Genomic DNA, 111,903 nt, shown 5'->3' on the forward strand with positions numbered 1-111,903 from the left:
GTCGGCTCGATCGTCGAGCTCAACACGACCGTCGCCCGCGAGGTGAGCCGCGAGGACGTGCTCGCCGCGTACCGGACCGCCGCAGAGGGACCTCTCGCAGGTGTTCTCGAGTACTCGGAGGACGCCCTGGTGTCCTCCGACATCACCGGCAACCCCGCCTCGGCCCTCTCCTCCCCCCCCCCCCAACCACCCCCCCCCCCCCCCCCCCCCCCCCCCCCCCCCCCCCCCCCCCCCCCCCCCCCCGTCCCCCCCCCCCCCCCCCCCCCCCCCCCCCCCCCCCCCCCCCCCCCCCCAGGCGGGGTGTGCGTCCGACGCTCAGCGGCTGATCAGCTGCTGAGCGTTGTTGTACATGATGTCGTCCTGCGCGGACTCGTCGAGCTCCGCGATGAGCTTGCGGAAGTCGGCCGGCTGCGCCAGGCCCTCCGCGTGCGGGAAGTCGGAGCCCATGACGATGGACTCGTGGTAGCCGAGGCGCTTGACGACGTTCACGATGTCGTCCTCGGGGTAGGGCACCACCCGGACGTGCTTGCGGAAGACCTGGCTCGGCCGCTCCTCCAACTGCCCGCCGATCCAGGGGCCGTTGCGGCCCATGCCCCGGCTCTTGTCCATGTGGCGCACGAAGTGCGGCACCCACTCGGAGCCGAACTCCGAGACCAGGACGTTGATGTCGGGGAAGCGCCCGAAGAGGTTGTCGAAGATCAGCGCGGACAGCGTCTCCTCGATGGGGCGCTGGCCGTAGGTGTTCTGCCACTGCCACGCCGACATCCGGAAGTGGATGGGGTTGGGGTCGTAACCCCAGGAGGGCGCCACCTGCGAGTTGTAGTAGAACTCGCTGATGTGGTAGCAGACGCTGGCCTTGGCCTCGTTGACCAGCTTCCAGAACGGGTCGAAGTACGGGTCGCCCGGTGAGCGGCCGTACATCGGTCCGGTGGGCAGCAGGATGAAGCGGGCGCCCTGCTCCAGGACGTACTCCAGCTCCTTGACCGCGCTGGGCAGATCGCGCAGCGACAGCAGGGCGGGGGCGTAGATGCGGCCCTGGTGGTTGAAGCCCCAGACCTCGTTCATGTACCGGTTGAACGAGTGGTAGTTGGCGTAGAGCGGCTCCACGCCCTTCACGTACTCCTCCGCGACCAGGGCCCAGCCGCCCGGGTAGATGATCGACTGGTCGAGGCCCTGCTCGTCCATGACCCGCAGCCGGGCGTCGCGGTTCTGGTACGACTCGTGCATCGGCTCGAACTGGTAGGTCTCCTCCGGGTTGCCCGAGGCCATCGCCTTGAGCATCTCCTTCAGCGACCCCGGGCGGTAGACCTGCCCGAACTCCGGCTCCAGACAGACCACGATCCGGTCCCCGGCGAGGATCACCTCCCGCCCGTCCGGCAGTGTCACCGGTGCGACCGCCGAGCCGAGGAACTCCTTGGGGAGATAGCGGGTGAAGGAGTCCCGCTCCTCGTACATGTGCTGGTCGCAGTCGAAGATGGGCTTGCGCTGTTCGGCCATGGCCGTCGCCTCCGGACCCCGTCGCTAATCGGTACGACTCCTATAATTATCTAACTGTTTCTCTGAGGCAAGGGGGTGACCGAAAGCGGGGTGCGGCGGGTGTGGGGAAGCGGAGTCGGGGCGGGGTCAGTCGAGGAGTTCGAGCACCGTCTTGGGTCCGGCGGAGTTCACCACGTCGTCGGCGCCGGAGATGTGCCGCTGCCAGAGCTTCTCGGCCTCGTCCGCCTTGCCGGACTCGATCAGACCGACCATCCGCACATGCGCCCGGTGTCCCTTGAGCGCCTGCGCCTTCTGGGCCTCGGCGTCCGCGGCGGCCGCGGTGTACGAGGCGTTGGCCCGGTCGATGATGTTGCGGACCATGCTGCACAGCAGGATCAGGGTCTGGTTGCCGGTGAGCTCGACCAGGAGGGCGTGGAAGGCGTCCTGTGCCTCGACCAGGCCGAGCGGGTCGTCCAGGACGGCCTTTTCGGCCGCCACCGCGTCCCGCAGCGCCTTGATGTCGTCCGCGGTGTGCTTGGTGGCGAGCTGGCGTGCGCAGGGCGGCTCGATGAGGGCCGCCGCACGGTAGAGGTCGCCCAGGGTGGCGCCGCGGTACTCGAGGATCAGTCCGGCGAAGCGGGCGGCGACGTCCGCGTCGGGTGCGCTCACCCGGGCGCCGCCGTGGGCACCGCGCCGCACCGTGATCAGCGATTCCGACTCCAGTACGCGGAACGCCTCGCGCAGCGTCGGCCGCGAGATGCCGAACTGCTCCATCAGGCCCGACTCTGGCGGCAGGGCGTCGTCCGGCTTGAGCTCTCCCCGCACGATCTGGCGGCGCAGGTGCGCGGCGACCAGTTCGGCGGTCTTCGGCACCCGCACCTGGCGTCCGACGCGGGTGCGGGCGGGGACGGGCACGGTCGCCGTTTCGCTTGCGCGGGCTGCCTCGGCCACGGTGGGCTCCTCATATAGCAAAATGAATCGTCTTAGTGCATCGAGGGTACCAGGTCAAGGGTCGGGTGATCTTCCCTCGGCAGGGTCGGATCTGGTGCCCCGAGCGGTCTTTGGTATATAGATGATTCATCTAGCTATAAACCGAACAGGCCCGCGGGAGTGACCTCGATGACCGAGACTTCGACCCCGGTGATCCTCACCGAACTCACCGACGACGGGGTCATGCTCCTCACCCTGAACCGGCCGGAGCGGCACAACGCCTGGACGCTGGAGATGGAGCTCCTCTACAACGAGCTGTTCGACCGGGCGGAGGCGGACCCGCGGGTCCGGGCCGTGCTGCTCACCGGCGCCGGGCGCAGTTTCTGCCCCGGCATGGACATGAGCGTCCTGGACGGGGCGTCGTCCGGCGCCCGCCCGTGGCCCACCGACGAGCTGCCCCCGCGCACCCGCCCCATGACGTTCCCCAAACCGGTCGTGGCCGCCGTCAACGGCGCCTGTGCGGGCATCGGGTTCAACCAGGCCCTGATGTGCGACGTCCGGTTCGCCGTGCCGCACGCCAAGTTCGCCGCCGCCTTCAGCGCGCGCGGGCTGGTCGCCGAGGACGGGGTGTCCTGGCTCCTGCCCCGGCTGGTCGGGCACGGCAACGCCGCCGACCTGCTGCTGTCCTCGCGCCGCCTCACCGGGACGGAGGCCCACGCGATGGGGCTGGTCAACCGCCTCGTCGAGCCGGACCAGCTCCTCCCCGCGGCCCTCGCCTACGCGACCGAACTGGCCCGCTCCGCCAGCCCGTACGCGATGTCCCTCATCAAGCGGCAGCTCGTCGACGACCAGGCGCGGTCCTTCACGGAGAGCCGTGACGACGCGGCCGCGCTGCTGGCGGTGGCCAAGCGCGCCCCGGACTACCGGGAGGGCGTGCTCAGCTTCATCGAGCGCCGGCAGCCGGAGTTCGCGGGGCTGGGCGAGACGGTGCAGGAGGTGACGTCATGACGCGCTCCGCCCTTCCACTGCACCGCCGTACGATCTCCGTCACCGCGTACGAGGAGGACGGCGCCGAGATCCGGGTCGAGGCGGAGCTGTGCGACGAGCGCCCGTGGGAGCAGCCGCCGGGCGGAGTCGTCCACCGGATGGTCCTGGCGGTGCGGGTACGCCTCGCCGACATGGTCGTCGTGGCCGCCGACGCGCAGATGCGTGACTTCCCGCACGTCGAGTGCCCCTTGATCACCCCGGCCTTCGGGGGTTTGGTGGGGCTCAGTGTCGCCGCCGGCTACAACCGGGCCGTCCAGGAGCGCTTCCGGGGTGTCTCGGGCTGCTCCCACCTCTACGAGCTGAGCCGCGCGCTCGGCCCGGCGGTGGTGCAGGCGGCCATGTCCGTCAACGCGCGCAGGCGGGCGGCGGGTGATGCGGCCGAGGACCCGCGCGCCTCGGCCGCGGTGATGAACAGCTGCCACATCTGGGCACCGGACGGACTGGGCCTGCGCAAACTCGACGCGGGCTGGCGCCCCGGAACCGGTCCGCGTCCGGTTCCGGAGCTCGGTGCTTTCGAGGGCTCTACGGGGTCGTGATCCGCGGTTCGCGCGGTAGTCCCAGCACCTTCTCCGCGAGGATGTTCCGCTGCACCTGCGAGGTGCCCGCGTAGATCGTGCCCGACAGGGCGATGAGGTACGTCGTCGACCAGGACGCGGAGGAGTTAGCGGCGCCGGGGTCGTCCGTGCGGTAGGTGCGCAACGGGGGCCGGCCGACCGGCACCTGGCCGTGCAGGCCCATGATGTCCATCGCCAGATCGGTGACCTCGGTGTGGTACTCGCTCCAGTACAGCTTGGCGATCGACGACTCGGGGCCGGGCTCGGCGCCCTTGAGCCAGCCGGTGAGGATCCGGTAGCCGAGACAGCGCATGATCTCGACCTTGGACCAGCACCAGGCGATCCGCTGCCGGATGACCGGGTCCTGGTCCCGGCCGTACTGCCGGGCCAGCTCCACGAGCCGTTCCACCTCGGCCCGGAACAGGATCGGGTTGGTCGCCGCCTCCTCCCCGCGCTCGACGCCCAGCAGGCTCTGGGCCACCGTCCAGCCGTTGTCGACGCCGCCGACGACGAGATCGGCGCGGGTGCGGGCGCCGCTGAAGAACACCTCGTTGAAGTGCAGCTGTCCGCTCATCATGCGGAACGGCCGCACCTCGACGCCGGGCTGGTCGAGGGGGACCAGGAGGAAGGAGATGCCGCGGTGCCTGGACGCGTCGCGGTTCGTGCGGGCCAGGACGAAGATCCAGTCGCTGTGATGGGCGCCGGAGGTCCACACCTTCTGGCCGTCGATCACCCACTCCTCGCCCTGCCGCACCGCGCGGGTCTTCAGGGACGCCAGATCGGAACCGGCGTCCGGCTCCGAGTACCCCTGGCACCAGGTGTCCTCGCCGCTGAGGATGCGGGGCAGGAAATGGCTCTTCTGCTCCTCCGTGCCCCAGCGCAGCAGCGTGTTCGCCAGCATCTTCACGCCGAAGGTGTCCTGCGGCAGCCCGAACGGGACACCGGCCAGGGCGAGTTCCTCCATCAGGACGACCTGGTGGAGCTTGGACAGGCCACGGCCGCCGTACTGCTCCGGCCAGGTCAGGGAGAGATAGCCGCGCTCGACGAGCCGGCCGCGCCAGTCGCGGGCGAAGGCCCAGGCCAAGTCCTCGTCCAGGGCCCCGATGCCCTTCCAGTCCGGCGGCAGCGCCTCGGCCAGGAACGACTTGACCTCGGCACGGAACGTCCCGGTCTCCGGGGGATAGCTGATGTCCACCTGTGTTCGCTCCTCGTCCGACGCCCCGCCCGCACAGCTGGTCGCTGTATTGATTGTTTCAGCATAATAGGTTATCTATTTAACAGGAATAGCGTCGAGTCAGGGGCGGGCGGACATGGGACTGCTGGACGGCCGGAACGCGGTGATCACCGGCGGTGCACAGGGCATCGGCTTCGAGATCGCCGGCGTCCTCGGCGGCGCGGGCGCACGCATCGTCCTCGGCGACATCAACGAGGACGCCGCCGCCGAGGCCGCCGAACGCCTTGCCAAGAACGGCGTGGCCGCCACCTCGCTGCGCTGCGATGTCACCGACGAGGCGGAGGTCGCCGCCCTCGTGGCCCACTGCGCCGACACCTTCGGCCCGGTCGACGTCATGGTCAACAACGCCGGGATCACCCGGGACGCGACCCTGCGCAAGATGCCCCTCGCAGACTTCCGCGCCGTCGTCGACGTCCACCTCACCGGCGCCTGGAACGGCACCCGGTACGCCGCCGAGGCGATGCGGGCGCACGGACGGGGCGGCAGCATCGTCAACATCTCCTCCATCGCCGGCAAGGTCGGCAACTTCGGCCAGACCAACTACAGCGCCGCCAAGGCCGGACTCGTCGGCCTCACCAAGGCCTCCGCCAAGGAACTCGCCAAGGCGGGCGTCCGCGTCAACGCCGTACAGCCCGGCCTGATCCGTACCGCCATGACCGAGGCGATGCCCCCGGCCGCCTGGGACGCGAAGCTCGCCGAGATCCCGCTGGGGCGCGCGGGCGAACCCGCCGAGGTCGCCCAGGTCGTCCTCTTCCTCGCCTCCGACATGGCGAGCTACATCACCGGAGCCGTGGTCGAGGTGACCGGCGGCCGGTACATGTGAGCCCCGAACCCGCTGATGAAAGGCATGACCGATGCGTGACGCGGTGATCTGTGAACCCGTGCGTACCCCCGTCGGCGGCTACGGCGGAGTCTTCCGCGACGTGACGGCGGCCGAACTCGCCGCCACGGTCGTCCGTGCCGTCCTGGAACGCACCGGGATACCGCCCGCCGCCGTCGACGACGTCCTGCTCGGCCAGTGCTACCCCAACGGGGAGGCACCCGCCATCGGCCGCGTCGCCGCCCTGGACGCCGGGCTGCCGGTCGAGGTGCCCGGACTCCAGATCGACCGCCGCTGCGGCTCCGGCCTCCAGGCGGTCATCACCGCGGCGATGCAGGTGCAGACCGGAGCGAGCGACCTCGTCCTCGCCGGCGGCGTCGAGTCCATGAGCCGGGCCGAGTTCTACACCAACGACGTCCGCTGGGGCGTACGCGGCGCAGGCACCACCCTGCACGACCGGCTGGCCCGCGGCCGCGTCACCTCGGGCGGCGTCAACCACCCCGTGCCCGGCGGCATGGTGGAGACCGCGGAGAACCTGCGTCGCGAATACGCCATCCCCCGCGAGGAACAGGACCGGCTCGCCCTGCGCTCGCACGAGAAGGCCGTCGCCGCCCAGTCGGCGGGTCGCTTCGCCGACGAGATCGTGCCCGTCACCGTACGGACCCTCCCCCACTCTCGACTTCGCTCGAGCGGGGGGACCCCCATGGGCGAGACCGTCGTCGACACCGACGAACACCCGCGCCCCGACTCCTCGTTGGAGAAGCTCGCGAAGCTGCGGCCGGTTCTCGGCCGCCAGGACCCGGACGCCACCGTCACGGCCGGCAACGCCAGCGGGCAGAACGACGGCGCCTCGCTCTGCGTCGTGACCCACCCGGAACGCGCCGCCGAACTCGGGCTGCGCCCGCTGGCACGCCTGGTCTCCTGGGCCGTCGTGGGCGTGCCGCCGGAGACGATGGGCATCGGGCCCGTACCCGCCACGGTCAGGGCCCTGGAGCGTGCCGGGCTGAAGCTGTCCGACATCGACCTGATCGAACTCAACGAGGCCTTCGCCGCCCAGGTCCTGGCCTGCACGCGTGAATGGGCCCTGACCGACGCCGACTTCGAGCGGTTCAACGTCAACGGCTCCGGCATCTCGCTGGGCCACCCCGTCGGTGCTACCGGCGGCCGCATCCTCGCCACCCTGCTGCGCGAACTCGACCGCCGCCAGGCCCGCTACGGCCTGGAGACCATGTGCCTGGGCGGCGGACAGGGCCTGGCAGCCATCTTCGAACGCACCGGCAACCACGCTCCCGGAGGACGCTGATGCCCGGACTGATCGCGTACGGCGCCCATGTGCCGTACCACCGCCTCGCCCGCGCCGATGTCGCGGCGACCCTCGGAACCCCGGCCGCCAAGGGGACGAGGGCGGTCGCGGGTTACGACGAGGACACCACGTCCATGGCTGTCGAGGCCGCCCGCACCGCCCTCGCCCGCGACTGCCTGCGCCCCCGCGTCGGCCAGCTCTTCCTCGCCACCGCCGCACCCGCCTACCTCGACAAGACCAACGCGACCGCCGTCCACGCCGCGCTCCGCCTCGACGAGCACGTGCTCGCCGTCGACATGGCGGGCTCCGTACGCTCCGGACTCGGCGCGCTGGTCACCGCCGCCCGCTCCGCCGTGCCGACCCTGGCCGTCCTGTCGGACCTGCGCACCGGGCTGCCCGGCGGAAACGACGAGGTCGCGGGCGGGGACGGCGCGGCGGCGTTCGTCTTCGGAGGCCACCGCAACGGCGCTCCCGTCCTGGCCGAACTCCTCGCCCACGACACGGTCAGCGACGAGATCCTGGACCGCTGGCGGCTGCCCGGCGCCCCCGCCTCCCGGGTCTGGGAGGAACGCTTCGCCGAGGAGATCTACGTCTCCCTCGCCGACAAGGCGCTCACCGCCGCCCTCGACCAGGCCGGTCTGGAGCGCGGCGCCATCGATCACCTCGTCGTCTCCGGCCTGCACGCCCGCGCGGCCGCGACGGTCCGGCGCGCGGCCGGGGTACGTCCCGAGGCGGTGACCCCGGACCTCACCGGCGTGATCGGCAACGCCGGTACCGCCCAGCCCGGGCTGCTCCTCGCGGACGTCCTCGACCGTGCCGCACCCGGCGAGACCATCGCCCTCGTGGTGCTCGGCGACGGCGCCGGAGTCCTCCTGCTGCGCACCACCGACGCGCTCCCGGCCCACCGCAGCACCCGCCCGGTCGCCGCCCAGATCGCCGCGGGCAGCGCCCCGATGCCGTACGCCACGTACCTCACCTGGCGCGGCCTGCTCGACCGTGAGCCACCGAGGCGTCCTGACCCCGAGCCGCCCTACGCCCCGCCCGCACACCGCCGTACCGCCTGGAAGTACGGCTTCGTCGCCTCCCGCTGCGAGAAGTGCGGCACCCGGCATCTGCCGCCGGACCGGGTGTGCTCCTCCTGCCGGAGCGTCGACGCCATGACCGACGAGCCGATGGACCGGGTGCGCGGCACGGTCGCCACGTTCACCGTGGACCGGCTGGCCCACACACCGAGTCCGCCGATGCTCGTCGTGGTCGTCGACTACGACGGCGGCGGCCGGTTCCGCTGCCAGCTCACCGACGCGACCGAGGCGGACGCCGTCATCGGCGCCCGGGTCGAGATGACGTTCCGGCGCACGGTCACCGCCGCCGGCGTCCACAACTACTTCTGGAAGGCCCGGCCGGTACGCACCGGCGGCGAGACCGAGGAGACACACGGATGAGCTCGCACGGAATCCGGGACCGGGTCGCGATCGTCGGCATGGGCTGCACGCCCTTCGGCGAGCACTGGACCCGTTCGGCAGAGGACCTGCTGATCGACGCCGTGGGCGAGGCGGTCACCTCGGCCGGTGTCACCCTCGACGACATCGACGCGTACTGGTTCGGCACCCAGGCCTCCGGGGTGTCCGGACTGACCCTGAGCCGGGCGCTCCACCTCCCCAACAAGCCGGTCACCCGCGTCGAGAACATGTGCGCGACCGGCTCCGAGGCCCTGCGCAACGCCTGCTACGCCGTCGCGTCCGGGGCGTACGACGTGGCGATGGCCGTCGGCGTGGAGAAACTCAAGGACTCCGGCATGTCCGGGCTGTCCGGCACCGCCATCCCGGGCGCGGGCGACGACAGCCGCGGCGAGATCACCGCCCCGGCCAACTTCTCCCTCCTCGCGCCCGCATACGCCGCCAAGTACGGCCTCGCGGAAGAGGAGATGAAGGACGTCATCACCCGGATCGCCTGGAAGAACCACGTCAACGGGGCCCGCAACCCCCGCGCCCAGTTCCGCAAGGAGGTCCCGCTGGAGCGCATCAGGTCGGCCCCGATCATCGCGGGCATGCTCGGCGTGTTCGACTGCTCGGGTGTCTCCGACGGTTCGGCCGCCGCGATCGTGGTCCGCGCCGAGGACGCCTACAAGTACACCGACAAGCCGATCTTCGTGAAGGCGCTGTCCTTCGTCGCCGGACCGGCGGACGGGCTCCTCGACCCGGAGTACGACTTCACCACCTTCCCCGAGGTCGTCGCCTCCGCCCAGGAGGCCTACCGGCAGGCCGGTGTCACCGACCCGCGCACCGAACTCGCCCTGGCCGAGGTGCACGACTGCTTCACGCCCACGGAGCTGGTCCTGATGGAGGACCTCGGGTTCTCCGCACGCGGCGAGGCGTGGAAGGACGTCACCGGCGGTTCGTTCGACCTGGACGGCTCGCTGCCGGTCAACCCGGACGGCGGACTGAAAGCCTTCGGGCACCCCATCGGCGCCTCCGGCCTGCGCATGATGTTCGAGGCGTGGCTGCAACTGCGGGGCGAGGCACCGGCCGAGCGGACGGTGACATCCGTGGCCGGGGGACGGTCGCTCGCGCTGACCCACAACCTCGGCGGCGGACCCGGCGAATGCGTCTCCTTCGTCTCCATCGTCGGCAGCGAACTCACCGACTAGGAAGGGCGGTTGAGCATGGGACGGCTCCAGGACAAGATCGCGGTCGTCACCGGGGCAGCCTCCGGCATCGGCGCCGCCACCGCACTCCGGGTGGCGGCGGAGGGAGCGCACACCGTCGTCGCCGACCTGAACACCGGCGGCGCCGAGACGGTGGCGGAGGAGATCCGCGCCGCCGGAGGATCGGCCACACCGGTCACCGTCGACCTGGGGGACATCGACAGCGTACGAGCCATGGTCGCCGCGGCCGTCGACACGTACGGCGGTCTCGACGTCCTGCACAACAACGCGGCGGCCACGCATCTGGCCGCCCGTCAGGACCTCGCCGTCGCCGAGGCCGACCCGGCGGTCTGGGACGACACGATGCGGATCAACCTGCGCGGCACCATGGTCGCCATCCAGGCCGCCGTCCCGCACATGATCGCCCGGGGCGGCGGCTCGATCATCAACACCTCGTCCGGCTCCGGCCTTGCGGGCGACCTGCGCAACCCGGCGTACGGCGCCTCCAAGGCGGCCCTGATCAACCTCACGCAGTACGTCGCCACGCAGTACGGCAAGCAGGGCGTCCGCTGCAACGCCATCGCGCCGGGGTTCATCGTCACGCCGGCGAGCTCCGGCTCGGCGCACGGGGCGATCCGGGAGGCGATGCTGCGCCATCACCTCACCCCGCGTCTGGGCCGCCCGGAGGACGTCGCCTCGGCGGTCGTCTTCCTCGCCTGCGACGAGTCGGCCTTCATCACCGGGCACACCCTGCGTGTGGACGGCGGACTGCTGTCCCACCAGCCCTACGTCGCCGACCTGCGGGACGCCTGAGGGACACAACGGAGCAGGAGGCGCTTCCCGCACGGGAGGCGCCTCCTGCTCCGTCTCAGGCCAGGGGCTCCGGCTGCAGATCGCCCAGGTAGGCCGCCCGCACCGCCGGATCGCGGCGCACCTCCTCAGGCGTGCCCGCGCAGATCCGGCGCCCGAAGTCCAGCACGACGACCAGGTCGCAGACGCTCATGACCATGTCGACGTCGTGCTCGACGAGCAGCACCCCCATGCCCCAATCCTCGGCGAGCCGCCGTACCAGGTGGGCGAGCTCCCGTGTCTCGTCGTCCGAGAGCCCCGAGGCCGGTTCGTCGAGGAGCAGCACGGACGGGGAGGCCGCCACCGCGCGGGCGATGGCCAGCAGCCTGCGCTCCCCGTACGACAGGTCGCCCACCGGCCGGTCCAGACTGTCCTGGAGACCGAACTCCCGTACGGCGAGGAGTACATGGGAGGGCAGCGGGCGGTTGCCGGGGCGGATCAGGTCGGTGAGCCAGGCCCACCGGCCGGGCCGGTCGCAGGCCGCGAACAGGTTGTCCAGGACCGTCATGTCCTCGAACAGTTCCAGCGACTGGAAGGACCGGCTCAGCCCCGCCGCGGCCCGCCGGTGCACAGGAAGCCGTGTCACGTCCCGGTCGCCCAGGCGCACCCCGCCGGACGCGGCCCGGGTGAACCCGGTGACGGCGTCGATGGCGGAGGTCTTGCCGGCGCCGTTGGGGCCGATGAGACCCACGACCCGGCCGGGCTCGACGTCCAGCGAGAGCCCGTCGACGGCGACGACACCGCCGTAGCGCACGGTCAGGTCCCGGACGCGGAGGGGGAGGGGCGCGGCGCGGGTGAGGTCCGGCGAGGCCGCTTCACCCGCTGACGTGCGCGCGATCGCCGCCCCCTTCCGTACGGTTTCCGCCCGCCCGCCCGCGGGGCGACCGCGCCCGGGGGACAGCCTGCGGCGGATGCCCTCCGCCTGTCTGCCGAGGTCCTTCGCGATGCCGTCCTGGTTGCCCACGAGGGTCAGCACCAGGATGATCCCGCCGATGAGCGGCATCCAGTCGCTCAGTCCGGGCAGCACCAGGTCCCCGAACCGTGCGCCGACCGTACCGGCGGCGAAGGTCGCGCCGAACAGCGGGCCGACGAGGAAGCCGGCGCCGCCGATGACCGCGAGCCCCAGTGCGGTGATGGAGTCGAAGGAGGCGAAGTCGGAGAAGACCACCGAGGTCGAGCGGAAGCCGGTGAGCACACCGGCGAGTGCGGCGATGGCCGAGGACAGGCCGAAGGCGTAGAGCTTGGCCGCGCGGACGTCGATGCCGAGTGCGGCGGCGGCCCGCTCGTTCGCGCGTACGGCGATCAGCCGGCGTCCGGTGCGGCTGCGCCGTACGTTGGCGACGACGAGGGCGGTGGCGACGAACAGGACGAGCACGACGGCGGCGTACCGCTGCGGGTGGTCGACTCCGGAGATGCTGATGCCGAAGAGGGTCTGCTTGCCCACCGCGATGCCGTCGCTGCCCGTGGTCGTCGACAGGTCGGTGTTCTGGAAGACCATCGCCTCCAGCGTGGTGCCGAGTCCGAGGGTGATGATCGCGAGGTTGACGCCACGGGTGCGGACCGCCGGGAGCGCGAACAGTAGACCGATCGGGACGGTCCCCAACACACCTGCCAGCAGGGCGAGTTCGAATGGCCAGCCCCAGTCGGCCGCGGTGTGACCCGCGATGAAGGCGCCGGTCCCGGCGAGGGCGTAGGCGGCGAGGGAGACCTGGCCCGCGTATCCGGTGACCACGACGATCGACAGGATGATCAGTGACAGCACCAGTGTGCTGGTGATGGCGTCGGCCCACAGCGGTGTCGACAGGCTCACCAGCAGCAGCCCGACCACGAGGGCCAGCGCCAGCGGCACGGGGCGCACCCGTCCGGTGCCGAGGGCGGGCAGCCGGTCCAGGAAGGTTCCGCGCAGCGGCAGTGCCCGGCCGCGTGCGACCAGGACCAGCGCGATGCAGAGGAAGGGCACCGACGAGGCGAGACCGGTGACGCCGGAGCCGAAGCGGGTGAGTTCGGACTGTACGACCCCGATGACCAGACCGCCCGCCAGGGTGACCGGGAACGACGAGAACCTGCCGACCAGGGCGGCGGCCAGGGCGCTCAGCAGAAGGGTGGTCAGGCCGGTCACCGACAGACCGATGACCGGCACGATCAGGATGCCGGTCAGCCCCGCGAGCGCCGAGCCCAGCGCCCAGTTGCCGGTGGCGATCAGGTCGGGGGACCAGCCGAGCGAGGCGGCGGCGCCCTCGTTCTCGGCGACCGCGGTGGTGCCGAGCCCGAACAGGGTGCGCTTGTAGAGGAGATGGAGGACCGCGGTCACGGCGAGCGCGATGCCGATCAGCCACATGCGGTCCTCGGAGACCGTCGCCCCGGCGATGGTCAGCAGCCGGGTGGGCAGCTTGCCCGGCACCAGTTGCAGGCTGTCGCCGTAGCGCTTGACGGCGATCGCGGTGAGCACGATGAACACCGCCAGCGTGGCGACCAGCCGGGCCAGGGTGGACGCCCGGCGCAGCGGGCGCAGTACCAGCAGATGGGTGAGCACGCCCAGCACCGCGGAGGTGAGTACCCCGCAGGCGGTGGCGGGCCAGTACGGGACGCCTTGCCGGCCGGCGAGTTCCCACTGCACGTAGGCGCCCGCCATGCCGATGGCGCCGTGCGCGAGGTTGAGGACGCCGGAGCCCCGGTAGACCAGGACGATGCCGTGCGCGGTGAGCGCGTAGAGCGCACCGAGCCCGAGGCCCAGCAGTGCGAAACGCAGGATGTCGTCCATCGGGGAACCTCCCAGAGGCGAGCAGGAAAAGTGCATTCATTTAAATAATTGTGCCGAGAGTACTTCACTTACTCAAAAACGCACCCCATGCTGTTCGCCAACTCGACGAAGAGCTCCGCGGAGGAACCATGAACGACTCACGCCGACACAGAACCGCCGCAGCGACCTGTCTCGCGGTGACCGGAGCCCTGCTGGCCGCAGGCTGCGGCGGGAAGGCGTCCGACAGCGCGACGCAGACCTCGGCCCTGAAAGGCGCCCCGGTCAAGGTGATGGTGTGGAACCCGGAGAACACCCAGGGCAGCGCCCAGCCCGGGGTCCGGCAGACCGCCCAGGCCTACGAGAAGTGGATCAACGCCAACGGCGGCATCAAGGGCGGCCCGCTGAAGGTCATCACCTGCAACGAGAAGAACGACCCCGACGAGGCGGAGAAGTGCGCCCAGCAGGCGGTCGCCGAGAAGGTGGTCGCCGTGGTGGGCTCCTACAGCCTCGCCGGTGACCGCTACATGCCCATCCTCCAGAAGGCCGGCATCCCCTACCTCGGTGGGACCGGCGTATCGGCGGCGGAGTTCTCCAACCCCCTGTCGTTCCCGGTCAACGGCGGCACCCCGGCGGTGTTCGCGGCACACGGACAGCAGCTGGTGCAGAACGGCTGCAAGAAGATCTCCGGGGTGCGGTACGACGTGGCCGCAGCCGCCGTCGTCTCGCAGTTCCTGACCCTCGGCGCGGTCTCCGCCGGAGGGTCGGCACCCAAGGACATCAAGGTGCCGCTCACCGCCACCGATCTCGCGCCGCAGGTCGCCGCCGCGACCAAGGGCAGCGACTGTGTGAGCGTCATCATGGGCACCGCCTCGGGCCTGTTCGTGAAGTCGTACATACAGTCCGGCGCGAAGACGAAGCTCGCCAGCGTCGTCGGCAACCTCACCCCGGAGCTCGCCGCGAGCACGGGCGGCAGCGGCAGCCCGCTGGAGGGCGCCGCGATCACCGGCTACTACCCGCCGACCTCCGACGCCGTCTGGAAGGACTTCGTCCAGGCCGCCAAGGGCACGGACATCGACACCAGCAACGGCGCCAACGAGACGACCTGGGTGGCCTTCAAGGTCCTCACCGTAGCGGCCGGGAAGCTGCCGACGGTGTCCTCCGCGGCCCTCGTGCAGGAGCTGAACAGCACCTCGGGCATCGACACCGGTGGTCTGACCCCGCCCCTGACCTGGAAGGCGTCGACCGCCCTGCCGATCAAGGGGCTGAACCGTATCCACAACACGACGGCCACCGAACTCACCATCCGCGACGGGAAGATCGCGTGGGCCAAGCAGGGGGCGACCTTCGTCGACGTCCGCAAGATGCTCACGGCGATGTCGGCCGGCTGACCGGAGGAGGACGGCCGTGCACGCCACCGCACCACCGCTGATCGAAGCCCACGCCCTGTCCGCCGGATACGGCACGCAACCCGTCGTACGCGATCTCGACCTGGAGGTCCGTCCCGGCGAGGTGGTCGCCCTGCTCGGCCCCAACGGCGCGGGCAAGACCACCACACTCCGGGCGCTGTCGGGCGACCTCGCCCCGATGGGCGGCGAGGTGCGCTGGCTGGGCGATCCCGGCCGGTCACCGCTGCACCGCCGTGCCCGGCAGGGCCTCGCGTACGTCGGCGAGCGGGCCGTCTTCACCCAGCTCGACACCGCCGACAACCTGCGGGTCGGCAGGGTGCCGACCCGGCACGCCCTGGACCTCTTCCCCGAACTCGGGAAGCGGCTGAACACCGGCGCGGGCATGCTGTCCGGCGGCGAGCAGCAGATGCTGTCGCTGGCCCGCGCCCTGGGCCGCGCCCCCAAGCTGCTCCTCGCGGACGAACTGTCCCTCGGTCTCGCCCCGCTCGTGGTCGACCGTCTCCTGCGCGCGGTGCGCGAGGCGGCCGACCGGGGCCTCGGCGCCCTGCTCGTCGAACAGCATGTGCGCAAGGTGCTGGACATCGCGGACCGGGTGTACGTCCTGCACCGCGGCCGCATCACGATGACCGGCACCCCGGGCGAACTGCGCGCCGACCTGGCCGCGATCGAGTCGTCCTACCTCGCCGAGAGGACGGGCGCCGAGAGGACGGGCGCCGAGAAGACCGGGGCCGGGAAGTCGGACGCCGGGACGGCACGAGCCGAGAAGACCCTCGCCGACAAGACGCTCGCCGACAAGACAACTGCCACAACCGATTGAGGTGAATGCCGTGCCCGGCACACGCGATCAGCTCCGCTCCCTGGCCCTGTCCGGCGACGCTTTCGACCAACCCCGCGACGAGCTGCGGGAGTTGCAGCTCGAGGCGGCACGGGAGACCTTCACCGCCCACCGCACGCGCATCCCGCTGCTGCGCACCCGGGCGCAGGAGACCGGCGTGCACGAGATCACCGGTCTCGACGACCTCGTGCCGCTGCTGTTCTCCCACACCAGCTACAAGTCGTACCCCGTCTCCCTCATCACCGCCGGCCGGTGGGACCGGCTCCTGCGCTGGTACACCACCGTGTCGGCGGTCGAAGCGGACGACGTCGACGTGGACGGCGTCCGGGACATCGACGAGTGGACCGACCGCATCACGGCCGCGGGCCACCGCCCCTACATCACCAGCGGCACGTCCGGGAAGGTGTCCTTCCTCAACTGCGCCGCGAGCGACCTGTACTTCCTGCACGACATCCTCGAACACCTCACCTGCTGGCCCGACCCGCTGCCGCCGAAGCCCACCCGGCGCGGCTACCTCCTCGCGCCGGCGAGCGGCCCGATGCGCTCCATCGACGGCTTCCGGTGGCACGCGGACGTCTTCGCCCGGCCCGAGGAGACCCGGCTGCTCACCGAGGACCCGATGCGGGTCTCCGAGCTGATGAGCAGCGCGCTGCTGCGCCGCCGGATGGCGGAGGGCACCGCGACACCGCAGGAGATCAGCTCCTTCGAGTCCGCGTCCGAGGGCCGGGAGCGGGAGCTGGGAGCGGCCGTCGCCCGCATGGTCGACGACATCGCCGCCCACCGCGACGAGCCGCTGCTGATCGCCGGGATGAACAACCAGCAGTTCACCCTGATCCAGGCACTCCGCGCCCGAGGCGTGCCCGACGGCAGCCTGCACCCCGACACCCTGGTGCTCAGCGGCGGTGGCAACAAGGGCCGCGCGCTGCCCGACGACTACCAGGCGCAGTTCGCCGCCTTCTACGCCGGAGTGCGGCGCGTCCGCAGCTACGGCATGACGGAACTCCAGGGCTCCTGCCTCGCCTGCGAGAAGGGCAACTACCACATACCGCCGTGGGTGATCCCCCTCGTCCTGGACGAGCCGGGCGAGACACTCCTGAACCCGGAACACGGCGTCGTGGAGGGGCGGTTCGCCTTCCTGGACGTCTCCCTGGAGGGCCGCTGGGGCGGACTGATCAGCGGCGACCGGGTCTTCGTGAACTTCTCACCGTGCGACTGCGGCAGAGCGGGTCCCGTCGTCCTGCCGGACATCCGGCGCTACGGCGACCTCGGCGGCGACGACAAGATCACCTGCGCCGCGACACTCGACTCCTATGTGCGGGGGATGATCCACGGATGACGCCCACGACACTCGACGGCACGGCGGCGGACCCGGTGGCCGTCGTCCACGTGATCCGCGGCGAGGTCGACGCGGGCCCACGCATCACCCACGGCCGCGCCGACGCCACGTTCACCGCCCCCGCGCTCGACCTGGACCGCCTCGTGTGGCCCCGCACCGAACCGGGCCCGGCCTTCCAGGTGCCGGTGGCGGAGATCGTCGACCTGCTCGTCGAGACCGGCGAGGCCCTCAGGGCGGACCGCGAGGGCCTGCTCGCCGAGGCCCTGGACCGCATGACGCGGGTCAGCCCCCTGCCCGCCGAGGTCCTGGAACGCGCCTACGCCGCCCTGTGGCGCACGTTCCAACGGCCGGGCCTGTACGCCCAGATCGACCAGGAACTCGGCGGCCCGGACGTCCTCGACGGCTGGCGGGAGGTGCGGCTGCCCGAGCAGCGCGTCGCCGCCACCCGTGCGTTCCCGCCGCGCCTGGTGCACATCATCGCCGGCAACGCCCCCGGGGTCGCCGCGATGTCCGTCGTACGCGGAGCGCTGACCAAGGGCGTCAACCTCCTCAAGCTGCCCTCCAACGACCTGTTCACGGCGACCGCCATCCTGCGCACGATGGCCGCCGTGGCCCCCGGGCACCCCGTGGTGCGTTCGTTCTCCGCCGCGTACTGGCGTGGCGGCGACGGGTCGGTGGAGGGCGTGCTGTTCCGCCCGCAGTTCTTCGACAAGCTGGTCGCCTGGGGCGGCGAGGCCACGATCCGCGGGGCACTGCGGTACGTCGGCCCGGGGTTCGAGCTGGTGTCCTTCGACCCGAAGACCTCCATCTCGCTGATCGGCCGCGAGGCCTTCGACTCGCCCGGATCACTGGCCCTGGCGGCCGACGCGGGCGCCGCCGACGCCACGTTCTTCAACCAGCAGGCGTGCGTGGCCAGCCGCTTCCAGTTCGTCGAGGGCACGGAGGAGGACGCCGACCGGTATGCCGCGCTGCTGTGCGAACGCCTCGGCGTCGCCCGGGAGTTCAGCTCGGCCGACGGCCCGCGGGTGGCCCCGGAACTCCGTGAGGAGATCGACGTGCTGCGCTCCCTCGCCCCCGACTACCGGGTGTGGGGCGGATACGAGGGCCGGGGCCTGGTCATCCGGTCCCCGGAACCGGTGGACTTCCATCCCGACGGAAAGATCGTCAACGTCGTCCCGGTCGCCGCGCTGTCCGAAGCCGTCCCGCACGCGGGTGTCGCCACCCAGACGGTCGGCGTCTACCCCGACACCCGCAAAGCGGAACTGCGGGACGCCCTCGCCTGCGCCGGAGTCCAACGCGTCGTGTCCCTCGGCAGAGCGGGTGGCATGCCACCGGGGCTTTCCCACGACGGCTTCTATCCGTTGCAGCGGCTCATGCGCTGGGTGAACGACGAGTGATCCGGTCACCGGGAGGCAGGAGTCCGCGTGCTCCTGCCCCCGGACGCCGGGGTGCGCCCGGAACCGACGGGGATCAACTCGGCGCCGGGTACCGCTCGTGGCCGCAGGCCGACGACCAGGCCGGCGATCACCACGGCGATGCCCAGCCACACCGACGGCCCCGGCACGCCGGTTCCCGAGACGGCACCGACGACCGCTGCCGCCAGGGGTGCGATGCCGGTGAGCAGCCCGGCCCGCCCGGCCCCGACGGAACGGACCGTCGAGTACCACAGGACGAAGGCGACCGCCGTCACCAGCAGCGTCAGATAGCCGACGGCCGCCCACTGGATACCGGTCAACCCCCGTACGGCTGAAGGCCCTTCGCTTGTCATGCCGAGGACGGCCAGCAGCACCCCGCCCAGCCATGTCGCGTGCACGGACACCCCCCACGGGGTGTGCCGTCCCAGCACCGGCACCGCCAGCAGTGTGAACGCCGCCTCGCAGCCCAGGGCCAGCGCCGCCCAGGCCACCCCGACCGCATCCGTGCGGCCCGTCCCCTCCACCAGCACCGCGCCCGCCATCACCACGGGCGCCGCGAGCAGGACCTGCCTGCTGGGCCTGCGCCGCTCCAGCAGGGGGCCGATCACCCCGAGCAGCAGGGGGACGCACGCCACCGCGACGGCGATCACCGCGGGCTCGGCATGCGCGACACCCCGGACCACGGCCACGTTGAACAGCACAAGACCGGTGACGGCGAGCCCGGCCAGCCACAGCCACTCCCGTCCGCGCGGCCACACCAGGCGGGCACCGGCGAGCCGGGCCATGACCACGAGGATCGCGGTCGCGGCCACATAGCGGACGGCCTGGGCGCTGAACAGCGGAGCGTCCACGAGGGTGTGCGAGACGGTGACGCTGCTGCCGACGAGTGTCATACCGACCATGCCGGGGACGAGCTTGCCGAACGAGGCGGAAGGGGTGTCCATACCATCCACCCTGCCCGCACAATGGACGTCATGGGCAGGTCCACAACCCCACCGTCCGAGGGGTCCAAAGAGCAGCGCCCGGGCTTCGGCTCGGACTTCCTCCAGCTGGACGTCGGCCAGGCGCCGCCCGGCGGCCGAACGGCCTGGCTGGCCGACAGCCTGCGGTCCGCCATCGCCGACGGCAGGCTGCCCGTCGGCACCCGGCTGCCCGCCAGCCGCGTCCTCGCCGACGAGCTGCGCGTCACCAGAGGCGTGGTCACCGAGGCTTACCGACGACTCGCCGAGTCCGGCCAGATCGCAGGGCGCGGGCGGCGCGGCACGGTCGTCGTGGCGGCGCCCCCGGCACCCCGCGTCCACGCCGCGAACGGTCCCGCACACCCCGGCCGGCCCCACAGCCCGTCCGGCCCCGCGCAGGGCGGCCCCACCCCAACCGCGTCCGCGCCCGGCCACCCGCTCTTCGGCTCGGCGGTCCGTGAGGGGGTCGTCGACGCCCTGCGCGCCCTGCCGTGCCGCATCGACCTCTCCCCGGGCCTGCCCGACCTCGCCGCCTTCCCCCGCACCGCCTGGCTGCGCGCCGAGCGGACCGTCCTCGCGGGCGTCACCCCGGCCGACTTCGGCTACGGCGATCCCCGGGGCGCCCCCGCCCTGCGGCGGGCCGTCGTCGGCTGGCTGGCCCGCAACCGCGGCATCCGCGCCGACCCGGACGAGGTCGTGATCGTCGCCGGTGTGGCACAGGCATTCGTCCTGCTCGGGCAGCTCCTGCGGGCCGACGGCATCCGCCGTGTCGCCGTCGAGGACCCCGGATCCCTGGGCGCGCGCCAGCAGTTGGAGTACGGCGGCCACACCGTCGTACCCGTCCCCGTGGACGCGGGCGGCCTCGACGTCGGCGCGCTGCGCGCCAGTGGCGCCCGGGCGGTGCTGTCGACCCCGGCCCACCAGTTCCCCACCGGCGTCGTCCTCGACGGGGAACGCCGACGCGAACTGCTGGACTGGGCGGCCGAGGGCGGGGTCGTCTTCGAGGACGACTACGACGCCGAGCACCGCTACGACCGGCCACCGGTGCCGGCCCTGCGCTCACTGATGCCGGACGGCGTCTGCTACGCGGGCAGCGTCTCCAAACTGCTCGCGCCCGCGCTCCGGGTGGGCTGGCTGCTCGTGCCGCCGGACCGGCTGGACGCCGTCGTGACGGCCAAGCGGTACGCCGACCTGGGCAACGGCATCCTCACCCAGCTGGTCCTCGCGCGGCTGATGGACTCCGGCGAGCTGGAACGGCATCTGCGCCATGTCCGGCAGCGCCACCGCAGACGCCGGGACGCCATGCTGCGGGCCGTCGAGGCACACCTGCCCGGCGCCCGCGTGCACGGGGCGGCAGCCGGCCTGCACCTCATGATCACCTTCGACGGGGCGGAGACCGGCTTCCGCGACACCGACCTCGCCGCTGCCGCACTCGCGCGGGGCGTCAAGGCGCACCCGCTGTCCTGGCACCGGATCAGCCCCGGAGCGCCCGGTCTGGTCCTCGGTTACGCGGCGGGCGCCGCCCACGAGATCGACGAGGGCATCGCCCTCATCGGCGAAGCGCTGAGCGAGGCACGTGCGGCGCGGGCATGAAGAACTCGGTTCAGCGGCCGGGCGCCGCACCGCTGCTCGCGCGGATCACGAGGTCGACCGGGACGAGCGACTCGGGCCGGGGCGGTTCCGCCGAGTCGTCGATCCGGCTCAGCAGGAGCTGCAGCGACCGGGCACCGATCTCCGCGAAGTCGGTGCGCACGGTCGTCAGCGGCGGAAGCAGATGCGCCGCCTCGGGGATGTCGTCGTAGCCCACCACGCTGATCTCGCCCGGCACCGAGCGACCCGCCTCGTGCAAGGCGTGCAGAACGCCGAGGGCCATCTGGTCGTTGGAGACGAACACCGCGCTGACGTCGGCGCGCCGGGCCAGCCGACGGCCCAGGTGGTAACCGGAGTCGGCGCTCCAGTCGCCGAACAGCGGCTCGGGGACCGGGGCGCCGGCCGCTTTCAGGGTGGACCGCCAGCTCGCCAGCCGGTGGTCGGCGGACGTCCAGCCGCTGGGGCCCGCGATGTGCCAGACGGTCGGGTGGCCGAGGCCCAGCAGATGCTCCGTGGCTTTGCGTGCCCCCTCCCGCGAGTCTCCGGTGACCTGCTCGGTCTCGGCGTCGAAGCCGTTCTCCAGCACCACCAGCGGGGTGTCCAGACGGGTGTCCGCCAGGGCGTGGCCCACCCACAGCTGCGGGGCGATGGCGATCACCCCGTCGGCTCCCTCGGCCGAGAGCCGGTCGACGGCCTCGACGACCGTGTCGCGTTCGGCGGTGTCCAGGGAGATGGAGCTCAGCAGGTAACCGGCCTTCTGGGCCGCGGTGTTGATGGCGGTCAGGATCGCGGAGGGCCCGTAGCGGGCCGCGTCGAAGGTGATGACCCCGACCATCCGGGTCCGGCCGCTGGCCAGCGACCGGGCGCTGCGGCTGGGCCGGTAGCCGAGGGTCCGCATGGCCGTCAGTACCAGCTCACGGGTTTCGGGGCGGACGGACGGATGCTCGTTGAGGACGCGGGACACGGTCTGCTTGGAGACACCGGCCAGCCGGGCCACGTCGTCCATCACCGGGCGCGAACCGGCGAAGTTGCGTCGGCTGCGCCCCTTGGGAGCAGCTCCTTCGGCGGCGCTTGGGGTCATGGTGGGCGCTTTCGTCGACGTGGGGGTGGCGGTGACGCCCCTTGCGGGGAGCACAGCATAGGCGGGTCCGTTCCGAGGAACCCGCGAGGGCACCAGGTTCTCGGAACGGAAAAGGGCAGGTCAGCCCGCCCGGACGGACCGGGAGCGGCGAGTGATCCACTCCGCGCGTGTGACGACGGCCCGCTCCCCGGCGCCGCCCGCCCGTTCCGGCAGATGCACCGGCGCCCCGGCGGGCAGCGGAAGCACCCGCAGCCGCAGACCCTGAGCCCGCACCGCGTCCAGGGGGAGCCGGTCCAGGCCGATGTCCCAGACGCGCCCCGAGAAGAACTGGTCGGCGACGAGTGCGTCTCCGACGTAGGCCCGCCCGACGTCCCCGCTCCAGTGCAGCCGCAGCAGCGTCCCGGGCGGCAGCGCGTCCGGCACCTCGACGCGGTACTCGGCGGCCACGGTGTCGTAGTACTTGTCGTCCGGCGCGCTCGCCCGGCCCTGCACACCGGTGACGGTCTCGGGGGCCGGACCGGCGGCCCGGACGAGGCTGACCTCGGCGGCGAAGTCCTCGACATCCGGCGCCGTCGGGACCGCGTACCGGGTGAACACCCCGTCCTGGACCGGCTCCGACGGCACCCCGTCCACCGCGGGCGCCCGCTCCGGCGCGGGCAGGACGGCGAACGACGTCGCCGCCCCCGACCCGTGCAGCCGTACCTCGTCCCGGTCGAAGACCACGCCGTCCGCGCTCAGCACCAGCCGCTCGGCACCCCACGCCGTGCCCCGGTAGGCGGTACGGGCCGTCGCGGCGTCCAGGACCAGCAGCCCGACCCGCTCGCCGCCCGCCGTGTCCACCTCGACGAGGGCGTCGGTGCCGGGGCGCAGCCCGGTCACCATCAGCCGGTCGCCGGCCGGGGTGACATCGCCGGAAGGGGTGGAGACGGCGGCCACCGTGCGGGCGGCCAGGGCGAGTTCGGGCTCGATGCCGTCCGTCGCGGCCAGCACCAGAACCGTACGACCGCCGACGTCGACCGTGCACACCGGCTGGGCGGTGGCCCACTCCAGCCGCAGACCGGCCAGGTCCAGCCGCAGCGGCCAGCAGAAGTACGCGCCGGTCCGGACCGTGACGGGAGTGCTGGGGAAGACCAACTCGCCTCCCGAGGACGGGAACCGGACCGTGAAGGACGTGTCCGGGTGCTCCGGCAGCGGCTCGTGCGGCTGGTGGTTGTTGACGAACAGGAAGCCCGAACCGCCGTCGCCGCGCACCGCCCACCGCAGGGTGCCCCGGTCGGACTGTCCCTGCGGCCGCCGCTCGGGAAGCACGGACTCCATGGGGGCGATCAGATGCCCGAAGTCCGCCAACAGCAGGTGCTGGAGCCGGAGTTCGTGGTAGGTGCGCCGGTACTGGCCGTACTCGCCGAGCGGCGCCTGGAAGTCGTACGTCAGGACCGGCAGGTCGTTGGGATAGCCGGTGGCGTGCGACTCCTGGAGGGTGCTCAGCTCACCCGGCGGGTTCGTGCCGCCGTGGAACATGTAGTAGCCCTGCCAGACCGAACCGCAGCCGATCTTGGTGAGACCGAGCGCCCCGATGTCGTCGGGGTCGACGTGGGGCCTGCGGTGGTAGGACACCGCCATGCCGCCGCCCAACTCGCAGGTGGCCCAGGGGAACCGGTCCGCGAAGGCGTCCGGCTCGCTGCCGCGCACGGTCACGGGCCGCAGGTCGGATCCGATGCCCTCGTCGTCGCGCTGGTGGGTGAAGAAGAAGTGCTTGCGGCAGGTGTCGGGCCAGCCGCCGTCGGCCTCCGTCCAGAAGGTCTCGGTGTAGCCGCCGTACAGCGGGAGCAGTTCGTCCGGCGGGAGCCGGACACCGCCCCACGCGGTCGACGTCCACAGGGGCGCGCTCAGGCCGGCCTCCTGGGCCATCCGCTTCAACGTCAGCAGATGACCCGGCTGGTCGTACAGCTCGTTCTCGATCTGGACCGCCACGATCGGTCCGCCGTGGGCGCGGTCCAGGCCCCTCAACTGCTCGGCGATCGCCGCGAACCAGGGGCGTACGGCGTCCAGGTACACCGGGTCGTCGGTGCGGGGTGTGCAGTCCCGGGCCAGCACCCAGTCGGGCAGGCCGCCGCCCCGGACCTCCGCGTGGGACCAGGGGCCGATCCGGGGGACGAAGTCCAGGCCGTGCCGGGCGCACAGCTCGGCGAAGCGGCGCAGATCGCGGTCGCCGTCGAAGCGGACGCGGCCCTCGGTCTCCTCGTGGTGGATCCAGATGACGTAACTGGCGACGGCGGTGACACCGCCCGCCTTCATCTTCAGCAGCTCCTCCTCCCACTCCCCGGCGGGGTAGCGGGAGTAGTGGAACTCGCCGGACACCGGGAACCAGGGGCGGCCGCCCCTGGTGAGCGCGCGGCTGGTGACCTCGATCGGATCGGGCACCCCGGGGGCGTCCGCGAAGGGCAGGTGCCCGGTCAGCGGAGGCCCGGCGGGGGAGGGGAGGCGCAGCTGGTGCGGGCGGGTCATCAGTCGCTCTCCGGTCCGAGGTCGGGCGTGTCGGTGAGCTGGGCGCGGGTCCCTGTGGTGGCGTGCAGTTCCAGCAGCACCAGTTCGTTGGTGCCGGGGCGCAGGACGGGGCCCGGGACGTACAGCGTGCGCTGTGGGCCGCGGTTCCAGTAGCGGCCCAGGTGGAAGCCGTTGACCCAGGCCTGCCCCTTGGTCCAGCCGGGCAGCGAGAGGAAGGTGTCGGCCGGGCTCGCCACCTCGAACGTGCCCCGGTGGAAGGCGGGCACGGTGTCCGTGCTCGCGTCGGACGGGCCGAACGGCACGGCGTCCAGGCCGTCCTGGGGAACGGCACGGCACTCCCAGTCCCGCAGGGCGGTGCCCCGGAAGGACACCGGTCCGAGCAGCCCCTTGGGCGCCCCGATGCGCGGTCCGTAGTTGACCCCGCCCATGTTCTCCACGAGCACTTCGAGGACCGCCCCGGCATGCGGCACGCGCACGGAGAGCGTCTCGTCGTGCCGCTCCCGCTCCAGTACGCCGAAAGCGGCGCCGTCCACGAAGACCTGGGCGCGGTCGCCGACCCCGCCGGGGAAGTGCAGCAGACCGTCGCCCGAGCCGGGAAGCGTGGTGCGGTAGAGCACGTAACCCGTGTGCAGGCCGAGCTCGTTCATCGTCACGGGGGTCTCGGTGCTCGTCGACGGCAGTCCGCGAAGGTACGGCAGCAGCGGCGCCCGGTGGTCGAGGTCGACGTCCGTCGCGGGGAGCTTCGGCGCGGGCGCCGGGGCCGGCTCGTCGGCGGCGGCCGTGTGACGGGCGATGACCTCGCGGAAGGCGTGGTACTTGGGGCCGGGGTCACCGCTCTCGGTGAGCGGGGCGTCGTAGTCGTAGGACGTGACGGTGGGCTCGTAGGCGTGCTTGTGGTTGGCGCCGTTGGTGAAGCCGAAGTTGGTGCCGCCGTGGAACATGTAGATGTTGACCGAGGCGCCCGCGGACAGCAGACGGTCCAGGTCGGCCGCGGCGTCGGCGGCCGACCGCACGTGGTGCGGGCCGCCCCAGTGGTCGAACCAGCCGATCCAGAACTCCGAGCACATCAGCGGGCCTTCGGGCTGGTGGGCGCGGAGCGCGGCCAGGTTCTCCTCGACCCGGCTGCCGAAGGTGGCCGTGGCGAGCGTGCCGGGCAGGCTGCCGGCCGCCAGGTGCTCGGCGTTGGCCTGGTCGCAGGTGTACAGGAGCTCCTCGACACCCCGGTCCCGCAGCGCCTGCTGGACGTGCTTGAGATACGCGGTGTCGTCGCCGTAGGCCCCGTACTCGTTCTCCACCTGCACGGCGATCACCGGACCGCCGTGCGCGGCCATGAACGGGCGCAGTGCCGGCAGGAGCCGGTCGAGGTAGCCGTCGAACGCCGACGTGAAGCGGGGGTCGCTGCTGCGCAGCCGGATGTCGGGGTCCGCGAGCAGCCAGGCGGGCAGACCGCCGTCGTCCCACTCGGCGCAGATGAACGGACCCGGGCGCAACAGGACGTTCAGGCCCTCGTCCTGGGCGAGGCGCAGCCAGCGGGGAAGGTCGAGGATGCCGTCCAGGACCAGCTCACCCGGCGCGGGCTCGTGGAGGTTCCACGGCAGATACGTCTCGATGGTGTTGAGGCCCATCAGCCGGGCCTTGCGCAGCCGGTCGCCCCACTGGTCGGGATGGATCCGGAAGTAGTGCATGGCTCCAGAGATGATCCGGAACGGCTCGCCGTGCAGGAGGAAACCGTCGGAGGACGTCGTCAGAGCGGGCATGCGGAAGCTTCCCTTCACATGGGTGGGGAGTTCAGTGCGGACGGGTGGTGCGGATGAGCCAGAGCGTGGCGGCCAGGCACAGCGCCGAGACACCACTCAGCAGGAGTGGAACGGCCCGGATCCCGGACCACTCGATGGCCTTGCCCAGCGCCGGTCCCGCCGCCACCCCGCCGACCATCGAGGCGGCGATGACCAGGGCGCCGGCCCGGCGGGCGCCGGGGGCCGCCCGGTGCAGCCAGGGCAGGCCGGTCGGGAAGATCGGCGCGATGAACAGACCGACTCCCGCGTACGCGTACGGCGCCAACTCCCGCACGGACGCCAGGAGGAGACAGACCGTCATGCCCGCGCAGGACACGGTGATGATGGCCTGCGCGGAGAACCGCAGCGCGATCGGGGCGACCAGGAAACGGCCCACGGTCATCATCAGCCAGTAGACGGAGGTGGCGGTCGCGGCCACCCCTGCGCCGTATCCCACGGTCTCCAGATGCGTGGGCTCCCAGCCGCCGACGCCCGCCTCGACGCCGACGTGCAGGACGTAGAGCGCCACGAACACGCTGAGCACCGAGACCAGGCTGCGGCTGAGCGTGCCCGAGGTGTCCGGAGCCGAGTCAGACGGTCGGGGCGCCCGGTCCTGTACGCCCTTCAGGCACAGCAGCAACGGGAGGGTGACCAGGGCGAATCCGAGGAAGACCGCGGGATAGTGCCCGGATCCCACCATTCCGATCAGTGCTGGGCCGAGGATCGCCCCCACGCCGAAGTGGGCGTTGAGGATGTTCAGCATCGCGGTCGAACGGTGGCCGAAGCCGACGGCGAACAGCTGGTTCAGGCCGTAGTCGATGCCTCCGAAGCCGAGGCCGGCCAGCAGCGCGGCGACCAGTGCGGTCGGCCAGTTCGGCGCCAGCGCGACGCCCGCGGCGCCGAGGGCCATCAGGAGGTACGAGGCGCCGAGGAGCCGCCGGTTGCCGATCCGGCCGTAGAGCCGGTCGAACAGCAGGACACCGGCGACTCCACCGGCGAAGTGCGCGCTGAGCCCGAGCCCGGCCCCGGAGGGCGACAGGCCGAACTCCGCGCGGAACGCGGGGATCGCCGGGCCGTACAGGGCCTGGAGCACGCCGATGAGGACGAAGCCGACGCAGGAGGCGACCACTGCGGCCGGACTGAAGACCGGAGTGTGCGCAGGCGCCGTCGTCGAGGACATGAACCCTGATGTTACCGGTAACATCGAGGCCGTCAAGATCCCCGGACAAACACGGAGGAGTGAAGGGGATTGGACTGGTGGTCCAGTTGCTGGATTGCTAGTCTAGAGGGACTGTCGGAGCGGGGAGGGGCGTCATGGAGGCCGAGCGGGATGCGATCCTCGCCGCGCTGACACCGGTCGTCGAAGGGATCGCGGCGACGTTCGGTCCGGTGTGCGAGGTGGTGCTGCACGACTACCGGCGCCCCGAGCGTTCGGTGGTGGCCATCGCCGGCTCGGTGACCGGGCGCACCGTGGGCGGGGCGATGAGCGAGATCGGCATGCGGATGGTCGCCCGCGGCGACGAGGCGGCCGACGAGCTGAACTACGTCACCCGCACGGACACCGGCAAGCTCGTCAAGTCGTCGACCATGGCGCTGCGGGACTCGTCGGGCGCGGTGTTCGGTGCCCTGTGCGTCAACGTCGACGTCGGCGCGGCGAGCGAGGTCCACGCCCTGCTGGGAGCGCTGGCCGGGCTCGGCGCGGCCCCCGTCGAGCCGCCCGTGACCACCTTCGGCGACGACATCGACTCCGTCGTCGACGTCATGCTCGACGCGCACCGCCACCAGTCATGGGCGCTGCTGGACCGCACCGGGCGCCTGGACCTGTTCCGGAGCCTGGACGAACGGGGCGTGTTCGCCGTGCGGCGCGCGATCGAGCAGGTGGCCGGACGGCTCGGGATCTCACGGGCGTCCGCCTACAGCTACCTGTCCCAGTCGCGAAAACAGCCGAACCGGGAACAGGCGCACCGGGAGCAGCCGAACCGAGAACAGGCGCACCGGGAACAGTCGAACCAGACACAGGCGAACCGAACACAGGCGAACCGAGAACTGCCGGACACCGGAGGACACCCGTGACGACAACCACCCCGCCGGTCACCCTGGACGACGTCCTGGACGCGGCCGCCCGGCTCAAAGGCGTCGCGCACCGCACACCGGTGCTGCGCTCACGGACGCTCGACGCCCTGGTCGGCGCCGAGGTCTTCCTCAAGTGCGAGAACTTCCAGCGGGTCGGCGCCTTCAAGTTCCGCGGCGCCTACAACGCGGTCTCCCGGCTCACCCCGGACCAGCTCGCCCGGGGCGTCGCCGCCTACTCTTCCGGCAACCACGCCCAGGCCGTGGCCCTGGCCGCCCGCGAGCTCGGCACCACCGCGGTGATCGTCATGCCCGAGGACGCCCCGCGTTCCAAGCGGGCGGCCACCGAGGGCTACGGCGCGCAGATCGTCACCTACGACCGCTACACCGGCGACCGCGAGGCCATCGCCGAGTCGCTGGCCGTCGAGCGGGGCCTGGCGCTCATCCCGCCGTACGACCACCCGCACGTGATGGCGGGACAGGGCACGGCCGCCCTCGAACTCCTGGAGGAGACAGGCGAGTTGGGTGCCCTGGTCGTGCCGGTCGGGGGTGGCGGACTGATGGCGGGAAGCGCGACCGCCGCCAAAGGACGGCACCCCGGCATCCGCATGATCGGCGTGGAGCCGCAGGCCGGCGACGACACCAAGCGGTCCCTGGAGGCGGGGCGGCGGATCGGCGTCCCGGTGCCCAGGACCATCGCGGACGGCCAGGCCGTGCACACGCCCGGCGAGCTGACCTTCTCGGTGAACCGGCGGCTGGTCGACGAGATCGCCCTGGTCTCCGACGGAGAGATCCGCGACGCCATGCGGTTCGCCTTCGAGCGGCTGAAGATCGTCGTCGAGCCGAGTGGCGCCGCCCCACTGGCCGCCCTGCTCGGTGGCAGGGCGGGTGACCTGCCGGACCGCGTCGGCGTGATCGTCTCCGGCGGCAATGTCGACGCGGAGCGCTTCGCGCGCCTGTGCGCGGGCGAGGACTGACACCGGCCCCGAATGGCAGCCGCGGGCGGACGGGCGGACGATGGAGGGATGGGGCGCGGACCCCGCCGGTGCCGCCCATGGACGGGTGGGAGACGGAGACCGGCCCCGGCCGTATCGAACACGGCCGGAAGGGAGAGCCGTCATGTTTGAGGTGAAGACGCTCGACAAGCCGGACGAGCGCAGGGATTTCCCCAAGGGGCATCTCGAAGCGGTCCACATGAGCGGACTGGACTTCGCCGTGGGCACCTTCGAGCCCGGCTGGCGCTGGTCCGAGTCCGTGGGGCCGATCGCGGGGACCAAGAGCTGCGAGGTCCACCACAACGGCTATGTGGTCAAGGGGCGGATGCACATTGTCATGGACGACGGCGGCGAGGGCGAAATAGGGCCCGGCGACATCTTCGTGGCAGCGCCCGGGCACGACGCCTGGGTCGTCGGCGACGAACAGTGTGTGGTCCACGACTTCGCGGGTGGCATGGCGACGGACTACGCGAAGAGCAAGTGAGGCACGCCCGTCCCTGACCGGCTCCTGCGGCGCGTCCTGGGCCGCGCAGTGGCCGCCCTGTGGTGGCGGAGAACTCCCTGCCGGGGCGTCGGCTCCCGCCGTCAGGTCCGTGTCGACGTGGTCGAAAGGTGACCCCGGGGAGAGCGGCCTAGCAGACCCTCGAAGGCATCGAGGCCGGTGCCTTCGAGTAGCTCGCCGCCGACCTGAGCCGACCGGTGAAGGCCGCACAGGCCGCCGGTCTCGCGTCGCCGTACCCGCAGTCGGCGGCCTGACCGTCCGACGGATGCGCCTGGCGTGGGCCGGTCGCCGCTGGTCCCGCCCGGCGCGCGGGAGGAGGACCCACATCCGTCAGATCGGCAGCAACCGTCCCACCAGCGCGCTGAGCTGCCGCACATTGCGGCACTCGTGCATCTCCACCAGCTCGGCGTACTCGTACGCGGCCGAGTCCCCGGTGCCCCACTGTGCAGCCGCCTCCGGGTTCAACCAGTAGACGCGGCGCGCCCGTTCGGTGATCTCCCGCACGGCGGCCAGGTTCGGGTCGCTCATGTTGGTACGGGCGTCACCGAGCACGAACACGGTGGTTCGCGGGCTCACTGCGTCGCCGTGGTGCTCGGCGAACTCGCCCAGTGCGACGCCGTAGTCGCTGCTGCCGTGCCAGCCCGTGAGGGTGGCCTCGGCCCGGATGCGTACGCCGAGCCCCTCCGGGTCGGCCGCGCCGTGTTCGAGGAGCCGGGTGACCTCGTCGAGCCGGTTGACGAAGGCGAACACCCGCACCTTGCTGAACTGGTCGTGCAGCGCCTGCACCAGCAGCATCGTGAAGTCCGAGAACCCCGACACCGAGCCCGACACGTCGCACAGCAGCACCAGTTCCGGACGGGCCGGCCGACGCCGCCGCAGCACCGGCTTCATCGGCACCCCGCCCGTCGACAAGGAACCGCGCAGAGTCCGCCGCAGATCGATGCTGCCCCGCGCGGCACGACGCCGGCGGGCCGCGAGCCGGGTGGCGAGCTTGCGGGCCAACGGCTGCACTGTGCGCCGCAGTTCGGCCAGCCGGTCCTTCCCGGCGAACAGGAAGTCGACCCGGTCGGTGGTGGTGGCCACCGCCCGCCGCGCGAGCTCGTCCCTGCCGCGCCGTTCCGCGACCCGCCGCCGGGCCTCCGTCGCCACCAGGGCGCGGAACACCTCGATGCGCCGCCGGATCTCGTCCTCCAGCAGCCGGTCGGCGAAGCCCGAAGCGCCCTGCCGTGCGCGAAGGGTGTCACGGACGGGCGCGAGGAGCGTCTGGGGCCGCAGCCATTCGAGCGTCTGGTACGACGACCAGCCGTCCGAGCCGGTGGAGTTGCCGTAACCGCCGAACCCGTCGACCGCCTGCGCCGCCAACCGGGCCATCAGCGCCTCGTCGTCCGCGGCGAGGGCTGCGGCGAGACGCTCGCGCATGTCCTCCCGGCCCGCGGACACCTCCTTGGGCGCGCCGACGCCGCGCGGGAAGTACAGGTCGAAGACCGGGTCGAACACCTGCCGCTGGGCCGTCCCGTGCAGCAGCGTCGCCGCCAGCCCCTCCCGCAGCCGCTCTCGGTCCGCCAGCCCGAGCGCCTCGACCGCCTGCGCCGCGTCCACCGTCTCACCCGTCCCGATGCGGACCCCGTGCGCGCGCAGGGCGCCGACCAGGGAGGTGAGCCGCTCGGCGGTGCTCACACCGCGTCCAGGTCGAGCTTGGCCCCGGCCTTGAGGATGTCGTCCTGGTGCTTGAGGAGCACGCCCAGGGTGTCCCGTACGACCGTCTCGTCGAGGTGGTCCGCGCCGAGCGCGAGGAGCGTGTGCGCCCAGTCGATCGTCTCCGCGACCGACGGCACCTTGCGCAGGTCCATGGCCCGCAGCGCACCGACGACCCGGACCACGGACCTGGCCAGGGTCTCGTCCAGGCCGGGCACCTTCAGCCGTACGATCCGCCGCTCCAGCTCCTCCTCGGGGAAGCCGATGTGCAGGAACAGGCAGCGGCGGCGCAGGGCCTCCGACAGCTCGCGGCTGGCGTTGGAGGTGAGGACGACGAAGGGGCGGCGGGTGGCGGTGATGGTGCCGAGTTCGGGAACGGTGACCTGGAAGTCGCTGAGCACCTCCAGGAGCAGCCCCTCGACCTCGACGTCCGCCTTGTCGGTCTCGTCGATGAGGAGGACCTTGGGCTCGTCGCCGCGGATCGCCGTCAGCAGCGGCCGGGAGAGCAGGAACTCCTCGCTGAAGATGTCCGTGCGTGCCTCGTCCCAGGTCTCGTCCCGGCCGGCGCTGATCCGCAGCAGCTGCTTGGCGTGGTTCCACTCGTACAGCGCCCGGGACTCGTCGACCCCCTCGTAGCACTGGAGCCGGACCAGCTGTGCGGCGGCGACCTCGGCGACCGCCTTGGCCAGTTCGGTCTTGCCGACCCCGGCGGGACCCTCCACCAGGAGCGGCTTGCCGAGCCGGTCCGCGAGGAAGACGGTCGTGGCGACCGCGGGGGAGGCGAGGTAGCCGGTCTCGGCGAGGCGCGCGGCGACGTCGTCGACGGATGTGAACAGCATCGGGGCCTCCGGCGCGGGTGCGAACTGGTGTCCAGGCAACTATCTAAGCGCTTGTTCACCTGTTCTGTCACGTGGCCGAAGGGCGGGGAGCGGCGATCCCGACCCCGCCGGACGCGGTCGCCGAGCCCTGCCTCACGCAAGAAGCCGTGCAGCGTGCGGCCGGGACACGTGGGGAGCGACCCGTCCTGAGGGGTGTACTCAGGGACACCTCCCGGCGGATGCGACAGGGCGATCGCCATGACCGACGGAATAGCCTGGCTCGCCGAGCCCCAATCCATCGCATGGGGCGGATACGGCATCGTGATGGCGCGGGACCTCGAATCGGAGTCCCTGGCACGGCGGGTCGCCGCCACCGGGTTCCGGGGCAGAACCGGAGCCCGCTTCATCGGAGAGCTCACCGGCCGGGAAACGCAGGACGTGCTGGAAGGCGTCTTCGGCAGCGCCCACCAGGAGATCGCCCTGCGCCACGGAGAGGTCAGTGAGTGGGCGTACGTCATCAAGTACGGCTGCTGGCAGGACCGGTTCGGTGGCACACCCCGTGTCGACCGCGGCGAACTGCACGTCTTCCACCTGGAGTTCGAGGAGGAGAACGGCAAACCGGTGCCGCCCGACTTCGCCTACTGCCACGACGGGAACCTGATGTGCGCGTTCAACCTGCACCTGGACGGCTCCTGGGGGTACGACGGGGTCCGGGGTCAGGCAGGGCTGGCGTCCGCCGTGCAGGACCGGCTGACCGCCGCCGGACTCCCCGACCCCGACCTGGACCACCGGACCGTGCACCGCACCTTGCTGAGCGTCCTCCAGGAGCACTTCGGCCTCTCGCTGCCCAGGCGGCGCATCGTGGAGGGGACACTGCCCACGCTCCTGCTGACCGCACCGTGACCAGAGGGCGTTGTCAGTGGCGCGCTGTACGTTTCGGGCATGGGGATCTACCTGGTGAGCGTGGGCGCGCGGGAGTGGTTCGACGAGGACGAGGACGAAGGCGGCAGGGGTGCTCTCGCCTCGGCGCTCGGCGCGGAGTTGAGCCGACGCGGACTGCCGCCGTACCACTCCTTGCCGGAAGCACCGGAGCGGTTGGTGCGCGGGGCGGGGATGTCGTTCGAGGAGAAGCTGGTGCCCTCCATGGACGGCTTCGAGGCGCTGTGCCGTACCCATCTGTCCCGGGAGGAGTGCGACGTCCTCTGCGGATGGTCGGTGCTGGTGCCGTTCTCCCTGGACGAGGAGATCTGGCTGCCGGTCGGCACCGCCTACACCGACACGACCATGGTGGCCGGCGCGCCTCAGGTCCTCGCCCTGGCCGAACGGCTCGCGAGGGCCGTCGCCCTGCCGGTGGACGAGATACCGGCGGCCTGCGACAACCTCGACCTGACCATGTGGTTCCTGGACGGACCGGTCAAGGACACGGCCGCCGCCCGGCCGGGACCCTGGGGTGACGACCTGGACGCCGCCTTCTACGTGGCGCTGTATCTGCGCGCCGCTCAGCACTCGTTGCGCCGCGGCTGCCCGATCGTGTACTCCTGACGTCCCGGCACCGTGTCGGGCGCTGGACGCCCTTGAGGGACGGGGAACCGTGCGACCGGTTCTCACGCCGATGCGGCGGACGACGGCCCACGGCTCATGAGACCGGCCGTCCGTTGTCGAACGGTTCCCATGCGCGCCTGGCAGACACGAGGCCGCCGGACCAGTAGACACATGTCGCAACAGCCACTGTCTTCAGCCGCCCGCTGGCTGAATCGATACAACTCCGAGCAGTCGAAGGGACACCGGGATGACCGACGGAGTCGACCGCACCGCCGTAGAGGGCCTGACCGTGGAGCACCGCGCCAACCCGCTCGGCGTGGACGCGGCCCGCCCGAGATTCGGCTGGCGCACCGCGTCCCGGGTCCGCGGCCGGCGCCAGACGGCGTACCGCATCCTCGTGGCGTCCACACCCGACCGCCTGACCGACGGCCGGGCGGACGTCTGGGACAGCGGCCGCACCGACTCGGCGGACTCGGTGGCCGTCCGCTACGCGGGCCCCGACCTGCGCCCCTCGACGCGCTACCACTGGACGGTCCAGCTCTGGGACGAGAACGCCCGGCCACTCCCCGAGGCCCCGACCGCCCGCTTTGAGACCGGTCTGCTCAGCACCGACGGCGTGACCGGCTGGGACGGCGCCCGGTGGATCACCATGGCGGGCAAGGCGGCCAACACCGCCGGGGCGCCCCTGCTGCGAAGGCAGGCGGAGCTCACGCAGGGACGGGTTCGCGAAGCCAGGCTCTACGTCTCCGCGCTCGGCGTGTACGACGCCTACGTCAACGGCCGCCGGGTCACCGTGCCTAAGGACGGCACCACCACCCTGGAGCTCCTCACCCCGGGCTGGACCAACTACGACACCACCGTCAGCTACTTCACCTACGACGTGACCGGCCTGCTCGTGGGCGAGCGTGAGCCGCAGGTCACCCTCGCCGCCGTGCTGGGCAACGGCTGGTACAACGGCCGGGTCTCCGACAACAGCGTCTACTACTCCGCGGACGGCAACCGCCTCGCCCTCAAGGCCAAGCTCCTGATCCGCTACGAGGACGGATCGCAGCAGACCGTCGTGACCACGCCCGGCGACGACTGGCGGGCCACCGACACCGGCCCCTACCGGGCCGACGACATCTACGACGGCCAGACCTACGACGCCCGCGCGGAACTGCCCGGCTGGACGGCGAACGGCTTCGACGCCTCCACCTGGTCCGGAGTCGAGGAGCACGACTTCACCACCCGGTTCCCCGGCTCCCGACTGGTCGCCCACCCCGGCGAGTCGGCCCGGCTGATGCCCGCCTGGGACCGCAGGCCGCAGTCGATCACCGTCCACACCGGCGGCGGTGCAGACGTCGACCCCACCCGGACGGTCACCGATCCCGCCGAGGCCGCCACCGCCCACCTGACCCTGCACCCCGGCGACACCGCCGTGATCGACCTCGGCCAGAACATGGTCGGCGTCCCGCGCTACACCCTGCGCGGGCCGGCCGGCGCCCAGGTCACCTTCGCGCCGGGGGAGATGCTCAACGACAGCAGCGCGGGCTCCGACGGTCCCGAGGGCTCCGTGTACCGGGCCAACCTCCGCACCGCCAGGGCCACCAGCACGTACATCCTCAAGGGCGACCCGCAGGGCGAGACCCACCAGGACTCCCTGACCTTCTACGGCTTCCGCCACCTCTCGGTGACCACGACCGCCACCGTCACCCTCACCGACCTGACCGGCAGGGTCGCCACCTCCGCGCTCCACGACATCGGGGACCTCACCACGGACGACCCCGACGTCAACCAGCTGATCAGCAACGTCCGTTGGGGCCAGCGAGGCAACTATTTCTGGGTGCCCACCGACTGCCCCCAACGCGACGAGCGCTGCGGGTGGACCGGCGACACCCAGCTCTTCTCCGCCACAGGCCTGTACAACGCCGACGCGGTCGCCTTCCTGAGCCACTTCCAGGACATCCTGATCGACTCGCAGCGCACCTACGGCGTCGACGGAGCCCAGTTCCCCTGGATCGCCCCCGGGGCCCGCTTCAACGAACCGGTCCCGGCGAGCGGCTGGGCCGACTGCGGGATCGTCGTCCCCTGGACCGTGTGGCAGATGAGCGGTGACACCACCATCGTCGACCGCAGCTGGGAGGCGATGACGGCCTACATGGACTGGATCCGCGCACGCACCGGCGACACCCACTCCGGGCAGGGGGCGATCTTCGGCGACTGGCTGGCCTTCCAGGTGACCAGCACCCAGCTCATCAGCGACGCCTACTACGGCTACAGCGCCCGGCTGATGGCGGACATGGCCCGCGCCACCGGACGCACCGCCGAGGCCCACGCCTACGACGAGCTCTTCGAGCACATCAAGCGGGCGTTCATCGACAAGTACCTGAGTACCGAGGGCGGCCGCCTCACGGTGCGCTCCAGCCTCGGCTCCCCGCCGCCGTGGACCCCGGGAGACAGCCCCACCCGGACCGAGGACGACACCCAGACCGCGCTGCTCTGGGTCCTCAAACTCGGCCTGTACGACACCGAGGACCAGCGCCGCCGACTGGTCGAGACCCTCGCCCAGAACATCGGCAACGACGCCGCCTACAAGGCCGCCCACCCTGACAGCACCCGCGTCGGACATGCGGAGAACACCCTCTCCGTCGGCTTCCTCGGCGTGAACGTCCTGGCCCCCGTCCTCACCGAGCAGGGCCAGGTGGAGCTGGCGTACAAGGTGGTGCACCAGGACGCGATGCCGTCCTGGCTGTATTCGGTGAGGAACGGCGCGACGACGGTGTGGGAGCGCTGGAACTCGTACTCGAAGGAGAACGGCTTCGGTCCGGTCGAGATGAACTCGTTCAACCACTACTCCTACGGGGCGATCGTGGAGTGGATGTACGAGAGCATGGCCGGTATCGCCAGGGACCCGGCCCACCCGGGCTTCAAGCACTTCTTCCTGCGGCCCCGTCTCGATCCGACCGGCGGGATCACCCGGGTCTCCGGCTCGCACCGGTCGCCGTACGGCGAGATCGTCAGCGAATGGGCGGTGCGGGAGGACGAGTTCGCGTACCGGGTCGCGGTCCCCGCCAACAGCACCGCGACCCTGCGCGTCCCCACGGCCGACCCCGACTCCGTGTGCGAGGGCCGCACCCCCCTGTCACGCGTCAGGGGGGTGACGTACCTGGGCTTCGAGGACGGCCTCGCGTCCTTCGAACTCCCCTCGGGGCGCTACGAGTTGACCTCCTCGCTCGTCTGACTGTCCACCAGTACGACCTCCAGGGTGCGCGGACCGTGCACCCCCTCGACCCGGTCCAGCTCGATGTCGCTGGTCGCCGAAGGGCCGGAGATCCACGTCAACGGGCGGGCCGGGTCGAGGAGTTCGAGGGCCTGCGGGACGGAGGAGACGACCTGGTCCGGGACCCGCACGACGCAGATGTGGTGGTCCGGGACGAGGGTGATACGACGGCGGCCCTGGTCCGGGCCCCCGTCCAGCACGATGGTGCCGGTCTCGGCGACGGCCACCGCGCACGCCGTGACCACGCTGTCGATCCGGTCCAGTTCGTGGGGCGTGCTGTCGGCCCGGTCCGGGATCTGCTCGGCGTCGGCGTCCGCCAGCCAGGCCTGCTCCAGGCCCGACGGCACGAGGACCGTCTTGGCCCCGCGTGCCGCCAGCATCCCGGCGAGCGTCGCCGGCAGGTCGGCCGCCGTGCAGCGGTGCACGATCGCCCGGTAGTCCGCGAGGTTCTCCGCCAGCAGCTCCACGGTCTGCCCGACGCTGCGGTCGCCGTGCTCCCGCAGATAGGCCCGCTCGATCGGGGTGTCCTCGCCCGGGACGTCTGCCAGTGCGCGCCGCACCCGGCCCAGGATCCTTTCCCTGCTGCTCACTTGCCGCCCTCCTTGCCGCCGCCTGTGCGCTGCCACCAGTCGCGGAACGGTTCCGCGGGCACGGGCGGCAGATCCCGGGTGCCGCTCCACGCCTTGCCGGGACCGGGCAGACTGCGCGGATGAAAGCGCCGGGTGCGTGAAGCCAGCCGCTGGCCGGTGCGCAGGGCCCCGGGGTGGGCGAACGCCCAGCGGGCCGCCCGCATCGCCGCGCGCTCGGCGGCGTGGCCCTTGGCGGGCTTCAGCACCACCTTGTTGCCCTCGCGGACCACCGGACCGCCCTGCACGATCCGCTCCCGCAGATGCACCAGTACCTCGGGGATGTCGATGGCGACCGGGCAGACCTCGTAGCAGGCCCCGCAGAGACTCGACGCATACGGCAGCGAGGCGTCGATCGCGCTCGCCGTGCCCCTCAGTTGCGGGCTGAGGATGGCGCCGATCGGGCCCGGGTAGACCGAGCCGTAGGCGTGGCCGCCCGCCCGCTCGTACACCGGGCAGACGTTGAGACAGGCGGAGCAGCGGATGCAGCGCAGGGCCTGGCGGCCGACCTCGTCGGCGAGGGTGTCGGAGCGGCCGTTGTCGAGCAGCACCAGATGGAAGGTCCCCGGGCCGTCCTCGTCCGTCGTCCCGGTCCACGTGGACGTGTACGGGTTCATGCGCTCGGCCGTCGAGGAGCGGGGCAGCGTCTGCAGGAAGACCTCCAGGTCCCGCCAGCTCGGCACGATCTTCTCGATGCCGACGACCGAGATCAGCGTCTCGGGCAGGGTCAGGCACATGCGGCCGTTGCCCTCGGACTCCACGACCACCAGGGTGCCGGTGTCGGCGACCATGAAGTTGGCGCCGGAGATGCCGACCTTGGCGCGCAGGAACTTCTCCCGCAGGTGCAGCCGTGCGGCCTCCGCCAGTTCGGCGGGCGTGTCGGTGAGCCCTTCGGGGGCCGGGCGGCCCCACTCGCCCATCTCCCGCTCGAAGATGTCCCGGATCTCGCCCCGGTTGCGGTGGATGGCCGGGACGAGGATGTGCGAGGGCCGGTCCTTGCCCAACTGCACGATCAGCTCGGCGAGATCGGTCTCGTAGGCGCGGATGCCCTCGGCTTCGAGGGCCTCGTTGAGCCCGATCTCCTGCGTGGCCATCGACTTGACCTTGACGACCTCCGACTCGCCGGTCATCTTCACGAGTTGGACGACGATGTCGTTGGCCTCGTCGGCGTCGGCGGCCCAGTGGACCGTGCCGCCCGCCGCGATGACCGACTCCTCCAACTGCACGAGATAGCGGTCGAGATGACGCAGCGTGTGGTCCTTGATCTGCTTGCCCGCCTCCCGCAGCTCCGCCCAGTCGGAGACCTCCGCGACGGCCTTCTCCCGCTTGGCACGGATCGTGTGCGTGGCGTGGCGCAGATTGCCGCGCAGCGTCGGGTTGTTGACGGCCTCGTGTGCGGCCTCGGGGAAGGCCGGCATTCCGACGAACGTCCCGCTCATACGGCCGGCTCCTTCTCCGTGCTCGCCAGGATCTCCGCGATGTGCACCGGCCGCATGCCCGACTCCAGCCGGCCCATCGTGCCGCCGATGTGCATCAGACAGGAGTTGTCGGCCGCGCACAGCACCTCGGCGCCCGTCGACTCCGCGTTGCGCACCTTGTCGGTACCCATCGCCGCCGAGACATCGGAGTTCTTCACCGCGAAGGTGCCGCCGAAGCCGCAGCACTCGTCGGCGCCCGGAAGCTCCTTGAGCTCCAGCCCCTCGACCGCCTGGAGCAGCCGCCGGGGCCGGTCACCGAGCCCTAGGCTGCGCAGTCCGTGACAGGTCGGGTGGTAGGTCACCGTGTGCGGGTAGTACGCCCCGACGTCCGTCACCCCCAGCACGTCCACCAGGAACTCCGTCAGCTCGAACGTCTTCGGCACCACGGGCGCCAGCGCGGCCGCGAGGCCGTTCCCGCGGCCCTCGGCGCGGGCCCGCTCACCCATCCTCGGATACAGCTCCCGCACCATCGCCCCGCACGAGCCGGACGGGGTCACGATCGCCTCGTACTCCCGGAATACATCGGAGAAATGCCGGGCCAGTGGTTCCGCGTCATGCCGGTAGCCGGTGTTGTAGTGCGCCTGCCCGCAGCAGGTCTGGGACATCGGGAAGTCGACGTCGACGCCCAGCCTGGTCAGCAGTTTCACCACAGCGCGCCCGGTGTCCGGATACAGCGTGTCGTTGACACAGGTCAGGAACAGGGCGACACGCATCGCGGCTCCTTGTGGTCGGTCATCGGATGAGTGAAGCGTAGTCGTGGGGCGAGGCCGGGGGGAGACCCCGGTCAGTTCCCGGCGAGCCGGGCCTGCGCCTCGCGCCAGCGCGCGGGGTCGCCCTGGGGCTCGTACCGCGTGAGGGGCTGCGTCCGGGTGAGCAGCTCGCGCCCGCCCGCGAGGTCGCCGACGAGTCCGTGGGCCCGGGCCTGGACCAGGACGTTCCCGAGTGCGGCCGCCTCGGTCGGCCCCGCCACCACCGGCAGCCCGCAGGCGTCGGCGGTCAGCTGGCACAGCAGGGCGTTGCGGGTACCGCCACCGACGACGTGCACGACGTCCACGGGATGGTCGGCAAGCCGCTGCGCGTCCTGGACGGCCCTGCGGTGGGCGAGGGCCAGCGAGTCGAGGATGCACCGCGTGATCTCGGCGGGGGACACGGGCACCGGCTGCCCGGAGGCGCGGCACGCCTCGGCGATCCGCTCCGGCATCCGGCCCGGCGCGAGGAAGGCGGCGTCCCCCGCATCCACGACCGAACGCAGCGCCGGCACCTTGGCCGCGTCCAGCAGCAGCTCGCCCAGGTCAGGGTCGTCCCAGGCCCGGACGCACTCCTGGAGCAGCCACAGCCCCATGATGTTCCGCAGATAGCGGACCGTGCCGTCGAGCCCCAGCTCGTTGGTGAAGTTGGCGGCCCGGCTCTCCTCCGTCAGCACCGGCGCGTTCAGTTCGAGGCCCGCGAGGGACCAGGTGCCGGTGCAGATGTAGGCGAACCGCTCGCCGGACGCGGGGACGGCGGCCACCGCGGAGGCGGTGTCGTGCGACCCGACGGCCGTCACCGGCACCGGGCCCGCGAGCCCGGTCTCCTCCAGCACCTCGGGCCGGAGCAGACCGGCCGGATCACCGGGCCGCCGCAGCGGCGCGAACAACTCCAGGTCGATGCCCAGCCGTTCGGCGATGTCGTACGACCAGTCCCGCGTCCGGGGATCGATCAGCTGGGTGGTCGAGGCGTTGGTCAGCTCGGTGCCCTGCTCACCGGTGAGCCAGTAGGTGAGCAGGTCGGGGACGAGCAACAGGCGCCTCGCGCCGGTGAGTTGATCGGCCACGAGCTGGTACAGCGTGTTGAAGGGCGCGTACTGCAGTCCGGTGGCCGCGTACAGCTCGGGCGCGGGCACGGTCGCCCACACCTTCTGCGCGACACCCTCCGTACGGGAGTCCCGGTAGTGCACCGGGTTGCCGAGCAATGCCCCGTCGGCATCCAGCAGTCCGTAGTCCACGGCCCAGCTGTCGATACCGACGGAGTCCACCTGCCCGCACGCCCTGAGCCCGTCCAGGACACCGCCGTACAGCGCGAGGATGTCCCAGCGCAGGCCCTCCGGGACCCGGACCGGACGGTTCGCGAACCGGTGCGCCTCGGTCAGCCCCAGGCTGTCGGGGCCGACGCGGCCGACCATGACACGTCCGCTGGACGCGCCGAGGTCGACCGCGGCGTACGACTTCACGGACGCGCTCATCGCAGGAAGGCGGCCGCGACGCCGGCGTCGACCGGGACGTGCAGCCCGGTGGTGTGGGTCAGCTCCCCACCGGTCAGCGCGAAGACGGCGTTGGCGACGTGCTCGGGGAGCACCTCGCGCTTGAGGATGGTCCGCTGGGCGTAGAACTCGCCCAGCTTCTCCTCCTCCACGCCGTACACAGCAGCCCGCTTGGCGCCCCAGCCACCGGCGAAGATGCCCGAGCCGCGCACCACACCGTCCGGGTTGACACCGTTGACGCGGATGCCGTGCTCACCCAACTCGGCGGCCAGCAGACGAACTTGGTGGGCCTGGTCGGCCTTGGTGGCGGAGTAGGCGATGTTGTTGGGCCCGGCGAAGACGGCGTTCTTGGAGGCGATGTAGACGATGTCGCCGCCGAGCTTCTGCGCGATCATCACCCGGGCCGCCTCCCGCGACACCAGGAAGGAACCGCGCGCCATGATGTCGTGCTGGAGGTCCCAGTCCTTGGCGGAGGTCTCCAGGAGCGGCTTGGAGATGGAGATACCGGCGTTGTTGACCACCAGGTCCACACCGCCGAAGGCCAGCACCGCGGCCCGGAAGGACTCGGCGATCTGCTCCTCGGACGTGACGTCCACGGTCACGGCCACGGCCTTGTCGGGCCCGCCGAGCTCCTCGGCCACCGCGGAGGCGTTCTCGGCGTTGAGGTCGGCGACGACGACACACGCGCCTTCGGCGACAAGCCGCTGCGCGATGGCCTTGCCGATCCCGCTGCCGGCGCCGGTCACCAGCGCGACGCGCGTGGCGAGCGGCTTGGGCTTCGGCATCCGCTGGAGCTTGGCCTCCTCGAGGGCCCAGTACTCGATGCGGAACTTCTCGGACTCCTCGATGGGCGCGTACGACGAGACCGCCTCGGCGCCCCGCATCACGTTGATCGCGTTGACGTAGAACTCACCGGCGACCCGCGCGGTCTGCTTGTCCTTGCCGAAGGAGAACATGCCGACACCCGGAATCAGCACGATCGCCGGGTCGGCGCCGCGCATGGCGGGGGAGTCGGGCAGGGCGTTCCGCCGGTAATAGGCGGCGTACTCCTCGCGGTACTCGGCGTGCAGCTCGTCGAGCCGGGCGATGGCCTCGTCCAGCGGCGCGGTGGGCGGCAGGTCCAGGACCAGCGGCCGGACCTTGGTCCGCAGGAAGTGGTCGGGGCAGGAGGTACCGAGGGCGGCGAGCCGCGGGTGCTCCGCACGGGACAGGAACTCCAGCACGGGCTCGGAGTCGTTGAAGTGCCCGACCTGCGGCTTGTCCTGGGACGCGACGGCACGGATGTACGGCGCGAGGGCAGCTGCCCGCTCCCGGCGGTCGGCCTCGGCGAGAGCGCCGTACCCCTCGATGGCCGGCCCGAAGGGTTCGGCCCTGCCGCGCTCCTCCAGGAACCTCTCGGCGGCGCGGATGATGTGCAGCGAGTTCTTCTCGCACTCCTCGGCGGTGTCGCCCCAGGCGGTGATGCCGTGCCCGCCGAGCACGACGCCGATCGCCTGCGGGTTGGCCTTCTTGATGGCGGCGATGTCAAGCCCCAGCTGGAATCCGGGCCGCCGCCACGGCACCCAGGCCACGGTGTGCCCGAAGCACTCGGCGGTCAGCTTCTCCCCGTCGGCCGCGCAGGCGAGCGCGATCCCGGAGTCGGGGTGCAGGTGATCGACATGGGCGGCCTCGACCAGCCCGTGCATGGCGGTGTCGATGGAGGGAGCGGCGCCCCCCTTCCCATGCAGGCAGTAGTCGAACGCGGCGACCATCTCGTCCTCGCGCTCGACACCCGGGTAGACGTCCACGAGCGCCCGCATCCGGTCCAGCCGCAGCACGGCAAGCCCCGCCTCGGTCAGGGTCCCGAGGTCGCCCCCGGACCCCTTGACCCACATCAACTCGACATCACCCCCGGTGACGGGGTCGACAGAGGTGCCCTTGGCGGACGCATTGCCACCGGCGTAGTTGGTGTTACGAGCATCGGAGCCAAGCCGGTGCGACCGGGCCAGGAGAGCGGCGGCTTCGGGATGGGTTGCCATGACGTTCGGTTCCTTCTGAAGAGAGGGGAAGTTTTTCCTACCTAGGGGCGCGGGGAACTGCGCGACCAGCCACAAACGGCCCGCACCCCGCATACGACAGAACCCGGCAGACGCCTACGCCCCCCACCCCGCCTGCTCCCCACCAACCCGCTCAGCCACGATCTTCTCGGCCCACCCGGACCGCTTGTACGCACCCATCGGATCCACGTCCAGCCCCATCTCCTCGCGCACCTCACGAAGCAGCGGCCGCACATCCGTGTTGTACGCGTCCATCACCACGGCGTTGGCCTCCAGGACATCACCCTCGCGCTGAGCCACGGCAAGGGCGTCCCGGTCGACCAGGAGTGCCTTCGCGGTCGCTTCCTGGACGTTCATGACCGACCGGATGATCGCCGGGATCTTCGCCTCGATGTTGTGGCACTGGTCGAGCATGAACGCCACGTCGGGCGAGAACCCCCCGCCGCGCACCACCTCGTACATGATCCGGAACAGCTGGAACGGGTCGGCGGCGCCCACCATGAGGTCGTCGTCGGCGTAGAAGCGGGAGTTGAAGTCGAACCCGCCGAGCTTGCCCTCCCGCAGCAGCGTCGTGACGATGAACTCGATGTTGGTGCCGGGAGCGTGGTGCCCGGTGTCGACGACCACCTGGGCCTTGTCGCCCAGCTTCAGGCAGTGCGCGTAGGCCGTGCCCCAGTCCGGCACGTCCGTCGAGTAGAACGCCGGCTCGAAGAACTTGTACTCGAGCAGCATCCGCTGTCGGTCACCCAGACGGTCGTACACCTCGGACAAGCCCTCGGCGAGCCGGTCCTGGCGTGCGCGGAGGTCGTCCTGGCCGGGATAGTTCGTGCCGTCGGCGAACCACAGCTTGAGGTCGCGCGAGCCCGTCGCGTCCATGATGTCGACGCACTCCAGCAGGTGATCGAGAGCCTTCCGGCGCACCGAGGCGTCCGGATGGCAGATGCTGCCCAGCTTGTAGTCGTCGTCCTGGAAGGTGTTGGAGTTGATGGCGCCCAGCTGCACGCCCCGCTCCTCGGCGTACTTGGCCAGCGCCGCGTAGTCCTCGACCTTGTCCCAGGGGATGTGCAGGGCGACCGTGGGCGCCACCCCGGTCACCGCGTGGACCTGCGCGGCGTCGGCCAGCTTCTCCTGCGGCGTACGCGGTACGCCCTGCTGGGCGAACACCTTGAAGCGGGTTCCCGAGTTCCCGTACGCCCACGACGGCGTCTCGACTGCCTGGGTTTTGAGAGCGGCCTTCACCGCGGCGAGCTCGGTCACTTGAGGGCTCCTGTGACGTCGGGTCCGAAGGGCTTGCGAACAGCTTCACTGTGAAACGATTCAAGAGGGGAAAGTATGAGGCCCTCGCGGAGGTGTCAACCCCTGCGACCAAGCCCAGTACCCGTGACACTGCTGTGACCTGAGTTCATCGAAAGATTTTCGACACGTACCCATTGACGTGACATGCGCTCCATGCCTAACGTCCCGGCAACCCAGTTGAAACCTTTCACGACGTCGTGAGGTCCGTCCCGACGGCGTCGTCGAGGAGCCCCCAATGACCCACCCGTCCACCACGGGTCCGGCCCCGGTACTCGCGCTCAAGGACATCTCGAAGTCCTTCGGCGCGGTCCGCGCCCTGCGGGACGTCTCCCTGGAGCTGTTCTCCGGGGAGGTGCACGCCATCGCAGGCGAGAACGGCGCGGGCAAGTCGACCCTCATCAAGACCCTCGCGGGAGTGCACCGGCCGGACTCCGGCCAGGTGCTGCTCGACGGCGAGCCGGTCGTCTTCCACGGTCCCGGTGACGCCCGCGACGCCGGCATCGCCGTGATCTACCAGGAGCCCACGCTCTTCCCCGACCTGTCGATCGCCGAGAACATCTTCATGGGCCGCCAGCCCCGGCGAGCCCTCGGGCGGATCGACCACAAGGCCACCCACACCGCGACCCTGGCACTGATGCAGCGTCTCGGCGTCGAGCTCGACCCAGACCGCCCGGCACGCGGCCTGTCCATCGCCGACCAGCAGATCGTCGAGATCGCCAAGGCGCTGTCCTTCGAGGCCCGCGTCCTGATCATGGACGAGCCGACCGCGGCCCTGACCGGCAGCGAGGTGGCCCGCCTCTTCGGTGTCGTCAAGGCACTGCGTGAACAGGGCGCCGCCGTTCTGTTCATCTCGCACCGGCTGGAGGAGATCTTCCAGATCTGCCGGACGGTCACCACCCTGCGCGACGGCGCCTGGATCTCCAGCGAGCCGGTCGAGGGCATGACCGAGGACGACCTCGTCCGCCGCATGGTCGGCCGCGACCTCGAAGAGCTCTACCCGAAGCAGGACGTGCGGCCCGGCGAGGTCGCGCTCACGGTGAGCCGGCTGACCCGGGAGGGCGTCTTCACCGATGTCTCCTTCGAGGTCAGGCGCGGTGAGATCGTCGGCCTCGCGGGGCTCGTCGGAGCGGGCCGTACCGAGGTCGCGCGGGCGGTGTTCGGCATCGACCGCTGGGACGCGGGCGAGGTCGCCGTGGACGGCAGGGCGCTGGTCAACGGCGCCCCCTCCACCGCGATGGCCGCCGGGCTCGCCCTGGTCCCCGAGGACCGGCGCGCCCAGGGCCTCGTGATGGACATGTCCATCGAGCGGAACATCGGCCTCACCGGACTGCGTACGACCGTCAAGGCCGGCCTCATGGACCGCGCCGCCGAACGCAGCCGCGCCCTCGACTGGGCCGTCAAGCTCCAGGTGAAGTACGCCCGGATCGCAGACACCGTCAACACGCTGTCGGGCGGCAACCAGCAGAAGGTCGTCCTCGCCAAGTGGCTGGCCACCGGCCCCAAGGTGCTCATCGTCGACGAGCCGACCCGTGGCATCGACGTCGGCACCAAGGCCGAGGTGCACCGGCTGCTCAGCGAGCTGGCCGCCGACGGGGTGGCCATCCTGATGATCTCCTCCGACCTGCCCGAGATCCTCGGCATGGCCGACCGCGTGCTCGTGATGCACGAGGGCCGCCTCGCCGCGGAGATCCCGCGCTCCGACGCCACCGAGGAAACCGTGATGGCCGCAGCCACCGGGAGGGCCGCCGCATGACGGTGACCACTCCTCAGCAGGCCCCTCCCGCGGAGGTGCCCAAGGCCGGTGCCACCCGGCTCGTCGACCGCGTGTTCAAGATGCGCGAACTCGCCATCCTGGCCGTCTTCCTGGTGATGATCGTCGTCACCCAGATCGGGAACAGCGACTTCCTGTCCGAACAGGGCATCAAGGACCTGCTCCTCAACGCCACGATCCTCGTCCTGGTCGCCACCGGCCAGTCCCTGGTCGTCATCACCCGCAACGTCGACCTGTCGGTCGGCTCCACGCTCGGCATCACCGCCTTCGCCGCCGGCACCTACCTCCAGGGCGGCGGGAACCCCGTCGTCGCGGTGGTCCTCGCGATCCTGCTCGGGATCGGCTGCGGACTGGTCAACGGCCTCCTCGTCAGCCTCGGCCAGGTGCCCGCGCTGGTGGTCACCCTCGGCACGCTGTACATCATCCGGGGCATCGACTCCATCTGGGTCGGCTCCCGCCAGATCACGGCGGCGAACCTCCCCGACGGATTCATCGACTTCGGCTCCCGCGGCATCTCCGCCGTGCCCTACCTGGCCCTGATCGCCCTGGCGGTCCTCGTCGCCACCGCCTACTACCTCAAGCACTTCGGCAGCGGACGCGAGCTGTACGCGCTCGGCTCCAACCCCGAGGCCGCCCGGCTCGCCGGCATCCCGGTGCGCAAGCGGATCCTGGCCGCCTACACCTTCTGCGGCGCCCTGGCCGGTCTCGCCGGCGCGATGTACCTGGCCCGGTTCGGCAACGTCGACTCCGGCACCGGCAACGGCTACGAACTGACCGTCGTCAGCGCGGTCGTGGTCGGCGGCGTCGTCTTCACCGGCGGCTCCGGCAGCGTCTACGGCGCCGCCCTCGGCGCCCTGCTGCTGACCTCCATCAACAGTGTGCTGCCCGCCCTCGGCGTCAGTTCGGTCTGGGTGCTGGCCATCAACGGCATCCTGCTCATCCTCGCCATCGCGGTCGACCGGGTCGTCGCGCTGCGGGTGGCCTCCGCCCTGAAGAAGAGGAACGCCCGCCATGCCTGAGTCCCCCGGCCGCGCGAGCAGCTGGTCCCTGAGGTGGGACGGGGCAGTCGGCGCTCTCCTGATCGTCGTCCTGCTGCTGTCCTTCACCACGGTCGACGGCTTCGACAACGCCCTCAACCTGTCCTTCCTGATCGGGAACACCCTTCCGATCGCCTTGATCGCCCTTCCGATGACCCTCCTGGTCGTCTCCGGCGAGATCGACCTCTCCGTCGCCTCCACCGCCGGACTGTCCGGCTCGGTGATGGGCGTCCTGTGGAACCAGGGCCTGACGATCGAGATGATCATCCCGATCTGCCTGGTGCTCGGTGTGGTGTGCGGCCTCGTCAACGGCCTGCTCGTCACCCGGCTCGGCCTGCCGTCCCTCGCCGTCACCATCGGCACCCTCGCCGCCTACCGGGGCATCGCGCAGATCGTGCTCGGCTCCGACGCGGTGACCGACTTCCCGACGCAGTACCTGAACTTCGCGGCCGGGCGGATCGGGAACACCTTCATCCCACAGGCCTTCCTGCCCTTCCTCGTGCTGTTCGCGATCGCCGTGGTCGTCCTGCACGCCACACCGTTCGGACGGTCCACGTTCGCGACCGGCGCCAGCGAGGAGGCCGCCCGCTTCGCCGGCATCCGGGTCAAGCGGCAGAAACTCATCCTGTTCACGGTGACCGGCCTGATGGCCTCGCTCACCGGCGTCTTCTGGGCGCTGCACTACGCCAGCGCCCGCTACGACAACGCGACCGGACTCGAACTGTCCGTCATCGCGGCGGTGCTGCTCGGCGGCATCGACTTCGACGGCGGCAAGGGCACGCTCGGCGGCGCCATCGCCGGCGTGTTCCTGCTGGGAGCCCTGCAGAACGTCATGAGCCTCAGGGACGTCTCGGCGCAGTCCCAGATCGTCGTCACCGGCGTACTCCTGGTTCTCTCCGTGCTCGGCCCCCGGGTCGCACGGCAGATCGCGGTGGCGAGGGCGGGCCGCAGAGCCGCCTCGACTCCGGCCCCCTAGCTCCCACCCGACCCGCCCTGTAACCCCGCTCACCCTCGTAAAGGACCCTCATCATGCGCAAGTCATCGATCCGCCGTGCCTGTGCGGCCCTCGCCGCCGGAACCTCCCTCGCCCTCGCCCTCACCGCCTGCGGCGGCACCACCAAGAAGGACGTGCAGGACGAGGGCGCCTCGGCCGCCTCGACCGCCAAGGCCGACCCGAACGCGGCCACCAAGAAGGGCCTGACCGTCGGCTTCCTGCCCAAGCAGGTCAACAACCCCTACTTCACCTCCGCCGACAAGGGCGGCGAGACGGCCCTGACGGAGCTGGGCTCGAAGTACAAGGAGGTCGGTCCGTCCAGCGCCACCGACACCGCCGGGCAGGTCTCCTACGTCAACACGCTCACCCAGCAGCAGGTCAACGCGATGGCCGTGTCCGCGCAGGACCCGGGCGCCCTGTGCACCGCGCTCAAGCAGGCGATGACCAACAAGATCAAGGTCGTCACCTACGACTCCGACACCAAGCCCGATTGCCGCAACGCCTTCGTCTCGCAGGCCTCCGCCGAGGACCTGGGCCGCACCGAGGTGCAGCTGCTCGCCGAACAGATCGGCTACAAGGGCGAGATCGCGATCCTCTCGGCCGCGCAGACCGCGACGAACCAGAACACCTGGATCGACTTCATGAAGGAGGAGCTGAAGGGCGACAAGTACAAGAACATCAAGCTCGTCAAGGTCGCGTACGGCAACGACGACGCCCAGCAGTCCTTCCAGCAGACCCAGGGCCTGCTCCAGGAGTACCCGAACCTGAAGGGGATCATCTCCCCGACCACCGTCGGCATCAAGGCCGCCGCCCAGTACCTCTCCGGCTCCAAGTACAAGGGCAAGGTCAAGCTGACCGGCCTCGGCACCCCCAACGACATGCGCAAGTACGTCAAGAACGGCACCGTCGAGGGCTTCGAGCTGTGGGACCCGGCGAAGCTCGGCGCGCTGGCCGCGCAGACGGCCGTGGCGCTGGTCTCGGGCCAGATCACCGGCAAGGAGGGCGAGACCTTCAAGGCCGGCGGCACGACCTACACCATCGGCAAGGACGGCGTGATCAACCTCGGCAAGCCCACCGTGTTCGACGCCAAGAACATCGACCAGTTCAACTTCTAGGCCAGTTCAACTTCCAGGCCCTGGAGGGTCGTTGATGCACCGCGTGTGCTTCCTGCTGAAGGTCCGTGCGGACCGTCTGGACGAGTACCGCGAGCGGCACGCCGCCGTGTGGCCGGAGATGCTTCAGGCGCTCTCGGCCACCGGCTGGCACAACTACTCGCTCTTCCTGCGCGAAGACGGCCTGCTGGTCGGCTACTTGGAGACCGAGGACTTCGCCGCCGCCCAGGCGGGCATGGCGGCCACCGAGGTCAACGCCCGCTGGCAGAAGGAGATGGCGCCGTTCTTCGAGTCGCTGGACGGCGCCCGCCCCGACGAGGCCATGAAACCGCTCACCGAGGTGTTCCACCTCGCCTGACCACCCCCCCGTACCCCCGTTCGACCCTCGCCGACAATGGAGTCCCCCGAGATGAAGAGACGCACGCTGCTGGGCGCTGCCCTCGCCGGAGCCGTGATGACCCCTGCTTTCACCAGCGGCACAGCCCGCGCCGCCGATCCCGGCCCTTCCGTCACCCGGACCGGCACCACCACCCTCGACAGCCAGGCACTCTTCTTCGTGTCCTACGACGGCCTGGTCAACAACAACTCGTTCCAGAAGAACGGCCTGCTGACCTACAAGGGCTACCAGTACGCGGTCTGGTACACCGCCGACAAGAACGCCGTCGTCGGCCGCCGTGTCCTCGGGGGCGGCACCTGGTCCACCGTCCAGGTCGGTCACACCCTCAAGTCCAGTGACTCCCACAACGTCATCTCGATGGGCGTCTCCAAGGTGGACGGCCGCCTCCACCTCAACATGGACTCGCACAGCGACGGCTTCACCTACGTCAAGTCGGTCGCCGGCCTCATGGACAACCCGGCCGGCCTGAGCTGGACCGCCGCCCGCTTCGGGTCCCCCCAGTCCACGCTGGACGGGGTGGCCCTGACGAGCCAGTTCACCTACCCCCAGTTCGTCTCCACCCCCGACGGCAAGCTCCAGCTCAGCTACCGCGTCGGCATCTCCGGCAACGGCCGCAACGCCCTTGCGGAGTACGACGGTTCGACCTGGACCAACCTCGGCGAGTGGTCCGCCTCCACCGGCACCTACACCAGCGAGCACGGCTCCAGCACGGCCCGCAACATGTACCTGCACGGCATCGACTACGACAGGAACGGCCGGCTGCACTCCTTCTTCACCTGGCGCGAGCAGAACAGCGCCGTGATGTGCTCCAGCGGCGGCATCACCAACCACGACACCGGCTACGTCTACTCCGACGACCGCGGCCGCACCTGGCGCACCTCCGCCGGGACGGCGGTCGGCACCACCGGCGGCTCCGACAAGGTCACCGTCGGCGAAACCGGCCTGGTGGTCGACGCGCTGAACCCGGACCACTCCCTGATGAACCAGGAGAGCCAGTTCACGGACTCCGCCGGCCTGCCGCACGCGATCATCTCGTACGTCCCCGGCCGCTTCGGCCAGTGCACGACGAACTACGTCTCCGACCGCACCGCCAACGGCCGCGCCTTCCACCTGCGCAAGAACTCCTCGGGCAGCTGGCAGAAGACCGAGATCCCGGTCGTGCTGGGCTCCAGCCAGCGGACCAAGCTGATCCTGGACAAGTACGACAACGCCTACGCGATCTTCCCGTTCGGTCGGATAGCCGCCGCCTCCAAGTCCTCCGGCTACACCGACTGGACCGTCCTGTTCGACGGCAGCGGCCTCAACGCCTTCGGCGAGGTCGTGATCGACGAGACGCGGGTCGCCCAGGACAACGTGCTGTCGTTCATGTACCAGGAGAAGTCCACCGGTACGACGACGCCGTCGGCCCTGCACGTCGTCGACTTCGCGCTGCCCGCCTGATCGTGACCGGTGCGGGGACGGCCTGACGATAATGTGAAGGTCGTCCCCCACCCCTTGTCTCCTGGAGGTCCCTGCCCGATGGCCCAGTCGGTGGGTATCAAGGACGTCGCCCGTGCAGCCGGAGTCTCCGTCGGCACCGTCTCGAACGTCATCAACCGCCCGGACTCCGTCGCCACGGAGACCCGGGCGCGCGTCCTGTCCGCGATAGACCGGCTCGGCTACGTCCGCAGCGAGTCCGCGCGCCAGCTGCGCGCCGGCCGCAGCCGGATCATGGGCCTGCTCGTCCTCGACATGGGCAACCCGTTCTTCGTCGACGTGGCGCGCGGCGCCGAACGGGCCGCCCGTGAGGACGGCCTCGGCGTGATGGTCTGCAACAGCGCCCAGAGCGCCAGCGAGGAGGCCGAGTACCTGTCCCTCTTCGCCGAGCAGCGGGTGCGAGGCGTCCTGCTCACCCCGAGCGACGCGTCCGGCCGCAACATCGACTCCTTCCGTCGCCACGGCATCCCCTTCGTCCTCGTCGACCGGGTGGCCGAGGGCACCACCGAGTGCTCGGTCTCCGTCGACGACGTGGCCGGCGGCGCCCTGGCCGTACGCCACCTCGTGGACGCCGGCCACCGCTCCATCGCCTACGTCAGCGGGCCGCCGGGCCTCAACCAGGTCCGCGACCGCCGTACGGGCGCCCTGAACGCCCTCGCCGAGGCGGGCCTGGACCCGCAGGGCCTGCGCGAGCTGCCCACCGAACGGCTCGACGTGGCCGCAGGGCGGGACGCCGGCGCCCGCCTCCTCGGCCTCGCCGACCGCCCGACCGCCGTGTTCTGCGCCAACGACCTCCTCGCCCTCGGCGTCCTGCAGGCCATGTACGCGGCCGGGATAACGGTCCCCGACGACCTCGCCATCGTCGGCTACGACGACATCGAGTTCGCCGCCGCCGCGGCCGTCCCGCTCACCTCCGTCCGTCAGCCCGCCGTCACCATGGGCGCCCTGGCCGCCGAACTGCTCCTGGAGGAGACGGAGGCGGAGACCACCGGCAAGCGGCACGAGCACCGCCGCGTGGTCCTGCAGCCCGAACTGGTGGTGCGCCGCTCCAGCCTCACGGCCCGCTGATCCGCGATTCAGTACGCCTTCATGATCGAAGCGGCCGGGAGGCGGCCGAACTTGTGCTGAACTGGGACGCGTCCTGAAGAACCCGTCCGCCCCGGGAGCCCCGTTGACCGCGTCCTACCGCCAGCCCGGCCTCGTCCTCACCGACCGGCGCTTCACCGTCCCCCTCGATCACGCCGAGCCCGCGGGGGAGACGATCGAGCTCTACGCCCGTGAGGCCGTCGCGAGCGAGAGGGCGGGCCAGAACCTGCCCTGGCTGGTCTATCTCCAGGGCGGCCCGGGCTTCGGGGCGAACCGTTTCGTCGGCAAGGGGGGCTGGTTCGGCCGCGCTCTGAAGGAGTACCGCGTCCTCCTCCTCGACCAGCGCGGCACCGGCCACTCCAGCCCCGCCAACCGTCAGACGCTCCCGCTGCGCGGCGGCCCCGCCGAACAGGCCGATTACCTGGCCCACTTCCGCGCCGACTCCATCGTCCGCGACTGCGAGGCGATCCGCGCCCAGGTCACCGGCGGTGCCCCCTGGACCGTCCTCGGTCAGAGCTTCGGCGGCTTCTGCGCGACGGCCTACCTGTCCACCGCCCCCGAAGGCCTCGCCGCCGCCGTCATCACCGGCGGCCTGCCCTCCCTCGACGCCCACGCCGACGACGTCTACCGGGCCGCCTACCCGCGCGTGGAGCGCAAGGTCGGCGCGCACTACGCCCGCTATCCGCAGGACATCGAGCGGGCCCGCCGTATCGCCGACCATCTGCTCACCCGCGACGTGACCCTCCCGAACGGCTACCGGCTCACCGTCGAGGCCTTCCAGTCCCTCGGCATCCTGCTCGGCGGCAGCGAGGGCAGCCACCGCCTGCACTACCTCCTGGAGCACGCCTTCGTCCGCACCCCGAACGGCCCGGAGCTCTCCGACGCGTTCCAGGAAGAGATCCAGGGACTCCTCTCGTACGCGCCCCACCCGCTCTACGCCCTCGTCCACGAGGCGACCTACGGCCAGGACGAGCGCCCCACCGCCTGGTCGGCCGAACGTGTGCGCGCCGAGTTCCCGCAGTTCGACGCGGCCAAGACGCTCGCCGGTGACGAGCCGCTGCTGTTCACCGGCGAGTCCATCCACCCCTGGATGTTCGACTGCGACCCGGCCCTGCGCCCGCTGCGCGAGACCGCCGAACATCTCGCCGCGCGTACCGACTGGCAGCCCCTGTACGACCCCGCCCGGCTCGCCGTCAACGAGGTCCCGGTCGCCGCGGCCGTCTACCACGACGACATGTACGTCGACACGGCGCACTCCCTGCGGACCGCCCGCGCGATCCGCGGTCTGCGCACCTGGGTGACGGACGAGTTCGAGCACGACGGCGTCCGTGCGGGCGGCCCCCGCGTCCTGGACCGGCTGCTCGCTCTCGCCCGGAACGACGCCTGACCCGGGGCGGCCGGTGACGGACGACATGCCCCACCTCTGATTCCGGCATAAGGTTTATTTCGACCTTGTGTCGACGCCGGAGGCCGAGAGGACGTCACCCGATGAGCACACCGTCACCCCACGGACGGTCCCGGATCGCCGCCCTCCTGCTGGCCACGGCTGCCGTCTGCACGCTTTCCCTGACGGCGTGCGACGACTCCGGGGGCTCCTCGACCTCCTCAGCGACGCCGACCGCCCCGGACACGGCCTCCTTCTCCGGCAACGCGGCCTCCGCGCTGGCATCGGTGGAGGCCTCGGTGCGGGCCGAGGCCTCCGACCGGGCCGCGTCCGCATCGGCGGCGGCCTCCTCCTTCGAGGCCTCCGTCTCCGCCGAACTGGAACGCGCGAACAAGGCCGCGCAGACCGAACTCGCCACGGTCGACGGGCCTGGCAACGCGATGTCCGAGGTCACCATGAGCGGCAAGCCGCGCTCCGGGACCGGCGGCCTGCTCGCCGTCGTCGTCACCATCACGAACAAGACCGACAAGACGGCCTCGTACGCCGTCCAGGTCGACTTCCTCGACTCCGCGGGCAAGACGGTGGAGACCCGGTACGTCGGCGCGGAGGACCTGAAGCCGGGTGACAGGGCCCAGCCCGTCGCCGTCAGCCGCAAGCCCACCGAGCCGGTGCTGACCCCCAAGGTGGCCAAGGCGCAACGGTATTGACGTTCGCCGGGCACGATGTCCTCACGAACTGCCGGGGCTCCTCCCGCTGACTCAGGCGGCCACGGCCAGGGTGCCCAGGGCGCGGTGCGGGCTCACGATCCGCCCGTCCGGCAGAAGTTCACCGGTGTCGTCGAAGACGATCGTGCCGTCGCACAGCAGGCTCCAGCCCTGTTCGGGATGGGACGAGACGATCGCCGCGGTGGAGTGGGAGACGCTGTCGGCGGTGGGGCACGGGGGCTGGTGACTGCACATGACGTCTCCTCGATGCGTTCGTTCGGCTCCTGCGTCGTTCGGCCGCTGTCTCTGTGGTAGCCGACTTTGTTTTCCGCTGTATGTGCAGACCCCCACACCGCGGCGGACTCATCGGTGAGTTCGGGTGCGGGCGATGTCCGGCACGCGGTTAGGCTGGACGGTGATGCAAGAACAGATGATCGACCTGCGTGGCGACTGCGAGCGGTGCTTCGGCCTGTGCTGTGTCGCCCTGCCCTTCTCGGCCTCCGCGGACTTCGCCATCGACAAGCCGGCCGGCAAAGCCTGCCCGAACCTCCGGGACGACAACCGGTGCGGCATCCACGCGAGGCTGCGGACCGAGGGCTTCACCGGATGCACGGTCTACGACTGCTTCGGCGCCGGACAGAAGGTCTCGCAGATCACCTTCGGCGGCCGGGACCGGCACACCGCGCCGCCCGCGGTAGCCCGCCGGATGCTCGACGTCTTCCCCGTGGTGCGCCAGCTCCACGAACTGCTCTGGTACCTCACCGAGGCGCTCACCCTGACCGCGGCCCGCCCGGTCCACGCGGACCTGCGCCGCCTGCTGGAGCGCACCGAGGCACTGACCCTCGGGACGGCCGAGGACCTTGCCGTGCTGGACGTCTCCGCGCACCGGCAGGAGGTCAACGTCCTGCTGCTGAGGACCAGCGAGCTGGTGCGGGCCGGTATCGGCGGCAAGAAGAAGAACCGCCGGGGAGCCGACCTGATGGGTGCCCGGCTCAAGGGTGCCGACCTGCGGGGGGCCACGCTGCGCGGTGCCTACCTCATCGCCGCCGACCTCACAGGCGCCGACCTGCGGGGCGCGGATCTGATCGGTGCCGACCTGCGCGACGCCGACCTGACGGACGCGGACCTGACCGGCGCGTTCTTCGTCACCCAGCCCCAGCTGAACGCGGCCCGGGGCAGCGCCGGTACCCGGCTGCCGGACTCAGTCACCCGCCCCGCGCACTGGACAGCGGGCCTCTGACGATGGGGCCTCGTCGTGTTCCGTCACGGTCCCGGTCGCGGGTTCGCCCTGCCGTCGCCCCAGGTGCAGCCGCAGCGCCTCCGGCATCAGCGTCAGCCGCTCGGTCACGGTGAGCCGGTAGCCGGGGTCGGCCAGGAGTTCGTAGCGGCGCAGCAGCAGGCCCAGCACCAGCGTCGCCTCGTGGAGTGCGAACTGCCGGCCGATGCAGGCCCGCGCCCCGGTGCCGAACGGCTTGAACACGTGCGGGGGACGCGACCGGACGGCCTTTGGGTCGAAGCGGTCCGGGTCGAACCGCTCTGCGTCCGGGCCCCACACCCCGGGATCGCGCTGGAGCATCGGCGTGAGCACCAGCGTCCACGCACCGCGTCGCATCGGGTACCGGCCGGCGAGCACGGTGTCCTGGAGGGCCTCCCGGGCGAACGCGGGTGCCGTCGGCCACAGCCGCAGCGACTCGTCGAGGACCCTCCGCACATAGCGGAGCTTCGCGACCTGGTCGTAGCCGGGCGCCGCGGTGCCACCCAAGACGCGGTCCACCTCGGCCCGCGCGCGTGCCGCGACCTCGGGGTGGCGGGAGAGGTAGTGCAGGGCGAAGGAGAGCGCACCCGACGTGGTCTCGTGGCCGGCCACCAGGAAGGTGATGACCTGGCGGCGGACGTTCTCGGGAGACAGCCGCTCACCGGTCCCCGGGTGGGCCGTCTCCAGCATCCGGTCCAGCAGATCGCCCTCCCCGGCCGCTGAGCGCCGGGCCCTGACCAGGTCGTCGACCATACGGTTGAGGTAGGCGATGTCGTCGGCGTTGCGCTGCGCGGCCCGCCGTAGAAGAGCGGGGAACGGGACGGAGTTGAGCCGTTGCGCATAGCTCAGGGTGCCCACCATCGCGGTCACGAAGGGATGCGGCCGGTCCCGCTCGAAGGAGCCGAAGTCATGGCCGAACCCGGTGCGCGCGATGGTCTCCAGGGTCAGTTTGGTCATGTCCCCGGGCACGTCCACCGACCGGCCCGCGGCCAGCTCGCCGTCCCAGTGGTCCGTCAGCCGGCCGGCCACGGCCAGCATCATCGGGTGGTAGGCCTCCATGGCCTCCCGGCTGAAGCCGGGCGCCAGCACGTCGTGCGCCAGCTGCCAGTTCGGCTCGTCGTTGTACGCCGTGAACAGCCCGTCCCCGGCGACCGGCCGCAGATTGGCGACCCCCAGGCCCACGTGCTTGGCGAACCGCGACTCGTCCGCGAGATCCGCCACCAGATCGGCGCCCCAGGTGAACACGAACTCCCGGCCGAAGGCCCTGCGCCGGTAGATCGGCCCCAATTGGCGGGCGAAGCGCAGCGAGTCCTGGAGCGGGGTGGCCCGGTTGACGCCCAGGACGTCACCGAGCAGCGGGAGCCGACGCGGCGGATGCGGAATGCGGTGCAGTTCCGGCCAGCCCAGCTCGGCACTGCGAAACCCCGTCGGCCGCGTGGCCGTCCTCGTCTCCGCCATGACGCGATCTCCCTTGATCCAGCGGCAGTTGAGCGCGTTGTACGTCGGTTCAACAGCGCGCTCAGTCTGATCCCCTTGTTGAACCGGCGTCAAGTAAAGTGCGGGCATGGCCGGGAAGCAGGGCGAGCGCGTGCGCCGCAGGCTCAGCGTCGAGGAGCGGCGGGAGCAGCTCCTGTCGGTGGGGGCGAGGCTGTTCTCGGAGAGCCCGTACGACGACGTGTGGATCGAGCAGGTCGCCGAGATCGCCGGGGTCTCGCGGGGGTTGCTCTACCACTACTTCCCCACGAAACGGGACTTCTTCGCCGCGGTCGTCGAGCGCGAGAGCGAGCGGATGCTGGCCCTGACCGCGGCCGTGCCCGGCGTCCCGGTGCGCGAGCAGCTCTCCGCGGGCCTGGACACCTACCTGGAGCACGTCCGGGCGCACGCGCACGGCTACCGGGCCTTCCACCGTGCCGACGCCGCCGGGGATCAGTCCGTCCGCAGGGTCTACCAGCGGGCACTGGCCGTGCAGGAGCGGCAGATCCTCGCGGCGCTGGCCGCTGATCCGGAGTTCGGTGCGCAGGTGCAGGAGCGTGCGGACCTTCAGCTGGCCGTCCGGGGCTGGCTGGCCTTCACCACGGCGGTCTGCCTGGAGTGGCTGCGGGGCGCGGACCTCTCCCGGGAGCAGGTGCGCGATCTGTGCGCCAGGGCACTGCTCGGCGTCCTCGCCCTCTGAACCCCCGGTCGGTGGTTGGCTTCACCGCTGATCTTCTGTAGGTTAGGCAAGGCTTACCTAAGGAGGCAATGGATGGGTGACAGTCAAGCCTGGACGGCCGCCCCTTCCGCGGCGGAACACGCCCGGTCGGTGCTCGCCGCCTCGTGGTCCTGCGCGGTGACCGCGGAAAGCGGCCGCGAGGAGATCGTCGGCGCGCACACCGTGGCCGAGGACGGGCGGGTGACGCTGGACGTACCCGAGGAAAGCACCCTGCTCGAAGCCGCGGTCTGCGCGCCCCGCGGCGAGCCGTCCGCCGTCCTGGAGTTCGCCGACGCGGCCCCTGTCCCCGTCCGCAGCCGCATCCGGGCCCGGCTGTGGATCGCCGGCTGGTTCGCCCCCGGCGACGGGGAGCGGCGGCTGCAGTTCAACGCCACGCGGGTGGTGCTGCGCCGCCCGTCCGGGGCCGTCGTCGTCGACCTCGACGACTTCGCCGCCGCCGCGCCCGACCCGCTCGCCACCGCCGAGGCCCGGCTGCTCACCCACCTCGCCGACTGCCACCCGGACGCCGTCGAGCGGCTCACCCGGCTCGTCGCCCCCGACACCCTGCACGGCGCCGTCCGCGTCCAGCCCCTCGCGGTCGACCGGCACGGACTGACCCTGCGCATCGAGCGCACCCGCGCCCACGGTGACGTACGCCTGCCCTTCCACGCGCCCGCCGACGACGTCGCACGACTCACCGAACGCATGCACGTCCTGCTGACCCGGGCGAGCGCGGCATCCTGCCCCAGGGCCCTACAGCGGCAGCGCACAGACGGCGACGGGTGACGCGAACGGCTCACCGGCGCGCCGCAGTTCACCGTTCGCCGTGTCCACGTGGAAGACGGTGACGGTGCCGGACCTCTGATTCGCCGCGAACAGCAGTGCCCCGTCCGGCGAGAAGGCGATCTGCCGCGGGAAGTCACCGCCCACCGGCACGGTGTCGAGGAGCCTGAGCCGGGCACCGCCCCGCTCCACCGCGTAGCGCGTGAGGCTGTTGTGGCCACGGTTGGCGAGATACGCGTAGGAGCCGTTCGCGGTGACCAGGAACTGTGCCGGGTAGCTGGTGCCCGAGCCCGTTCCCGTGGACTGTGCCGCCCCGACGGAGAGGCGGCCCGTCCTGCGGTCGTAGGCGCAGACCGCGACCGTGTTGTCGACCTCGTTGGCCAGATACGCGTACCGGCCGCCGGGATGGAAGGTGAGATGGCGTGGACCGGCGCCCGGCCGGGTCCGCGCCCGCGAGACCTCCGTGAGCGCGCCGGTCCGCTCGTTGAGGCGGTAGCTGTAGACGGTGTCGGTCCCGAGGTCGACGGCGAGCACATGACCGCCGTCGGGAGCGGTGACGAACTGATGGGCGTGCGGGCCCTCTTGCCCGGGGCCGGGCGCCGGACTGGAGTGGGTGACCGTCTCCCTGCGCTCACCGAGCGCCCCCGAGGCGTCGATCGGATGCACGGCCACACTGCCTGAGGTGTAGTTCGCGCTGAGCAGCCAGCGCCCGCCCGGATGCACCGACACATGACACGGCCCCGCGCCGCCGGTGCTCCGGCTCCCCAGGATCTCGCGGTCGGAAAGGCGCACGGCGGTCACCGCACCGGCGTCCTGCTCGGCGACCGCGTACAGCGTCCGGCCGTTTTGGTGCACCGCGAGATAGGACGGGTTGGTGACACCGGTGAGCGTTCCCGCGGCGGTGACACGGCCGCTGCCGGCGTCGTAGGCGGCCAGGCCGATCCCGGCGCCGCCGCCCTCGACGGAGGTGTAGGTGCCGACGTAGAGGGGGCGGGGGCCGGTCGGAGCCGGCGCCGACGGTGTTCCCGTCGGGCTCGCCGAGGAGGCGCCGGCCTCCTTCGGCGCCGACCCGGACGAGGAGCCGGGAGTCGGGGGGCCGGCGGACGAACCGTCCAGGGAGGAGGAGCAGCCCGCGAGGCCCGACGCGGCGGCCGCTCCCGCGAGGGCGCCGACGAAGCGACGCCTGCTCCAGCCGTCGTCCGCACCGGCCATCTCCACGCACCCCGGGTGATCGATCGTCTAGGTCGTCGGACAACCACCTTCACCTGGATCACTCGCCCGGTGCAACCCGGGCCACCGCCCGCCTGCTACCAGTCGCCGTCCTCGACCGGCTTGCCCGGCGCGTCCCCCAACGGCTTGACCTGGGGTGCCGTGGGCTGCTGCCAGGGCTCGTGGTCGTCGCCGAGCCAGTCGCCGACCGGCTGCACGCCCTCCAGCGTGTCCGTCGGGGCGAGATCCTGCGCGTCCTTGTCGTAGTAGTCGTACCAGGGCAGGCCCGCCCTGGTGTACGCGGCGCGGTCCACGGGCGACGGCGGGGGAGCCTCACCGGTGATGCGGCGCCACTCGGGCGGCGTCACCAGGTGCACGAAGACCCGCCCGGCCGGGGCGGCCGCCCAGTCCGACAGGGGCCGCTCGTCCCGGTACACCTCCTGGCGCATCGAACCGCCGACGCCCAGCCCCATGGCCGCCGCGGCCCGAGGAGCCCCCGCCGGAGCGCCGGGCGCGGCCATCGCCATGGGCATGGCGGCGCCGTACCCCATGGCGGCGGGCCTCGCCGACCGCATCCGCCGCTGCGCCTCGCGCCACTCGGCCAGTCGCTCCTCGGCCAGCGGGAACGACTGCAGCTGCACGCCGCCCCAGACCTCCTCGCCCGTGACCTGCCCCTCGACGGTCGCGCCCAGCCCGAGCGGCACCGCGACGAACTGACGGACCGTCCCCTTGCCGGAGTTGATGCCGTCCAGCCACGGCTGACGGGGCAGCACCACGTAGTTCTGCGGGTCACGGACCAGCCGGTCGCTCCACGGCTTCCCGGAGACCGCGCACACCTTGCCCACCCCGACCTGCAGCGCGGCGGGCTCGGTGGTGCTCCCGAAACTCAGCCACATCGCCTCGCGCAGGTACACGGGCAGCATCACCCCGCCGCGGGCCCGCCACTGCTCCGGCACGGTGTCCGGATAGTCCGAGACGCGGCGCACGGGGAACTCACCGAGCCCCGGCGGCAGCGGATGCGTGCCCGTCTCGGGCAGGCGCAGGGTGCGGACGAACCGCACCGCCGCGCCGCCCGGAAGTCGCAGTGTGTTCCCGTCGATCCGCACGCTCGTGTCGGTCATCGGCCCGCCCCCTTGATCGCTGTACCCACGTCACCTAGAACGACGGGCGAGCGCCGATCGGTTCCTGCGCCACTGTTCCTGGAACCGCGTCAGGTGCGGCATCCGCTCGCGCTGCTCACGGGCGGACCGGTCCAGTTCCTCCAGCAGGCGGCGCGAGCGGTGGTCGGTGTCCAGCTCGTCGAGGATGCGGTTGACCTCGGTCAAAACGGCCCCGTGCAGCTGCCAGTGGCGGGCGTCGCGCTGGATCTCCTCCAGCAGCAGCTGGGCCAGCTTGTCCCGGGTCGAGGTGGCCTGGCGCAGTTCCGCGGTGAGCCGGGCCTCCGCCGACTCGGCGCTCACACTCACATGGGTGGTGACCAGGACGGCGAAGCTGACCACGGCGTCGCCGATCTCGGACAGCAGCTGCTCCACGGTGCGACCGGTCTCCGGCCCGAACAGCGGCTCGGGATCCTGCCCCTTGTCGAGCAGGTCCGGCTCCTCCGCGAACGGGTCGCGCTCCTTCGCGAGGTCGGTGAGGGTGCGGGCGAGGACCCGCAGGACGACCGTGCAGATCTCCAGCGTGTCGAGTCCGGTGCGCAGCACCACCCGGTGCAGCAGGCCCTCCTTGACCCTGGGGTTGAACTTGAGGCTGTCCTCTGCCTGTTTCAGGGCGGCGTCCACCTCGACGATGTCGTGGTCGAGCTCCCGCGCCTCGTACAGTCTGGCGGTCGCGAGCTCCACGGGTGTACGGCCGACGGCCTCCTCGCCCATCCGCAGCATCAGCTTGCGCACCCGGCGGGCCAGCCCCTCGATCGACTCACCCGCCTCGTCCACCCACACCGGGGGAGCGAGCAGCAGGTTGCAGGCGAGGCCGACGACCGCGCCGATCAGCGTCTCCACCACGCGTGCCCAGGCCGTGTCCCCGACCGTCGTCACGCCGAGGACCAGCATCGCGCTGATCGCCACCTCGGGCACGAACTCCTCGACCCGCACGAGCCGCCCGACCACCAGGGACGCCACGATCAGCAGGCCCAGGCTCCACCAGGTCAGCCCCACCAGCAGACTGAAGGCGATGGCGACGAGAACCCCGGTCACCACCGAGTTCACCCGGCGGATACCGGTGGTGAGCGTGGAGTACAGGGTGACCTGGACGACGAGCAGCGCGGTCAGGGGCGCGGTGAGCGGCGCCGCCTCCGGGCTGAGCCGGAGCGCGATGACGTACGCGATCGTCGCCGCGGCCGCCGACCGCAGCGTCTGCACGACCACGGGGTCCCGGCGCCGCTTCACGAAGCGCACCAGGGACGCCGTCCACTCACGTACATCTCGCATCCTCAGGGTGTTCCCCTTCCACATCGGCGTCCGGTGCACGCTTTGCGGACCGTAACTGTCCGCGAGCGTGCCCACATTGTGGGGTACGGGCGGTCGACGGCGAGGGAACGGGGGCAGTGACGGCGGACACCCCGGGTGACCTGGGGTGTTTTCCGGAGCACCCCGGCCGTCGGCGGCCCGCCTTCAGTGCGTGGAGGCGGCCCGGCTGCGGGACCGGTAGCCCGCGATCTTCGCCAGGTTGCCGCAGCGGTCCATCGAACACCAGCGGCGGCGCCGCGCCTGGGAGTCGTCCAGGAACAGCAGCGAGCACTCCGGGTTCCCGCACTCCTTCACCCTGTCGAGAAGCGGGCCCCGCACCAGGAGTACGGCGTCCCGGGCCACCGTCGACAGGGCCGCGCGGGCCGGACTGCGCGCGCTCCAGCGGTCCGGGCCCAGCTGGGGCGCGAGGTCGGGCTGGGCGGCGCAGGCGTTGACCCGCTCGACGTCGGATGGGTTCGGCTGCCGTCCGGCCATCGCGGCGCGGACCAGGCCGTACAGGGCCTCGCGCAGGAGGCGGGCCTCCGCCAGGTCGCGCGCGGTGACCCGTACCGGGCCTTCGCCGACGGCCAGTTCCGCCTCCGCGAACCAGCGCGCGAGGGCGGCGGGGTCGGGGAGCCGCTCCAGCGCGGTGGCGTGCCGTTTGCCGAGGGTGGCCGCGAAGTCCAGGCAGGGGCGGCCGCCGACGAACGGGAAAGCGAGGGCGGGGTCGGGGCTGCCGGTCATGGCGGAGATCGTACACCGGTTCATGCGGTGTCGTATCCGGGTGTGGACCCTCTTGACACCGGTTGATGCGGTGTCGGATGGTGACACCATATCAACCGGTGTCGGTCGCTCGGGCGGCCACGACAGGGAGCGGGTACGCAATGCGCGCGGTGCGGATCGACAGGTTCGGCGGACCGGAAGTACTGGTGCCGGTCGAGGTTCCCGACCCGGTTCCGGGGCCCGGAGAGGTGCTGGTGCGGATCGTCGCGGCCGGGGTGAACCGGGCGGACGCCCTGCTCCGTGCCGGTCTCTATCACCGGGCCGGGCGCCCGCCGTTGATCCCGGGCGCCGAGGCGGCCGGGATCGTCGTCGCGGTGGGGGAGGGGGTTACCGGGTTCGCGCCAGGACAGCGGGTCATGGCCATGGACGGCGGCAAGTCGTCCGGTTTCTATGCCGAGTTGGCGACGGTGCCCACCACGCTCCTGGTGACTCTCCCCGACGGGGTGGACCTGACGCGGGCGGCCGCCCTTCCGATCGCCTGGCTCAGCGCCTGGTACTGCCTGCGTCACCTCGCCCGCGTCTCCAAGGGCGACACGGTGGTGGTGAAGGCGGCGGCGAGCGGCGTCGGCACCGCGGCCGTGCAGGTCGCCGCCGAGACCGGGGCGCGGGTCATCGCCCTGGCAGGCTCGGCCGAGAAGGCCGCCTGGGCGGGTGAGTTCGGCGCCGACATCACCGTCGACACCTCCGCCCACCCCGACGAGGCGGAGGTCGAGGAGGTGCTGCGGCTCACCGACGGCCGCGGTGCCGATGTCGTCCTCGACACCGTCGGCGGGCGGGCCTTCGGACGGAGCCTGCGCGAGGTCGCCCACGGGGGCCGGGTCGTCGCGCTCGCCAACGTCGCCCTGGAGCCGAGCACCGTGGACACCCGCGACTTCTATCCCAAGAACGCCTCGATCCTCGGCTTCCAGCTCACCAATCTTCAGATCCATGGCTACGACCCGCGACCGGACCTGCGGGAACTGGCCGAGCGGGTCGTCGCCGGCGGCTATCGCGTGCCGGTCGAGACCGTCGTACCCCTGGCAGAGGCACGGGCCGCCCACGAGCGGCTGGAGCGACGTGACAACCGCGGCAAGATCGTGCTCGCCGTCGGACCGGAGTAGTCCCACCTGTCAAAAACGGGGTGCGGGGGGCCTCCTCGGCGGGTGATCATGCGGTGGGCCGTCGGGGAGGGAAGTTCAGTGGGTGCACTCGGGTCAGCGCGGGCGCGGGCGGCGCTGAGGCATGTCGCCGTGTTCTCGGAGGGGCCGGCCGTCGCCCCTGACGTGCGCATCACGCTCAACTTCCACCCGGACCGCACGGCGGGCGACCTGAACCTCCTTGAGGCGCTGGCCCGGGACGGGGCCTACCACTCGCAGTTCGTCACCGGCACCAGCAACGGCGGACTGACCGCACACCCCGGCGGCGACCGCTGGCGCTGGGAGAGCCGGATCTTCGGCGGTGCCTACGACGACGCGGCCCCGCACGACCGGCCCGTGTACGGCGCCCTGAACTTCCGACGTCAAGTGGTCGGCGCGGCCCCCCGGTTCGGCTCCTCGCACTTCCGGCTGACCGGCACGCCCCTGGCCCGCGCCACCTTCTGCTATCCCGACAGCGCCGCCGAACCGGTCCACTTCGGAGTCGCCGCCGGCATGTCCCTGATCGCCCTCGCGGAGGCGGACGAGCAGGACGCCCTCAACGACTACATCGAGGCCCAGGTGCACGGCGGCGTCGACCTGGCCCGGCATGTGGAGGCCCTCGTCCTGGACGCGAGCTACCGGAACACGCCCGTTGAGGCGGCGGCCCGCCTGCTGCCGGTCCCCGTCGAATGGCACCCCGGCTACCGGATCACCGTGGCCGCACTGCATCGTCACGCCGACTACCGCGGGCAGGAGTACGCCGACCTTGGCGCGCGCATCGCCGAGGACTCGGTGGTCGACCCCCGGATCATCGGCGACGCCGCCCGCAGCGGCCGGTACGCACTCCAGGACCTCAAGATGGTGTGGCACACCCTGGCCCGCTTCGGGGCGCCGGAGGGCGCGGGGACCGCCCGCGCGGAGGGGAACGCCGGGGACCGCATGCCGGCCGCCCGCACGCCGAGCGGACAGGCGTGACACCGGTCCCGTACGGCAGTGCGCGCTCACGACGCCCACCGGGCCGACAGCCGCCGCGGGTCAGCCCGCCGAGAAGGATCACGAAGGGCTCCCGGCGTACGGGACGCATTCCGTAGGCTGTTGCGGGAGCGCACACCGGACGCCGACGAGACGGGGGCCGGGCGACGGCTCGACGGGCGTGTGCACGCCGCGGGGTGAGGGAAGGGGCGGGGCATTGGTGGACTCCGAGGAGTGGGCCCGACGGGTACTGGCGGGCGCAGGACTCGACCCCGGCCTCCTCGCCGGGGTGCGTCCGCTGAGCGGCGGGACGTACAACACCGTCGAGGAACTCCGCCTCACCGACGGCACCCGGTACGTCCTGAAGACCCCGCCCGCGTCCACCGTTCCCGGCCTGCGCTACGAGCGTGAACTCCTCGTCTCCGAGGCGGAGTTCTACCGCGCGGCCGCCGTGGCGGAGGTCGTGGCCCCACGCGTCGTGGCCCTCGGTGATGACACCGCCGTACCGCATCTGCTGATGACGGCCTGTCCCGGAGAGCCCTGGGACGGATCGGTCACCGAGGCTGAACGGATCCCGCTGCGCAGGGAGTTGGGCCGCCAGGTGGCCCGGCTGCACACGGTGACCGGGCCGGGCCACGGCTACCCCTCCGGCGCCCTCGGCCCGCTCGCCCCCGACTGGCGCACCGCGTTCACGGCCATGATCGACGCCATCCTGGAGGACGCCCGGGACTACGGAGCACGGCTGCCCCGGTCCGTCGACCAGGTGGCGGCCACACTGCGGGCCGGCTTCCCCGCGCTCGACGAGGTCACCGTCCCCGCGCTGGTCCACTTCGACCTGTGGGACGGCAACATCCTGCTGGACCGCCCGGCCGGCGGGGAGCCTCGCATCGGCGGGCTCATCGACGGCGAGCGGATGCTCTGGGGCGACCCCCTCGCCGACTTCGTCTCCCTGGCGCTGCTCTGGGACATCAAGAAGGACGAGGCGTTCCTCGCCGGGTACCGGGAGGCGGGCGGCCGGGCCGACTTCGACGTCCCGGCCCGCCTGCGGCTGGCGCTCTACCGCTCCTACCTCTACCTGATCATGCTCACCGAGACGGTCCCGCGGGCCGTCGACGACGACAGGCAACGCTGGGTCCAGGCGGTGGTGGCACCCGAACTCGTCGCCGCCCTGGACGAGATCGCGGCCCTCACCCCGGTCACCGGAGCCTGAACCGCCGTGAACGGACGCACCGTACGCGACCTCAGACGCGCCAACCGCACGGCCGTGCTCCAGCGCCTCTACTTCGACGGACCCCTCAGCCGCTTCGAACTCGGCCCGGCGACCGGGCTCAGCTCCGGCTCGGTCAGCAACGTCGTCGCCGACCTGGTGGCCGACGGCCTGGTGGAGGAGGCCGGCAGCGTCGAATCCGACGGCGGACGCCCCCGCACGCTGCTGCGGGTGGCGCCCGACAGCGGACACATGATCGGCGTCGACGTCGGCGAGACCCGGGTGCGCGTCGAGCTGTTCGACCTGACCCTCACCGAACTCGCCCGCGCCGAACGCCCGTTGACCGACCGCCGCTATGACGTCGAGGTCATCGTCGGGCACATCCTGGACGGCGTCGCCGAGGTCCTCGCCGCCTCCGGGACGGCCCCCGAGCGGCTGCTCGGCGTCGGCGTCGGGGTGCCCGGCATCGTCGCGCACACCCCGCACAGCGGGGCCGTCGTGCACGGACAGACCATCGGCTGGGACGCCGTCCCGCTGGAGGAACTGCTGCGCACCGGGTCCCCGTTCCCCGTCCGGTACTTCATCGACAACGGCGCCAAGACCCTCGGCCAGGCCGAGATGTGGTTCGGCGGCGGCCGCGGTGCCCGCAACGCCGTCGTGGTCCTCCTCGGCTCCGGTGTCGGCGCCTGCGTGGTGACGCCCGAGGTGGAGCACGGCCGGGCGGTCGAGTGGGGGCATCTGACCGTACGGGTCAGGGGGCGTCGCTGCCGCTGCGGTGCCCTCGGCTGCCTGGAGGCCTACGCGGGCGCCGAAGCGCTGCTGGAGCGCTGGCGCGAGGAGGGCGGGCGGCCGCCCGAGGGGGCCGACGAGGAGACCGCCCTGACCGCCCTGCTCGCCGCCGCCCACCCCGCCGAGGGCACCGCGGGAGACCCGGCCGCGCTCGCCGTCCTGGAGGAGAGCGCCGAGTACCTGGGCGCCGGCCTGTCGGACCTGATCAACCTCTTCCAGCCGGAGCGGATCATCGTCGGCGGCTGGGCCGGGCTCCGGCTGGGCGCACGGTTCCTGTCCGCCGTACGACGCCACGCGACGGCGTACGCGCTCCGGTACCCGGCCGAGAAGGTCACCGTCGACCTCGGACGCCTCGGCCCCGACGCGGTCACCGTCGGAGCGGCCATCGTCCCGCTCGCCGACTTCTTCGCCCGCGGCGGCCGGCGTCCCGAACCCGCACCCCGGGGACCGGCACCGGCCTGGCGGACGGCGCTGGAGGAGCGGACCCCGCGCTGACGTTTCGCCGGTCGGCGCGAAGGTACCCGCGTGCCCGCCAGGACGAAAGGAGCACGCCATGGACCACCGACTCGAAGGACCCGGCGAGAACGGCACGCCGGTGCCCCGGGACTTCCCGGACCAGCAGGCACACGAGGGCGACGACCCCTGGGAGGTCGGCGAGGGCCGGGCCCGGGGGAACACCGTCGACACCACGGATACCGAGGCAGCCGAAGGGGCCGAAGAGGACGTGCCCCCCACCGACGAGGCCGGTACCGGGAGGCAGGGCTCGCAGGGGTCGGACACGGTGCACCCGGAAGAGCCGGAGCCCGAAGAGCCCTCGGGCTGACCTCGCGGCCCTTCGGCGGCTCGGTGCGCCGGGTCGTCGCCGGTCGGACCACCGCCCGCGAACGGCGCTTCACGTTGGTTCCCACGGTGCCGGTGGCGCCCGTGAGCACGATCCTGCCGCCGGTCGAAGTGCTCGCCTCGGGGCCGCCCCAGTGCCCGGTCTCCGGTCACGGGATGATCGGCCCATGAGCGAGATCATCCTGATGTCCGACGCCCGTGTCGCCGCCGTGCCCGTCGAGGAGAACGGCGAACCCCTCGTGGACGTCCGTGACCGGCTCCTCGTCGACGAGCGCAAGAACGAGGACTCCCTGGGCGCCGAGGTCCATCTGCGCGAGGGTGTCCTCGCCCGGCTGATCGAGGCCGAGGCACTGCTGCCCGGCGGCCTGCGCCTGCTCTTCGTCGAGGGATACCGGCCGCCCGCCCTTCAGCGGCAGTACTTCGCGTCGTACACCGACGAGTTGCGCGCCGCCCACCCGGACTGGTCCGCCGACCGTGTCCGCACGGCTGCCAGCCGCTATGTCTCCCCGCCCGAGATAGCCCCGCACAGCGCCGGCGCGGCCGTCGACCTGACCCTCGCGGACGCCGACGGCCGCGAACTGGACCTCGGCACCGCCATGAACGCCAACCCGGAGGAGAGCGACGGCGCCTGCTACACCGGCGCCGGCAACATCAGCGAGGAGGCCAGGGCCAACCGGGCCGTGCTGGGCGGGGCCTTGAGCGCGGCGGGCCTGGTCAACTACCCCACCGAGTGGTGGCACTGGTCCTACGGCGACCGGTACTGGGCACTGGAGACCGGGGCGCCCGCCGCGCTGTACGGGCCGAGGGAACTCGGCAGGCACTGACGCGGCCGGTTCACGCGAACGCGTTCACACCCGTCAGCTCAGCCGACAGCGTCCACAGACGTGCCGCCTGCTCCGGGTCGGTCGCCCAGGCCTTGACGCCGCCGCTCTCGTCGCCGTCGACGGCGGGCTCGGCGATGTCGCAGTCCTCCAGGTAGACGCCGCCCATTCCGGCCAGCTGGGGCGAGGTCGCCGCCCACACCTGTGTCGCCGCGCCCTGCTCCGGGCTCTTGAAACCGGAGGGGTTGAGCGCGTTGCCCTGCTCGTCGATCCAGCCGCGCTCCACCATCTCCGCCTTGGGGAGGTGACGCTGCAACGGGGTGAGGATGCCGCCCGGGTGGAGCGCGAAGGCCCGCACCCCGCGGTCGGCGCCGAGTTCGTCGAGGCGGACGGCGAACAGGACGTTCGCCGTCTTCGCCTGGCCGTACGCCAGCCACTTGTCGTAGCCCGTCCGCCACTGGACGTCGTCCCAGCGCATGCCGTGGAAGTGGTGGGCGCGCGAGGACACCGAGACCACGCGGGCGCCGCCGGGCTCGATGGCCGGCCACAGCCGGTTGATCAGCGCGAAGTGACCGAGGTGGTTGGTCGCGAACTGTGCTTCCCAGCCGGGCCCGACCCGGGTCTGGGGGCAGGCCATGATCCCGGCGTTGTCGATGACGAGGTCGACCGTGCGGCCGGAGGCGAGGAAGCGCTCGGCGAAGGCGCGCACGCTCTCCAGGTCACCGAGGTCGAGTTCGTCCAGTTCGACCCGGTCGAGGCCGGCGAGGGCCTCCCTCGCGGTGTCCGGGCGGCGGGCCGGAACGACGACCCGGGCGCCCGCCTTGGTGAGGGCCCTGGTGGTCTCCAGGCCGAGCCCGGAGTAGCCGCCGGTGACGATCGCGAGCTTGCCGGACAGGTCCGTGCAATTGAGGACGTCGTCGGCGGTGCTGTGGGCGCCGAATCCCGAACCGATCTTGTGCTGTGCAGTGCTCATGGCGGGAACGCTACGAATTGGAGTGCGCTCGAAGTCAAGTCCGCCCCGCCCCGGCACCACGGCCCGGGCATGAGGAAGCCCCGACCGGACGGGGGAATCACGGTCGGGGCTGGTCTGTGGTGGGTATGGATGGCGGTCGCCTCTCGGCGAAAGGCTCCACAGGGCTTCAGCCGAACGATCGTCCCTGTGGGCAAAAGGTGAGGCCCGGGGACATTGTCCCATCCATACCCACGGTTTGTTCAACGGGCAATGACCCTGTGGTGTTCCGTTACGGGGGGCGATTCCGGGTGAGCTGTGTCACCCCTTCCGACCGGTCGGAACGGTCTCGCTCCACAGGTTCTCGGCCTGGAGCAGCAGGGTTCCCAGCACCGTCGTGCCGGCGGCCTCCTGCCCCGCGTGCTCCCGCATTCCGTCCCGCAGCCGCCCGAGCAGTTCCTCCATCTCCGCCCTCGTCCCGTCTTCCACGGACACGTCGTCATCGGCATCCAGCAGACGGCGGCTCTGCGCGTGGCAGACATCGCCGATCAGCTCCAGGAGCCGGGCGTAGGCGTCCAGTGCCGGCCCGTCGGGCGCCGAGGACACCCGGTCGTCGTCGGCGGCCACGGCCAGGGACCGGGTGAGTGCGCGGATGTGCCCGGTGACCCGGCTCCAGCGCTCGTCGTCCTGTTCCGGAGGCGTCTGCGCAGGCGGCCGCCGTACGGCACGCAGCGGGGCGGCCGTCAGACGCAGGCTCTCCCGGCTCCAGCGCCGGGCGGACCGCAGCGCCTCCAGACGGTGTTCGAGACGGGCCGAGGCACGCGACCAGCCCTGCGCGTCCCACCCGCCGTCCCGCAGGTCACCGGCCACCCTGTACAGGACGTCGCCCGCCTCCCCGGCCAGCGCCGCGATGTTCTCCCGTACGTCCCGCAGATGGATCGGCGGCAGCACGAACGCGTTCACGGCGAGACCGATGACCGCGCCGAGCGCGGCCTGCCCCACCCGGTGGCCGACCGCGGACGCCCCGGCGGCGCCGGTGGCGAGCGTGAACAGCGCGGTGGTGGCGCCGTAGATTCCCTGATCGCCGAAGCGCGGCCAGTTCGCCAGCAGCATCAGCAGCGGCACGGACAGCGCCACCGCACCGAGCGTGTTCCCGGTGACGGCCAGGGCGACCGATGCCAGCACCGCCCCGACGCAGATCGCCGTGAACTGCCGTACCGCCTGCATCAGGGAGCTGAACACGGTTGCCTGTACCAGGACCACCGCCACCCAGGGCGCCATCAGGGCCATCGGATCGCCCATCCACACACCCGCGACGAGCCAGGCCAGCAGCGCGGCCACCGAGGCCTTGAGCGACTGCACCACCAGATCGCGTTCCCGGCCGGGCCCGTCCCAGGCGGCGTGGGCGGCCCGGCCGATGGCATGGGCTTCGTGCCGCAGGGCGTGCGCCGACCGGGACCGTGGCCGAACCGCTTCCGTCACACGAGTCATCCCAGGGTTCCGACCCGTCACGCCAGGGGGCTGTCGGCCAGGGACGCCAGCAGGTGGGCGGGATCGTCGTAGATCGACCGGGCGCCCGCCTCCACCAGGTCGGCGCGGGGGATGCCGCCGCACAGCACGCCGACGCAGTGGACGCCGGCGCGGGTGCCGGCCTGCATGTCCCAGATGGTGTCGCCGACGAAGACCGCGTTCTCGGCCGCCACCCCGGCCAGCTCCAGGGCGTGCTCCACGGGTTCGGCGGCGGGCTTGCCCTCCTCGACGTCGTCGGCGCTCGCGGTGGCCATGATCGCGTCGTCCGCGTCGATGGCCTTGCGCAGCGCGGACAGTTCGGCGCCGCCCGCCGAGGTCGCGAGGACCACCCGCCAGCCGTCCCGGTCGAGGCGGCGCAGCAGCCGGCCGGCGTCCTGCAGCGAGGGCAGGCGGTCGAAGTACTGCCCGTACAGGGCCTTGTGGGCCGCGCTCAGCTCGGCGTCCCGGTCCGGGTCGCGGGCCTCGCCGAGGAGATGCGCGACGAGGTCGTCGGAGCCCAGCCCGACGGCCCGGTGCACGGCGTGCATCGGCACCCGGTGCCCCGCCTGCCGCAGCGCCTCCCACCAGGTCGTCACATGCAGGTGGTTGGTGTCCACCAGGGTGCCGTCGACGTCGAACACTGCCGCCCGTTCCATGTACCGCTCCTCTCCTGTCGTACCGCACGGGTACCACGTCAGGCGTTCGCCACTCGGGACGGCACCCGGCCTTCACGGGACCAGGCCAGGAGCTCCTCCAGCGGCCAGGTGGTCACGACCCGCTCGGCCGGCACCCCGCACTCCTCCGCCCTGGCGCACCCGAGGATCTGCCAGTCGAGCTGGCCGGGCGCGTGGGCGTCGGTGTCGACGGAGAACAGCACGCCCGCCTCGACGGCCTTGCGCAGCAACCGGCGTGGCGGGTCCAGCCGTTCGGGGCGGCTGTTGATCTCCACCGCGGTGCCCGACTCGGCGCACGCGGCGAACACCTCGTCCGCGTCGAACTCCGACTCGGGCCGGCCCCGCCCGGTCACCAGGCGTCCCGTGCAGTGCCCGAGGACGTCGGCGTGCGGATCGCGGACGGCGGCCACCATGCGCCGGGTCATGGAACGGGCGTCCATGCGCAGCTTGGAGTGCACCGACACGACCACGACGTCCAGGCGCTCCAGGAGCTCCGGCTCCTGGTCCAGCGAGCCGTCGTCGAGGATGTCGCACTCGATGCCGGTGAGCAGCCGGAACGGCGCCCAGGTCTCGTTCAGCGCGGCCACCACGTCCAGTTGCTGCCGCAGCCGCTCCGGGGACAGCCCCCGGGCCACGGTCAGACGGGGCGAGTGGTCGGTGAGCACCGCCCAGTCGTGGCCCAGTCCGGCGGCGGTGCGGCCCATCTCCTCGATCGGGCTGCCCCCGTCCGACCAGTCGGAGTGCAGATGGCAGTCGCCCCGCAGCAGCGCCCGCAGCTCCGTACCGCCCCCGGTCCGGGGCGCGTCGGCCTCGCCCTCCAGCTTCTCCAGGTAGCCGGGCACGTCCCCGGCCAGCGCCTCGCGCACCACCTGGGCCGTCTTCGGGCCGATGCCCTTGAGCGACTCCAGCGACCCGGACCGCGCCCGCTCCCGCACCTCGTCCGGGGACAGCTCGGTCAGCACCCGGGCCGCCGTGCGGAAGGCACGGACGCGGTACGTGGGTGCCAGGGACCGCTCCAGCAGGAAGGCGATCCGCTCCAGAGACCTGACGGGATCCATGGTCACCTCCACCTCCAGGGTTGCCCAGGCCCGCGTCGCCCGCACGACGGGCCGGTGGTTGGTCCCGTGCGCGGCCGGGTACCCCGGTTCCTTGTCGGATGTCCCCGACCTGTCGACCGGGTGCCGGGTCCCCCGGCGCCACCCTTGTCTCAGGGCAGGCCGGGCAACACACCGCCGTGTGCCGGGCCTCCTGCATCGACCCGCGGGTCCTGGAGCTGTTCGAGCAGGGGGAGACGATCGCCCCCGTGCTCACCCGGCTGGGCGAACACGGGGACTTCGGGCGTCCGGCCACCCAGGGCGCGGTGGAGGCGGCGGTCCTCGCCCCGGTGGGCGGGTGACGCCCGGCTCTCCCTTGCGGGAGATGCGTTCTACGCTCGGTCCATGACCGAAATCGCGAGTCCGCACATCACCAGCCCGCGGATCATGGTGCTCGGGGTGCAGCCGGGAACACCGCCGTTCCGGATCGTGGAGATCGACGGCGAGGTGGTCGGTGAGGCCAGGGCCGTCACCGACGTCCTGGAGGCGGCCGCCGCCTTCGGCATCACGGTCCACGACCTGGACGACCCGGACGTGGTCCGCTGGGTCGGCGGCGACAAGTTCACCTGGCACCGGCACTGACCCACCGGCTCAGCCGACCGTCCACTTCTGGTTGGCGCCGCCCGTGCAGGTCCACAGCTGGAGCCGGGTGCCGTTGGCCGAGTTGTTGCCGGTGACGTCCAGGCACTTGCCGGCCTGCGGATTGACGAGGTCGTGCGCGCCCGTGACGGTCCAGCGCTGGGCCGCGCTGCCGTTGCAGTCGTAGAGCTGTACGGGCGTCCCGTCCGCGGTGCCGCCGCCGGTCACGTCCAGGCACTTGCCGAGCGCGCGGACCGTGCCGTCCGAGCCGACGGTCCACTGCTGGGCCGCGCTGCCGTTGCAGTCGTAGAGCTGTACGGCGGTCCCGTTCGCGGGGTTCGCCCCGGCGACGTCGACGCACTTGCCGGCCAGGCCCCGGATCGCCGCCCCGGTGGCCGTGTCACCGGTGGTGACGGAGACGTGGTCCACCACGAGCTGCTGGGGGAAGGCCGTGGAGCCGTCCGGGTCGCCGGGCCAGTAGCCGCCGACCGCGAGGTTCAGGATCAGGAAGAACGGCTTGTCGAACACCCAGGTACGACCGCCCAGGTCGGAGGGTGTGCGCCGCTGGTAGACGTTTCCGTCCACGGACCAGGTGATCGATCCAGGCGCCCAGTCGACGGCGAAGGTGTGAAAGGCGTCCGCGAAGGCCTGGCCGTTCGGGAGGGAGTAACCGGCGCCGATGCCGCCCGAGCCGGAGTAGCCGGGGCCGTGGATGGTGCCGTGCACGGTCGAGGGCTCGAAGCCGACGTTCTCCATGACGTCGATCTCGCCCGAGTCCGGCCAGTTGACCGGCGTGCCGAGCATCCAGAACGCCGGCCACATGCCCTGTCCGCGCGGGATCTTCATCCGGGCCTCGACGTGCCCGTACTGCGCGGTGAACCTCCCGGACGTGTTCAGCCGGGCCGAGGTGTACTGGCAGGTGCCGTACCAGCACTGGTAGTTCGCCGGGTTCTCGCGGCGGGCCGTGATCACGAGATGGCCCTGGCCGTCGAGAGCGGCGTTCCTGTTGCCCGCCGTGTAGTACTGCCGCTCGTGGTTGTTGACGTTGTCGCCGGTCTCGACCTGCCACTTCGAGGAGTCGGCCGCGGCCCCGGCGGGCCCGTCGAAGGCGTCGGAGAAGGTCACCGCGGCGGCGGGGACGGCGGGCGGATCCGCGTGCGCGGTGCCGGAGGCGAGGAGGACGGACGACAGGGCGGCGAGGAGACATCCGCGCAGCAGGCGTGAGGCGGCCACGGCTCTTCCTTCCCTGCGGCGGCCCGACGGACGGGCGCGCCGGTCGAGGTGGGGGGTGAAGGTGTCGCCTCTTGATTTAAGGGGTGAGGTAAGGGGTCGTCAATACATTGGTACGGACCAGGGGATGGGTGGGTGAGGTTTCCCTACGCCTTCTTCGCCGGTTTGTGCACGGCCCGGCTCAGGCGCCGCCCCAGCAGCAGGTAGCCGATCAGGGCCCCGGAGGTGTTCAGGATGACGTCGTCGACGTCGAAGGCCCGGCCCTCCACCAGCGCGCCCTGTGCGAACTCGACCAGCAGCATCACCACGGCCGTCAGCAGCAGGATCCGCAGCAGTCCTCGGGTCTTCGGGGCGATGATCGGCACCAGAATCCCGAACGGCACGCCCAGCAGGATGTTCCCGCCGATCTGCTTGAAGGCGTCCCGCATCTCCGGCTGGTCCAGATAGGCCTTGAGGGAGGCGCCTGGATGCAGGTTGGTGTGCGTCAGGTCCACCGACGCGGGCGAGGGCTCCAGCGTCAGCCGGGCCAGCACGACGGCGAACGCCACCATGAACGCGAAGGCGAACACCATCGCCACGAAGCGGACGACGAGAGAGAGCGGATTGCGCCGCGGGCGGGCGGGTTTCACCGCGCGCTCTGTCTTGGCCGTGCCGCTGTCTGACCCCGCTCGCGAACGTGAGGGCGCCCAGGCCATTCGGTCCTCCACTCTGCAACTAACTTATGTGGTGGGGCGATTACCCCTGATCGGCCCGAGAATGCCACCGCACCCCCACCGTCCTCCGGTTTCCCTTCGTACGGTCGCTGCACTCCGGGCGGATGGCGCGCAGCCCGCCGCCGCACCGGCCCGAAGGCGCCGCCGTTGCGGCGCCTTCGGGCCGGGTACGCCGGCGACTGCGTGGGGTGGGTCCTGGTCGGGACCACCGTGCTCGGTGCCCTCTCCCTGCCGGGCAAATTCGGCAGGGTGCTCAGGTGCCGTAGGTGACCTGGACCTTCGTGAAGCCGAGCGAGTTCAGCAGGCCCTTGAGCATATTGGTGGTGTTGGTCTCGGCCCGCTTGGTCAGCTCGCTCTCCTTCGCCGCCTCGGTGATGTGCCTGACCGCGAGCTTCTGCACGGCCTGTTCGCTGTTGGGGTTGTCGGAGAAGAAGTCGCCGAGCCGGTCCAGCAGACCCCGCTGCTTGGAGACCGCGTAGGAGCGGTCGGCGTCCAGGGTGGCCTTGCCCAGCTGGGCGTGCGGCAGATGGAGCGTGGCGGCCGTGCGGTCCCCGTTGACCGTCACGTCGTTCTTGGCGACCTTGCCGAGGTCGACGTAGGCGTCGACCGCGCCCGCCCCGACGTACAGGGTGCGGGAACCGCGGATCGCGTCGGGCAGGAACTTGGTGTCCTTCTCCAGGTCCACGACGACCTGGAAATTGCCGGAGGCGGCGTCGTAACGGCTGATGTCCTGGATGGACTCCAGAAGTGCGGGACCCGTACGGTCGTGGGTCTCCGTGCCGAACAGGTCCTTGAGGCCAGGGAGCACACTGAGCCGGATCCCGGCGAAGAACACCACGAGCACCAGAACCACGGCACTCACCGCCTTCGCCCAGCCGGGCATACGCCTGGACACGCGCCTGATGGGAGTCGTCATGCGACGGCCCTCCTTCCTACTGCACGGATGCCCAGGGACGATGCCCAAAAGCCTTCCTGCACCGTCTTGTTGGCCGATTGGGACACTGTCACAGGCATGACCGGCGCACTAGCGTGGGGAACTTCGCGTACCGGCGTGTCTGGAGACCCTGATGAGCACAGACAGTACGTCCCGGACCCTTCGTCCCATGCACCGCATCCCCCTGCCCGAGTCCGGCCCGCCCCGCCTCACCGCCCTGGCCACCGGCACACCGGTGTGGCTCGTGACCCGCTACGCCGATGTCCGCCAGGTCCTCATGGACCCCCGCTTCGACCGGAAGTCGCTCACGGCCGCCGACGCCCCGCCGCTGCTCGTGGTACCGAACCTGCTGGACTCGCCGGACGGACTCATCAACCAGGACGGCCCGCCCCACCAGCTGCTGCGCGGCACGGTACAGCGGGCCTTCACCCCGCGTGCGATCGCCCGCTGGCGGCCCTGGACCGCCTCCGTGGTCGAGCTGCTCCTCGACGACCTGGCGCGGCAGCCGCAACCCGCCGACATCGTCGAGGGGTTCACCCGCCGCCTGCCCGTGTCGGTGATCGCGCGGCTGATGGGTCTGGAGCACGCGGACTGGGAGCGTATCCGCGACTGGGCCGACCACGCCCTGTCCGGCGGCGCGCACACCGCCGAGGAAGTCGGCGCGGCCATGAGGGAGTTCGGCCTGTTCTGCGCGGAACTGATCGCCGAGCGGCGCAAGGAACCGGGCGACGACCTGGTCAGCGCGCTGGTCGCCGCGGGCGACGGCCTCGGCATCGAGGAGTCACGGCTGGTGATCCTGGTCCTGGGGCTGGTCGTCGCCGGGCACGAGACGACCATGACGGCCCTCGGCAACATCGTCGTCCACCTCCTCACCGACGGACAGGGGGCCTGGCCGGGACTCGCCGAGAGCCAGGAAGCGGCCGAGACGGCCGTGGAACAGCTCCTGCGTACGATCCCGCTGAGCGAGGGCAGGGTGCTGCCCGGTCTGATCCGCCGGGCCGTCGAGGAGGTCGAGGTCGGCGGTGTGACGATCCCGGCCGGTGCCGTGGTCGCCGTCCAGACCAACGCGGCCAACCGCGACCCGGACGTCTTCCCGCAGCCCGGCGAGACCGACCTGTTCGCCCCGCTGACCACACCGAGCGTGGTCTTCGGCGCCGGGCCCCACCACTGCCTCGGCGCGTGGCTGGCCCGCCTGGAACTGGGCCTGGCACTGCACCGTCTGGCCGTCCGGTTCCCGGGGCTGCGAGCCGAGTTCACCCCGGAGACCGTCGAGTGGCGCGAGGGGCAGATGACACGGGGGCCGCGGCGGCTGCCGGTGTCGTGGTGAGGACGCGGCGGCCCGGTGACGGGGCGGAGGGGGCTGAAGGGTCCTGAGATCGCGGTCGCCCGCCACCCGTGACCGCCACATCCCCTCGCCGTGGGTGAGCCCGGCCGGCGGCAGTTCGTTCGCGAACCCGCCGGGCCGGAAGGTTCCCGGTGATCGACCAGCCCGTGCCACCCTCGTCGTCCCCGTGAACCGGGCTCCCGCGGCGTCCGGCTGAGCCGTCACCGGCGCCGGCGCGTCCGGCACCACCTCCGCCTCGAAGGCGGGGCGCGGCTCGTACAGCAGGGTCCCGGCCCGCTCCAGGGCCCGGCGCGGCACGATCGGCGTGAGCCCGCGGAAGTCGGCCGCCGCCCTGAGCGGCCCGACGAAACCGGAGCGGACGAGGGTGACCCGCCGGTCCGTCACGGTTGCGCCGGTTGCGCCGGTCGGCCCAATCAGCCCGGTCCGCATGATCGCGTGGACGGTCTCCTCGATGGCCTGGTGCGAGGCCCGGGGCAGTGCACGGCGTCCGGCCGTCGGGGCACCGCAACCGAATCTCGGTGTTCAGCGGCCAGTAGCATGAGCCGGGCAGCCCAGATGATCATCCGAGGAGCAGGTTCGTGCGAGACATCGCCGTGTTCAGCGGTAGCGCCCACCCCGAGCTGGCGGCGGAGGTCTGCGCTCATCTCGGTGTGCCGCTGAGCCCCACCCGGGTCAGCCGGTTCGCCAACGACTGCCTGGAGGTGCAGCTCCAGGCCAACTGCCGGGAGCGGGACGTCTTCCTCATCCAGCCGCTGGTGCGGCCGGTCCAGGAGAACCTGGTGGAGCTGCTGCTGATGTGCGACGCGGCCCGCGGCGCCTCCGCCCGCCGGATCACCGTCGTCATGCCGCACTACTCCTACGCCCGCTCCGACAAGAAGGACGCGCCCCGCATCTCGCTGGGCGGACGGCTGGTCGCCGACCTGATGGTCTCCGCCGGCGCGAGCCGCGTCCTCGCCATGACCCTGCACTCGCCGCAGGTCCACGGCTTCTTCTCGGTCCCGGTGGACCACCTGCACGCGCTGCGGGAACTGGCCGCGCACTTCCAGAGGTACGACCTCTCCCGCACCACCGTCGTCTCCCCGGACCTCGGCAACGCCAAGGAGGCGGCCGCCTTCGCCCGGCTGATCGGCGCCCAGGTGGCCGCCGGTGCCAAGCAGCGGTTCGCCGACGACCGGGTGAGCATCAGCGACGTCATCGGCGAGATCGGCGGCCGGGACGTCATCGTGCTGGACGACGAGATCGCCAAGGGCTCGACGGTTCTCGAACTCCTGGACAGGCTGCGGGAGTTGGGGCCGCGGTCGATCCGGGTGGCCTGTACGCACGGGCTGTTCGCGGACGGTGCCCTCAAGCGGATCGGTGAGCAGCCCGACGTGCTGGAGATCGTCTGCACCAACACCGTGCCGGTCCCCGACGAGGAACGCACCGACAAGCTGCGGATCCTGTCCATCGCCCCCGCGCTCGCCGAGGCCGTGCGGCGCATTCACAACGGTGAGTCCGTCAGCGCCCTGTTCGACGCGCCCCGAAGCGAGTAGTCAGGTCCCCGAGAGCGTGGAACGAGCCGCTGTCACAGCGTGCCGGACGTGGCCTCGGACTGTCCCAGGGCCGCGTCCAGTGACGGCAGCGGGGGCAGCAGCCGGGCCAGGCCCGTCACCCGGATGATCCGCAGTGTGAGCGGATGCGTGCAGACCAGCAGCAGCCTGCCGTTGTTGTCGAGCACGCGGGACCGGGCGCGGTAGAGCAGTCGCAGCCCGGAGCAGTCGAAGAACTCCACGGAACTGAGGTCGATCACCAGTCGTACGTCCGGCTGTCCCGTGGCCCGGTCCAGATGGGGCAGGACCTCCGCGGCCGCGGCGATGTCGATCTCCCCGCGGAACTCCAGCACCGTGTGACCGCGGTCCTCACGGACGCGCAGATGCCGGGACGGCGGTGCGGGGTCATGCTGCACGACGACATCGCCTCCAACCGGATCCACGAACGGCAAAGGGTGCAGATCACCGGGGGCCGGGGTGACGAGGTGCTGTGAGCCTAGCCGTGTCACCGTGCCCCGAGAGCGTGCAAATCCGTTCCCCGCCCTGCAAGTTACCCTCGTTGGAGTGAATTTGAGCATGTTCGATTGACATATGTCTTCGAATTGCGACCGCCGGTTCGCGACATGTTCACGCGGGGCTCGCGCCCGGCTCACGACAGGGCGTGCCAGGCCTTGGTCAGCGCCTGCCGGAACTGCTCCGTCTGGTGCGCGGTGAGGTCCCGCATCATCCGCTCCTCCAGCTCCCGCACGGGGGCTTCGTGCTGCGCGAGCAGCGCGCGGCCCTCCTCGGTCAGCAGGATCTGCAGCTCGCGCCGGTTGTTCGGATTGCGCTCGCGGCGCACCAGGCCGCGTGTCTCCAGGGAGCGCACCAGATCGGCGATCGACTGGGCGGTGACGAAGGAGTCCCGGGCCAGCTGCGCAGCCGAAAGCCCGTCGTGCCGCTCCAGCACGGTGAGGGCGGTGTACTGCAGGGCGGTGATCCCGGAGGGCCTGACCAGCTCGTCCAGGTGGGAGCGGACAACGAGCTCCACCTGCTTCACCATGTAGAGGAGCGACGGGGGTGCCTTGGTCACCTGTGTGTCGAGCATGGGTTCAGGCTAGAGCATTGACAGGAAACCTGTCTGTAAAGAGACTGCGAACCAACAGGAATCCTGTTGATTGAAATCTTGGCGACGAAGCTGAGGAGCGGTGATGTCCCCCATCGAGATCGAACCCGGACGGCTGTTCACAGGCGGTCAGTGGCGCGAGGCAGCCGACGGCGCGCGCACGGAGGTGGTCGACCCGTCCCGGGGGACGGTCCTCACGACCGTCGCGGAGGGCGGCGCCGCCGACGTGGACGCCGCCGTCCGCGCCGCCCGGGAGGCCTTCGACGGCGGCACCTGGTCCGGACTGAGCGGACGCGAGCGGGGCCGGATCCTGCACCGGGTCGCCGAGCTGATCCGCGCGAACGCCGACGAGCTCGCCCAGCTGGAGAGCCTGGACGTCGGCAAGCCGATCTCCCTGTGCCACGCGGTGGACGTGACCAACGCGGCCAACGACTACGAGTACTTCGCCGCCCTCGCGCACCAGATCGACGGCTCGGTCCGCGACACCCCGATGAACGCCCTCGCCTACACCAGGCGCGAGCCGCTCGGCGTGGTCGCCGCGATCACCCCCTTCAACTTCCCGCTGATCCTCGCCGGCTCCAAGATCGGCCCCGCGCTCGCCGCCGGAAACACGGTCGTGCACAAGCCGGCCGACGAGACCCCGCTCAGCGCCCTCTACATGGCCGCACTGCTCCAGCGGGCGGGCGTGCCGGACGGCGTCGTCAACGTGGTCACCGGCACCGGTCCGGTGGCCGGCGAGGCCCTGCTGCGCCATCACGGGGTCGACAAGATCGCCTTCACCGGCTCCACCGCGATCGGCCGCCACGTGGCCGCCACCGCGGGGGAGGCGCTCAAGCCCGTCACCATGGAGCTCGGCGGCAACGCCGCCAACCTCGTCTTCGAAGACGCCGACCTGGAGAAGGCCGTCGGCGCGATCATCAAGGCCTTCGTCTTCAACACCGGCCAGTTCTGCATGGGCGGACCGCGCCTGCTCGTGGCGCGGTCCGTGTACAGCACCGTGCTCGGCATCCTCGCCGACGCCGTGCCCGGCGTACCGGTCGGCGACCCGCGCAACCCCGAGACCGTCGTCGGTCCCATGGCGGGGGAGAAGCACCTGAAGAAGGTCGAGGAATACATCGACCTGGCCCGCAAGGAGGGCGGCCGCATCGTCTGCGGTGGTGAACGCCTCGACCTCGACGGCGGCTTCTACTACAAGCCCACCGTGATCGCCGACCTCTCCAACGACTCCCGGGTCGTGCAGGAGGAGATCTTCGGACCCGTCCTGACCGTGCAGCCCTTCGACACCGAGGACGAGGCCGTGGCCCTCGCCAACTCCACACCGTACGGCCTGGCCTCGGGCGTCCAGACTACGAACCTCGCCCGCGCCCACCGGGTCGCCGACCGACTCCAGGCGGGCATCGTCTGGGTCAACGACTGGGCGATGCTCGACCCCGCGGTGCCCTTCGGCGGAGTCAAGGACTCGGGCTACGGCCGCGAGTACGGCCCCGAGGCGCTCGACGCCTACACCAAGGTCAAGTCCGTCGTCGTCTCGCTCGACTGAGCACTTCCAAGGAGTTCCTGCGATGTCCCTCACCACCCGTGCCGCGGTCGTCGAGTCCGGCGGCGCACCCTTCACCCTCTCCGATGTCACCCTCGACGAGCCCGGCCCCCGTGAGGCGCTCGTCCGCATGGTTGCGACCGGCCTGTGTCACACCGACCTCGGCGTCGCGAGCGGCGGACTGCCCTTCCCGCTGCCCGGAGTCCTGGGCCACGAGGGCGCGGGAGTCGTCGAGGCTGTCGGCCCGGCCGTCACCGGCGTCGCGCCCGGCGACCACGTCGTGCTGTCCTTCACCTCCTGCGGAGGCTGCCGCAACTGCGACGGCGGCCACCCCGCCTACTGCGCCACCTGGCTGCCGCTGAACCTCCTCGGCGGCCGCCGGGCCGACGGCACCAGCACCATCAGCCGCGACGGCGAACCGCTCGGCGGGCACTTCTTCGGCCAGTCCTCGTTCGCCGAGCGCGCCCTGGTCGACGAGCGCAGCCTCGTCAAGGTCGACCAGGACGTGCCGCTGGAGTCCATCGCCCCGCTCGGCTGCGGGGTCCAGACGGGCGTCGGCGCCGTGTGGAACGTACTGAAGCCCGTCACCGGCTCCACGATCGTGGTCCTCGGCGCCGGGGCCGTGGGCCTCTCCGCGGTCATGGCCGCCGCCCTCACCCCCGCCACGACGATCGTCGCCGTCGACCGGGTCGGCGAACGCCTCTCCCTCGCACGGGAGTTGGGCGCCACCCACACCGTCAACGCGGCGGACGAGGACCTCGGTGAGGCGCTCGCCGCGATCACCGGCGGGCAGGGCGCGGACGGCATCGTGGAGACCACCGGCAACGTGTCCGTCCTGCGACAGGGCGTCGACGCGCTCGGCGCACGCGGCACCGTGGTCGTCGTCGGCGCCCCGCCCTTCGGCACCGAGGTCTCCCTCGACGTCAACGGGCTGCTCGGCGGCAAGCAGGTCGTCGGTCTCACCCTCGGCGACGCCGAGACGCAGAGCTTCATCCCCGCCCTGGTCCGCATGGTCAAGGAGGGACGGCTGCCGCTGCACCGCCTGATCAGCACCTATCCGTTCGCGGACATCGACCAGGCGGTGCGGGACATGCGCGCGGGCAAGGCGATCAAGCCCGTCCTGACGTTCTGACCCCGGTCAGTCCCTCACCAGGACCAGCTTGCCCGTCGTACGGCCGGTGTCGCCCAGCGCATGCGCTTCGGCGGCATCGGCCGGCGGGAACGTCCCCGCGATCGTGGCCCGCAGCAGGCCCTGCTCGACGAGGTCGGCGATCGCCCGCATCCCCGCGCGGTCGGCGTCCACCAGCATGCGGACGGCCCGTACGCCGAGCCGCTCGGCCTCCTCGCCGAACTCGTCCGAACCGACCGGCAGGATCGACACCACGACCCCGCCCGGCCGCAGCACCCGCAGCGAGCGCACGGACGTCTCGCCGCCGAGCGTGTCCAGCACCACGTCGACGTCCTTCACGGCGTCCACGAAGTCCGTCTCCCGGTAGTCGATCACCTCGTCGGCCCCCAGACCGCGCAGGAAGTCGTGCTTGCCCGCGCTCGCGGTACCGATCACGTACGCGCCCCGCGCCTTGGCGATCTGCACGGCCACGTGACCCACCCCGCCGGCCGCCGCGTGGATCAGCACCCGCTGACCCGGCTGGAGATCCGCGTTCTCCACCAGCGCCTGCCACGCGGTCAGGGACACCAGGGGCAGCGCGCCGGCCTGCGTGTGGTCGATCGACGACGGCTTGTGCGTGAGCGCACGGACCGGCGCGACGACGTACTCGGCGTGCGCGCCGTGGCCCCACGGGTACGGCAGCATGCCGAACACCTCGTCACCGGGCTCGAACGTGGCGACCCCGATCCCGACGGCCTCGACCACGCCGGACACGTCCCAGCCGAGGACGAACGGCGGCTCGCCGAGGAAGCCGCCGGTGGCCCGGTGCTTCCAGTCGGTCGGGTTGAGGCCGGCGGCGCGTACCCGGACCAGTACCTGGTTCGCCCGCGGTGCCGGGCGCTCCACCTCGATCTCCTTGAGGACCTCGGGCCCGCCGAGGACGTCCTGACTGATGGCTCGCATCGTGTTCACAGTGCTCATGGTCGTCCAGCCTGCCCGGGCCGGCCCGTCCGGGAAATGGCACGATTGCCAACCTTCGATAGGATCGTGCCATGCGACATGCGGATGAGACCGGGCGGACCGAACGGGTCGTGGTGCTGGCCCTGGACGGCGTGTACCCCTTCGAGCTGGGCATCCCCAGCCGGATCCTCGGCGCCGCCGACGGCCGGTACGAGGTGCTGACCTGCACGGTCGACGGCCAACCGGTGCGCAGCAACGCCGACTTCACCATCGGCGTCGAGCACGGGCCCGACGTCCTCGCCACCGCCGACACCGTGGTGATCGCCCCCATGTCGGCGGAGCGGGTGACCGCCGACCTGCCGGACGAGGTGCTGAGGGCGCTCTCGTACATCCGCCCCGGAGCCCGGATCGTCTCCATCTGCACCGGTGCCTTCGTGCTCGCCGCGGCAGGTCTCCTGGACGGCCGCCGGGCGACCACCCACTGGCAGCTCGCCGGCCTGTTCCGGCGCATGTTCCCGCACATCGACCTCGACCCCGACGTCCTCTTCGTCGACGACGACCGGATCCTCACCTCGGCCGGAGCGGCCTCCGGCGTGGACGTCTGCCTGCACCTCGTCCGCGAGGACCACGGCAGCGAACTGGCCAACACGGTGGCCCGCCGCTGCGTGGTCCCGCCCTTCCGGGACGGCGGTCAGGCCCAGTACATGGAGCAGCCGGTCCCCGAGCAGGGCGCCGCCAGTACCGCCGGAACCCGCGCGTGGGCCCTGGAACGCCTCGACGAGCCGTTGACCCTGGCCGACCTCGCCGCCCACGCCCGGATGAGCCTGCGCACCTTCGCCCGCCGCTTCCACGACGAGGTCGGCCTCAGCCCCGGCCGCTGGCTGATCCAGCAGCGCGTGGCCCGGGCCCGGCACCTGCTGGAGTCCAGCGACCTGTCGGTCGACCGGATCGCCGGCCGCGTCGGCTTCGCCACCGGCGCGTCCCTGCGACAGCACCTGCACGCGGCCATCGGGGTGTCGCCGCAGGCGTATCGGCGGACGTTCCAGACCGCCGCCCGCTGACGTTCCGGGTGGCGCCGAACGTTCCGGGTCCTCTCCGCGTCGAAGGATCATGAAGACGGGCGGCGGACGGGGAGCGGGGATGCGCGGAGCGCTGTGGGCGGTGCTGGTGGCGACGGTGGCCATGACGGTCGTGGGATGCGAGTCCGGGGAGGGCGTCGTCGTCGAGGGCACCGCCCCGGCCACGCCCTACGACGGCCCCCTGAACGTCCCCACGAAGGAACTGGACGAGTACACCCCGCAGGCCGTGCGGGTCGCCTCCGGGGCAGTGAGGGTGACTCAGCGGCTGGCGTGCAGTGCGACCAGCAACTGCCAGACCTGGTCGGCGATGTCGGCGGCGGTGGCGTCGAGCAGGCCGTGCAGCCAGTCGCCCAGGACGCCCGCGAAGGTCGCCGCGACCGCGGAGGCGACCAGCGGGGCGTCGGCCGCGCCCGCGAGTTCGCGTTCCCGCAGGCTGTAGGCCCTCAGATCCCGGTGCAGGACCCGGCCGAGAGGGCCGCCGCCCCCCGGTGACAGAAGGGCCCGGTACAGCGCGGCGCGCGGGGTGAGGGAGGCGAAGAACTCGGCGAGCGCGGGCGGCGCGTGCACCGGATCGGGCCGCCCCCGCCAGGCGTGCAGCGCCTCCACGGCGTCCCGTACGACGTCCGCGCAGGCGTCGACCGCGAGCGCCTCCAGGCCGTCGTAGTGGACGTAGAACGTGGCCCGCCCGATCCCGGCCCGGCGCACCAGCGCGGCCACCCCGACCTCCTCCAGCGGCCGCTCGGCACACTCCGCGAGCAGTGCCTCCCGCAGCCGTGCCCGGGTGCGGGCCGCCCGCGGGTCCTCGGGTGCGGGGCGGGTCACCGTGCGACGAGGACGGCGGCCAGGGCGAGCGCGCCGGGCAACGCCTGCGCGACGAGGATCCGGACGTTGGCGGTGACCGCGCCGTAGACCCCGGCGACGATCACACACGCGAGGAAGAAGACCTGCGCCCCGAACCCGGTCGGATCCGCGGCCACGAGCCCCCACACCAGCCCCGCCGCGAGGAACCCGTTGTAGAGCCCCTGGTTCGCGGCCATGGCGGCGGTCGCCCGGGCCATCTCCGGATCGAACCCGTGAAAGGACATGCCCGGCTTCTTCTGCCACAGGAACATCTCCATCACCAGGATGTACAGGTGCAGCGCCGCCACCAGGCCGACCAGCACGTTCGCCAGGATCTCCATCGAGCTCTCCCTCTTTCTTGGACAGGTGTCCACTATAACAGGACAGGTGTCCAGGAAGATGCGCTGTCAGTCCCGGCCGATAGCGTGCGCGCCATGACCGATCACGATCTGACCGTGCGCCGCGCCCGCCCCGAGGACATCCCCGGACTGGTCGCCTCAAGCACCGGCCTCTTCGCCGAGGACGCGGGCACCAGGGACGCGAACGTCGACGTCGACTGGCCGCGCGAGCACGGGGCGGCGTCGTTCACGGCGGCCCTGTCGGACCCGGCGCGGTTGGTACTGGCGGCGGTTCACCGGGGCGAGGTGGTCGGACACCTGACGGGATCGGTGGCCGAGCCCTCGGCCATGCGGCCCGTCAAGTCGGCCACGCTGGTCAGCATGTACGTCCGGCCCGCACACCGCCGGGCACGCACCGGCGGGCGCATGGTGGAAGAGTTCCTGGCCTGGGCCACCGCACAGGGGGCCGCCCAGGTGGAGGTCACCGCCTACTCCGACAACACGGACGCGATCCGCTTCTACGAGCGGCAGGGGTTCGCGGCCCGGTTCCTGACGTTGCGGCACCCGGGCGGGGGAGCGCCGGCGGTGGAACCCGGCGCGAACGGCCAGACTGACAACGCCAGTTGATGATCCAACAGGAGGAAGCCCACCCATGGCCGCACAGCCCGCACGCCCCGCCGGGCAGCGCAAGCAGGATGCCCTGCACCGACTCGAACACGACGCGGACGTCTGGGTCGCCACGGCCCCGGACGACGGATCGGGGGTGCCCTATCTCGTTCCGCTCTCGTTCCTCTGGGACGGTTCCACCGTCCTCCTCGCCACCCCGGCCCACAGCCCCACCGGCCGCAACCTGAAAGCGACCGGCAGAGTGCGGCTCGGTCTCGGCCCCACCCGGGACGTCGTGATGATCGAGGGCACCGTCGACACCCTCACCCAGGCCGAACTGACCGCGGAAGAGGGGGACCGGTTCGCCACACGGACCGGCTTCGACCCCCGCCGACTCACCACGCCCTACCTGTACTTCCGCGTCCGGCCGCAGCGCGTGCAGGCCTGGCGCGAGGAGAACGAACTCACGGGCCGGGAGCTGATGAGGGACGGGGAGTGGCTGCCCGCCGACTGAATCGGCCGTGCCGGGATATCCGCAAGGTACAAGGCCGCGGGGCGCCAACACCCCGCGGCCGGACCCTTCGGAGGAGACATGGCACTGGTGAAAACGGGGGTAGTCGTGCTCGACTGTGCCGAGCCCGAGAAACTCGCCGTGTTCTACAAGGAACTGCTGGACGCCGAGGAGACGGACGCCACCGCCAACCGTGTCGAGATCAGGGGCGCCGACGGGTTCCGCCTGGGATTCCGGCGCGACGTGAAGGCGACACCGCCGAGCTGGCCACGCCCCGAGAACTCCCTCCAGGCCCACATCGACTTCGTGGTGGACGACCTGGACGCGGCCGAGCGCAAGGTGGTGGAACTCGGCGGCCGCCCGCTGGAGGCGAAGGACGTCTCAGGGCCGTACGAGGAACGCGGTTACGCCGATCCGGCGGGCCACTCCTTCACCCTGCGTCTGGTCACCCCGACCGCGCCCAAGCAGGGCTGAGTCAGTCCCGGCCGCCCTTCTCGGAGGCCGGCCAGACGCCGGTGGACCGCTCGATGGCCTTCGCGCCGGTGCGGTCCACCGCACTGCGCACCACGGCGAAGATGGCGCCCTGGACCGCGGCCGCCAGGAGGATCTCCCCCCAGCCGCGGTCCTGGTCCAGGGCGTCGGGCGCGTCCTCCTCGTTGCGAATCGCCATCCAGGTCTTACGGAAGGCGAGCCCCGCCAGCCAGCCGCTCGACCAGCCGAGGGCGAACCCGAGGGGCTGGTAGGCGAGGGGGAGCTTCATCTTCTTCTTCTTTGCCATGTGAGTCTCCTTACCAGAGTGATACGAGTGATCCGAGTAAGTGGTAGATGAAGGGGACGATCAGGGGCGTCCCCTGTCCGGGACCCGCTCGTCCGGGGGAGGCGGTCCCGGCGGGGTCCCGTCGCCGAACGGACGGCCACCCAGCTCCTCACGGTGATGCGGCGTCAGCCAGCCCGCCAGGTCGGGACCGAGCGGGACGATTCCGGTCGGGTTGATGCCGGTGTGTACCTGGTAGTAGTGCCGTTTGATGTGGTCGAAGTCGACGGTGTCACCGAAACCCGGCGTCTGATAAAGATCGCGGGCGTACGCCCACAGCACCTCGTTCTCCGTCAGCTTCCAGCGGTTGCACTTGAAGTGACCGTGGTAGACGGCGTCGAAACGAACCAGTGTGGTGAACAGCCGGATGTCCGCCTCGGTGATCGTGTCCCCGACCAGGTACCGCTGCCCGGCCAGACGCGCGGTCAGCAGGTCGAGCCGGCGGAACACACCCGCGCACGCCTTCTCGTACTCCTCCTGACCGTTGGCGAAACCCGCCCGGTACACACCGTTGTTGACGTCCTCGTAGACATCCGCCATCACCGTGTCGATCTCGTCGCGCAGCGCCCGCGGATACAGGTCCGGCGCCCCCTCCCGGTGCAGGGCCGTCCACTCGGTGGCCAGGTCCAGGGTGAGCTGCTGGTAGTCGTTGGTGACGAGCTTCCCGCTGGGCACGTCCACGAGGGCGGGCACGCTCACCCCGCCCGGATAGTCGTTCTCCCGCCGGTCGTAGGCCTCGCTGAGGTAGCGGATGCCGAGGACCGGGTCGCGGCCGTCCGGGTCCAGGGTGAAACGCCAGCTGCGGTCGTCCTGGACCGGGTCCGTGATCCCCATCGACAGGGCGTCCTCCAGGCCGAGCAGTCGTCGCGAGATCACCGCCCGGCTCGCCCACGGACACGCACGGCTGACCACCAGGCGGTAGCGGCCGGGCTCCGCCGGCCAGCCGTCCCGTCCGTCGGCGGTGACCCGGTCCGCGAAGTGGCTCTTGGACCGCTTGAACGCCTTCTGGCCGTACGCGCTGTTGCCGTCGTCGGCACTGCCCATGTTTTCCTCCCGTCGTGCGTCTGTCCTGGGACGCGTTCCCCGTTTTCGGCTGTCGGCACGGTGTGAGTGCCGGGGAGCCGGGCAGTCGGCGAAGGTGAGCGGGACATCTACGAACGACAAGAGCGGGACATCCACGAGCAGCGAAGCGGACCGGAAGACGCGCGTCACCGTCCTGGTGGCGCTCGCGGCGAACCTGGTGATCGCTGTCGCCAAGGCACTCGGCGGCCTCTTCGCGGGCTCGCCCGCGCTGCTGTCGGAGGCGGCACACTCCGTCGCCGACAGCCTCAACGAGGTCTTCCTGCTGGCCGCGCTGCGCCGCAGCCGCCGCCCGGCAGACCGGCGCCATCCGTTCGGCTACGGAAAGGAGCGGTTCTTCTGGTCCCTGATCGCGGCCGTCGGGATCTTCGTGATGGGCGGCTGCTTCTCCGTCTTCCAGGGCATCGAGGCGCTCCGCAACGGCGCCGAGGAGGAACTCAGCGGATATGTGGCCGGCCTGATCGTGCTCGGAGTGGCCTTCCTCGCCGAGGGGATCTCGCTGATGCGGGCCCTGCACCAGGTGCACAAGCAGGGCGGCGTCGCCCAGGGCATGCAGGACCCGGCCCTGCGCACAGTCGTCGCCGAGGACGGCACGGCGGTGCTCGGTGTGAGCCTCGCCATGGCCGGCATGGCCCTGCACATGGTCACCGGGCAGGTCGTCTGGGAGGCGTCCGCCTCCCTGGCCATCGGCGTGCTGCTCGTCTACGTGGCCTACCGGCTGGGCCGCGAGGCCAAGGGCCAGCTGATCGGCGAGGCCGCCGACCCGGAATCCAGTGCCAGGATCAGGGAGCTGCTGAACGCGCAGCCCGAGATCGACAGCGTCGAAGCGCTGTTCACCATGAAGATGGGGCTGGACTCGATCCTGGTGGCCGCCCGTGTCGATCTGATACCCGGCCTGGACAGCGAGCGGGTCGAGGAGGTCGCCGTGCGCATCAAGCGGTCCGTCTCCCGGACGGTGTCCGAGGCCGACCAGATCTTCCTCGACGTCACCGACCGGCCGGCCCAGGAGGCACGGGAAAGCCCCGCCGCGACGGGGGAACGCGGCGGGGCCTGAGGCTCGTGTGCCCGGCCGAAACCGGGCCATGCGTCCTCGTACCAAGAATCTTCCGGCAGCGGTCAGTGCCCGTCGACGGGCTCCAGGACGAAGACGGGAATCACCCGGTCCGTCTTCTCCTGGTACTCGGCGTACGGCGGGTACGCCGAGACACCCCGCTCCCACCACTCGTCCCTCTCCGCGCCGGTCACCTCACGGGCGGTGAAATCCCGCTTCACCGGGCCGTCCTGAAGCTCGACACGCGGATCGGCCTTGATGTTGTGGTACCAGACCGGGTGCTTGGGTGCCCCGCCCTGTGAGGCGACCACCGCGTAACTCCCGTCGTGCTCGACACGCATCAGGGGCGTCTTGCGGATACTGCCGCTCTTCGCGCCCCGGGTCGTCAACAGGATGACCGGCAGCCCCGTGTCCATGAGCGTGTTCCCCTTGGTGCCGCCGGAGCTCTCGTACAACTCCACCTGGTCGCGCACCCATTGGGCCGGGCTGGGCTCGTACTCACCCTCAAGAGGCATGCTTTTCGTCTCCTCGTCGTCTGCTGCGGGGGGTCTCGCACCGGGGTCAACACCGTCCGGCGCGAGTTTCATACCCACCGGGTTCCCCGGGACCCGGTCATGTCACGGCAGAACCATCCGCACGGCGAGCGCGGTGATCACGGCACTCGACACGAGCGCCGTCACCAGCCGCCCCCGGTGACCCGTGAGCGCCCGTCCCAGCAGGGCACCGCTCCCGGCGAGCAGGAGCTGCCAGCTCGCCGACGCAGCGAACGCCGCGAGGACGAACACCCCCTGTTCCAGGGGCCGTACGGCCTCCTCGGCACGGGTGCCGAGGACCAGGGCCGCGAAGTAGATCACCGTGGTGGGGTTGAGGAGCGTGATGCCGAGCAGGCCCAGATACGCCCGGGCGGGACTCGGGGGAGGCGGAGCGGACCGGGTGGCGAGCCGATGGCCGCGGTACTGCCGTACGGCGGTGACCGCGCCGCGGGCCGCGAGTGCCACCAGGACCAGGGCGGCCGCCCAGCGCAGCGGCCCGAGGACCGGCCGCAGCAGTGCGGCGACGGCGGAACCGCCGATCGTGGCCACCAGGGCGTACAGACCGTCCGCGGTCGCCACTCCGAGCGCGGCGCAGACACCGGTGCGCAGGGAGGTCCGGGCGGTGAGGGAGACAAGGTAGGTCGCGACCGCGCCGACGGGAACGGCGATGCCGTACCCCGCGAGCAGTCCCGCGACGAGCGCGGCGGTCATGAGCGCGGAAGCGTCGGCCTTCGCGGTCGGCCGGGCTGCTGCTGGACCCGCACCGGAAGAGCGGCGGTGGCGGTCGGCGGCAGGAAGGCTTCGGTCGTCATGGCCAGATGATGGCGGCGACCGACAGCCCGCGGCAACCGGAATTCCAGGTAGGGCCGCCCCGTCACGAAGACCGCCGTCCGTTTCGCCGTCCGGAGGCGACGCTCTCCGGCCACATCGCCCCCGCCACCGATCTGGCCGAACTTGCCGTCGCCGTATAGGTGCCCTGAGCATCTAATGAAGATCTGTACGACGCACCCATCGTCTGTGAGGTCTTCCATGACGGAAACGGAACCCGTCGCCTTCCCCCAGGACCGCACCTGCCCCTACCACCCGCCCACGGCCTACGACCCCCTGAGGGCCGCCCGCCCGTTGTCCCGGATCACGCTCTTCGACGGCCGTCAGGCCTGGCTGGTAAGCGGCCACGACACCGCCCGCGCCCTGCTCGCCGACGCCCGGCTGTCCACCGACCGCACCCGCGACGGGTTCCCTGCGCCCACGGCACGCTTCGCGGCGATCAGGAACCGGAAGACCGCACTGCTGGGCGTCGACGACCCGGAACACCGCGTCCAGCGCCGCATGATGGTCCCCAGTTTCACGCTCCGCCGGGCCGCCGGACTGCGCCCGCACATCCAGCGGATCGTCGACGAACGCATCGACGCGATGATCGCCCAGGGCCCGCCCGCCGAGTTGGTGAACGCCTTCGCGCTGCCCGTCCCCTCGACCGTGATCTGCGCCCTGCTCGGCGTGCCCTACACCGACCACGACTTCTTCGAAGGACAGTCCAGGCGGCTGCTGCGCGGCCCCGAGGCCGCGGACGTCATGGACGCCCGGGACCGACTGGAGTCGTACTTCGACACGTTGATCGACCACAAGCAGAAGCAGTCCGAGCCGGGCGACGGTGTGCTCGACGAACTCGTCCACCGGCAGCTGCGGGACGGCGAACTGACCCGCGAGGAAGTGATCGCGCTGGCGGTCGTCCTGCTGGTCGCCGGCCACGAGACGACCGCCAACATGATCTCGCTCGGCACCTACACGCTCCTCCGGCACCCCGACAGGCTGGCCGAGTTGCGGGCCGACCCCGCCCTGATCCCGGACGCGGTCGAGGAGCTCATGCGGATGCTGTCGATCGCCGACGGACTCCTGCGGACGGCCGTGGAGGACATCGAGGTGGCCGGGACGACGATCCGGGCGGGCGAGGGAGTCGTCTTCTCGACCTCCGTCGTCAACCGGGACGAGGACGTCTACGCCGATCCGGACACCCTCGACTGGCACCGGCCCGCCCGGCACCACATCGCGTTCGGCTTCGGAATCCACCAGTGCCTCGGCCAGAACCTCGCCCGCGCCGAACTGGAGATCGCCCTGCGCACCCTCTTCGACCGGCTGCCCACCCTCCGCCTCGCCGCACCCGCCGGCGAGATCCCCTTCAAACCCGGCGACACGATCCAGGGGATGCTGGAACTCCCCGTGACCTGGTAAGAGGCTCCGCCCATGCAGACCGACCTCCACATCGCCATCGACAAGGACGCCTGCATCGGGGCGGGCCAGTGCGCCCTGGCCGCCCCGGGCGTCTTCACCCAGGACGACGACGGATTCAGCACCCTGCTGCCCGGCCGGGAGAACGGCACCGGCGACCCGATGGCCCGGGAGGCGGCCCGCGCCTGCCCGGTCGCGGCGATCACGGTGTCCGAGAGGGCCGGCTGACCGGTAGGCAGGGCGGCCCGAAGGGTCAGCAGCTGCGGGAACGGGTGCGACGGTGTCCGAGAGGGTCGGCCCGCGTCGGAGCCGTGCGGGACCTCCGACGCGGCAAGCGCCCTCGCGGTGGGCGTCGGTCGCGGGTGCGGGCCCGGAACCCGGTGTCACCGGCGGCCGGAGACGCCGTACAGGGGCATGGGGCGCACGCGAAGTCGTACGCTCCCTCTCGGACCCCTCTGGAGGCAGGAGCAGCAACGATGCAGTACGTGAAGCTCGGTTCGACGGGCCTGGACGTCTCTCGGATCTGTCTGGGCTGTATGTCCTACGGCCTGCCGGACCGCGGCGTGCACGAGTGGACCCTCGACGAGGAGGCGTCGCGGCCGCTGATCCGGCAGGCCCTGGAAGCCGGCGTCACCTTCTTCGACACCGCGAACGTCTACTCCGACGGCACGAGTGAGGAGATCGTCGGCAAGGCCCTCGCGGACTTCGCGAACCGCGACGAGATCGTGCTCGCGACCAAGGTGCACGGGCGGATGCGGTCGGGGCAGAACGCCGCCGGACTGTCCCGCAAGGCGATCATGACGGAGATCGACCACAGCCTGAGGCGCCTCGGCACCGACTACGTCGACCTGTACCAGATCCACCGCTTCGACCCCCATACCCCGGTCGAGGAGACGATGGAGGCGCTGCACGACCTGGTGAAGGCGGGCAAGGTCCGCTACATAGGGGCGAGTTCGATGTACGCCTGGCAGTTCTCCAAGATGCAGTACACGGCCGAGCGGCACGGCTGGACCAAGTTCGTGTCCATGCAGAACCACTACAACCTCCTCTACCGCGAGGAGGAGCGCGAGATGCTGCCGCTCTGCGCCGACCAGGGTGTCAGCGCCCTGCCGTGGAGCCCGCTGGCCCGCGGGCGGCTGACCCGGGACTGGGGCACGGTGACCGACCGCAGCTCCACCGACGACTTCGGCAGCCGTCTCTACCAGGAGGGCGACCGCTCCATCGTCGAGGCCGTCACCCGCATCGCCGGCGACCGGGGCGTCCCGCGCGCGCAGGTGGCCCTGGCCTGGATCCTGTCGCGGCCCACGGTGGCGGCCCCGATCGTGGGTGCGGGCCGGCCGCACCACATCGAGGACGCCGTGGCAGCCGTGGAGCTGGAGCTCAGCGAAAAGGAGATCGAGGAGCTGGAGGGGCCGTACACGGCCCGCCCGATCGTCGGTCACAGCTGACTAGTGCGGTCCGTGCGGTGCGAACTCCGTGCCGCACGGGCCCGACCCCTCGCTCTGCGCCAGCGGCACCCGCGCACCGCTCATCGACAACGTCCGGTAGAAGTGCCCGATCCGCTCGGCGGACGCCCCCACGTAGTGCCCGATGAACGACCGGCGGAACCTGTCGGCCGTACGGTTCGGCTGCGATCCGTGCACCAGGCTGCCGTTGAAGAACAGGACGTCCCCCGGCTCCATGTCGACGGGAACCGCGGCGAGCCCGGGAGGCGGCGCCACGTACTCCCGCGCGAAGGACAGCTCGGAGTCCGCCGTCTCCGGGCAGAACAGGTCCATCCGGTGCGTACCCGGCACGACCTCAAGGCCCCCGTTGTCCCGGTCGATCACATCGCAGGCCACCCAGGCCGCGACACACGTCCCCGGCTCGACCCGCAGATAGAAGTTGTCCTGGTGCAACGCCTGCCCCCGGGCTCCCGGCGGCTTGAAGTAGAACATGCTCTGCGCGGCCAGCACCTCCTCCCCGAGCAGCGTCTCCAGCACCTGCCGCAGCCGGGCGTCCAGCAGGACCCGCAGCGCGAGGTCGTTGATCTCGTGCGGCTGCATCACCCGCGGAAACCTCCGCAGCGGATCCGCGGACTCGCTCGGCTCGAAATGCCCCGGCACCGGCCCGCCCGCGTGCAGCGCCGCGAACTCGCCGCACAGCCGGTCGATCTCGTCGCGGGCGAAGAGCCCCCGGACGACCGTGAAGCCGTTCTCCTCGAACTGCCGCACCCCTGCCTCGATGCCCGTCACTGTCATGTGTCCGCCCTTCGCCGGGATGTGGTCCACTCGTCACGCTAGGCCGCCCGCCGTCCGAGGAGGATGCCCGTGACCGCCGACGGATTGCCCGGGACTGCCGCCGGCACCCCAGATCCACCACCCGGCCTCGTGGTCGTCGGCCGCTACGACGAACTCCCGGGCTACGCCGTCCAGCGGCCGCACGGCGCCGAGAGCTGGCTGTTCACCTGGACGGTGAGCGGCCGCGGCACCCTGCGCCAGGGCCGGGCCGAGACCGTCGCGGGCGCAGGGGACCTGGTGGTGCTCGCCCCCGGCGTCCCGCACCGCTACGGCGTCGGACAGGGCGCCGACCACTGGGAGTTCTGGTGGGCGCACTGCTCGGCCAGACCGTCCTGGAGCGCCTGGCTGCGACCCCATGCCGGCGGCGACGGCATGTACGTCGTCCCTCACGACCCCTCCGGCGGTGACCCGGACGGCGTCCACCCGGACACCCGGGCCAAGGACCCGTACGCGAGGATCGAGGCGGCCTTCCGGCGGATGCTCGCCGACGCCCGCTGGACCGGCACCGGCATCCCGCCCATGACCGCCCCGCCCGCGGCCGCCCATGCCGACGACCGCGTCGCCGTCGCCCACGGCGCCACCGCGCGTGAACTCGCCCTGTGCGCGCTGGAGGAGGTCGTCCTGCTCACCGCCGGTGCCACACACCGGACGCGGACCACTGCAGGCACGGATCCGCGGGTGCACCGGGCCCAGGAGCTGATCGCGGCCGACCCCGGCGCCCCGCACACCGTCCGCTCGCTCGCCGCCGAAGTGTCGCTGTCGCCCTCCCGGTTCGCCCACCTCTTCACCCAGCAACTGGGCCGCTCGCCGATGCGGGTGCTGCGCGAGGCGCGTCTGCACCATGCGGCCCGGCTGCTGGAGAGCACCGACCTTTCGGTGGAGCGCGTCGCCGCGGCTTCCGGCTTCGCCAGCCCCTTCCACTTCAACAGGGTCTTCCGCGCCCGCTACGGGAGGCCGCCCGGGGTCTACCGAACCCGCCCGTTCAATGGTTGACGCGTGACGTCACGGGGCCACCCGGATGCACTGTGTAGTGGACGTTCAATGGTTGACTGGATCTCTTCGCGGAGTTAACTGAATCCTGTTTCCAATTACGGAATCGAGAGCGCGGCAATCGTCGAGGTGCTCAGCTTGACGAATCGTCAAATCCATGCCCGGTGAGCGCAATGCGGAAAACCGTGGGATCTCTTGTTAGGCGTCCCTGACCTGTGCAAAGGTGTGCCTTGTCGGCGCACGGACAATGCGTATTTCCCCCTGTGTGCTCTCGACCCCCTCCGGACGCCCCACACGCTTCAAAAGAGCTGGCACAGGCGGACGAACCCATTGGTATGGACTTAAAGCAATGCAGCATGCCCTCGGGAGGAAATGCCGTCGTGAATGACGCAGGTCTGTCGAATTCTCCGTCTCCGGCTCGCCCGTACGACGTCACGGACGAGCAGCTGAGCGCCGAGCTCAAGAAGTGGAGCGGAACGACACCCGCCCTGCAACCCGTCGGCGAACTCCTCGACCGTCACTGGGAAGCCGCCTTCGCGTACGCCCGGCTGTGCACCGACGGCCCCCGCCCCGCCGGCATGCTGACCACCGCCGCCTTCACCCGTCTTTTCGGGGAGTCCCTGCGGCAGACCGGACCCACGGCCGCGTGGCGTCCCCATCTGCTCGTCACCGTCCGCCGGATCGCCGCCGAGTGGGACGCCGACGGCCGACGGGAGATGCTCCACCCCGCGCTGAGAACCGAGGCGGGCGGCGAACGCGCCACCGCCCGCCTCCTGCCGCCCATGGAGCGGCGTCTGCTGTCCGGAGCCTTCCAGCGGGTGCAGCAGTCCGCCCGCTGCCTGCTGTGGCACACCGAGGTCGAGGGGGAACCGCTCGGTGTCCCCGCCGCGCTCCTGGGCCTGGACGAGGAGGACGCCGGAGTGGAACTCCGGCGGGCCCGCGAACGGCTTCGCGAGGAGTGCCTCCAGGTCCACCGCGAACTCGCCCCCGAGCAGGAGTGCCGGCACTACCTGCGGCTGCTCGACGTGACTTACCGGCGCGGCGGCGTCGACCTCGACCCCGATCTGCGCGAGCACCTGGAGCGGTGCAGGCACTGCATGCACACCGCGGACCAGCTGCACCAGTTCAACGGCCGGCTCGGCCTGGCCCTCGCCGAGGCCGTACTCGGCTGGGGCGCCGTCGCCTATGTGGAAGCCCGGATGAGCGTCGACGACGCGGGAGCGCCGGACGAGGCCGAAGAGCACGCCATGGCAAGGCCGTTCGTGGGGGAGGCCTTCGGTATTCCGCTGCGGCCCGCCACCCCGCCCCAGGCGACCGCCGCCTTCGGTCCCGCAGTCCCGGGGCCCCGCTCCCGTGCCCGCTCCGCCTCCCGCCGCTCGGCCCACAAGGCCGCCCGGCGCACCTCCCGGCGCAACCTCACCGCGGCCGTCCTTACGGTGAGCGGGCTCATCGTCCTGCCCCTGGTCCTGTGGTCCTCGATCGGCCCGTCGGACGGCGACAAGTCGGGCGACGCGGGGCCCACCGAGGTACCGGGCACCGACACGGCCTCCGCGACCAGCGACCCGTCCTGGGCCGGGGCGAGCGAGGCACGCAAGGGAGACCTGAGCGGCCGACTGCACAATGTCGACTCCGGACTGTGCGTCGGTGTCGGCGGCAAGAAGCTCACCCAGGGCGCCGAGGCCGAACTCGCGGAGTGCTCCGCGTCCGCGGACCAGCAGTGGACGTACGAGACCGACGGACAGCTGCGCAGCGCCTCCGACCCCGACCTGTGCCTCGACTCCCACCTCGGCTTCTCGGTACGGCTCGCGCCCTGCACGGGCGCCACCGGGCCCGACGCCAAGAACGTCCGCTACGACTTCACCCTCCAGGGCACCCTCGTGCCGCGCTGGAACCAGGACCTCGCCCTGACGCCCGCCGCCACCGACGGGTCCGGCGCGCTGGTCCTGAAGAACCGTGACGAGGGCTCGGCCCAGCGCTGGGTGTTCGACACCTCGAAGACCGACGTCCAGATGCAGGCGGTCAACTGGGACGCGGAAAGCAGCACCACACCCACCCCGAAGTCCGCTCCCGCACCTTCGAGCACGCCCACGCCGGCCCCGAAGACGTCCGCGACGCCGACCACCCCGCAGGCCACGCCGACCCCGACGAGCAGCTCCGCCCCGAACGCCCCCTGCTACCCCAACCCGTACTACTGCAACGGGGGCGGCAACCCGTACGGCGGCAATCCGTACGGCGGCTACCCGTACGGTGGCGGGTACGGCTACGGGGGCCCCTACGGCGGCAATCGCTGACCCGGCCTCACACCCTGACCTCGCCGACGTGCTCGCACGCCCCGGCCCTCACGCTCCGACGAGCTGGAGCGAACCCCACAGCGCCACCACGGCGGCGGCCAGCGCGGCCGGCACGGTCAGCAGACCGAGCCGGCTGAACTCCCCGAGCCCGACCTCGTGGTCGTGCCGGTGCAGGATGCGCCGCCACAGCAGCGTGGCCAGGGACCCGGCGTAGGTCAGGTTGGGTCCGATGTTCACCCCGAGCAGCACGGCGAGGACCGCGCCGGGGCCGGCCGTGGCGGTGAGCGGCAGCAGCACCAGGACCGCGGGCAGATTGTTGATCAGGTTCGCCAGGACGGCGGCCAGTGCGGCGATCCCGAGCAGCGCTAGCAGCCCCGTCCCGTCGGGCAGCGCATGGCGCAGTGCGTCGGCCAGCCCGTTGTCGACGACCGCGCGCACCACGACGCCGAGGGCGAGCACGAACGCCAGGAAGGCCGGGGCGGCCGCACGCACCACCGAGACCGGGGTGGCCTTCTTCCGGACCAGGGCACGGCCCGCCAGCACCAGGGCCCCCACGCACGCGACCCAGGCGGGATCGACGCCGAAGGCCGAGGCCACCACGAAACCGGCCAGCGTGCAGCCGACGGTGATCAGGGCGAACAGCGGCAGCGCGGGTTCGTCCGCCGACTCGGGGGAGTGGTCGACGACGGTCAGGTCGGCCGCGAAGAAGCGCCGGAAGACCACGTACTCGACGCCGATCGCGGCCAGCCAGGGCAGCACCATGAGCAGCGCGAACCGGGTGAAGCTCAGCCCGCTCGCCTCCAGCGCCAGCAGGTTGGTGAGGTTCGACACCGGCAGCAGCAGCGAGGCCGTGTTCGACAGATGCGCGCACGCGTAGACGTGCGGTTTGGCGCGGGCTCCCATCCGGAAGGAGGTGGCCAGCACCACAGGCGTCAGCAGCACCACGGTGGCGTCCAGGCTGAGCACCGCCGTGATCGCCGAGGCCAGCACGAACACACCGGTCAGCAGCCGGGTCGGGGATCCCGCCGCCCGCCGGGCCAGCCACGCCCCGCAGGCCTGGAACAGCCCCTCGACGTCACAGAAGTGGGCGAGCACCAGTACGGCGGCCAGGAACCCCACCACCGGTCCCAGCTGCTGGACCTCCGCCCACGCGTGCTGCGGGGAGATCGCCCCGGTCGCGACCGTCAGTCCCGCCGCAGGGACGGCGAGCACCGCCTCCGGCCAGCCGAAAGGGCGCATGACCGCCCACGCGAGTACGGCGACGAGCAGAGCGACGGACAGGGTTTCGGCGAGCGGGGTGTTCAGGGCAGATCCTTCGGGGCGCGAACCGACAGTGCCCGGTCATGAAACCAGGCGGGGGTAAGAAACCCGCCAATACCCCGATCCGGGCTGCTCAAGCCCCGGTGCCGGGGCTGAAGGGGATCAGCCGCACCGACGCCTCGGTGCCGGACACGGGGACCTCCCCGGCCTTCCAGAGCACCTTCAGTGGGTCCTCCTCGTCCGGCGGGGTCACCAGGAGCGCGGCAGGGGTTGCGGTGCCCGCCCCGCTGACCTCGGGGTTCGCGAAGGACAGCCCCGCCCAGGCGCTCTGGCCCGGCGCCAGGCTGACCGTCTCCGAACCGGCCGAGGAACGCTTCGGATCCGGACCCAGCTGCTTGCCGGAGGCATCGACGAAGGCCGTGCCCGGGTAGCCGTGGAGCGTGCAGGTGCGGCTCGACCTGTTCGTCAGCACGACCGGGAAGTTCTCCTGTCCGGCCCCCGGGTTGTTGCGGCCGACGGACGCGCCGAGCTCGGAGGTGTGGCAGCGGGTGCCGGAGACCGCGGACGGGGTGAGGGAGTTGCTCACCACGTCGGTCGGGACGCCGCTCGGCGCACCGGTGCCGTCATCGCCTTCCGTACCGGAGCCGGACGGTGTGGCGCTGCCGCTCGCGGGCGCTGCCGTGCCGGACTCCGTGCGCGGGGCGCTCGACGTGCCGTCGCCGCTGCCGCAGCCCGCCAGCAGACCGAGCATCGCGGCCGAGCCCGCGAGCAGGGCCGCCCGCCGGGCACCCAGGGACCTGTTCGTCATGTCTCCACACTCCAGGAGATGTCACGCACGCGCGCGTACGGCGCCTTGTGCCCCGTCGTGCCCCGTCACGGGGGTCCGATGCGGCGCGAGCCGGAAAAGTTCACTCGACCGGAGACGGGTTCACCGGATCGCAGCTCCGCCCGGGCTCCTCGCGGTCCCGCTCACTGCTCGTCGAGGAGTCCGATCTCCGCCCAGATCGTCTTGCCGTCGGGCGTGTGCCGACTGCCCCAGCGCTCGGTGAGCTGCGCGACGAGGAGCAGTCCCCGGCCGCCCTCGTCCCAGGTCTTGGCACGCCGAAGGTGCGGGGCGGTGTGGTTGGTGTCGGAGACCTCGCAGATCAGCGTGGCGGCGTCGTGGATGAGCCGCAGCCGGATGGGGTGGGCGCCGTAACGGATCGCGTTCGTCACCAGCTCGCTCACCACCAGTTCCGCCGTGAACGAGACCTCGCTCAGGTCCCAGCGGCCCAGCTGCCCCACGACCTGCTTGCGGACGGGCGCCACCAGGGCCGGGTCGGCCGGGATGTCCCAGGTCGCCACCTGGGAGGCGGGCAGACCCAGGGTGCGGGCCAGCAGCAGGGCCACGTCGTCGGAGGAGCCCCCGGACGGGAGCAGCGCGTGCAGCACCCGGTCGCAGCTCTCCTCCAGGGAGTCGGAGGGGATGGCCAGGGCGTCGCACAGCAGCTCACGACTGGCGTCGGCGTCCCGCTCCCGGGACTCGATCAGCCCGTCCGTGAACAGGGACAGCACGGTGCCCTCGGGCAGGCTCAGCTCGGCGGACTCGAACGGCAGGCCGCCCAGGCCCAGCGGCGGCCCCGCGGGCAGGTCCACCTCGCGGGGCATCCCGCCCGGCTTCAGCATCACGGGCGCCGGATGCCCGGCCCGGGCGAGTGTGCACCGCCGGGACACCGGGTCGTAGACGGCGTAGAGACAGGTGGCCCCGACCTCGCCCGGACTGCCCTCGCTGCCGGCCTCCACGGACAGCCGTACGACGAGGTCGTCGAGGTGGGTGAGCAGTTCGTCCGGTGCCAGGTCGATGTCGGCGAGGGTGCGGACGGCGGTACGCAGCCGGCCCATCGTCGCCGAGGCCTGGATGCCGCGTCCGACGACATCACCGACGACCATCGCGACCCGCATCCCGGACAGCGGGATCACGTCGAACCAGTCGCCGCCCACCCCCGCGCGCGCGGCCGGGAGATACCGGGAGGCGGCGTCCACGGCGGCCGTGCGCGGCAGGGAGCGGGGCAGCAGGCTGCGCTGGAGGGCGAGAGCCGTCTCGCGTTCGCGGGAGAACCGGCGGGCGTTGTCGATGCAGACCGCGGCCCGCGCCGTGATCTCCTCGGCCAGCAGCACGTCGTCCGGGGTGAAGGGGTCGGGGCGGCGATACCGGGTGAGGACCGCGACCCCGAGGGTCTGACCGCGGGCCTGGATCGGCACGGACATCGTGGAGTGGACACCGAACTCCTTGACCCGCTCGGCGCGGGGCCTGTTCCAGTTGAGCCACTGGTCCAGGCGTCCGGAGGCCACCGTGGCGACGATGGTGTGGCCCGCCGTCAGGGAGTCGGCCTGCGGAGAGGTGGCGGGATACAGCTCCGTGTGTCCGGGCTTCACCACCGCCATCGGATTGCCGGGGTCCACCGACTGGTGGGCGGCGCGGCGCAGCTCGACCGGTGCGGTCAGGGCCGCCGGGGCGTCACCGTGCTCCTGCGGGTCCAGCAGATCGACGCTGACGAAGTCGGCGAGGGCCGGACTGCAGACGTCCGCCAGTTCCTGGGCCGTGCGGGTCACGTCGAGGGTGGTGCCGATGCGCACACTCGCCTCGTTGAGCAGCTGGAGCCGCTCCCGGGCCAGGAAGTTGTCGGTGAAGTCGTGGGCGGCCAGGCAGACGCCCCGCACCCGGCCAGCGGGGTCGGTGATCGGCGCCATCCTGGCCAGCCAGGCGTGCGCGCTGGCCTCGCCGCCGGTCCGCATGTACGTCTGCACGTCCTTGGCCCGGCCGGTGCTGAGCACCTGCAGCAGGTGCTGCTCCAGCTCCTCGCTCTGCTGCTTGCCGCCGATCTCGGAGAGCCTGAGGCCCTGGATGCGCTTCTCGGGCAGCCCGATCACATCGGCCATGGCGTCGTTGACCCGGCGCAGCCGCAGCTGGTCGTCGTACACGGCGACGGCACAGGGCGACTGGGTCAGTACGGCCGTGCCCAGCGGGTCGTCGGGGGAGCGGGGTCCGCCGGGGTCGAGCGGGGTGACCACGAGCCAGTGCCCCGGGCCGCCGTCCGACGAATCCCGGTGGTGGGCGAGCAGCCACACCGACACGGCGGTGCCATCCCGGTGGCAGAGCGTGAGGTCGCCGTCCCAGCGGCCGTCCATGGGCCCGTCGGGCACCGCCTCACCCCCGTTGACCAGGAGGTTCGCCACGGGTCTGCCCACGACTTCGGCGGGCGACCAGCCCAGCAGCCGCTGCGCGCCGGCGTTCCACGCGACCAGCGTGCCGTCCTCCCCGACGACGGCCCGCGCCGTCGCGGCGTCGTCGAACGGGTACACGAGGGTCATCGTCGCCACTCCATTGCGCGCACTCTCAGTGAACAATCACGCCACTTGGGTTCCAAGCCTAGTGCGTCGCGCTCGTGCACGAACGGTGAACCCCTGCGTAGGCCTGGCTCGTCGCCGGACCGCCGTCAAGGGGGAATTCCGGCCGAGGTGGCGCGTGGGACAGAAGCAGCTCACCGAACCCTTGACGGCCGCGAGTGGCCCACCGTCAGATTGTGTTTGTTCACGATCAGTTGTGAGTACTTCTGGGCCCTGATGAGGGAGAGCCGCCATGTCGGTCACTCGCAGATCGGTTTTGCTCGCGTCCACGGCCGCACCGGCCGCCGGCGTCCTTCTGGCCGCACCGGTGGCCGGGGCCGCCGAAGCCGCGGGGAGCGCGTCCGGCCGCCGTACGGTCGCGCTGCGCGACGGCTGGCGCTTCGCGCTGGTCGATCCGGGCGGCATCACGGACCCGACGGGAGAGTACGCGGACGCCGCCGCCCCCGGATACGACGACTCGGAGTGGCGTGAGGTCGCGGTGCCGCACGACTGGAGCATCGAGCTCGCCCCGACCAGCGGGAACGGCACCACCAGCGGCACCGGGTTCTTCCCCGGCGGCCTGGGCTGGTACCGCCTCGCCTTCACCCTGCCGCCGGCCATGGCGGGCAAGCGGATCTCGGTGGAGTTCGACGGCGTCTACATGGACTCGTACGTCTACTGCAACGGCACCGAGGTGGGCCGCCACCCCTACGGCTACACCGGCTTCGCCCTCGACCTCACCGGTCTGCTGCACACCGACGGCACCACCGCGAACGTGATCGCGGTGAAGGTGCAGAACCGGCTCCCCAGCAGCCGCTGGTACTCGGGCAGCGGCATCTACCGGCAGGCCCGGCTGGTCGTCACCGAACCGGTGCACGTGGAACGCTGGGGCACCCGCGTCACCACCCCGGAGATCACCGGGAAGCGGGGCGTGGTCCACGTGAGCACCTCGGTGGTGAACGCTTCCGGCGCCGCCGCGGACGTCGAGGTCCTCTCCCGCGTCGTCGCCCCCGACGGACGTACGGTCGCCCGAGCCTCCTCCACGGTCGCCGTCACCGACAAGGCGACCGCGACCCATGAACTCACGGTCCCCGCACCGCGGTTGTGGGACCTCGACACCCCGCACCACCGCTACACGGTGCACACCGAACTGCGGGTCGGCGGCAGCACCACCGACACCCACCGCACCCCCTTCGGGTTCCGCGCCTTCCGCTTCGACCCGGACGAGGGCTTCCATCTCAACGGCACCCACCACAAGCTCAGGGGTGTCGACCTCCACCACGACCTGGGCGCCCTCGGCGCGGCCGTCAGCATCGACGCGATCCGCCGGCAGATGACCCTCATGAAGTCGATGGGCGTCAACGCCTTCCGCACCTCCCACAACCCGCCCTCCCCGGAGATGATCCAGGTCTGCGAGGAACTGGGCATCGTGATGCTGGTGGAGGCCTTCGACTGCTGGAAGAGCCCCAAGACCCGCTACGACTACGGACGGTTCTTCGGCGAGTGGTGCGAGCGGGACGCGACCGAGATGGTCCTCGCGGCCCGCAACTCGCCCGCGGTGCTGCTGTGGTCGATCGGCAACGAGATCCCCGACTCCACGTCCACCGCCGGGCTCGCCATGGCCGACCGGATCATCGCCGCGATCAAGGCCGTCGACGACACCCGCCCGCTGATCATCGGCTCCGACAAGTACCGCCGTCTGCCCGCCAAGGGCTCGGCGGCCGATCTGATGCTGGCCAAGCTGGACGGCCTGGGGCTGAACTACAACACCGCCAAGTCGGTGGACCAACTGCACGCCGCCTACCCGCACCTGTTCCTCTTCGAGTCCGAGTCCTCCTCGGAGACCTCGACGCGCGGCGCCTATCAGGAGCCCGAGCACCTCAACACCGGCGAGAACCACACGCCGGGCAGACGCGAGACCTCGTCGTACGACAACAACCTCGCCTCCTGGACCATGAGCGGCGAGTACGGGCTCAAGAAGGACCGGGACCGGAGGTGGTTCGCCGGGCAGTTCCTCTGGTCGGGCATCGACTACATCGGGGAGCCCACGCCGTACGACGTGTTCCCGGTGAAGGCGTCCTTCTTCGGCGCGGTCGACACCGCCGGCTTCCCGAAGGACATGTACCACCTCTTCCGCAGCCAGTGGGCCGACGAACCGATGGTCCATCTCGTTCCGATGACCTGGAACCACGCGGAGGGCGACACGGTCGAGGTGTGGGCGTACGCCAACGTGCCCACCGTCGAGCTGTTCCTCAACGGAAAGTCCCTCGGCACCCGGAGCTTCGACATCAAGAGGACCACCGACGGCCGGGAGTACCTGGAGACCACGGAGACGACAGGCGACGACAAGACCTTCACCGACGGCCCCTACCCCGGCAGTTACACCAGCCCGAGCGGCAGCGCGGGCAAGCTGCACCTGTCGTGGGAAGTGCCGTACGCGCCCGGCGAGTTGAAGGCCGTGGCCCGCAGGAAGGGGAAGGCCGTCGCCACCGATGTGCTGCGCACCGCCGGCGACGCCCACGCCGTGCGGCTCACCGCCGACCGCAAGTCGCTTGCCGCCGACGGGCGTTCACTGCTCTTCGTCACCGCGGAGGTTGTCGACTCCCGGGGCGTGGTGGTGCCGGACGCCGAGCATCCGATCTCCTTCGAGGTCACGGGCGGTTCCCTCGCCGGGCTCGACAACGGCCGGCAGGAGAGTGCCGAGCGCTACCAGGCGAGCACCCGGACCGCCTTCCACGGCAAGGCCCTCGCGATCGTGCGCTCCGGAACCGAGCCGGGCGTCCTGAGAGTCAGGGCGAGCGCGCAGGGGCTGCGGACGGGCACGGCGAAGGTGCGCACCACCGCGTCCCGGTCGGCCGCCGTGACCGAGCCGGCCACCTTCGCCGCAGACCCTCCGGTGCCTCCGAACCACCCGCACGCGGACGCCAGTTACTCCGGCCGACCGGACACCCTTCCCGCCGCGATGCTCGACGGCGACCCGGCCACCGGCTGGTCCAACGCCTTCAGCAAGGCCGCCACCGCCCTGCTGCCCGCGTTCAGCGGTGCGAGGGCCGGGGACTGGGTCTCCGTGGACCTCGGACGCACCAGGACCCTCGACCGGGCCGAGATCTCCTTCACCCTGAGCGCGACGCACAGCCTCCCGGCCGCAGTCGAGGCCGAAGTGTGGGACGGCAAGCGGTATGTGCCGGTCGAGGGCGCCTCGGTCGTCTGGGCCGCCGCCTCCGACGAACCGACGGTGATCACGTTCGCCGCCGTGGGGGGATCCCGCCTCCGGCTGACCATGACCAGCGCCTCACCGGGAGGGCCCAAGGGCGCTGTGCGCATCAGCAAGTTGGAGGTACCGGCCGTCTGAGAGCCGGCCCGGAGAACGGTCCGGCCGGGATTCCGTCCTGTCCGGACCGTTGACGGGGTGTCATGACTGCAACAACCATGGCCTGCGTCCGCATCTGGGAGCGCTCCCATCACGAGCGTCCCCCGCCCCTCACTGGAGGAGCCCAGACGTGAAACGACGCAGAACCACCTTGCTGTGCCTGACGGCCTTGCTGGGAACGGCACTTGTGGCCTCACCCGCGTCCCCGGCCGTCGCCGACGAGGTCGAGCAGCTCAAGAACGGCACCTTCGACACCGCCACCGAGCCCTGGTGGACGAGCAGCAACGTCACCGCGGGCCTGTCCGACGGACAGCTCTGCGCGAACGTGCCGGGCGGCACCGCCAACCGCTGGGACGCCGCCGTCGGCCAGAACGACGTCACCCTGGTGAAGGGGGAGTCGTACAAGTTCTCCTTCACCGCGAACGGATCGCCCGAGGGCCACGTCCTGCGGGCGATCGTCGGGCTGCAAGTGGCGCCCTATGACACCTACTTCGAGGTGAGCCCCCAGCTGAGCGTCTCGGGGAACTCCTACTCCTACACGTTCACCTCGCCCGTCGACACCGCACAGGGCCAGGTCGGCTTCCAACTCGGCGGCAGCGCCGACCCGTTCCGCTTCTGCATGGACGACGTGTCCCTGCTGGGCGGGGTCCCGCCCGAGGTGTACGAGCCCGACACCGGGCCGCGCGTGCGCGTCAACCAGGTCGCCTATCTGCCCGCCGGACCCAAGAACGCCACCCTGGTCACCGACGCCACGACGAAACTGCCCTGGCAGCTCAAGAGCGCAGCCGGTGCCACCGTCGCCCACGGCTGGAGCGTGCCGCGGGGTATCGACGTCTCCTCCGGGCAGAACGTCCACTCCATCGACTTCGGCGCCTACAGGAAGCGCGGCGCGGGCCTCACCCTGGTCGCGGACGGCCAGACCAGCCGGCCCTTCGACATCGGCACGAGCGCTTACGAGCAGCTGCGGACCGACGCGGCGAAGTACTACTACACCCAGCGCAGCGGCATCGCGATCCGCGACGACCTGCGCCCGGGCTACGGCCGTGCCGCCGGGCACGTGAACGCGGCACCCAACCAGGGCGACAAGAACGTGCCCTGCCAGCCGGGCGTGTGCGACTACACCCTCGACGTCACCGGCGGCTGGTACGACGCCGGCGACCACGGAAAGTACGTGGTGAACGGTGGCATCTCCACCTGGGAGGTGCTGAGCACGTACGAACGCGAACTGCTGGCCCGCACCGGGCAGCCCGGGAAGCTGGGCGACGGCACCCTCGCGATCCCGGAGAGCGGCAACAAGGTGCCCGACATCCTCGACGAGGCCCGCTGGGAGCTGGAGTTCCTGCTGAAGATGCAGGTGCCGGACGGGCAGCCGCTGGCCGGGATGGCCCACCACAAGGTCCACGACGAGCAGTGGACCGGCCTGCCGCTCCTGCCGAGCGACGACCCGCAAAAGCGTGAGCTGCACCCGGCGTCCACCGCGGCGACCCTGAACCTGGCCGCGACCGCCGCGCAGGCCGCCCGCCTGTACAAGCGGTACGACAAGGCGTTCGCCGCGAAGGCGCTGGCGGCCGCCCGCAGGGCATGGACCGCGGCGCTCGCCCATCCCGATCTGTACGCCTCGGAGAGCGACGGCATCGGAGGCGGCACCTACGCCGACAACAACGTCTCCGACGAGTTCTACTGGGCGGCGGCCGAGCTGTATCTGACCACGGGAGAGAAGGCGTTCCAGGACCACGTGCTCGCCTCACCCGTCCACACCGCCGACATCTTCACCCCCGTCGGCTACGACTGGGCCCGCACAGCCGCCGCGGCCCGTCTGGACCTGGCGACCGTGCCGAGCAAGCTGCCCGGCCGGGACAAGGTCCGGCAGTCGGTCGTCAAGGGCGCCGACCGCTACCTGGCCACGCTGAACGCCCACCCGTACGGCATGCCGTACGCCCCGGAGGGCAACCTCTACGACTGGGGTTCCAACCACCAGATCCTGCACAACGGGATCGTCATCGCCACCGCCTACGACATCACCGGAGGCTCGAAGTACCGTGACGGCGCCCTCCAGGGCATCGACTACATCTTCGGCCGCAACGCGCTGAACATCTCGTACGTCACCGGCTACGGCGAGGTCAACTCCCACAACCAGCACGCCCGTTGGTACGCCCACCAGCTCGACCCGAACATGCCGAACCCGCCGAAGGGAACCCTCGCGGGCGGGGCGAACTCGGGCATCCAGGACCCCTACGCGCAGAGCAAACTCCAGGGCTGTGTCGGCCAGTTCTGCTACATCGACGACATCCAGTCCTGGTCGACCAACGAGCACACCATCAACTGGAACTCGGCCCTGACCCGGATGGCGTCCTTCGTGGCGGATCAAGGCTGACCTTCGGGTGCTCCACCAGCTCACCGGGCCGCTCGTGCGCGGTGAGCGTGTGGAGTTCGGCCTGATCGAGCGGCTGGTGCACCTCGACGTACTCACCGTGCGGCAGCCGCTTGATCACGCCGGTCTCCCGGCCGTGCAACACCAGCTCCCGGTCCCGGAGTTGGAGACCCAGGCAGATGCGCCGGGTGGCGACGAAGACCACCGCCGGGACGACGAACATCCCGATCCGCACGGCCCATGTGACCGTGTTGATCGACAGATGGAGCCGGGTCGCCACGATGTCGTTGCCGCCGCCCGCGAGCAGGATCAGGTACAGGCTGATCCAGGACGCGCCGATCGCCGTACGCACGGGACGGTTGCGCGGGCGGTCCAGCAGATGGTGCTCCCGCCGGTCCTTGGTGAACCGGGCCTCCAGGAACGGATACACACCGATGAAGACCAGGAGGAGGGGGAAGATCACGACCGGGATCAAGACCCCGAGGACCAGTGTGTGTCCCCACAGGGTGATCTCCCACCCCGGCATCACCCGCACCAGCCCCTCCGCGAACCCCAGGTACCAGTCAGGCTGGGCGCCCGTGGAGACCTGGTCGGCGCGGTAAGGGCCGTACGACCAGACCGGGTTGATGGACGCCACGGCCGCGATGAACGTGAGCGTTCCGAAGACCAGGAAGAAGAAGCCGCCCGCCTTCGCCAGGTACACCGGGAAGAACGGCGTTCCGACCACGTTGCGTTCGGTCTTTCCCGGGCCCGCGAACTGGGTGTGCTTGTGGTGGACGACCAGGATCAGGTGGGCCACCACGAGGGCCGCCATGATGCCCGGGATCACCAGGATGTGCAGCGAGTAGAAACGGGCCACGATGTCGTGGCCGGGGAACTCGCCGCCGAACAGGAACAGCGAGAGATACGTCCCCACGATCGGCACCGACAGGGTGGCGCCGTAGACGAACCTGAGGCCCGTGCCCGACAGCAGGTCGTCCGGCAGGGAGTAGCCGAAGAGGCCCTCGAACAGGCCGAGGAACAACAGGGCCCAGCCGAACAGCCAGTTGACCTCGCGCGGCTTGCGGAACGAGCCCGTGAAGAAGTGCCGCATCATGTGCGTGAGCATGGCGGCCACGAAGACCAGCGCCGACCAGTGGTGGAGCTGCCGGATCAGCAGTCCGCCGCGCACGTCGAAGCTGATGTCCAGCGTCGAGGCGTACGCCTCCGACATGCGCACGCCGTTCAGGGGCGTGTAACTGCCGTGGTACGTCACCTCGTTCATCGACGGATGGAAGAACAGGGTCAGCCACACACCGGTCAGGATCAGCACCACGAAGCTGTACAGGCAGATCTCGCCGAGCAGGAAGGACCAGTGGTCCGGGAAGACCTTGCGCAGGTACTTCGCGCCGAGCGTGCGGGTGCCGAGACGCCCGTCCAGCCAGCCCGCCACCCGCTCGCCCCTCGCCGGCCGCGCCGGACGCTGTGTGAGGGTCACGCCTCCTCCTTCCGGACGTGCGTGAGCTTGTCGGGATTGGTGACGACGAAGAGGTTCGAGACCCGGTCGCCCTCCGGCGTGAGGTCCAGGACGATCACCGCGAGCGGCGAGCCCTGCTCGAACAGCACGGCCGCGTCGTCGCCGTTGACGCGCCGGTACCGCAGGTCCAGGTGCCGTGTCCCGCCCCGCTTCGCGTACCCGGCGAGCAGCCGGGCCGCCTTGTCCCGGCCGTGCACCGGACGCAGGGCCTGCTTGCGCATGCCGCCGCCGTCCGTCCACACCGTCACGTCCGGCGCGAGGATCTCCAGCAACTCGGCGATGTCCCCGCCGACCGCTGCCCGCACGAACCGTTCGGTCGCCTCCCGGCGCACCCGGGGATGCGCCTCGTACAGCGGCCGGCGGGCATGCACATGGGCACGCGCCCGGTGCGCCAACTGCCGTACGGCGGCCGGGGCGCGATCGATGATCTCCGCGATCTCGGTGTGGGCGTACCCGAACACCTCGTGCAGCACGAACACCGCGCGTTCCAGCGGGGACAGGGACTCCAGGACCACCAGCATCGCGAGCGACACGGACTCGGTCCGCAGCGCCGGGCCGTCGGCGGCGGGGGCCTCGTCGGTGACCAGGGGCTCCGGCAGCCACGGACCGACGTAGGTCTCACGGCGGCGGTTGACCACCGCCCGCCGCTGGAGCGCCTGGTTGACGGCGATCCGGACCAGATAGGCAC

Annotated in this window: 98 protein-coding genes and 3 pseudogenes (1 of these 101 only partly in view); 55 read left to right on the forward strand and 46 right to left on the reverse strand. The window is 71.4% G+C overall.

Features of this window, described 5'->3' with window-relative positions; translation table 11 throughout:
* Positions 1 to 168, forward strand: a pseudogene (locus ACZ48Z_RS19690) (type I glyceraldehyde-3-phosphate dehydrogenase); the annotation flags it as partial.
* Between the two features lie 147 nt (positions 169 to 315).
* Here the strand turns inward: ACZ48Z_RS19690 and ACZ48Z_RS19695 are convergent.
* Positions 316 to 1,497 (reverse strand): amidohydrolase family protein, encoded by a 1,182-nt coding sequence (locus ACZ48Z_RS19695; protein WP_468737119.1) that lies wholly within the window; start codon positions 1,495 to 1,497, stop codon positions 316 to 318.
* A 126-nt stretch (positions 1,498 to 1,623) separates the two neighbouring features.
* Complete coding sequence (locus ACZ48Z_RS19700) at positions 1,624 to 2,427, reverse strand: FadR/GntR family transcriptional regulator (RefSeq protein WP_468737120.1); 804 nt, start codon at positions 2,425 to 2,427, stop codon at positions 1,624 to 1,626.
* Positions 2,428 to 2,595: 168 nt separating this feature from the next.
* Here ACZ48Z_RS19700 and ACZ48Z_RS19705 point away from each other — a divergent pair, with 168 nt between their 5' ends.
* Both ACZ48Z_RS19705 and ACZ48Z_RS19710 read left to right on the forward strand, forming a co-directional pair.
* A complete protein-coding gene (locus tag ACZ48Z_RS19705; RefSeq protein WP_468737121.1) occupies positions 2,596 to 3,414 on the forward strand; it encodes an enoyl-CoA hydratase-related protein in 819 nt (272 codons plus the stop codon).
* A complete protein-coding gene (locus ACZ48Z_RS19710; protein ID WP_468737122.1) occupies positions 3,411 to 3,989 on the forward strand; it encodes a DUF2889 domain-containing protein in 579 nt (192 codons plus the stop codon). Before ACZ48Z_RS19705 ends, ACZ48Z_RS19710 begins: the two co-directional genes overlap by 4 nt.
* On the opposite strand, the gene ACZ48Z_RS19715 is transcribed toward ACZ48Z_RS19710, so the two are convergent.
* Positions 3,976 to 5,202: an acyl-CoA dehydrogenase family protein gene (locus ACZ48Z_RS19715; RefSeq protein WP_468737123.1), complete on the reverse strand. Its 1,227-nt coding sequence runs from the start codon at positions 5,200 to 5,202 to the stop codon at positions 3,976 to 3,978. The two genes, ACZ48Z_RS19710 and ACZ48Z_RS19715, sit on opposite strands and share 14 nt — an antisense overlap.
* 115 nt (positions 5,203 to 5,317) lie before the next feature.
* Here ACZ48Z_RS19715 and fabG point away from each other — a divergent pair, with 115 nt between their 5' ends.
* From fabG to ACZ48Z_RS19740, 5 genes are read left to right on the forward strand one after another with little or no spacing between them, the layout of a single operon-like run.
* A complete protein-coding gene (gene fabG, locus ACZ48Z_RS19720; RefSeq protein WP_468737124.1) occupies positions 5,318 to 6,064 on the forward strand; it encodes a 3-oxoacyl-ACP reductase FabG in 747 nt (248 codons plus the stop codon).
* Positions 6,065 to 6,095: 31 nt separating this feature from the next.
* Positions 6,096 to 7,364, forward strand: coding sequence for an acetyl-CoA C-acetyltransferase (locus ACZ48Z_RS19725; protein ID WP_468737125.1), 1,269 nt, complete (start codon positions 6,096 to 6,098; stop codon positions 7,362 to 7,364).
* Complete coding sequence (locus ACZ48Z_RS19730; protein WP_468737126.1) at positions 7,364 to 8,806, forward strand: OB-fold domain-containing protein; 1,443 nt, start codon at positions 7,364 to 7,366, stop codon at positions 8,804 to 8,806. Before ACZ48Z_RS19725 ends, ACZ48Z_RS19730 begins: the two co-directional genes overlap by 1 nt.
* Positions 8,803 to 10,011, forward strand: a complete 1,209-nt coding sequence (locus ACZ48Z_RS19735; protein ID WP_468737127.1) for an acetyl-CoA acetyltransferase — start codon at positions 8,803 to 8,805, stop codon at positions 10,009 to 10,011. The genes ACZ48Z_RS19730 and ACZ48Z_RS19735 overlap by 4 nt, the downstream gene beginning before the upstream one ends.
* A 15-nt stretch (positions 10,012 to 10,026) precedes the next feature.
* On the forward strand, positions 10,027 to 10,821 hold the full coding sequence (locus tag ACZ48Z_RS19740) for an SDR family NAD(P)-dependent oxidoreductase (protein ID WP_468737128.1): 795 nt from the start codon (positions 10,027 to 10,029) through the stop codon (positions 10,819 to 10,821).
* A 55-nt stretch (positions 10,822 to 10,876) separates the two neighbouring features.
* Here the strand turns inward: ACZ48Z_RS19740 and ACZ48Z_RS19745 are convergent, their stop codons facing one another.
* Positions 10,877 to 13,618 (reverse strand): ABC transporter permease subunit, encoded by a 2,742-nt coding sequence (locus ACZ48Z_RS19745; protein WP_468737129.1) that lies wholly within the window; start codon positions 13,616 to 13,618, stop codon positions 10,877 to 10,879.
* 128 nt (positions 13,619 to 13,746) lie between these two features.
* On the opposite strand from ACZ48Z_RS19745, the gene ACZ48Z_RS19750 reads away from it, so the two are divergent.
* The 4 genes and pseudogenes from ACZ48Z_RS19750 to ACZ48Z_RS19765 all read left to right on the forward strand — a co-directional run bounded on the left by ACZ48Z_RS19750 (position 13,747) and on the right by ACZ48Z_RS19765 (position 18,571).
* On the forward strand, positions 13,747 to 14,985 hold the full coding sequence (locus tag ACZ48Z_RS19750; protein ID WP_468737130.1) for an ABC transporter substrate-binding protein: 1,239 nt from the start codon (positions 13,747 to 13,749) through the stop codon (positions 14,983 to 14,985).
* Between the two features lie 100 nt (positions 14,986 to 15,085).
* Positions 15,086 to 15,820 (forward strand): annotated as a pseudogene (locus tag ACZ48Z_RS19755) (ABC transporter ATP-binding protein); the annotation flags it as partial.
* A gap of 10 nt (positions 15,821 to 15,830) precedes the next feature.
* Positions 15,831 to 17,174, forward strand: coding sequence for a hypothetical protein (locus ACZ48Z_RS19760; RefSeq protein WP_468737131.1), 1,344 nt, complete (start codon positions 15,831 to 15,833; stop codon positions 17,172 to 17,174).
* Positions 17,171 to 18,571 (forward strand): acyl-CoA reductase, encoded by a 1,401-nt coding sequence (locus tag ACZ48Z_RS19765; protein WP_468737132.1) that lies wholly within the window; start codon positions 17,171 to 17,173, stop codon positions 18,569 to 18,571. Before ACZ48Z_RS19760 ends, ACZ48Z_RS19765 begins: the two co-directional genes overlap by 4 nt.
* 5 nt (positions 18,572 to 18,576) lie before the next feature.
* Here the strand turns inward: ACZ48Z_RS19765 and ACZ48Z_RS19770 are convergent, their stop codons facing one another.
* On the reverse strand, positions 18,577 to 19,533 hold the full coding sequence (locus tag ACZ48Z_RS19770) for a DMT family transporter (protein ID WP_468737133.1): 957 nt from the start codon (positions 19,531 to 19,533) through the stop codon (positions 18,577 to 18,579).
* A 21-nt stretch (positions 19,534 to 19,554) separates the two neighbouring features.
* Between ACZ48Z_RS19770 and pdxR the strand changes: the two genes are divergently transcribed.
* Entirely contained in the window at positions 19,555 to 21,141 is a 1,587-nt protein-coding gene (gene pdxR / locus ACZ48Z_RS19775; RefSeq protein WP_468737134.1) for a MocR-like pyridoxine biosynthesis transcription factor PdxR, read from the forward strand.
* Between the two features lie 10 nt (positions 21,142 to 21,151).
* Here pdxR and ACZ48Z_RS19780 read toward each other — a convergent pair whose 3' ends face one another.
* The 4 genes from ACZ48Z_RS19780 to ACZ48Z_RS19795 all read right to left on the reverse strand — a co-directional run bounded on the left by ACZ48Z_RS19780 (position 21,152) and on the right by ACZ48Z_RS19795 (position 27,679).
* A complete protein-coding gene (locus ACZ48Z_RS19780) occupies positions 21,152 to 22,219 on the reverse strand; it encodes a LacI family DNA-binding transcriptional regulator (protein WP_468737135.1) in 1,068 nt (355 codons plus the stop codon).
* A gap of 120 nt (positions 22,220 to 22,339) precedes the next feature.
* Positions 22,340 to 24,724: a beta-galactosidase gene (locus tag ACZ48Z_RS19785; protein WP_468737136.1), complete on the reverse strand. Its 2,385-nt coding sequence runs from the start codon at positions 24,722 to 24,724 to the stop codon at positions 22,340 to 22,342.
* On the reverse strand, positions 24,724 to 26,481 hold the full coding sequence (locus ACZ48Z_RS19790) for a glycoside hydrolase family 35 protein (protein ID WP_468737137.1): 1,758 nt from the start codon (positions 26,479 to 26,481) through the stop codon (positions 24,724 to 24,726). Before ACZ48Z_RS19790 ends, ACZ48Z_RS19785 begins: the two co-directional genes overlap by 1 nt.
* A gap of 31 nt (positions 26,482 to 26,512) precedes the next feature.
* Positions 26,513 to 27,679 (reverse strand): MFS transporter, encoded by a 1,167-nt coding sequence (locus tag ACZ48Z_RS19795; protein WP_468737138.1) that lies wholly within the window; start codon positions 27,677 to 27,679, stop codon positions 26,513 to 26,515.
* Positions 27,680 to 27,813: 134 nt separating this feature from the next.
* On the opposite strand from ACZ48Z_RS19795, the gene ACZ48Z_RS19800 reads away from it, so the two are divergent.
* From ACZ48Z_RS19800 to ACZ48Z_RS19810, 3 genes are all read left to right on the forward strand, one after another.
* Entirely contained in the window at positions 27,814 to 28,572 is a 759-nt protein-coding gene (locus tag ACZ48Z_RS19800) for a helix-turn-helix transcriptional regulator (protein ID WP_468737139.1), read from the forward strand.
* Positions 28,569 to 29,546, forward strand: coding sequence for a threo-3-hydroxy-L-aspartate ammonia-lyase (locus tag ACZ48Z_RS19805; RefSeq protein WP_468737140.1), 978 nt, complete (start codon positions 28,569 to 28,571; stop codon positions 29,544 to 29,546). The genes ACZ48Z_RS19800 and ACZ48Z_RS19805 overlap by 4 nt, the downstream gene beginning before the upstream one ends.
* Before the next feature lie 142 nt (positions 29,547 to 29,688).
* Positions 29,689 to 30,048: a cupin domain-containing protein gene (locus tag ACZ48Z_RS19810; protein WP_468737141.1), complete on the forward strand. Its 360-nt coding sequence runs from the start codon at positions 29,689 to 29,691 to the stop codon at positions 30,046 to 30,048.
* A 348-nt stretch (positions 30,049 to 30,396) separates the two neighbouring features.
* On the opposite strand, the gene ACZ48Z_RS19815 is transcribed toward ACZ48Z_RS19810, so the two are convergent.
* A complete protein-coding gene (locus ACZ48Z_RS19815) occupies positions 30,397 to 31,743 on the reverse strand; it encodes a vWA domain-containing protein (protein WP_468737142.1) in 1,347 nt (448 codons plus the stop codon).
* Complete coding sequence (locus tag ACZ48Z_RS19820) at positions 31,740 to 32,600, reverse strand: AAA family ATPase (protein WP_468737143.1); 861 nt, start codon at positions 32,598 to 32,600, stop codon at positions 31,740 to 31,742. The genes ACZ48Z_RS19815 and ACZ48Z_RS19820 overlap by 4 nt, the downstream gene beginning before the upstream one ends.
* Positions 32,601 to 32,837: 237 nt before the next feature.
* On the opposite strand from ACZ48Z_RS19820, the gene ACZ48Z_RS19825 reads away from it, so the two are divergent.
* The 3 genes from ACZ48Z_RS19825 to ACZ48Z_RS19835 all read left to right on the forward strand — a co-directional run bounded on the left by ACZ48Z_RS19825 (position 32,838) and on the right by ACZ48Z_RS19835 (position 37,341).
* A complete protein-coding gene (locus tag ACZ48Z_RS19825) occupies positions 32,838 to 33,482 on the forward strand; it encodes a hypothetical protein (protein ID WP_468737144.1) in 645 nt (214 codons plus the stop codon).
* 39 nt (positions 33,483 to 33,521) lie between these two features.
* On the forward strand, positions 33,522 to 34,121 hold the full coding sequence (locus tag ACZ48Z_RS19830) for a hypothetical protein (RefSeq protein WP_468737145.1): 600 nt from the start codon (positions 33,522 to 33,524) through the stop codon (positions 34,119 to 34,121).
* Between the two features lie 247 nt (positions 34,122 to 34,368).
* Positions 34,369 to 37,341 carry a family 78 glycoside hydrolase catalytic domain gene (locus ACZ48Z_RS19835; RefSeq protein WP_468737146.1) on the forward strand — a complete coding sequence of 991 codons (2,973 nt, stop codon included), beginning with the start codon at positions 34,369 to 34,371 and terminating at the stop codon, positions 37,339 to 37,341.
* On the opposite strand, the gene ACZ48Z_RS19840 is transcribed toward ACZ48Z_RS19835, so the two are convergent.
* The 6 genes from ACZ48Z_RS19840 to rhaI form a co-directional block, all read right to left on the reverse strand.
* On the reverse strand, positions 37,314 to 37,970 hold the full coding sequence (locus ACZ48Z_RS19840; protein ID WP_468737147.1) for a LutC/YkgG family protein: 657 nt from the start codon (positions 37,968 to 37,970) through the stop codon (positions 37,314 to 37,316). The two genes, ACZ48Z_RS19835 and ACZ48Z_RS19840, sit on opposite strands and share 28 nt — an antisense overlap.
* Positions 37,967 to 39,445 carry a LutB/LldF family L-lactate oxidation iron-sulfur protein gene (locus ACZ48Z_RS19845; protein WP_468737148.1) on the reverse strand — a complete coding sequence of 493 codons (1,479 nt, stop codon included), beginning with the start codon at positions 39,443 to 39,445 and terminating at the stop codon, positions 37,967 to 37,969. Before ACZ48Z_RS19845 ends, ACZ48Z_RS19840 begins: the two co-directional genes overlap by 4 nt.
* The gene (locus tag ACZ48Z_RS19850; RefSeq protein WP_468737149.1) at positions 39,442 to 40,197 is read right to left on the reverse strand and encodes a (Fe-S)-binding protein; all 756 of its coding nucleotides are present in this window, start codon (positions 40,195 to 40,197) and stop codon (positions 39,442 to 39,444) included. The genes ACZ48Z_RS19845 and ACZ48Z_RS19850 overlap by 4 nt, the downstream gene beginning before the upstream one ends.
* Positions 40,198 to 40,268: 71 nt before the next feature.
* Positions 40,269 to 41,705: a rhamnulokinase gene (locus ACZ48Z_RS19855; protein WP_468737150.1), complete on the reverse strand. Its 1,437-nt coding sequence runs from the start codon at positions 41,703 to 41,705 to the stop codon at positions 40,269 to 40,271.
* The gene (locus tag ACZ48Z_RS19860) at positions 41,702 to 43,741 is read right to left on the reverse strand and encodes a bifunctional aldolase/short-chain dehydrogenase (RefSeq protein WP_468737151.1); all 2,040 of its coding nucleotides are present in this window, start codon (positions 43,739 to 43,741) and stop codon (positions 41,702 to 41,704) included. Before ACZ48Z_RS19860 ends, ACZ48Z_RS19855 begins: the two co-directional genes overlap by 4 nt.
* A 114-nt stretch (positions 43,742 to 43,855) precedes the next feature.
* Entirely contained in the window at positions 43,856 to 45,016 is a 1,161-nt protein-coding gene (gene rhaI / locus ACZ48Z_RS19865) for an L-rhamnose isomerase (RefSeq protein WP_468737152.1), read from the reverse strand.
* A gap of 274 nt (positions 45,017 to 45,290) precedes the next feature.
* On the opposite strand from rhaI, the gene ACZ48Z_RS19870 reads away from it, so the two are divergent.
* From ACZ48Z_RS19870 to ACZ48Z_RS19910, 9 genes are all read left to right on the forward strand, one after another.
* Positions 45,291 to 46,808 (forward strand): sugar ABC transporter ATP-binding protein, encoded by a 1,518-nt coding sequence (locus tag ACZ48Z_RS19870; RefSeq protein ID WP_468737153.1) that lies wholly within the window; start codon positions 45,291 to 45,293, stop codon positions 46,806 to 46,808.
* Positions 46,805 to 47,845: an ABC transporter permease gene (locus ACZ48Z_RS19875; RefSeq protein WP_468737154.1), complete on the forward strand. Its 1,041-nt coding sequence runs from the start codon at positions 46,805 to 46,807 to the stop codon at positions 47,843 to 47,845. The genes ACZ48Z_RS19870 and ACZ48Z_RS19875 overlap by 4 nt, the downstream gene beginning before the upstream one ends.
* Complete coding sequence (locus ACZ48Z_RS19880; RefSeq protein ID WP_468737155.1) at positions 47,838 to 48,839, forward strand: ABC transporter permease; 1,002 nt, start codon at positions 47,838 to 47,840, stop codon at positions 48,837 to 48,839. Before ACZ48Z_RS19875 ends, ACZ48Z_RS19880 begins: the two co-directional genes overlap by 8 nt.
* A 53-nt stretch (positions 48,840 to 48,892) precedes the next feature.
* Complete coding sequence (gene rhaS / locus ACZ48Z_RS19885) at positions 48,893 to 49,972, forward strand: rhamnose ABC transporter substrate-binding protein (protein ID WP_468737156.1); 1,080 nt, start codon at positions 48,893 to 48,895, stop codon at positions 49,970 to 49,972.
* A 34-nt stretch (positions 49,973 to 50,006) separates the two neighbouring features.
* Positions 50,007 to 50,327 carry an L-rhamnose mutarotase gene (locus ACZ48Z_RS19890; protein WP_389097211.1) on the forward strand — a complete coding sequence of 107 codons (321 nt, stop codon included), beginning with the start codon at positions 50,007 to 50,009 and terminating at the stop codon, positions 50,325 to 50,327.
* 51 nt (positions 50,328 to 50,378) lie between these two features.
* Positions 50,379 to 51,806, forward strand: coding sequence for a BNR repeat-containing protein (locus ACZ48Z_RS19895; RefSeq protein WP_468737157.1), 1,428 nt, complete (start codon positions 50,379 to 50,381; stop codon positions 51,804 to 51,806).
* Between the two features lie 78 nt (positions 51,807 to 51,884).
* Positions 51,885 to 52,910, forward strand: coding sequence for a LacI family DNA-binding transcriptional regulator (locus ACZ48Z_RS19900; RefSeq protein ID WP_468737158.1), 1,026 nt, complete (start codon positions 51,885 to 51,887; stop codon positions 52,908 to 52,910).
* A 103-nt stretch (positions 52,911 to 53,013) separates the two neighbouring features.
* Positions 53,014 to 54,315 (forward strand): alpha/beta fold hydrolase, encoded by a 1,302-nt coding sequence (locus ACZ48Z_RS19905; RefSeq protein ID WP_468737159.1) that lies wholly within the window; start codon positions 53,014 to 53,016, stop codon positions 54,313 to 54,315.
* A 101-nt stretch (positions 54,316 to 54,416) separates the two neighbouring features.
* Positions 54,417 to 55,019 (forward strand): FxLYD domain-containing protein, encoded by a 603-nt coding sequence (locus ACZ48Z_RS19910; protein WP_468737160.1) that lies wholly within the window; start codon positions 54,417 to 54,419, stop codon positions 55,017 to 55,019.
* Positions 55,020 to 55,070: 51 nt separating this feature from the next.
* Here ACZ48Z_RS19910 and ACZ48Z_RS19915 read toward each other — a convergent pair whose 3' ends face one another.
* Positions 55,071 to 55,271 carry a DUF5999 family protein gene (locus ACZ48Z_RS19915; protein ID WP_468737161.1) on the reverse strand — a complete coding sequence of 67 codons (201 nt, stop codon included), beginning with the start codon at positions 55,269 to 55,271 and terminating at the stop codon, positions 55,071 to 55,073.
* Positions 55,272 to 55,434: 163 nt separating this feature from the next.
* On the opposite strand from ACZ48Z_RS19915, the gene ACZ48Z_RS19920 reads away from it, so the two are divergent.
* Positions 55,435 to 56,256 carry a pentapeptide repeat-containing protein gene (locus ACZ48Z_RS19920; protein ID WP_468737162.1) on the forward strand — a complete coding sequence of 274 codons (822 nt, stop codon included), beginning with the start codon at positions 55,435 to 55,437 and terminating at the stop codon, positions 56,254 to 56,256.
* Here the strand turns inward: ACZ48Z_RS19920 and ACZ48Z_RS19925 are convergent.
* Positions 56,218 to 57,729 carry a cytochrome P450 gene (locus ACZ48Z_RS19925; protein ID WP_468737163.1) on the reverse strand — a complete coding sequence of 504 codons (1,512 nt, stop codon included), beginning with the start codon at positions 57,727 to 57,729 and terminating at the stop codon, positions 56,218 to 56,220. The two genes, ACZ48Z_RS19920 and ACZ48Z_RS19925, sit on opposite strands and share 39 nt — an antisense overlap.
* 106 nt (positions 57,730 to 57,835) lie before the next feature.
* On the opposite strand from ACZ48Z_RS19925, the gene ACZ48Z_RS19930 reads away from it, so the two are divergent.
* Together ACZ48Z_RS19930 and ACZ48Z_RS19935 are read left to right on the forward strand one after the other, a co-directional pair.
* A complete protein-coding gene (locus ACZ48Z_RS19930; protein WP_468737164.1) occupies positions 57,836 to 58,444 on the forward strand; it encodes a TetR/AcrR family transcriptional regulator in 609 nt (202 codons plus the stop codon).
* A gap of 72 nt (positions 58,445 to 58,516) precedes the next feature.
* Positions 58,517 to 59,248: a DUF2470 domain-containing protein gene (locus ACZ48Z_RS19935; RefSeq protein WP_468737165.1), complete on the forward strand. Its 732-nt coding sequence runs from the start codon at positions 58,517 to 58,519 to the stop codon at positions 59,246 to 59,248.
* Here the strand turns inward: ACZ48Z_RS19935 and ACZ48Z_RS19940 are convergent.
* The 4 genes from ACZ48Z_RS19940 to ACZ48Z_RS19955 all read right to left on the reverse strand — a co-directional run bounded on the left by ACZ48Z_RS19940 (position 59,216) and on the right by ACZ48Z_RS19955 (position 63,645).
* Positions 59,216 to 60,457, reverse strand: a complete 1,242-nt coding sequence (locus ACZ48Z_RS19940; RefSeq protein WP_468737166.1) for a lactonase family protein — start codon at positions 60,455 to 60,457, stop codon at positions 59,216 to 59,218. The genes ACZ48Z_RS19935 and ACZ48Z_RS19940 overlap by 33 nt on opposite strands.
* Positions 60,458 to 60,552: 95 nt before the next feature.
* Entirely contained in the window at positions 60,553 to 61,575 is a 1,023-nt protein-coding gene (locus ACZ48Z_RS19945; protein WP_468737167.1) for a hypothetical protein, read from the reverse strand.
* Positions 61,576 to 61,605: 30 nt separating this feature from the next.
* The gene (locus tag ACZ48Z_RS19950) at positions 61,606 to 62,883 is read right to left on the reverse strand and encodes an FUSC family protein (protein ID WP_468737168.1); all 1,278 of its coding nucleotides are present in this window, start codon (positions 62,881 to 62,883) and stop codon (positions 61,606 to 61,608) included.
* A gap of 183 nt (positions 62,884 to 63,066) precedes the next feature.
* The gene (locus ACZ48Z_RS19955; RefSeq protein WP_468737169.1) at positions 63,067 to 63,645 is read right to left on the reverse strand and encodes a CGNR zinc finger domain-containing protein; all 579 of its coding nucleotides are present in this window, start codon (positions 63,643 to 63,645) and stop codon (positions 63,067 to 63,069) included.
* Positions 63,646 to 63,785: 140 nt separating this feature from the next.
* Between ACZ48Z_RS19955 and ACZ48Z_RS19960 the strand changes: the two genes are divergently transcribed.
* The 6 genes from ACZ48Z_RS19960 to ACZ48Z_RS19985 all read left to right on the forward strand — a co-directional run bounded on the left by ACZ48Z_RS19960 (position 63,786) and on the right by ACZ48Z_RS19985 (position 69,431).
* Complete coding sequence (locus ACZ48Z_RS19960; protein ID WP_468737170.1) at positions 63,786 to 64,784, forward strand: quinone oxidoreductase family protein; 999 nt, start codon at positions 63,786 to 63,788, stop codon at positions 64,782 to 64,784.
* A gap of 48 nt (positions 64,785 to 64,832) precedes the next feature.
* On the forward strand, positions 64,833 to 65,774 hold the full coding sequence (locus tag ACZ48Z_RS19965) for a DUF3626 domain-containing protein (protein ID WP_468737171.1): 942 nt from the start codon (positions 64,833 to 64,835) through the stop codon (positions 65,772 to 65,774).
* Between the two features lie 214 nt (positions 65,775 to 65,988).
* Positions 65,989 to 66,981 (forward strand): phosphotransferase family protein, encoded by a 993-nt coding sequence (locus tag ACZ48Z_RS19970; RefSeq protein WP_468737172.1) that lies wholly within the window; start codon positions 65,989 to 65,991, stop codon positions 66,979 to 66,981.
* A 6-nt stretch (positions 66,982 to 66,987) separates the two neighbouring features.
* The gene (locus ACZ48Z_RS19975; protein ID WP_468737173.1) at positions 66,988 to 68,262 is read left to right on the forward strand and encodes an ROK family protein; all 1,275 of its coding nucleotides are present in this window, start codon (positions 66,988 to 66,990) and stop codon (positions 68,260 to 68,262) included.
* Positions 68,263 to 68,320: 58 nt separating this feature from the next.
* Complete coding sequence (locus ACZ48Z_RS19980) at positions 68,321 to 68,590, forward strand: hypothetical protein (RefSeq protein WP_468737174.1); 270 nt, start codon at positions 68,321 to 68,323, stop codon at positions 68,588 to 68,590.
* Between the two features lie 184 nt (positions 68,591 to 68,774).
* Positions 68,775 to 69,431: a M15 family metallopeptidase gene (locus ACZ48Z_RS19985; protein ID WP_468737175.1), complete on the forward strand. Its 657-nt coding sequence runs from the start codon at positions 68,775 to 68,777 to the stop codon at positions 69,429 to 69,431.
* A gap of 10 nt (positions 69,432 to 69,441) precedes the next feature.
* On the opposite strand, the gene ACZ48Z_RS19990 is transcribed toward ACZ48Z_RS19985, so the two are convergent.
* The 4 genes from ACZ48Z_RS19990 to ACZ48Z_RS20005 all read right to left on the reverse strand — a co-directional run bounded on the left by ACZ48Z_RS19990 (position 69,442) and on the right by ACZ48Z_RS20005 (position 73,618).
* Positions 69,442 to 70,401: an SDR family NAD(P)-dependent oxidoreductase gene (locus ACZ48Z_RS19990; RefSeq protein WP_468737176.1), complete on the reverse strand. Its 960-nt coding sequence runs from the start codon at positions 70,399 to 70,401 to the stop codon at positions 69,442 to 69,444.
* 297 nt (positions 70,402 to 70,698) lie between these two features.
* Positions 70,699 to 71,868 carry an aromatic acid exporter family protein gene (locus tag ACZ48Z_RS19995; RefSeq protein ID WP_468737177.1) on the reverse strand — a complete coding sequence of 390 codons (1,170 nt, stop codon included), beginning with the start codon at positions 71,866 to 71,868 and terminating at the stop codon, positions 70,699 to 70,701.
* Positions 71,869 to 71,885: 17 nt separating this feature from the next.
* A complete protein-coding gene (locus ACZ48Z_RS20000) occupies positions 71,886 to 72,542 on the reverse strand; it encodes an HAD family hydrolase (RefSeq protein WP_468737178.1) in 657 nt (218 codons plus the stop codon).
* A 38-nt stretch (positions 72,543 to 72,580) separates the two neighbouring features.
* A complete protein-coding gene (locus tag ACZ48Z_RS20005; RefSeq protein ID WP_468737179.1) occupies positions 72,581 to 73,618 on the reverse strand; it encodes a PHP domain-containing protein in 1,038 nt (345 codons plus the stop codon).
* Between the two features lie 176 nt (positions 73,619 to 73,794).
* Here ACZ48Z_RS20005 and ACZ48Z_RS20010 point away from each other — a divergent pair, with 176 nt between their 5' ends.
* Both ACZ48Z_RS20010 and ACZ48Z_RS20015 read left to right on the forward strand, forming a co-directional pair.
* Complete coding sequence (locus ACZ48Z_RS20010; protein WP_468737180.1) at positions 73,795 to 73,956, forward strand: hypothetical protein; 162 nt, start codon at positions 73,795 to 73,797, stop codon at positions 73,954 to 73,956.
* Positions 73,957 to 73,999: 43 nt separating this feature from the next.
* The gene (locus tag ACZ48Z_RS20015) at positions 74,000 to 74,236 is read left to right on the forward strand and encodes a hypothetical protein (protein WP_328752431.1); all 237 of its coding nucleotides are present in this window, start codon (positions 74,000 to 74,002) and stop codon (positions 74,234 to 74,236) included.
* 9 nt (positions 74,237 to 74,245) lie between these two features.
* Here ACZ48Z_RS20015 and ACZ48Z_RS20020 read toward each other — a convergent pair whose 3' ends face one another.
* From ACZ48Z_RS20020 to ACZ48Z_RS20030, 3 genes are all read right to left on the reverse strand, one after another.
* Entirely contained in the window at positions 74,246 to 75,466 is a 1,221-nt protein-coding gene (locus ACZ48Z_RS20020) for an RICIN domain-containing protein (protein ID WP_468737181.1), read from the reverse strand.
* A gap of 143 nt (positions 75,467 to 75,609) precedes the next feature.
* A complete protein-coding gene (locus ACZ48Z_RS20025) occupies positions 75,610 to 76,158 on the reverse strand; it encodes a VanZ family protein (RefSeq protein ID WP_468737182.1) in 549 nt (182 codons plus the stop codon).
* A 271-nt stretch (positions 76,159 to 76,429) separates the two neighbouring features.
* Positions 76,430 to 77,092 (reverse strand): DUF4230 domain-containing protein, encoded by a 663-nt coding sequence (locus tag ACZ48Z_RS20030; RefSeq protein WP_468737183.1) that lies wholly within the window; start codon positions 77,090 to 77,092, stop codon positions 76,430 to 76,432.
* 151 nt (positions 77,093 to 77,243) lie between these two features.
* Between ACZ48Z_RS20030 and ACZ48Z_RS20035 the strand changes: the two genes are divergently transcribed.
* Positions 77,244 to 78,437 carry a cytochrome P450 gene (locus ACZ48Z_RS20035; protein WP_468737184.1) on the forward strand — a complete coding sequence of 398 codons (1,194 nt, stop codon included), beginning with the start codon at positions 77,244 to 77,246 and terminating at the stop codon, positions 78,435 to 78,437.
* Between the two features lie 42 nt (positions 78,438 to 78,479).
* Here the strand turns inward: ACZ48Z_RS20035 and ACZ48Z_RS20040 are convergent.
* Positions 78,480 to 78,935, reverse strand: a pseudogene (locus tag ACZ48Z_RS20040) (GTP-binding protein); the annotation flags it as partial.
* A 98-nt stretch (positions 78,936 to 79,033) separates the two neighbouring features.
* Between ACZ48Z_RS20040 and ACZ48Z_RS20045 the strand changes: the two are divergent.
* A complete protein-coding gene (locus ACZ48Z_RS20045) occupies positions 79,034 to 79,987 on the forward strand; it encodes a ribose-phosphate diphosphokinase (protein WP_468737185.1) in 954 nt (317 codons plus the stop codon).
* Positions 79,988 to 80,019: 32 nt separating this feature from the next.
* On the opposite strand, the gene ACZ48Z_RS20050 is transcribed toward ACZ48Z_RS20045, so the two are convergent.
* Both ACZ48Z_RS20050 and ACZ48Z_RS20055 read right to left on the reverse strand, forming a co-directional pair.
* On the reverse strand, positions 80,020 to 80,400 hold the full coding sequence (locus ACZ48Z_RS20050; protein WP_468737186.1) for an anti-sigma factor antagonist: 381 nt from the start codon (positions 80,398 to 80,400) through the stop codon (positions 80,020 to 80,022).
* A gap of 233 nt (positions 80,401 to 80,633) precedes the next feature.
* Positions 80,634 to 81,071 carry a MarR family winged helix-turn-helix transcriptional regulator gene (locus ACZ48Z_RS20055; protein WP_468737187.1) on the reverse strand — a complete coding sequence of 146 codons (438 nt, stop codon included), beginning with the start codon at positions 81,069 to 81,071 and terminating at the stop codon, positions 80,634 to 80,636.
* A 103-nt stretch (positions 81,072 to 81,174) separates the two neighbouring features.
* Here ACZ48Z_RS20055 and ACZ48Z_RS20060 point away from each other — a divergent pair, with 103 nt between their 5' ends.
* Both ACZ48Z_RS20060 and ACZ48Z_RS20065 read left to right on the forward strand, forming a co-directional pair.
* On the forward strand, positions 81,175 to 82,629 hold the full coding sequence (locus ACZ48Z_RS20060) for an aldehyde dehydrogenase family protein (RefSeq protein ID WP_468737188.1): 1,455 nt from the start codon (positions 81,175 to 81,177) through the stop codon (positions 82,627 to 82,629).
* A 22-nt stretch (positions 82,630 to 82,651) separates the two neighbouring features.
* Positions 82,652 to 83,758, forward strand: coding sequence for an NAD(P)-dependent alcohol dehydrogenase (locus ACZ48Z_RS20065; protein WP_468737189.1), 1,107 nt, complete (start codon positions 82,652 to 82,654; stop codon positions 83,756 to 83,758).
* A 6-nt stretch (positions 83,759 to 83,764) separates the two neighbouring features.
* On the opposite strand, the gene ACZ48Z_RS20070 is transcribed toward ACZ48Z_RS20065, so the two are convergent.
* Positions 83,765 to 84,715 carry an NADP-dependent oxidoreductase gene (locus ACZ48Z_RS20070; RefSeq protein WP_468737190.1) on the reverse strand — a complete coding sequence of 317 codons (951 nt, stop codon included), beginning with the start codon at positions 84,713 to 84,715 and terminating at the stop codon, positions 83,765 to 83,767.
* Positions 84,716 to 84,786: 71 nt separating this feature from the next.
* Between ACZ48Z_RS20070 and ACZ48Z_RS20075 the strand changes: the two genes are divergently transcribed.
* Positions 84,787 to 85,755: a GlxA family transcriptional regulator gene (locus ACZ48Z_RS20075; protein WP_468737191.1), complete on the forward strand. Its 969-nt coding sequence runs from the start codon at positions 84,787 to 84,789 to the stop codon at positions 85,753 to 85,755.
* Between the two features lie 276 nt (positions 85,756 to 86,031).
* Here the strand turns inward: ACZ48Z_RS20075 and ACZ48Z_RS20080 are convergent, their stop codons facing one another.
* Entirely contained in the window at positions 86,032 to 86,595 is a 564-nt protein-coding gene (locus tag ACZ48Z_RS20080; RefSeq protein WP_468737192.1) for a TetR/AcrR family transcriptional regulator, read from the reverse strand.
* On the reverse strand, positions 86,592 to 86,954 hold the full coding sequence (locus ACZ48Z_RS20085; protein ID WP_468737193.1) for a DUF1304 domain-containing protein: 363 nt from the start codon (positions 86,952 to 86,954) through the stop codon (positions 86,592 to 86,594). The genes ACZ48Z_RS20080 and ACZ48Z_RS20085 overlap by 4 nt, the downstream gene beginning before the upstream one ends.
* A gap of 93 nt (positions 86,955 to 87,047) precedes the next feature.
* Between ACZ48Z_RS20085 and ACZ48Z_RS20090 the strand changes: the two genes are divergently transcribed.
* The 3 genes from ACZ48Z_RS20090 to ACZ48Z_RS20100 all read left to right on the forward strand — a co-directional run bounded on the left by ACZ48Z_RS20090 (position 87,048) and on the right by ACZ48Z_RS20100 (position 88,542).
* Positions 87,048 to 87,578, forward strand: a complete 531-nt coding sequence (locus ACZ48Z_RS20090; RefSeq protein WP_468737194.1) for a GNAT family N-acetyltransferase — start codon at positions 87,048 to 87,050, stop codon at positions 87,576 to 87,578.
* Positions 87,579 to 87,603: 25 nt separating this feature from the next.
* A complete protein-coding gene (locus ACZ48Z_RS20095) occupies positions 87,604 to 88,071 on the forward strand; it encodes a pyridoxamine 5'-phosphate oxidase family protein (RefSeq protein ID WP_468737195.1) in 468 nt (155 codons plus the stop codon).
* 78 nt (positions 88,072 to 88,149) lie between these two features.
* Positions 88,150 to 88,542, forward strand: coding sequence for a VOC family protein (locus ACZ48Z_RS20100; RefSeq protein WP_468737196.1), 393 nt, complete (start codon positions 88,150 to 88,152; stop codon positions 88,540 to 88,542).
* Between the two features lies 1 nt (position 88,543).
* Here the strand turns inward: ACZ48Z_RS20100 and ACZ48Z_RS20105 are convergent, their stop codons facing one another.
* Together ACZ48Z_RS20105 and ACZ48Z_RS20110 are read right to left on the reverse strand one after the other, a co-directional pair.
* Positions 88,544 to 88,846 (reverse strand): DUF4235 domain-containing protein, encoded by a 303-nt coding sequence (locus ACZ48Z_RS20105; RefSeq protein ID WP_328752449.1) that lies wholly within the window; start codon positions 88,844 to 88,846, stop codon positions 88,544 to 88,546.
* Between the two features lie 60 nt (positions 88,847 to 88,906).
* Positions 88,907 to 89,926 carry a glutathione S-transferase family protein gene (locus ACZ48Z_RS20110; RefSeq protein ID WP_468737197.1) on the reverse strand — a complete coding sequence of 340 codons (1,020 nt, stop codon included), beginning with the start codon at positions 89,924 to 89,926 and terminating at the stop codon, positions 88,907 to 88,909.
* A gap of 94 nt (positions 89,927 to 90,020) precedes the next feature.
* Between ACZ48Z_RS20110 and ACZ48Z_RS20115 the strand changes: the two genes are divergently transcribed.
* The gene (locus ACZ48Z_RS20115; RefSeq protein WP_468737198.1) at positions 90,021 to 91,016 is read left to right on the forward strand and encodes a cation diffusion facilitator family transporter; all 996 of its coding nucleotides are present in this window, start codon (positions 90,021 to 90,023) and stop codon (positions 91,014 to 91,016) included.
* A 62-nt stretch (positions 91,017 to 91,078) separates the two neighbouring features.
* On the opposite strand, the gene ACZ48Z_RS20120 is transcribed toward ACZ48Z_RS20115, so the two are convergent.
* A complete protein-coding gene (locus ACZ48Z_RS20120; protein WP_468737199.1) occupies positions 91,079 to 91,528 on the reverse strand; it encodes a nitroreductase family deazaflavin-dependent oxidoreductase in 450 nt (149 codons plus the stop codon).
* A 102-nt stretch (positions 91,529 to 91,630) separates the two neighbouring features.
* Positions 91,631 to 92,257, reverse strand: coding sequence for a LysE family transporter (locus tag ACZ48Z_RS20125; protein WP_468737200.1), 627 nt, complete (start codon positions 92,255 to 92,257; stop codon positions 91,631 to 91,633).
* A 318-nt stretch (positions 92,258 to 92,575) separates the two neighbouring features.
* Between ACZ48Z_RS20125 and ACZ48Z_RS20130 the strand changes: the two genes are divergently transcribed.
* The 3 genes from ACZ48Z_RS20130 (at position 92,576) to ACZ48Z_RS20140 (ending at position 95,220) form a co-directional block, all read left to right on the forward strand.
* A complete protein-coding gene (locus ACZ48Z_RS20130; protein ID WP_468737201.1) occupies positions 92,576 to 93,775 on the forward strand; it encodes a cytochrome P450 in 1,200 nt (399 codons plus the stop codon).
* Between the two features lie 12 nt (positions 93,776 to 93,787).
* The gene (locus ACZ48Z_RS20135) at positions 93,788 to 94,000 is read left to right on the forward strand and encodes a ferredoxin (RefSeq protein ID WP_468737202.1); all 213 of its coding nucleotides are present in this window, start codon (positions 93,788 to 93,790) and stop codon (positions 93,998 to 94,000) included.
* Positions 94,001 to 94,248: 248 nt separating this feature from the next.
* Positions 94,249 to 95,220 (forward strand): aldo/keto reductase, encoded by a 972-nt coding sequence (locus ACZ48Z_RS20140; RefSeq protein WP_468737203.1) that lies wholly within the window; start codon positions 94,249 to 94,251, stop codon positions 95,218 to 95,220.
* On the opposite strand, the gene ACZ48Z_RS20145 is transcribed toward ACZ48Z_RS20140, so the two are convergent.
* The gene (locus ACZ48Z_RS20145) at positions 95,221 to 96,012 is read right to left on the reverse strand and encodes a phytanoyl-CoA dioxygenase family protein (RefSeq protein ID WP_468737204.1); all 792 of its coding nucleotides are present in this window, start codon (positions 96,010 to 96,012) and stop codon (positions 95,221 to 95,223) included.
* A gap of 69 nt (positions 96,013 to 96,081) precedes the next feature.
* Between ACZ48Z_RS20145 and ACZ48Z_RS20150 the strand changes: the two genes are divergently transcribed.
* Positions 96,082 to 97,044 (forward strand): helix-turn-helix domain-containing protein, encoded by a 963-nt coding sequence (locus ACZ48Z_RS20150; protein ID WP_468737205.1) that lies wholly within the window; start codon positions 96,082 to 96,084, stop codon positions 97,042 to 97,044.
* Between the two features lie 377 nt (positions 97,045 to 97,421).
* Positions 97,422 to 99,332, forward strand: a complete 1,911-nt coding sequence (locus ACZ48Z_RS20155) for an RICIN domain-containing protein (protein ID WP_468737206.1) — start codon at positions 97,422 to 97,424, stop codon at positions 99,330 to 99,332.
* A gap of 48 nt (positions 99,333 to 99,380) precedes the next feature.
* On the opposite strand, the gene ACZ48Z_RS20160 is transcribed toward ACZ48Z_RS20155, so the two are convergent.
* The 3 genes from ACZ48Z_RS20160 to ACZ48Z_RS20170 form a co-directional block, all read right to left on the reverse strand.
* Positions 99,381 to 100,637 carry an arsenic transporter gene (locus ACZ48Z_RS20160; protein ID WP_468737359.1) on the reverse strand — a complete coding sequence of 419 codons (1,257 nt, stop codon included), beginning with the start codon at positions 100,635 to 100,637 and terminating at the stop codon, positions 99,381 to 99,383.
* An 88-nt stretch (positions 100,638 to 100,725) separates the two neighbouring features.
* Positions 100,726 to 101,400, reverse strand: coding sequence for a DUF4232 domain-containing protein (locus ACZ48Z_RS20165; protein WP_468737207.1), 675 nt, complete (start codon positions 101,398 to 101,400; stop codon positions 100,726 to 100,728).
* Positions 101,401 to 101,561: 161 nt separating this feature from the next.
* Positions 101,562 to 103,943, reverse strand: a complete 2,382-nt coding sequence (locus ACZ48Z_RS20170) for a SpoIIE family protein phosphatase (protein ID WP_468737208.1) — start codon at positions 103,941 to 103,943, stop codon at positions 101,562 to 101,564.
* A gap of 268 nt (positions 103,944 to 104,211) precedes the next feature.
* Between ACZ48Z_RS20170 and ACZ48Z_RS20175 the strand changes: the two genes are divergently transcribed.
* Both ACZ48Z_RS20175 and ACZ48Z_RS20180 read left to right on the forward strand, forming a co-directional pair.
* Positions 104,212 to 107,310 carry a glycoside hydrolase family 2 TIM barrel-domain containing protein gene (locus tag ACZ48Z_RS20175; RefSeq protein WP_468737209.1) on the forward strand — a complete coding sequence of 1,033 codons (3,099 nt, stop codon included), beginning with the start codon at positions 104,212 to 104,214 and terminating at the stop codon, positions 107,308 to 107,310.
* A gap of 148 nt (positions 107,311 to 107,458) precedes the next feature.
* A complete protein-coding gene (locus ACZ48Z_RS20180) occupies positions 107,459 to 109,702 on the forward strand; it encodes a glycoside hydrolase family 9 protein (protein ID WP_468737210.1) in 2,244 nt (747 codons plus the stop codon).
* Here the strand turns inward: ACZ48Z_RS20180 and qcrB are convergent.
* Together qcrB and sigJ are read right to left on the reverse strand one after the other, a co-directional pair.
* Positions 109,647 to 111,176, reverse strand: coding sequence for a cytochrome bc1 complex cytochrome b subunit (gene qcrB, locus ACZ48Z_RS20185; RefSeq protein ID WP_468737211.1), 1,530 nt, complete (start codon positions 111,174 to 111,176; stop codon positions 109,647 to 109,649). The genes ACZ48Z_RS20180 and qcrB overlap by 56 nt on opposite strands.
* On the reverse strand, positions 111,173 to 111,903 hold the 3' portion of the coding sequence (sigJ, locus tag ACZ48Z_RS20190) for an RNA polymerase sigma factor SigJ (protein WP_468737212.1). Its footprint extends 178 nt past the window's final position; the window shows 731 of its 909 coding nt (coding positions 179–909); its start codon lies beyond the right edge, outside the window; it ends in the stop codon at positions 111,173 to 111,175. The genes qcrB and sigJ overlap by 4 nt, the downstream gene beginning before the upstream one ends.

It is taken from the genome of Streptomyces sp. NPDC031225 (assembly GCF_055570355.1).

Excerpts from the sequence above, each read along its gene's own strand:
- ACZ48Z_RS19955 (WP_468737169.1), bottom strand. The coding sequence starts at position 63,645 with ATGACCGGCAGCCCCGACCCCGCCCTCGCTTTCCCGTTCGTCGGCGGC.
- ACZ48Z_RS19765 (WP_468737132.1), top strand. The coding sequence starts at position 17,171 with ATGACGCCCACGACACTCGACGGCACGGCGGCGGACCCGGTGGCCGTC.
- ACZ48Z_RS20030 (WP_468737183.1), bottom strand. The coding sequence starts at position 77,092 with ATGACGACTCCCATCAGGCGCGTGTCCAGGCGTATGCCCGGCTGGGCG.
- ACZ48Z_RS19695 (WP_468737119.1), bottom strand. The coding sequence starts at position 1,497 with ATGGCCGAACAGCGCAAGCCCATCTTCGACTGCGACCAGCACATGTAC.
- ACZ48Z_RS19855 (WP_468737150.1), bottom strand. The coding sequence starts at position 41,705 with ATGAGCGCGTCCGTGAAGTCGTACGCCGCGGTCGACCTCGGCGCGTCC.
- ACZ48Z_RS19750 (WP_468737130.1), top strand. The coding sequence starts at position 13,747 with ATGAACGACTCACGCCGACACAGAACCGCCGCAGCGACCTGTCTCGCG.
- ACZ48Z_RS20065 (WP_468737189.1), top strand. The coding sequence starts at position 82,652 with ATGTCCCTCACCACCCGTGCCGCGGTCGTCGAGTCCGGCGGCGCACCC.
- ACZ48Z_RS19795 (WP_468737138.1), bottom strand. The coding sequence starts at position 27,679 with ATGTCCTCGACGACGGCGCCTGCGCACACTCCGGTCTTCAGTCCGGCC.
- ACZ48Z_RS20025 (WP_468737182.1), bottom strand. The coding sequence starts at position 76,158 with ATGGCCTGGGCGCCCTCACGTTCGCGAGCGGGGTCAGACAGCGGCACG.
- ACZ48Z_RS20105 (WP_328752449.1), bottom strand. The coding sequence starts at position 88,846 with ATGGCAAAGAAGAAGAAGATGAAGCTCCCCCTCGCCTACCAGCCCCTC.
- ACZ48Z_RS20145 (WP_468737204.1), bottom strand. The coding sequence starts at position 96,012 with ATGACAGTGACGGGCATCGAGGCAGGGGTGCGGCAGTTCGAGGAGAAC.
- ACZ48Z_RS19945 (WP_468737167.1), bottom strand. The coding sequence starts at position 61,575 with ATGACCGACACGAGCGTGCGGATCGACGGGAACACACTGCGACTTCCG.
- ACZ48Z_RS20140 (WP_468737203.1), top strand. The coding sequence starts at position 94,249 with ATGCAGTACGTGAAGCTCGGTTCGACGGGCCTGGACGTCTCTCGGATC.
- ACZ48Z_RS20110 (WP_468737197.1), bottom strand. The coding sequence starts at position 89,926 with ATGGGCAGTGCCGACGACGGCAACAGCGCGTACGGCCAGAAGGCGTTC.
- ACZ48Z_RS19800 (WP_468737139.1), top strand. The coding sequence starts at position 27,814 with ATGGAGGCCGAGCGGGATGCGATCCTCGCCGCGCTGACACCGGTCGTC.
- ACZ48Z_RS20090 (WP_468737194.1), top strand. The coding sequence starts at position 87,048 with ATGACCGATCACGATCTGACCGTGCGCCGCGCCCGCCCCGAGGACATC.
- ACZ48Z_RS20120 (WP_468737199.1), bottom strand. The coding sequence starts at position 91,528 with ATGCCTCTTGAGGGTGAGTACGAGCCCAGCCCGGCCCAATGGGTGCGC.
- ACZ48Z_RS20130 (WP_468737201.1), top strand. The coding sequence starts at position 92,576 with ATGACGGAAACGGAACCCGTCGCCTTCCCCCAGGACCGCACCTGCCCC.
- ACZ48Z_RS19890 (WP_389097211.1), top strand. The coding sequence starts at position 50,007 with ATGCACCGCGTGTGCTTCCTGCTGAAGGTCCGTGCGGACCGTCTGGAC.
- ACZ48Z_RS20035 (WP_468737184.1), top strand. The coding sequence starts at position 77,244 with ATGAGCACAGACAGTACGTCCCGGACCCTTCGTCCCATGCACCGCATC.
- ACZ48Z_RS19780 (WP_468737135.1), bottom strand. The coding sequence starts at position 22,219 with ATGACCCCAAGCGCCGCCGAAGGAGCTGCTCCCAAGGGGCGCAGCCGA.
- ACZ48Z_RS19870 (WP_468737153.1), top strand. The coding sequence starts at position 45,291 with ATGACCCACCCGTCCACCACGGGTCCGGCCCCGGTACTCGCGCTCAAG.
- ACZ48Z_RS19925 (WP_468737163.1), bottom strand. The coding sequence starts at position 57,729 with ATGGCGGAGACGAGGACGGCCACGCGGCCGACGGGGTTTCGCAGTGCC.
- ACZ48Z_RS19810 (WP_468737141.1), top strand. The coding sequence starts at position 29,689 with ATGTTTGAGGTGAAGACGCTCGACAAGCCGGACGAGCGCAGGGATTTC.
- ACZ48Z_RS19745 (WP_468737129.1), bottom strand. The coding sequence starts at position 13,618 with ATGGACGACATCCTGCGTTTCGCACTGCTGGGCCTCGGGCTCGGTGCG.
- ACZ48Z_RS19825 (WP_468737144.1), top strand. The coding sequence starts at position 32,838 with ATGACCGACGGAATAGCCTGGCTCGCCGAGCCCCAATCCATCGCATGG.
- rhaS (WP_468737156.1), top strand. The coding sequence starts at position 48,893 with ATGCGCAAGTCATCGATCCGCCGTGCCTGTGCGGCCCTCGCCGCCGGA.
- ACZ48Z_RS19985 (WP_468737175.1), top strand. The coding sequence starts at position 68,775 with ATGAGCGAGATCATCCTGATGTCCGACGCCCGTGTCGCCGCCGTGCCC.
- ACZ48Z_RS19740 (WP_468737128.1), top strand. The coding sequence starts at position 10,027 with ATGGGACGGCTCCAGGACAAGATCGCGGTCGTCACCGGGGCAGCCTCC.
- ACZ48Z_RS19910 (WP_468737160.1), top strand. The coding sequence starts at position 54,417 with ATGAGCACACCGTCACCCCACGGACGGTCCCGGATCGCCGCCCTCCTG.
- ACZ48Z_RS19980 (WP_468737174.1), top strand. The coding sequence starts at position 68,321 with ATGGACCACCGACTCGAAGGACCCGGCGAGAACGGCACGCCGGTGCCC.
- ACZ48Z_RS20165 (WP_468737207.1), bottom strand. The coding sequence starts at position 101,400 with ATGACGAACAGGTCCCTGGGTGCCCGGCGGGCGGCCCTGCTCGCGGGC.
- ACZ48Z_RS19725 (WP_468737125.1), top strand. The coding sequence starts at position 6,096 with ATGCGTGACGCGGTGATCTGTGAACCCGTGCGTACCCCCGTCGGCGGC.
- ACZ48Z_RS19710 (WP_468737122.1), top strand. The coding sequence starts at position 3,411 with ATGACGCGCTCCGCCCTTCCACTGCACCGCCGTACGATCTCCGTCACC.
- ACZ48Z_RS20095 (WP_468737195.1), top strand. The coding sequence starts at position 87,604 with ATGGCCGCACAGCCCGCACGCCCCGCCGGGCAGCGCAAGCAGGATGCC.
- ACZ48Z_RS19900 (WP_468737158.1), top strand. The coding sequence starts at position 51,885 with ATGGCCCAGTCGGTGGGTATCAAGGACGTCGCCCGTGCAGCCGGAGTC.
- pdxR (WP_468737134.1), top strand. The coding sequence starts at position 19,555 with ATGGACGTCATGGGCAGGTCCACAACCCCACCGTCCGAGGGGTCCAAA.
- ACZ48Z_RS19845 (WP_468737148.1), bottom strand. The coding sequence starts at position 39,445 with ATGAGCGGGACGTTCGTCGGAATGCCGGCCTTCCCCGAGGCCGCACAC.
- ACZ48Z_RS20085 (WP_468737193.1), bottom strand. The coding sequence starts at position 86,954 with ATGGAGATCCTGGCGAACGTGCTGGTCGGCCTGGTGGCGGCGCTGCAC.
- ACZ48Z_RS19835 (WP_468737146.1), top strand. The coding sequence starts at position 34,369 with ATGACCGACGGAGTCGACCGCACCGCCGTAGAGGGCCTGACCGTGGAG.
- ACZ48Z_RS19950 (WP_468737168.1), bottom strand. The coding sequence starts at position 62,883 with ATGCGAGATGTACGTGAGTGGACGGCGTCCCTGGTGCGCTTCGTGAAG.
- ACZ48Z_RS19790 (WP_468737137.1), bottom strand. The coding sequence starts at position 26,481 with ATGCCCGCTCTGACGACGTCCTCCGACGGTTTCCTCCTGCACGGCGAG.
- ACZ48Z_RS19965 (WP_468737171.1), top strand. The coding sequence starts at position 64,833 with ATGCGGTGGGCCGTCGGGGAGGGAAGTTCAGTGGGTGCACTCGGGTCA.
- ACZ48Z_RS19935 (WP_468737165.1), top strand. The coding sequence starts at position 58,517 with ATGGGTGACAGTCAAGCCTGGACGGCCGCCCCTTCCGCGGCGGAACAC.
- ACZ48Z_RS19940 (WP_468737166.1), bottom strand. The coding sequence starts at position 60,457 with ATGGCCGGTGCGGACGACGGCTGGAGCAGGCGTCGCTTCGTCGGCGCC.
- ACZ48Z_RS20015 (WP_328752431.1), top strand. The coding sequence starts at position 74,000 with ATGACCGAAATCGCGAGTCCGCACATCACCAGCCCGCGGATCATGGTG.
- ACZ48Z_RS19705 (WP_468737121.1), top strand. The coding sequence starts at position 2,596 with ATGACCGAGACTTCGACCCCGGTGATCCTCACCGAACTCACCGACGAC.
- ACZ48Z_RS19895 (WP_468737157.1), top strand. The coding sequence starts at position 50,379 with ATGAAGAGACGCACGCTGCTGGGCGCTGCCCTCGCCGGAGCCGTGATG.
- ACZ48Z_RS19920 (WP_468737162.1), top strand. The coding sequence starts at position 55,435 with ATGCAAGAACAGATGATCGACCTGCGTGGCGACTGCGAGCGGTGCTTC.
- ACZ48Z_RS19785 (WP_468737136.1), bottom strand. The coding sequence starts at position 24,724 with ATGACCCGCCCGCACCAGCTGCGCCTCCCCTCCCCCGCCGGGCCTCCG.
- ACZ48Z_RS20000 (WP_468737178.1), bottom strand. The coding sequence starts at position 72,542 with ATGGAACGGGCGGCAGTGTTCGACGTCGACGGCACCCTGGTGGACACC.
- ACZ48Z_RS19880 (WP_468737155.1), top strand. The coding sequence starts at position 47,838 with ATGCCTGAGTCCCCCGGCCGCGCGAGCAGCTGGTCCCTGAGGTGGGAC.
- ACZ48Z_RS20135 (WP_468737202.1), top strand. The coding sequence starts at position 93,788 with ATGCAGACCGACCTCCACATCGCCATCGACAAGGACGCCTGCATCGGG.
- ACZ48Z_RS20075 (WP_468737191.1), top strand. The coding sequence starts at position 84,787 with ATGCGACATGCGGATGAGACCGGGCGGACCGAACGGGTCGTGGTGCTG.
- ACZ48Z_RS19875 (WP_468737154.1), top strand. The coding sequence starts at position 46,805 with ATGACGGTGACCACTCCTCAGCAGGCCCCTCCCGCGGAGGTGCCCAAG.
- ACZ48Z_RS19990 (WP_468737176.1), bottom strand. The coding sequence starts at position 70,401 with ATGAGCACTGCACAGCACAAGATCGGTTCGGGATTCGGCGCCCACAGC.
- ACZ48Z_RS20175 (WP_468737209.1), top strand. The coding sequence starts at position 104,212 with ATGTCGGTCACTCGCAGATCGGTTTTGCTCGCGTCCACGGCCGCACCG.
- ACZ48Z_RS20070 (WP_468737190.1), bottom strand. The coding sequence starts at position 84,715 with ATGAGCACTGTGAACACGATGCGAGCCATCAGTCAGGACGTCCTCGGC.
- ACZ48Z_RS20125 (WP_468737200.1), bottom strand. The coding sequence starts at position 92,257 with ATGACCGCCGCGCTCGTCGCGGGACTGCTCGCGGGGTACGGCATCGCC.
- ACZ48Z_RS20060 (WP_468737188.1), top strand. The coding sequence starts at position 81,175 with ATGTCCCCCATCGAGATCGAACCCGGACGGCTGTTCACAGGCGGTCAG.
- ACZ48Z_RS19850 (WP_468737149.1), bottom strand. The coding sequence starts at position 40,197 with ATGCGTGTCGCCCTGTTCCTGACCTGTGTCAACGACACGCTGTATCCG.
- ACZ48Z_RS19820 (WP_468737143.1), bottom strand. The coding sequence starts at position 32,600 with ATGCTGTTCACATCCGTCGACGACGTCGCCGCGCGCCTCGCCGAGACC.
- ACZ48Z_RS19735 (WP_468737127.1), top strand. The coding sequence starts at position 8,803 with ATGAGCTCGCACGGAATCCGGGACCGGGTCGCGATCGTCGGCATGGGC.
- ACZ48Z_RS19770 (WP_468737133.1), bottom strand. The coding sequence starts at position 19,533 with ATGGACACCCCTTCCGCCTCGTTCGGCAAGCTCGTCCCCGGCATGGTC.
- ACZ48Z_RS19915 (WP_468737161.1), bottom strand. The coding sequence starts at position 55,271 with ATGTGCAGTCACCAGCCCCCGTGCCCCACCGCCGACAGCGTCTCCCAC.
- ACZ48Z_RS19860 (WP_468737151.1), bottom strand. The coding sequence starts at position 43,741 with ATGGCAACCCATCCCGAAGCCGCCGCTCTCCTGGCCCGGTCGCACCGG.
- ACZ48Z_RS20100 (WP_468737196.1), top strand. The coding sequence starts at position 88,150 with ATGGCACTGGTGAAAACGGGGGTAGTCGTGCTCGACTGTGCCGAGCCC.
- ACZ48Z_RS19830 (WP_468737145.1), top strand. The coding sequence starts at position 33,522 with ATGGGGATCTACCTGGTGAGCGTGGGCGCGCGGGAGTGGTTCGACGAG.
- fabG (WP_468737124.1), top strand. The coding sequence starts at position 5,318 with ATGGGACTGCTGGACGGCCGGAACGCGGTGATCACCGGCGGTGCACAG.
- ACZ48Z_RS20005 (WP_468737179.1), bottom strand. The coding sequence starts at position 73,618 with ATGGATCCCGTCAGGTCTCTGGAGCGGATCGCCTTCCTGCTGGAGCGG.
- ACZ48Z_RS19930 (WP_468737164.1), top strand. The coding sequence starts at position 57,836 with ATGGCCGGGAAGCAGGGCGAGCGCGTGCGCCGCAGGCTCAGCGTCGAG.
- ACZ48Z_RS20055 (WP_468737187.1), bottom strand. The coding sequence starts at position 81,071 with ATGCTCGACACACAGGTGACCAAGGCACCCCCGTCGCTCCTCTACATG.
- ACZ48Z_RS20170 (WP_468737208.1), bottom strand. The coding sequence starts at position 103,943 with ATGACCCTCGTGTACCCGTTCGACGACGCCGCGACGGCGCGGGCCGTC.
- ACZ48Z_RS19960 (WP_468737170.1), top strand. The coding sequence starts at position 63,786 with ATGCGCGCGGTGCGGATCGACAGGTTCGGCGGACCGGAAGTACTGGTG.
- ACZ48Z_RS19730 (WP_468737126.1), top strand. The coding sequence starts at position 7,364 with ATGCCCGGACTGATCGCGTACGGCGCCCATGTGCCGTACCACCGCCTC.
- ACZ48Z_RS19995 (WP_468737177.1), bottom strand. The coding sequence starts at position 71,868 with ATGACTCGTGTGACGGAAGCGGTTCGGCCACGGTCCCGGTCGGCGCAC.